Origin of the sequence: Pacificoceanicola algae (assembly GCF_049341065.1) — a bacterium.
GTDB lineage: Bacteria > Pseudomonadota > Alphaproteobacteria > Rhodobacterales > Rhodobacteraceae > Pacificoceanicola.
In genome coordinates this window covers 1-87,334 of the sequence record NZ_JBMPIX010000017.1, presented here as the reverse complement: position 1 = coordinate 87,334, position 87,334 = coordinate 1, and the positions used below count along the sequence as shown (strand labels likewise).

Below are 87,334 nucleotides of genomic sequence, written 5' to 3'. Positions count from 1 at the left end.
ATCCTGCGCAAGATCGCCGAAAACGACTACGGCGCCCTCGGCGACACCTCAACCCTCGCAGACCCAACCGTCGTCGACGACCTCATCGACAACCGTATGAACAAAAGCTGAGTCGGCGGCGGCCCCCGCCCCGCCCCGGGGCCCAACTCTAAGACTACCAGCCGCCGGGAAACCGGCGGCTGTTGTCGTTCCTGTCTCGCGTGGGCTTTAAACCAGCAAGGCGTCGAAGGCGGCCAGATGATAGGAGGAACCGATCAAGAGATTGTCGTAGACTGCGGACAGCGTCGTTCCTTCGACAGCTTCGGCGGCTTCGGCGATATCGACTATATCCTTTTCCTCGATCGCTTTGCCGACCTCCAGCGCATCCGTTACGGATTGCGCGCCCTGAGCAAGCAGCGTGTCGTAGAGCTCTTGTAATTCCGGGTCTTCAAATTCTCCGGCTTGGGCAAACACGAAATCGTCCACGTCTATGCCCAACTGTTCGGCCTGGGTGATCAGAGCGTCAAAGTGTTTGTCCTCAGAGTCCGCAATCTTGTTGAAAATTTCCAAACCATAGAGGTCATAAAATGCCTCATAAATGTCCCCGGCCAGCTTCTCTTCTTCGATCATGAAGAGCAACTCTGCCACGGCCTCACCCGATAGCGTCGAAGAGGTTTCTGCGACTTCCGTAGTCTCCGCAACAGTGTCAGTTTGGGTATTCTTCGGGTCAGATGTGGCCCCGCGAAATCCGCCGTTGCCGGAGAGATGCGAGTGACGACCGGCGTGGAAATTATCATTTTTCATCTTGCTTGTTGCTTTCTTTCAGTGGTTTGCGCGCCTCAAATTACATTCATAAATCTATATGTATTAATCTGACGTAAACGCAAGAACCCGGCAAAGGGCGAAAGCTGAAATCTGCCGATCCTCCGGCAAAGGCCTGCCGATCTGTGCAAGGAAATTTTAACGTGCCTTAACCAAAAACAATCAAACTGCCTTCAATTTTCCTGATGCCGCTGCGATAATCCCTAACCTATGTTAATCTTCTCAGGTGGGGGCCTTTGAACGGAGCATAATAAAATGCTACTTGCAGGCCCGACCCCTTGGATCGCGCCATTGGCCACGGGACACCCCCTTGGCCTTCCCGGCGCTGAAAAACCAAATTCGACACAGCAGCGGGTGCAGCCCTTGGCACAATCGCGCGATGCCGAAGGCGCGCTGACACGCGGTCGACCGACGACTGTACTCTGGCAGCCTTCGGGCTCGGAACCGGACGCCGACACGCACGTTGCACCGCCTTCGATCATGCAGATCAAGATTTTGCAAATGCTGAGCGAACAGGCTGACAAAAGGGCCGAAGACAGCCCGGAAACTGAATCAGAAGATACCAAAAATTCTCCGGATGAGGCTGGACTGGCCAATTCGGCAGGCAAACCCGAAGAAAAAACGGACGTCTACCTTATCAGGGTTGGTGGCGGCACAGATGACGCTGCCGAGAACGCGACCCGCAAAGAGGCTCGGACCGAGACGTCATCACAATCGGCCAAGACCGGATACGAAGAGGCGTCAAGCCTTTCGCGCGACGCGGTCAAAGCCCCGGCTGATTGATTACAGCTACCGGGGCGACTTGGCGAAGTCATCCTTGGGCCACCTACGATGGGAAAACGTCATGATTGCCCCATCTGAGCCATCCCATTTCGCCCTGTCCACGCACGTCTTAAGCCGCAGCTCCTTGCCGGGGATTTCAGCCGCGAAGTGCATATTGGGCATTTCCCAACCTGATTTCCCCTCCAGCGCCGCTTTTCACCGGGTCAACCTTGTCCTATAAGCCCTTAGTCGGGGCCGTTAGCGCACACCAAGCGGCCCAAGAACATTAGGGCGAGGATCGCATGAGCAACAAAACCCACGAGGCGGATGTCGCCTTTATCAAGGCATTGGCCGATGTGCTGCGCGAGAACGATCTGACAGAGCTTCAGGTCAAACGTGACTATGGTGAAGATGACAGCCTGAATGTCCGGGTCAGCCGGATGCACCCACAGGCACCTGTTGCGGCGGCTCCCGCACAATACACTGTCGCCGCCCCTGTCGCGCCCGCTGCACCAGCCGCTCCAGCAGACGACATGCCCGAGGATCCCGCAGCCCACCCCGGCGCAGTAACCTCGCCCATGGTTGGGACGGTCTACATGCAGGCCGAGCCGGGCGCGCCCTCATTCATCAGCGTTGGCGCCAGCGTCAAAGAAGGCGATACCCTGTTGATCGTCGAAGCCATGAAGACCATGAACCACATCCCGGCCCCGCGCGCCGGAACGGTCAAGCGTATCCTTGTGGAGGACGGCGCGCCCGTCGAATACGGCGCCCCTCTTGTGATCCTCGAATAAGGGGCGCGCGAGATGATAGATAAAATCCTGATCGCCAACCGGGGCGAAATCGCCCTGCGCGTCATCCGAGCTTGCCGCGAGATGGGCATCGCCAGCGTGGCGGTCCACTCGACCGCCGATGCCGACGCCATGCATGTTCGCATGGCCGATGAAACCATCTGCATTGGCCCGGCCCCCGGCACTGACAGCTATCTGTCGATCCCGGCCATCATATCGGCCTGCGAAGTGACGGGCGCACAGGCCATCCACCCGGGCTATGGCTTTTTGTCGGAAAACGCCCGTTTTGTGCAGATCGTCGAAGACCACGGGCTGATATTCATCGGCCCCTCGGCCGAACATATCCGCACGATGGGTGACAAGATCACCGCCAAGGACACGGCCAAGGCACTGGGCATCCCGGTTGTTCCCGGGTCGGCGGGCGGCGTTGCGACGCTGGACGAAGCCAAGCAGATCGGCCGCGACTTTGGCTATCCGGTCATCATCAAGGCCACCGCTGGCGGCGGCGGTCGCGGGATGCAGGTCGCCAAGGACGAAGCCTCGATGGAGCGCGCCTTCATGACCGCGCGCGCCGAGGCCAAGTCGGCCTTTGGCAACGATGAAGTCTATATTGAGAAGTACCTGCAAAAACCCCGGCATATCGAGATTCAGGTCTTTGGTGACGGTCAGGGCGGCGGCGTTCATCTGGGCGAACGGGACTGTTCGCTGCAAAGGCGCCATCAGAAGGTCTTTGAAGAGGCGCCCGGCCCGTCGATCACCCCGGAAGAGCGCAAGCGGATCGGCGAAATCTGCGCCAATGCCATCGCCAAAATGGGCTATTCCGGCGCCGGGACCATCGAATTCCTGTACGAAGACGGCGAGTTCTACTTCATCGAAATGAACACCCGCCTTCAGGTCGAACACCCTGTCACCGAAGCCATTTTCGGGCAGGACCTTGTGCGCGAACAAATCCGCGTCGCCTCGGGGCAAAAGCTGTCGTTCACGCAGGACGAATTGAAGATCAACGGCCACGCTATCGAAGTCCGCATCAACGCGGAAAAGCTGCCGAACTTCTCGCCCTGCCCCGGCAAGATCTCGGCCTTCCATGCGCCGGGCGGTTTGGGCGTGCGCATGGATAGCGCGCTTTACGACGGCTACACGATCCCGCCCTATTATGACAGTCTGATTGCCAAACTGATCGTACATGGTCGCGACCGGCCAGAGGCACTGGCCCGTCTCAACCGCGCCTTGGGCGAGCTGATCGTTGATGGGATCGACACCACAGTGCCGCTGTTCCACGCGCTCTTGCAGGAAAAAGACATCCATACCGGCGACTACAACATTCACTGGTTGGAAAAATGGCTGGAGGCCGGGGGCCTCTCCTCCTAGGGCGATGGAAAGCGTCACCACCGACCTTTTGCTTCATGCCTATCGCTCGGGCATCTTCCCGATGGCCGAGCATCGCAACGACCCCGAAATTTTCTGGGTGGACCCGCGTCGACGCGGCGTCATTCCGCTGGACGGTTTCCACATCTCGCGCTCGCTGGCCAAGCGGCTGCGCAGGAGCGACTACATGGTCACGCTCAACCGCGACTTTCTGGGCGTGGTCGATGGCTGCGCGGACCGGCAGGAAACCTGGATCAGCGCCGAAATCCGCGACCTTTATTCCGAACTCAACGCCATGGGCAAAGCCCATTCGCTTGAGGTGTGGATGGAAGGCAGCCTGGTCGGTGGAGTCTATGGGGTGACCATAGGCACCGCCTATTGCGGGGAATCGATGTTCTCGCGCCGCACCGATGCCTCCAAGATCGCCTTGGCCTGGCTTGTTGACCTGCTGCGGCGTACGGGCTTTACGCTGTTTGACACGCAGTTCATCACGCCGCATCTGGCATCTCTGGGCGGTGTGGAAATCCCAAGGGCAAGCTATCGCGCGCAACTGGCCGAGGCGCTGTTGCACGATGCGGACATCCTGTCGGCCCCATTGGCCAGCAGCGGTCAGGACGTGGTGCAGCGCATCACCCAGACGTCATAACGCGGGTGATCCAGCGGGTTGAGCGCCGGCGACGAGGCGACCATCCAGCCACGATACACCGGTTGGGCCACCCCCGCTTCCCGGATCGTCAAAAAGGCATAGGCGTCACCGGCAGGGTTGCCCACAGGATAGCGGCATTCCGTCAATGCAATTTCGATCAAGCCCTGCTGAGAGGTCTGACCATTGACCAAAGTGACGTCGGAGACCTTGGCATTCAGCTTGTCCAGCACGCGCAGAACAGCGCCGTTCCCGGCATTCACTGTCTCTTGTGCGCCGACAGGAGCAGCCAGAACACAGGCAACCAGAAGGGCAAGCCGCTTCATTCCGTGCTGCTCCCTCCGCTGACGTACTTCAGCAGCAGCGACAGGAGGCTGACCGCGCCCTGTGTATCCAGAATTTCATCGCCTGCTTCATAGTTGAAGGGCGATCCGCCGGGGCTGATCTCAATGAAATTGCCGCCTAGCAAGCCTTCGGAAGAAACGATGATCGAACTGTCGTCAGGAATTTCGATGCCGTTGTCGATGTTGACAACTGTATCCGCGCGAAAGGTCTCGCGGTTGAGGTCGATATCGGTGACAGTGCCCACCTTGACGCCCGCCAGACGCACATCGGTGCCAACGCTGACCCCTTCAAGCGACCGGAACGAGGCGCGCAGGTCATAGCCGGACGTACCCAGCTCAAACCCCGTGCTTTGGATGGCATAAAGGCCAAAGGCCAAAGCGGCGGCCAATACGCCGCCGCCTACGATCACCTCGGTGGTCGAGTGGGTCATTCCGGGCTCCACGCCTCGTAATCGCTGCGGTCTGCAGGCTTGACGCGGCGAAGCGAGCCGGCAGGCGCATAGGCCAGCGCGGTGCCAGTCAGGTTCTCGTGGTGGGGTTTTTCCCAAGCCTTGTGTGCCAGCGGTTTGTCACTGGGCAGGTCGTCAAAGGTGTGATGCAACCAGCCGTGCCAATCGGGCGACACGCGCGACGCTTCTGCCTCACCATTGAAAATCACCCAACGACGCTCGCCATCTGCGGTCTGATAAAAGGTGTTGCCCTGTTCGTCTTCGCCCACCTTGGTGCCATTGCGCCATGTGTAGATCTGCGTGTTCAGGGTTTGCCCATTCCACCATGTGACGGCGCGAAGAAGCGTGTTGAGAATGCCCATTAACGACTCCTGTCTCTCTTGCTCCTCTATATGACGAAAACCAAGGGCAAGGTCCAGTGGCAGCCATGCCGCATCCGCGACAAGCTTTCTTCAAGCTCTTTGGAAATTTCTGGCGTGACATGCGCGGCCCGCTTAACCTTTGCTTAACAATAAGAGCAGGCAAATCGAATGACCCAGATCGCAATTGCAGCGGAATGCAAAGGTGTGCGTGTGCCCGCCTCGCCCTTCCTGACCGAAACCCGCATCCGCCGCATCGAAGAAGCCCGCTATGAAGGCGAAGAAATCGCCGGAGCGCTCGCGATCGTGCAACGAGACGACCGGGTTCTGGAAATGGGCGCCGGGCTGGGGATCGTTGGCGCGGTAATCGCGGTGAACGCCCGCCCCGCGGCAGTTTTGTCGTTCGAGGCCAATCCGGACTTGGTGCCCCATATCAAAGCCTTGCATCAGGAAAACGGCTTGCAGAATAAGGTGGAGCTGCGCAATCAAGTGCTGATCAGCGCCCCTGACCGCCCCGAAACCGTGACATTCTATCTGCGGAACTCGTTTCTTGGATCGTCGCTGATTGATCAAAGCTCGCGCCGCACCCGCCCGGTTGAAGTGCCAACGGCCTCGTTTGCAGAGGTGCGCAAAGCCTTTCGCCCAACCGTCCTGATCATGGACATCGAAGGCGGCGAATTGGACTTCTTGACCCATGCGGATCTGGCAGGCATCCGCGCCGTGGTGATCGAATTTCACCCGGACGTGTACGGGATTGACGGCGCGAAGACCTGCAAGGATCGGCTACGCCAGCTTGGGTTTCGCAAGCAGGTTGAACATTCGACGCGCTTTGTCTGGACCTGTGTTCGGGCGCCGGCGCTGGCCAGCAAACAAACGCCCCCGCCCAGCCCGCAAAGCGGTTTCGCGCCCCAGATACAAGTGCATGAACAGGCGGTTGTCTTAGCGCCCTGTGAAAATTCGCTTGCGGTTCCGTCAGGCGTGATTTCCGTCAGTGGCGAGGACGTTCCCGAGGCGGCGCTTTGGCGGAACAAGCGACGATTGAACCTGCCCTTTTCCTTGCCCGAGGACGAGATCGAAGAGTTGCCCGGGACATGGCTTTGGGGTGGCACACTCTGGCAGTATTTCGCACATTTCATAGTGGAAAGCAGCTGTCGCCTTTGGGGATTGGACCATCTGAACGGCGAAAAGCCCGACGGCATTGTCTTTATTCCCCGCCGCCACCGGGGCGCGCAGGAATTTGCAAGTTTTCAGACGGGTTTTTTCGAGGCGCTTGGCGTTGATCTGCCGATTCATGTGGTTCATCCCGCCGCCCGGGTCGAACGCCTTATCGTACCCAACCAAGGCTTTGGTCTGGGCGAGATCAGCGCCGGGACACCTGCATTCCGAAACTTCATGCACCGCCGGTTTGGAGAAGGCATTGCCGCCGATGGGCCAGAAAACCTTTATATCTCGCGCAGCAGACTTGGACCAAAGCGCGGCGCGCTTGTGGGAGAAGCGCGGATCGAGCAGGAACTCGCCGCGCAAGGGTATGAGATCTTTCACCCCGAGCGCCATGACATGCCGACGCAGATCGCACGCTATAAGGCCGCAAGGCGCATTCTGGCCAGCGAAGGCTCAGCCCTGCATCTGTTCGGTTTTGTAGGGCGGGCGGATCAGCGCGTTGGCGTCATCACGCGGCGTAAATCCATGGCAACCCAACACATCCTGTCGCAGCTGCGAAGCTTTACCGGGGCCGAACCAGTGCTGTTGGACACGTTGCGCAGGGTCTGGCAGCACAAGGAAACCCCGCGCGCGCGGCTGTCAACCGGTGAACCTGACCTACCGAAGCTGCAACACGCCCTTGTGCGCGAAGGCTTCATTCAACCTGGTCCGATTTGGGAACCCTTAGCAGAGGCTGACGTACTGCACGAACTTGGTGATCAATACACCACGCCCCCCACGCATTTGGCCGCCGAATAAGGCGCTCATGTCCTACCCTGCGGGCAAATGTGCCGTCAGTTCGATCTCGATCCGGAACTTCGGGTCGATCAAGTTGCATTCGATCATTGTCGCCGCCGGAGGATTGGCTCCGAAGGTTTCCAACAGGATGGGCCAACACGGCTCGAACTCGGTCGCGTCGGGCAGGTAGTAATTGACCCGAACAACATCTGGAAAAGACGCGCCCGCCTCGGCCAACGCCTTTTCGATTGTTGCCAGCGCAGCGCGGCATTGGTCCTGAACCGTCGCGCCTTCGCCCACGGTGCCGGCCACATGCACAAATCCGCCTGCCACAACGGCACGGCAGTACCCGATCTTTGCCTCAAACGGGCCGCCAGAAGAAATGCGTTTGATTGCCATTGGCTCTGTCCCACGAAAAAGGCGGGGTATCACCCCGCCTTGCTTTAGTCTTTCATCTCGGATGCCTCAGCTTGCCGAGGCCTCTTCCTTTTTCTGATCGCCGTAAATCATCAAGGGCTTGGCGTCGGAATTGACCGCTTCTTCGTTGACGACAACTTCGGTCACTTCTTCCATACCGGGCAATTCGAACATCGTGTCCAAAAGGATGCCTTCGAGGATGGAGCGCAGCCCGCGTGCGCCGGTCTTCCGTTGGATCGCCTTCTTGGCAATCGCCGAAAGTGCGTCATCGGTGAAGGACAGTTCGGTGTCCTCCATCTCGAACAGGCGCTGGTATTGCTTGACCAAGGCGTTCTTGGGCTGGGTCAGAATGGTGACAAGCGCGTCTTCATCCAGATCTTCCAGCGTCGCCACAACTGGCAGACGGCCAACGAATTCCGGAATCAGGCCGAACTTGAGCAGATCTTCGGGCTCAAGCGACTTAAATGTCTCGCCTACGCCCATTTCGCTGTCGTCACGCACATCGGCGCCAAAGCCCATGGCCGAGCCCTTTCCGCGCTGCTTGATGATCCGGTCAAGGCCGGCAAAGGCCCCACCGCAAATGAACAAGATGTTCGTTGTGTCCACTTGCAGGAATTCCTGCTGCGGATGCTTGCGCCCGCCCTGCGGCGGCACCGAAGCTACGGTGCCTTCCATCAGCTTCAGCAAAGCCTGCTGCACGCCCTCGCCCGAAACATCACGGGTGATTGAAGGGTTTTCGGACTTGCGCGTGATCTTGTCGACCTCATCGATATAAACGATGCCGCGCTGTGCGCGTTCAACATTGTATTCCGACGACTGAAGCAACTTGAGGATGATGTTTTCGACATCTTCGCCCACGTACCCGGCCTCGGTCAGGGTCGTCGCATCCGCCATGGTAAAGGGCACATCCAGAATCCGCGCCAACGTCTGCGCCAGCAGAGTCTTGCCGCAACCCGTCGGACCGATCAGCAGGATGTTCGACTTCGCCAGCTCGATGTCCGAGGATTTCTGTGCGTGGTTCAATCGTTTGTAATGGTTGTGGACCGCGACCGAGAGCACGCGCTTGGCCGTAGCTTGCCCGATCACATAGTCGTCTAGCACATCGCAAATCTCGCGCGGGGTAGGCACACCTTCCGAAGCCTTCAGGCCAGCGCCCTTGGTTTCTTCGCGAATGATGTCCATGCAAAGCTCAACACATTCATCGCAGATGAACACTGTCGGCCCGGCGATGAGTTTGCGGACCTCATGCTGGCTTTTGCCGCAGAAGCTGCAGTAGAGGGTGTTTTTGCTGTCACCGCCTGAATTCGTCGCCATATTGCACCTTTCCTGCCTGTCCTTGACCCTTCGTTCAGATCAACCGACAAGCCGTTTCTTTCCGCACCGACCGCCCCGTGTCCGTAAGCTTAGGACAGGCATTCGGGGCGGGCAATCCGAAAGTTTGCCCCGCCCCGGAGAGGGGCGGGACGGTTGTCTTACTTACCGCTCTCGTCATCACCGGTCTGGCGAGACGTCACGATTTCATCAATAAGGCCCCATTTCTTGGCCTCTTCGGGATCCATGAAATTGTCCCGCTCAAGCGCGTTTTCGACCGCTTTCAGGGTCTGACCGGTGTGCTTGACGTAAATTTCGTTCAAACGCTTCTTAAGTTTCAGAGTCTCTTCAGCATGAATCATGATATCCGTCGCCTGCCCCTGATACCCGCCAGAAGGCTGGTGCACCATGATCCGGCTGTTGGGCAGCGAAAAGCGCATGCCAGCCTCACCGGCGGTCAGCAGCAGCGAGCCCATCGAGGCTGCCTGGCCGATCACCAGAGTCGACACCTTGGGTTTGATGTACTGCATGGTGTCGTAGATCGACAAACCCGAGGTCACAACGCCGCCGGGGCTGTTGATATACATCGAGATTTCCTTGGAGGGGTTTTCCGCCTCAAGGTGCAGCAGCTGTGCAACCACAAGGCTGGACATGCCATCATGCACCGGCCCGCTGAGGAAAATGATCCGCTCCTTCAACAGTCGCGAAAAGATATCATAAGCACGTTCGCCGCGGCTGGTCTGTTCGACCACCATGGGAACGAGGGTATTCATGTAAACGTCAATCGGGTCTTTCATCGCGAACCTGCCTGCTTGTGTCTTGATGGATGCCTAAGGCTTAGGAGTTACCAGAGTCTTAGTGCCGGCCCCAGACACCCGCAAGGGGCGCTGAAAAATTCCACGTTCTTGTCGCGATTGAGCAAAGCCCTAAATCTGATTGCTGATGAACGGACGAGGCAATCAATGCGACCGCTGAATGATTTTCCGCCAACCCGGCTTGCCGGACTGGCCAGATTGGCCGATTTTGCCCCTTCGGCCGGGCGCGACTATGCAGCGCGGCGTAATTTTGATCTCGGGATCGGACAACATCAGTACGTTTCGACACTGTCGCCCTATCTGCGGCATCGCGTCATGACGGAAGATGAAGTTTTAGCTGCCGTCCTTGCACGACATTCTGCAAAGTCCGCTGAAAAATTCGTGCAAGAAGTCTTTTGGCGAACTTACTGGAAAGGCTGGCTTGAAATGCGGCCCGGCGTCTGGACCGCCTATCAAAGCGCCCTGCGCCAACGATTGGACGAGGTGTCGACCCAGTCAGGGTTGCGCGCGGGCTGGGAGGCAGCCTGCAAAGGCGATACCGGGATCGCCTGTTTCGATGCCTGGGCACAGGAACTGACGCTGACCGGTTATTTGCACAACCATGCCCGTATGTGGTTTGCCTCGATCTGGATATTCACTCTGCGCCTTCCTTGGGAGTTGGGCGCTGACTTTTTCCTGCGGCACCTGCTTGACGGCGATCCGGCCTCGAACACCTTGTCATGGCGCTGGGTGGCGGGGCGGCAAACGCAAGGCAAAACCTATCTGGCGCGCGCCACTAACATTGAGAAATATACCGAAGGGCGTTTTGCGCCGTCTGCGTCCGAATTAGCGCCCGAAGCCCCTGCCCCGAATGCGGCGCCGCATCCGCCGCGCCACTCCCCACCGGCGCAGTCGGATTTTGATCCATCGCTGCCAACGGTCCTGATCCTGCACGACGACGACCTGTCGCCATCGTGGCTTTGGCGGCAAGGGTTTGCCCCCATAGCCACCGCGACGCTCAGCCGTCCCGAAGATCTGTCACCCTTGGCCCCGGCACCGCATGTGATCGCTTGGAAGCGCGCCGGAGTCGAGGATTCCTGCACCCGCAGCAAGGATCAACTGGGGCCTGTGACCCATGGCCTGAATGACGCAGAAGCTTTGGAAAAATGGGCGCGAGACATCGGCGCACAGCAGATCGTGACACCTTACGCGCCGGTTGGCCCCAATGCGACAGTTCTGAACAGTATCAAAGGGATACCTGTGATCCGCCCCATTCGCGCCCATGACCTGAACGCCTGGCCCCACGCCACCGCGGGCTTTTTCAAATTCAAGGAAAAGATACCCTCGCTACTCGGGGATTTACGGGGCTTGCGCGCGGCCTAAGTGCCATGACCGATCCGCTGCGCCTCGGTGCAGATATGCGCGGCGCACTCCAGTTCCAACGTGACATGGTGCAGCCCGTGCTGGTCGGACAGGCGCTGCTTGACCGCATTCTTGATGGCATCCGCTTGCCCCCAGGACCCGGCTTCGATCACCAGATGCGCCTCGAGCGAGCTGTGGTGTTCATCCATCTGCCACAGATGAGCGTGATGCATGTCCTGCACGCCCTCGACCGCTTCGGCCGTTTGGATCACCGCCTCTGGCGCCAGCTTCGGCGGACTGCCCAACATCAGGATGCGCACCACGCCGCCAATCTCGGAAAAGGCCATCCACAGGATATATCCGGCAATCAAGAGCGTCACTGCCGGGTCCACCCAGGTCCAGCCGAACAGCAAGATAAGAGTCCCCGCCCCAATCACCGCAACCGAGCCCATCGCATCGGCCACATTATGTAGAAACGCCGCGCGGATATTCACGCTGTTTTTGGACATCGAATAGGTCAAAGCGGCAGTCACCAGATCAACCACAAGCGCCACGCCTGCGATAATGACAACCAGCCAACCGGCCACCGGCTCTGGCGCCAGGAACCGCATAACCGCCTCGTAAACAAGGTAAATCCCGATCACGATGAGTGTCGTCAAATTGACCAGCGCGGCCACAACCTCGGCCCGGCCATAGCCGAAAGTCATCGCCGCATCCGCCGGGCGTCGCGCAATCTTGCGAGCCCAGAACGCGATGATCAGGCTGATCGCATCGCTGAAATTGTGCAGCGCATCGGCGATCATCGCGAGACTGCCGGAGACAATCCCGCCAATGACCTGCGCGACGGTCAGCAAAAGGTTAACGCCTACGGCAGCAGCAACGCGGCGATCGCCGGCCTCGGGATCGATGTGGTGATGGTGATGATCATGGGGCATGGCCGGAGTGGGCCTGAGCCGCACCCAAAGGTCAAGACCAAGCCTTTGATCCGCTCCGCCATTTGTCGCGGGCCTAAAAAGTTCAGCAACCTGCCCGCAAGTTGCGGCTGAATTTCACGGCCGCCCGCTAGGTCGGCAGAAGTCCAAAGCCCGCCGCCAGTGCCAGCATGGTTCCCAAGATGACGATTCGAATCCTGAAAGACATTGGTTATCTCACTGTTGCTTTGGCGGGCGGGATGAAAATCCCCGCCATGAAAATGATGCGATCCATTGGGCAAAATTTCCCCACGGCGCGAGGCCACCCAGCCTCGGCTTCATCTTCAACCGACTGGCAATTGATAACAATTCCGGAATACCCGACCACATAGGCGTTCGGGCGCACCGATGGTGAGGGTTTTGAAATTCGCCGGCGGACAATCGCATCGGTGCTGACGGCTCAATACGACAAAACCCGGCGCGGTTTCCTGCGCCGGGTTAAACTTGATCCCATCTGGATCGCTTCAGGAAAGCGATCAGGTCGACCCGCTAGCAGGCCAGAGCCCCAAAGGGCCAGCGCCTGTTTTCATCTGATCACTGAGATACGGATTTCAGGAATTCCGTAATCGCAGCCAAATCCTCGTCCTTCTTGAGGCCCGCAAAGGACATCTTGGTGCCCTTCACGTAATCGCGCGGGTTGGACAGGAAAGCGTGCAGGCTTTCTTCGTCCCAGACGCCGCCCATCTCGGCCATGGTTCCCGAGTACCTGAAGCCCTCAACACCGCCGATTTCTCGGCCAAACACGCCGTTCAGAACAGGGCCAGTCCGGTTCTTCGCGCCTTCACCCACCTGGTGGCAGGCCTTGCACTTTTTGAAGACGTTCTCGCCAGCGGCCACCAGATCGGCGTCCAGCGCGGCAACGGCCATTTCTGCCGGAGCCTCGACAGGCTCTTCGACCGGCGCTGCCGCTGTGTCTTCCACCGGCGCTGGCTCAGGTGTCTCGACCGGGGCGGCGGCGGTGTCTCCACCTTCTTCTTCCGGGGTCACGTCCAGAACCGTCGCGCGCATCGTGATCTCGACGCTGTCCTTGCAATTTTCCATGCAAGGCTCTGTGCTCCAGATCGGATACTCGGTCTGAGCCCGGTCATCGACGATAAAGCCGTCCGCATTTGCCATCTCTACCTGATCCCAAGTCTCTTTAGACAGCTCGAACTCATCGTCGATGATGTCATTGGAGTAGAGGATATAGGCCACGATCGCATAGACCTCATCATTCGAAAGGGTCTGCGCATTGCCAAAGGGCATGGAGCGGTGAACATAGTCCCACACCGTAGAAAGATAAGGCCAGTAGGACCCGACGGTCTTGAGCGGATCATCGTCCGCAAGGGTGCCGTCGCCGCCCGCCAGTTTGGGCCAGTTATCAACCCCCTCGGCAAATGAGCCGTGGCACACAGCACAGTTTTCCTCGAAGATCGGCTCACCCTCTGCGGCCGTGCCTGACCCGTCGGGCAGGCCTGTGCCATCAGGGCTGACATCCACGTTCCACGCGGCGACCTCTTCGGGCAAGGCTTCGCGGCCAAGACCGAAACGCGTGCCAGTGCTGGCCTCGTCCGCATAGGCTGCAGAGACCACAAGGCCGTCCGCCGAAGCCGTTTCTGCCGCCTGCACCGGGGCCTCGGGCTCGGGGATTGGTGCCGGAAGCGCCGCAAGGGTGCGCGGATTTTCCGGGAAGGGCGCGATGCTGCGGTCCGCGAAATTGAAGGCGGCTGTGCCAAGCGCCAGCAGGCCAATCGCGGTGCCGCCAAAGAGTTTAAGAGACTTCGACATTTTCTGCCTCCCCATTGGCCTTCACGTGCCAGGTCTGGATACAGTTGTTATGATAGATCGAGTTCAGCCCGCGCACGTCGCGCAGCTGAGCCTTGGTCGGCTGAACGTAGCCCGTTTCATCCATGGCACGCGACTGGAGCAGCATCTCTTCGCCGTTCCAGGTTGTGTCCAGATAGAAGCGGGTCAGGGCCTTGTCTTCGCCTGCGTTGGCAAGGCGCGCGGTTTCCCATGTCATGCCGCCATCTTTCGACACGTCGACCCGGGTGATCTTGCCGTGACCGGACCATGCCATGCCGGTGATGACCAGCGGGCCGTGGCCGTGCGTGATGGGGGCCTGAGGGCTGGGCGAAGTGACAACCGACTTGGCGTCCATGACCCAGGTCCACTTGCGCGATGTGCCATCGGCCAACGTGTCGGTGTACTTGGAGGTTTCTTCGCGCGACTCGACGGGGCCATCCATGACCTCGACGCGGCGCAACCACTTGACCCACATGTTGCCTTCCCAACCGGGAACCACAAGGCGGACCGGGTAGCCATGTTCCTTGCGCAGCGCTTCGCCGTTGGCCTTGAAGGCCACCAGCACATCGTCCATCGCCTTTTCCATCGGGATCGAGCGGCCGTTCGAAGAGGCATCCGCGCCCTCGACATAAACCCACTTGTCCTTGAGATCCCCCGCTGCATCCAGACCGGCCTCGGCCAGAATGGTGCGCAGCGGCACGCCAGTGTATTCCATGTTGTGGATCATGCCGTGAGTAAACTGCGCGCCGTTCAGCTGTGCGCCCGCCCACTCCATGCCGGTGTTGGCCGCGCATTCTAGGAAATAGGTGTGATTTTCGCGCGGGAACCGTTCCAGATCTTCGTACGAGAAGATCAGCGGCTTATCGACAAGACCGTTGATCATCAGGCGATAGTCGCTTTTCGCCAGCTCAATCGCGCCCGAGTGGTGACGCTCGAACGCGCAACCCTGCGGGGTGATCGTGCCATCCAGCGCGTGGATCGGCGTGAAGTTGATCGAAGAAATCGTGTCGGCGGTCAGCCATTCCACGTTACGGCGGATCACATCGTCTTCGAATTTGATCGGCAGGCCGTAAGGCGTGGCGTCAACGCCGTCGCCAAAGCCGTTGGCCCAAGGCTGCACCTCGGTGATCAGCGGGTCCGGGCCAGCGGCCCGTGCAGCCGTGGCCGCAACCGTCCCTGCCCCCAGAGCCGCAGCGCTGGTCAGGAACTTGCGGCGCGAAGGGCCTTTGTTCTCAGTGGTCATCGTTTTCTCTCCTTCCAAGCAGGCGGGCCTCAGATGCCCACCACCTCGACCGAATTGTTGGGCTCCAGTGTGACGGTCCCCAGCTTGCGGATGTGGCTTTCCACCACGTCCCAAATCTGCGGCCCCTCGGTGCCCTCGTTCACGGATGCCCAGCCCGCGACCATGTAGGTCTTGGCCGGATCGATTGCTTCGCCCGTCTTGAGCAGCGTCATGTCACTGATGCGCTCGCCTTGTGGCTTGGACACATCACAGCGATAAGCCATACCCCCGATGCGCACCATGTCGCCGCCCTGTTGGTAATAGGGGTCCGGGTTAAAGATGTTGTCGGCCACGTCCTCAAGGATCACCTTGATGAATTCGCCCGTCATTTCCGAGCGGTAAGCCTCACCGTAGGTCATTGAGGTGACGTTCCAGATGTCCTCGCGGGTGATGTTATCGCCGGGGATCAGGCTCGGGCCCCAACGCACGCCGGGCGACATCGCGATGTCCGCCTCGCGTTCGGAAATCAGGGCGTCGCAGATCAGGTCATCCCAGCTGCCGTTGAAGTTGCCGCGGCGATACAGCAGCGTATCGGTCTGGCCGATCACCTCTTCCAGTTCTTCCTTGAAGGGCGCGCGCTGCTCGTCGATCACCTTGGTGACCTCGGCGTCGGGTGTGATGACATCCGAGAAAATCGGGATCAGCTTGTGGCGGAAACCCATCATCCGACCGTCGCGCACATCCAGATCGACGCGGCTGACAAATTTGCCGTTCGAGCCCGATGCAACGATGATCGTCTCGCCCACCAAGACGGGCTCGGGCAGCGCGTCATGGGTGTGGCCCGACAGGATGACGTCAATGCCGGTGACCTTGGTGGCCATCTGCTTGTCCACGTCAAAACCGTTGTGCGACAGACAAACCACCAGTTCGGCGCCCGCCGCGCGGACTTCATCCACCATGGCCTGCATGTTTTCGTCGCGGATGCCAAACGAGTATTCCGGGAACATCCAGCGCGGGTTGGCGATGGGCATATAGGGGAAGGCCTGACCAATCACCGCGATTTTCACGCCGCCACGCTCAAAGAATTTATATGGCGGGAACAGCTCGGCAGGTTCGTCCCATTCGGCGTCAAAGATGTTCTGGCCCAGCGCGGCGAAGGGCAGATTTTGAACGATCTCGGCCACGCGGTCGCTGCCAAGCGTAAACTCCCAATGGAAGGTCATCGCATCAGGCTTGAGCGCATTCATGACGTTGACCATGTCCTGGCCTTCGGTCTTGTAGCAAGTCATAGAGCCATGCCAGGTGTCGCCGCCATCCAGCAAAAGCGCATCGGGGCGATCGGCACGGATCGAGTTGATCACAGTGGCGACGCGGTCCAGTCCCCCGACTTTGCCATAAGCCTGCGCCAAGGCCGAGAAATCGCCCGAGGACAGCGCGTAATGCGACGGGCTGCCATCGTCGATGCCGTATAGTTTGCGGAAATCAGCGCCGGTCACATGCGGTACGGCGCCCTTGTTTCCGCCGACGCCGATATTGATCGACGGTTCACGGAAATAGATCGGTTTGATCTGCGCATGAATGTCGGTGATGTGAATGAGGCTCACGTTGCCGAAGGTGTCGAATTGCAGAAGCTGGTCCTGTGTCAGGCTCTGCTGAGCGGCCAGCCGGGACCAGTTGCCAAATCCAGAGGCCCCGACCATCGCCGAGGCCGCCATGGACACTTGCAGGAAATCGCGTCTTGAGATCATGGGGAGGGTCTTTCTTTGCTCACTCGCGACACACATTCGCATGTGTGAATAAGTTAAGTGGAAGAAACCCCGCGCCCCTCGCAGGACGCGGGGTTTCGGTTAGGTTCAGTTCCGAACCGAGGGGCCTTCGACCGACAGGCCGTTGCCGCGCGAAGCGACGTAAAGCTCCAGAGCGATGAACTCGTCCGAACCGGGGCTGAAGGTTTCTGCACGGGTGTCGCGCACGCAGCCCTTAAAGCGGTCTTGGATGCCGTTCAGTTTTGCGTTTTTCAGGCGATACGCCGGGAAAGCATTGATCTGCCCCTGCGACAGGTGGTCGGCGCGGATATAGTTGCCGTAGTTCTGCTCGTGGCAGTTGGCACAGGAAAGTTCCAGCTGGCCAAAGCGGGTATAGTACATTTCCTTACCCTTGGCCCAAGTCTCTGCTGCCGGGCCGTCAATGGCCACGTTCACCGGCAGACCACGCGACACGGAGGCCAGAAGTGCCTCCATATTGATGGCGTCACCGCTGTCGTATTTCCAGGCATCGGCGCCCATGCGGTTGGTCCGACAGTCATTCACCTGCATTTGCAGAGTGCGGACTTCGCCAGCGGCCTCGTTCCATTTGGGATAGACGGGCTTGACGCCAGCCATGTCCTCGGGGGCGCCGTGGCAATCCGCGCAGGATTTGCCTTCGGTGCCTTCGGCAGTCGCCCAGACGTCGCGTGCCTGATCGACGAAGATCATGCCCGGGTTGTCAAAGTCGTCCATCTCCATGGCCTGGGTGCCATCGTCGCGAAAGTGCCAGCCCGAGATGATCTCGGTCAGGTTGTCCGCATGCGCTGGCGCGGTGGTCTTGGTCACGATCTCAAGATCGCCGTTGATGACAAGCGTATCGTCATCAGCACCACCCGCCATGACCATGGGGGCGGCTAGCAGAGCGACAACAGCCGTCAGTGCCTTGAATTTCATTATATATTCCCTCCCTTTAGGCGACCTGCCCCGCCAAGATGGCAGAGCAGGTGTTTGCCATTAGCCAACCGCAACCGCATTGGTCGACTCATAGACGTCGCCGTCGTCGTCGTACCAAGTGAACTTGAACTCACCGGCTTCCGGAACGGTCGCCTCGAATTCGAAGTACGGGTTGGTCGAGATCGCAGGCTCGAGCGTGATATCGATCACGTTCTGGCCGTTGAAGTCGCAGGTAAAGCGATTGATGATCGAGCGAGGGATGATATTGCCGTCGCCGTCTTTGCGCTGACCCGATTCCATTTTGTGGGAAATCAGCGACTTGATGGTGATTGCCTCACCAGCAGCAGCTTTTTTCGGGACTTTGACGCGGGGTTTGACACCAGATGCCATTGTTCAAATCTCCTCTAACTTAGCCGCCGCAGCCGCCGATGGTGACCTTCACGGTCTTGGAAGCGCGGCCGAACGTGCCGTCCGCCAGTTGAGCGATCGCAATAACGTCCTGCGTACCGGCAAGGCGGATACGGGTCGATGCGCTCTGCGATGCCGCCAGAGGACCAAAGGTGAACTTGGCCACGCCCGGGGTCGGGTTGCCAGCTGCCAGCAGCAGGATGGCCGTTGCCCCCTCGGATGCCACGGAAATCGGAACCGTGTTGCCGTTTTCGGCGATTTCCGGGGCGTCCAAATCGACACCGCCCTCGGCAACGGCAGCACCGCCGGTGAATTCATTGATGACATCCTCCACTGCCGCATTCGCGCGGAACGGAAGGAAGGTCATCAGCGCAGCACCAGCACCGAGTGCCAGCGTTTCGCGACGAGTAAATTCCATCGTCTTTCTCCTTAGAACCTTAGTTAATCAGCTATCCTTGAGCGTCAGCAGGAAAGCGACCACATCTTCGATATCCTGCGCCGAGAGGATCGGCGGCAGGTCGCCCTTGGGGGCTTTGCCGGTATAGGCGTCACCCGGACGGATAAAGCCTTCGGTCTTGTAGAAGGCCGGCATGACCGATCCTTCGAACGTCTTTTTCGCGTTGGCGACGATACCCCGCAGTTCCGCTTCGGATCGGACATCGCCGATGCCATCGAGAACCGGGCCGACTTCGCCCTGGAACGGAACATCTGCAAGTGCCGACAATTGATGGCAGGAAACGCAGTTGCCCTGCCCCTTGTCACCCATGATCACTGCGCCGTTTGCGGCATTGCCAGGCATGCCCGACAGTGACACTTCGACTTCACCATATTCACCGAACTGAACGTCGCTGGGCGCGACCTCACCGGCGAAAGCCGTGCCTGCGATCAGCGTTGCCGCTACCGTGATTGCTGTAAGCCTCATTTTCCCTCCCTAGGCCTCGCAAAGCCCTTACGGGCCTCGCCTCCATTTTTGGCTGATGTATACCGTAGGCTACCGGATACGCGTAACGCAACAACAAATTCACAGAAGTGAATTTTTGATCCGATCGGTCGCACCTCAGTCCGTCTTTCCATCGTCGCGTTCGCGAATGCGGCGCGCGTGATACCGTTGAAAATCCTCTCCGTTATCAAGCTCGTACCGCTTCTCGTTAACCCAGGTAAACATGTCCAGCGTCGTCCCCTTGGAGAATGCACCGGGCATCACGGCAACCGCCGAATCGATGCCCGCAGCCCCCTCTGGAACCTCTTCCGGCATGAATACGATGTTCGGTGTGAACAGCACGCGCCACTTCCGAGCCAAGTCTTTTTCGGCCAGCGATTCCCCGTCGAAATCGACCACCTCGATGTCTCCGTGCAGGTTCAATTGCACGGCAAAAAAGTTCTCGGCGATGTAGTCGCGCACCTCGGGATCGGCGAAGACCTCTTCGTGCATCTTCTTGCAGTAGATGCAGCCGCGCTGTTCGACGAAAAGCACCAGACGCTTGCCTTCGGCATTCGCCTCACCGAGATCTTCGCGCAAGTCCTTGAAGGTGTCGTGGAACCACGGTTCTTTGTGCAAACCGTCATCGCCAACTTCGGCCAAAGCGGGCATGGCCATCAAAAGTGCAAGACCCGCGCCTATCCAATGTCTCATTCGGTCCTCTCCTGTTTAACTCAGCGAAGTCCAGCTGGGGAATGTATCGATCATCCACTGAGCGATCACATTAACACTGTTAGTTGCAATCAGGATTGCAAAGAGAATCAGCATCGCCCCCATGACCTTCTCAACGTACTGCAACTTGCTGCGATGCCGCGCAGTCCATTTCAGGAAGGGCCCGGAAAACAGCGCCGCGATCACGAATGGCGCGGTCATCCCGACGCCATAGACGAATAGCAAAAGCCCGCCGCGGAACACGTCGCCCATGCCGCTGGCGATCATCAGAATCGAGGCCAGCGCCGGGCCGACGCAGGGCGTCCAGCCAAAGCCAAAGGCCAGTCCCATCACATAGGCGCCCAGCACCGTGGTCGGCTCAGCCGCGCTTTCCAACCGCGCCTCGCGATACAGAAGGCCGATCTTGATGATGCCCAGAAAGTGCAAGCCAAATACAAACAGCACCGCCGCCGCGACATAGGACAGCGGTTGCTTCCAGTCCGCAAAGGCCTGCCCGATGGCCGTCGCCCCCATGCCCAACAGAACAAAGATCGTAGTGACACCGGCGGCGAAAAAGATCGCCGAGATGATCAGACGTTTCTGCGCGCCCGGAGTGATTCCGCTGTCGTCGCGCAGCTCGGACATCGAAATGCCCGCCATGTAGCACAGGTAAAACGGCACCATCGGAAGAACACAGGGCGTAAAAAAGCTCAACAGGCCCGCCAATGCTGCGCCTGCAAAAGAAATATCGAACACATGCGTGCCTTTCCTTGAACAATTCACATATTCATATTATCAATTACGTCAGTCAATAGACATTCGGTGCGCAATGGCATTCAAAGCGATCCTTCAGGCGGCGGCTCTCAGCGTTGGCATTCTCGGCACTTCGACATGGGCCGGAGAGATCCAGTTGGTAATGGTAGAACAGCCCGGCTGCGCCTACTGCGCGGCGTGGGACGATCAGATTTTCCCTGCCTATGCCAAGACCGCCGAGGGCCGCTTTGCCCCGCTGATCCGCGCCGATCTGCATATGGGCCCGCCCGAGGGGATCACCTATTCCCGGCGCGTCAACTTTACCCCGACCTTCATCCTGATTGATGACGGGGTGGAGATTGCTCGCATGGAAGGTTATGTCGGCGAAGATTTCTTTTGGCCCATTTATGCCAAACTGCTAGAAGATCACACCGATTTCGAACCGGTCACCAATTGAGGAAAAGGACGATGAGCCAAGCCCTTCCCGTTCTGCACGACGATCTCAGCGACGATGAACTCGACGCGATCGTGGAAAAAGCGACGTTGGCATCCTCTTTCCTCAAGGCCATCAGCCACGAAGGTCGCCTGATGATCCTGTGCCACCTCGTCACCGGCGAGAAATCCGTGACCGAGCTGGAAGATCTGCTTTCCGCCCGTCAGGCCGCCGTCAGCCAACAGCTGTCGCGCCTGCGTTTAGAAGGGCTGGTGATCCCCCGGCGCGAAGGCAAGGCGATTTATTACCGGCTGGCCGATGACAAGCCCCGGCAAATGCTGGAATGCGTCTACAAGCTCTTCTGCCAGGACGAAGGCTGAAACCGGCCCCTGATCCACGAGCAATCTTGCCTGATGGCCCGCAGCAGCCCATACTCGGATCTTGTCAGGTCAGGAGGAGACCCCGGCATGCTGGATATGCTTTCAGAACACCATCAGGTGGCCTTGTTTGGCCTGATCGGCGGTCTGTGTCTGGGCCTTGCTGCCCGACTGGGGCGGTTTTGCACCCTTGGCGCAATCGAAGACGCCTTGTACGGCGGATCAACCACCCGGATTCGTATGTGGGGCGTTGCCATCGGGTTTGCCATCCTTGGCAGCTTCGGACTGATGGCCACTGGGCTGCTCGAGGGAACCAGCACCTATTACCTGTCGATCCGCTGGATGCCACTTGCCTCGGTTCTGGGCGGGCTGACGTTTGGCTATGGAATGGCGCTGTCCGGGAACTGCGGCTATGGCGCGATTGCGCGTCTGGGCGGCGGCGATCTGCGGAGCTTTGTCATTGTTCTGGTGATGGGCGTGTCGACCTACGTTGTGCTGTCCGGCCCGCTGGCGCCTTTGCGCGCCATGGCGTTCCCTCAGGTTGAGGTCCACGCAGGCGAGGCCACGCCTGGCATCGCGCATTTTCTGGGATCAGCCACCGGACTGTCGGTCAACATGATCGGCATGGCCATCGGCTTGATCCTTCTGGGGTTTTCCGCCGCCTCTCGGGTGTTGTGGAAGAAACCCTCACAGGTGTTCTGGGCCGCTATTGTCGGACTTGGCGTGATCATCGGCTGGGCGGGAACCGCCTGGGTCGCGCGCACAGGCTTTGAAGGGCTGCCGGTTGTTTCGCACAGCTTTGCCGCACCTTTGGGCGAATCCATCCTGTGGTGGATGACCGGCTCGGCACGACCCTTGTCCTTTGCGGTCGGCTCGGTGGCGGGCGTCTGGGCAGGGGCCTTTGCCGGATCGTTGATCAAGGGGCATTTCCGCTGGGAAGCCTGCGAAGATCCGCGCGAATTGCGCCGCCAAATCGTCGGGGCTGCATTGATGGGCGCGGGGGCCGTCGTGGCTCTTGGCTGCTCCATAGGTCAGGGCCTCAGCGCCTTTTCCGTATTGGCCTTTTCCGCGCCAGTCACCTTTGCCGCCATCTTTGCCGGTGCGGCCCTTGGCCTACGTCAGCTGATCATAGGCTTCCAACCAGCCGAGTGAAGCGCTCAGGAAAATTCCTGAAGTCGCGCCACGTACCGCGCCAGCGTGTCGATCTCGAGGTTCACACGGTCGCCAAGCGCGACATTGCCCCAGGTGGTGACCTGCTTGGTGTGCGGAATGAAGTTGATACCGAAATCACACCCGTTCACTTCGTTGACTGTAAGCGAGGTGCCGTTCAGCGCCACCGAGCCCTTGGGCGCGATAAACCGGGCAAGGTGTTCCGGTGCGCGAAGCGTGACGCGCGTGCTGTCCCCTTCATCGCGGATCTCGATCACTTCGGCCACGCCATCCACATGCCCCGAGACGATATGCCCCCCCAGTTCGTCTCCGACCTTGAGCGCACGCTCAAGATTGATCCGACGCCCCTTGGTCCACAGGTCGAGGTTGGTTTTCGAAACCGTCTCGGCGCTGATTTCCATGTCGAACCAATCATCCCCAAGCGCGATCACCGTCAGGCAGACACCGTCACAGGCAATCGACGCACCGATCTCGATCCCCGAAGTATCGTAAGATGTGCCAATCCGGGCACGCAGGTCACCGCGCTGCTCAAGCTCGCGGATCTCGCCCATATCCGTTACGATGCCAGTGAACATGCTCTCATCTCCATGCGGAGCGCAATCCGGGCCTTATTTTTGCCGAACTGTGCCGTTAAGAATTCATTCAAGGCAAGGACATAGAACGCCACCATGAGCAACGCAACCGGCCAGCAACGGGTCTTCCTGTTCCTGCAAGGGCCGCATGGGCCCTTCTTCAACCGACTTGGCGCCATGCTGCGCAAGACGGGGGCCGAAGTATGGCGCGTGGGTTTCAACGCCGGGGATCGCGCGTTCTGGTTCCACCCCAAGACATACATCCCCTTCCGCGGCACACAGGATGATTGGCGCGCGACCTTTCTCGACCTTCTGGCCGAAAAGGGCGTGACCGATATCGTGCTGTATGGCGATGTGCGGCCGATCCACGCGCAAGCGGTGGAAGAGGCCAAAGCACGCGGGTTGATCGTCCATGTCTTTGAAGAAGGCTACATGCGCCCCTATTGGGTCACCTATGAAAGGGGCGGCTCGAACGGGCATTCCAAGCTGATGGACATGAGCGTGGCGCAGATGAAGCGCGCGCTTGAGATGTCGGATATGGAGGCCCCCCTGCCCCCGGCCCATTGGGGCGACATGCGGCACCACATCTTTTACGGCGCGCTGTACCATTGGTTCGTAATGTTCCGAAACGGCGATTATCGCAACTTTCAACCGCACCGCTCTTTGACCGTTGTTCAGGAATTCATGCTGTATCTGAAACGGCTGACCCTCATGCCCTTCACCTGGGCCGATCGCGTGGTCGCCACGACGCGGATCAGGCTGGGTGGCTTTCCCTATCATCTGGCGTTGATGCAACTGGAACATGACAGCTCGTTCCAGAAACACTCGCCCTTCACCACAATTTCCGAGTTTCTCGAACTGGTCATCGCCGGCTTTGCCGAGGGCGCGCCGGGCCACCACCATCTGGTCTTCAAGGCCCATCCACTGGAAGACGGGCGGGTGAACGTGCGCCGCAAGATCCGCGATTTTGCCAAGGCGCAGGGAGTTTCGGACAGGGTGCATTACGTGCGCGGCGGCAAGCTGGCACAGCTTTTGAACGATGCGCGTACCGCGGTCACTGTCAATTCAACCGCCGCGCAACAGGTTCTTTGGCGCGGCATTCCGCTCAAGGTTTTCGGCGACGCGGTCTATTCCAAGCCCGAGTTCGTCTCGACCCAGGCTTTGCCGGAATTCTTCAGCACACCTTCGCGTCCCAACATGCACGCCTATAAGGACTACCGCCGCTATCTGCTTGAAACTTCGCAGCTTCCCGGCGGTTTTTACTCGGCTCGCGGGCGCCGCCAATTGTTGCGGCAAGTGGTCGACATGATGCTTGCGCCAGATGATCCCTATGATGCGTTGCGGCGCGGGACCGCGGCGCCACGGCAACAGTTGCGGGTCGTGCACTAGCCTGCCCTGCCTCAAGTACTGGCGTTTTCAGTGAAAAGCCCGTACGTTAAAAGAAAAAACTGAGGCAGAACATAAGGTCGAGGAGACCGAGCAGTGAAACACTCCCCTTCCCGGTGGGCGAAGTCTGTCGCCCTACTGGCCGCAGTGTCCGTTTTGGCGTCTTGCGGCTTGCCCCGCGTGGGCCCTAACAAGCGCGAAATATTTTCTGGCTCGGTGCAGCAAGAAGGCGACGCCTTTATTGTCGCGGTCAATGATCGGGTGACGCGCACCACCGCCGTCGTCCCGGCCCTGGGCTTTTCCGAAGCCTTCAAGAACGCCGACACCCTTGGCTCCGACACCATCCGCCCCGGTGACACGCTTGGCCTGACCATTTGGGAAAACGTCGATGACGGGCTATTGTCCGGCGCGGCGGCCAACTCGACCATCCTTGAAGAAGTGCAGGTCGATGGCGCAGGTTTTATCTTTGTTCCCTATGCTGGCCGCATCAAGGCCGCTGGCAACACGCCCGAGCGTGTGCGCCAGATCATCACCTCAAAGCTGGAAGATCAGACACCGGACCCGCAAGTTCAGGTGCGCCGCGCGGCGGGTGACGGCTCGACCGTGAGCCTTGTCGGCGCAGTCGGCGGCCAGGGGGTCTTTGCAATCGAACGCCCGACCCGCACCCTTTCCACCATGTTGGCGCGCGCAGGCGGCATTACGATTCAGCCCGAGATCGCTCAGGTCAAAGTGCTGCGCGGCAACAAGACTGAAACAATCTGGTTCCAGGACCTTTATAAGCATCCGGAGTTCGACATTGCCCTGCGCGGCGGTGATCGCATTCTGGTCGAAGAGGACAGCCGCGCCTTTACCGCGCTTGGCGCCACCGGCGCGCAGGCCCGCGTTCCTTTTGAAACCCAAACGCTTAGCGCCGTCGAGGCGATTGCCCAGGTCGGCGGCTTGCTGTCCTCCTCGGCTGATCCGACGGGCGTCTTTGTTTTCCGCAATGAACCGGCAGAAATCGCCAATCAGGTCCTGGGCCGCAACGATCTGATCGGCGCGCAGCGTCTTGTCTATGTGCTTGACCTGACCCAGCCGAACGGCATGTTCATGGCACGCGATTTTGTCATTCGCGATCAGGACACCATCTACGTAACCGAGGCGCCTTTCACCCAGTGGAACAAAACCATCGCCGCGTTGACGGGAACACTGGGGGCGGTCAGCACCGTTTCCTCTGCGGCCACGACCCTTGGCGGAGGCTAACGCCCTTGCCTCACGGGTCTGACGGAACGGAAAACGCCGGGGCAGAAAACCCCCGGCGTCTTTTCATTTACAACGGCGGGTTTCTGACACAACGCCGACTACGGCGGATCCTCAGCTTGTGCGGCTACCGCCTGTCTCTTGGCCGCCCCGGGCCAGAGGATTTGGTCGGTGTTTGGGGGCAATCGCCCTATTCCCATCGCGGCGAAGCCATGGCAACCAAACACGGCACGCCATTGGTGCGGATCGAAGACGCTTTCCTGCGCTCACTATATCCGGGTAGATCCGGTGAGCCGCCTTTGGGGCTGTTGATTGACCATTCCGGGGTGCACTTCGATGGCCGCAGCCCATCGGATCTTGAAACTTTGCTGGCGACCAATCCGCTGGATGACAGCGCCCTACTGAATCGCGCACGCGGCGCCATTGCTCGCATGCGCGACGCGCAATTGTCCAAGTACAGCGCCACCCGGCTGGATCTGGAACTACCGGACCCCGGCTATGTGCTGGTGATCGACCAGACGCAAGGCGACGCGTCGGTTCGTGCCTCAGGGGCGGACCGCAACCGCTTTCTGGAAATGCTCTTCGTCGCCCGCGAAGAGCATCCCGGCGCCCGGATCGTTTTGAAAACCCACCCGGAAACCACCGCCGGCCATCGCCCTGGTCATTTTCAGGACAGCGATACAGGCGGAAACATCACGCTTTGCGATACGCCCGCGGCTCCATGGCAAATTCTGGAAGGCGCGACAGCGGTTTATACGGTGTCCTCGCAAATGGGCTTTGAAGCGATCCTCGCGGGCCACAAGCCGCGCGTTTTCGGCGCGCCGTTCTACGCAGGCTGGGGCTTGACCCAGGACGAGACACCTGTCGCCCGACGCCAACGCAACCTGACCCGCGCCCAGCTTTTTGCCGCGGCGATGATCCTCTATCCGCGTTGGTACGATCCCTACCATGATCGCCTGTGTGAGATCGAAGACGTCCTGGGCGCGCTTGAGGCCCAGACCCGCGCATGGCGCGAAGATCGGCAAGGGTGGGTCGCCGAGGGCATGCGCCTGTGGAAAAGATCGCACCTACAGAAGTTTTTTGGCAAACACCGCAGGTTGCGTTTCGAAGATGATGTGGACAAATCCCGCGCCATCGCGGAGCAGGATAGGCGCCGTCGCATGGTTTGGGCCAATAAAGCGCAGGATGACGATGCCGCGCGGGTAGAAGATGGTTTTTTACGCTCACGCGGGCTGGGCGCCGCGCTGACCCCGCCTTTGTCCTTGGTCGTGGATGATCTTGGCGTTTACTACAATCCTGCCCGCCCATCGCGGCTCGAACAGCTTATCCAACAAAGAGCGACGGATATTCGCCCGGACCAAATCGAACGTGTACATGCCCTGATATCTCGAATTGCTGTCCACAACTTGTCTAAATACAATCTATCCGGAGAGTTACCCACATTGCCCGTCGGGCATCGTATTCTTGTTCCCGGACAGGTCGAAGATGACGCCTCGATCCTCAAAGGCAGCCCGGAAATTCAGTCGAATGCCGAGCTGTTGCGCCTGACCCGCAAGGCCAACCCGGATGCCGTGCTTTTGTGGAAACCTCACCCGGATGTAGAGGCGGGGTTGCGCAGCGGCCATGTGGAGAACCCCGAACTTTGGGCCGATCTGACCCTGTCGAACGCGCCCATCGCCCCGCTACTGGATCACGTCGATGAAGTCTGGACCCTAACTTCGCTGACCGGGTTCGAAGCGCTCCTGCGGGACTGTCGCGTGACCACCCTGGGTGTACCGTTTTATGCCGGATGGGGGCTGACTCAGGACAAGGGGCCAATCCCAGACCGCAGGCTGATCGGCCCGCGCCCCAGTCTCGAAGCCTTGGTTCACGCCACCCTGATTGACTATCCCAGATATCGCGATCCGCGCAGCGGTCTGCCTTGTCCGGTCGAAGTCATCGTCGACCGCCTTGAAGCAAACGACCTGCCCAAGCCGGGGCCGTTCAACCGAAGCCTTTCGAAACTGCAGGGACTATTCGCCAGCCGGGCGCATCTGTGGCGGAACTGAAGGGCTTGGCGTCACAGGTTTGGCCACTTGGTTAAGCTGCGTTAACAAACCCTTGACGCAGAAGAAGTTTTCCAACTTTTCCACCGCAGAAATCATGCGCGCGTCTCAGATCAACCCCGAAGGGCAACCCGTTGACGCAACGCCACTTTTAACTCGCTGCACTGCGGCGCCAGACGTGCCGAATGTCCTCACCCTCCACCGAGACATCCACAAGCTGAAAACGAGGTGCTGCGGCCAGTCTTTCGACACCCAAGGCACCAAGACCGGGATGCCCTTCGGCCCCCAGCGCCAGCCCGGCGGTAAAGACATGTAACTCGTCCACCATATCAGCCGCCAGAAGCGACGCCGCCAATTGACCGCCGCCTTCGCAGAACACGCGGGTAAGGCCGGCTTGTCCCAGCGCGGTCATCAAGGAAACGGGGGCAACGCGACCGCCGTGCAATCCGCAGGGGATCAATCGGGCGCCAAGCCCTTCCCATGTGCGCAGCAATTCGGGGGCAGCATTCGGGCCGTGACAGATCCAGACCGGTACCTCTTTCGCGGTTCGGGCCAGCTGGCCCATCAAGGGCAGATCCAGAAACCGAGAGACAATCACGCGCGTCGGCTGGTGCACCGCCCCAAAGCCTCGCACGGTCAATGAAGGATCGTCGGCGCGGGCGGTGCCGCCACCAACCATCACAGCGTCATGGATGTTGCGCAGCCCGTGTACGGCGCGGCGCGCCAGCGGTCCCGTGATCCATTGGCTTTCCCCCGTGGCGGTCGCGATCCGGCCATCAAGGCTCATGGCAAGCTTCAGGGTCAGCCAAGGTCGCCCCTGTTCCACCTTCAGAAAAAACCCGGCGTGATCTTGTGCGGCCTGCTCGGCCAGCACACCTGTCGTCACCTCGATCCCGGCGCCGCGCAACATGTCAAAACCTTGCCCCGCAACGCGCGGGTCGCTGTCGGACACCGATGCCACAACCCGGGTGACACCTGCATCGATCAAGGCACCGGCGCAGGGCGGGGTCTGTCCGTGATGGGCGCAGGGTTCAAGCGTGACATAGGCAGTGGCACCACGCGCCGCCTGCCCGGCCATAGCAAGCGCCTGCGTTTCCGCGTGAGGACGCCCGCCCGGTTGCGTCCAACCGCGCCCGACAATGCGCCCGTCGCGGACAATCACGCAACCGACAGCCGGGTTGGGCCAGCATTTGCCCATCCCACGGCGGCCCAAGCTTAGAGCATGGGCCATATGGTGGGCATCTGTCCGGCTCACTTCTCGGCCGGGGCTTCCGGTACGTCCGGGCGCAATTCGCTGACGAATTTGTCGAAATCATCAGCCGCCTGGAAGTTCTTGTAAACGCTGGCAAACCGCACGTAGGCAACGGTGTCGATCCGGGCAAGCGTTTCCATCACGATCTCACCGATCTGGTGCGAGCTGATGTCGGTTTCGCCCATGCTTTCAAGTCGTCGCACGATCCCAGAAATCATCTGATCAATGCGTTCAGGATCAAGTGGCCGTTTCTGCAGCGCGATCCGGATCGAGCGTTCCAGCTTGTCCCGGTCGAAATCCTCGCGCCGACCGTTGGACTTGATCACTACGAGGTCGCGCAACTGCACACGTTCATAAGTTGTAAAGCGCCCACCACATGCGGGGCAGAAACGTCGGCGGCGAATGGCGACATGGTCTTCGGCCGGCCGGGAATCTTTAACTTGAGTGTCGATATTTCCGCAAAACGGGCAGCGCATTGGCCGTCCCCCCTCGTCTTTTTTCTGCTCTTTGTGCCTGATTGCGGGGTTTGCCCCCACTTATCCACAGCCACTATAGGTCAGTCCCAAAGTTTTGGGTAGTGGTCATTTTCAGCCGCTAGATGGTGACACAACCGAACGTGGCGAAAGGGACTCAGTTCCCAAGCTTCCCCAAAGGGTTGGATTTGGCAAAAGACTAGCCGGCGGCATATGCCAATCCACGTCACCAAATTTGACCCCAAGCGCAATGAGGCCAAGACTTGGCTAAAGCAGGTCAGATCCCGCGTTGCTGCAAATAATCAGGTTTCGAGCTGTCGCCTGATTTCAAAGCCGTCTCGCGCGCCTTCATCCAGGCCACAATTTCATCCGCATCCGGGTCAGTTTCGCGGATCCATTTCAGGCACCATTCCATTTCGCGTTTCAGCGCCTCTGAATCGACGCCTTCCAGTGAACGCTCGGGATCATCCCAACGTGGCCCGCCCAGATAGACCGCGGCGAACATGATCTTGGCCTTTGCAGGAGGCGTGCCCGCGACCAGCAGTGCCTCATAAAACATGCGATGAACTTCTTCCCAGGGCTTGGTCTGGAACGTCTCGAGCTCTTCGTTGCCGACGCCGCAATAGGCGTCGTGCAAGGCGGCTGCCTCTAGGTATTCACGGCTCTGCCTGTCGCCCATGAAAGGCTCGAACAGGGTGGGGATTGAGGCTCCGTCGGTCAGCGTTTTGGGCGGCGCCGTCCAAGTTTGCCCAAACCCGTCGACGAAATCGATCTTGCGCGTGGTTGGCAGAAAAGCGTGCTGGAATTTCTCAACGAAAACAGGGCTACCCGCCATCTCGATCGGTCCCCCGATAAAACGGCAAAGCTTGCCGTCCTTGCCCGGCCCCAGACAAGCGGCGCCGCCAATCTGACCGCGGCTCGACAGATATTCGGGCACACCAAAGCCCACCGCCCCAGCCAAGGCCAGTCCTATGACAACAACAGTGGTGCGATGCGGAAAACCCATGAGCTAACCAACAACCCTTTGTTTCATAATGGCCTTGAGCCTAGCAAACCTGAGCCAACCAGCAAGTAGGAGATTCCAGTCCTATCCCAGATGCGCCACCACCTGACGCGAATGCGGGGCGCTGCGATGCTCAAACAAGTAAATCCCCTGCCAGGTGCCCAAAGCAAGCCGCCCATCAGTTACCGGAATACCAAGCGATACCGGCAGGATTGCGGCCTTGATATGCGCGGGCATGTCGTCTGGCCCTTCATAGGTATGGGTCAGATAGGACATCGATGGGTCGGTCGCAGGTGGAACGAGCTTTTGAAAATAGGCCAGAAGATCGCTTTGCACTTCAGGATCGGCGTTTTCCTGGATCACAAGGCTGGCCGAGGTGTGACGAATGAACAGCGTCAGAAGTCCGGTTCCGCGCACCCAATCGGCGACCTGACCGGTAAATCCATACAGCCCCTGCCCCCGTGTCGAGATTGTGAAGGTCTTTTGCATCAAGAAGGCTTCCCCAAGGTCAAAACCGCCCTAACATCCCTGTCACTCAACGGGCACCGGATCAACGGCCCCAATCAGGGAGACTGCGATAATGAACGACCAATCCCCCCAACGCCGCATGACTGCGGCTGATTTCGACCAGGAACTGCTCGACCTTTACGACTACTACGCGCACGGCAAGATTTCCAAACGCGAATTTCTGGATCGCGCCGGAAAATTCGCCGTGGGTAGCGTAACCGCCTTGACCTTACTCAACATGTTGTCACCCAACTATGCCTTGGCCGAGCAGGTCAGCTTCAACGATCCCGACATATCCCCAGAATATATCACATACCCGTCGCCCAATGGGCACGGTGAGGTGCACGGCTATCTGGTCAAGCCCGCGAATGCCACTGGCCCCCTGCCCGCCGTTGTGGTTGTGCACGAAAACCGAGGGCTGAACCCCTATATCGAGGACGTCGCGCGACGGGTGGCCAAAGCTGGCTTCATCGCTTTGGCACCAGACGGTCTGACTTCGGTCGGCGGCTATCCCGGCAACGACGCCGAAGGACGCGAACTGCAGCGCACTGTAGATGGCGAAAAGCTGATGAACGATTTCTTCGCCGCCTACGAGTTCATGGCAGGCCATGACGACACGACCGGCAAGGTCGGCTGCGTTGGCTTTTGCTATGGCGGAGGTGTGTGCAACGCCCTTGCGGTGGCCTACCCGGAACTGAGCGCTTCGGTGCCGTTTTACGGTCGACAGCCCTCGGCCTCGGATGTGCCACGCATTCAGGCGCCCCTATTGTTGCAATACGCTGAGCTGGATGAACGGATCAACGAAGGCTGGCCCGCCTATGAGGCGGCCCTCAAGGAACATGGCAAAGAATACACCGCGTACATCTATCCCGGCGTGAACCACGGCTTTCACAACGATTCAACGCCCCGCTATGATGAAGCGACAGCGGAATTGGCGTGGGATCGGACAATCGCCTTTTTCAACGAACATCTGTCCTAAGTATCCTTGAGAACGCAGGCGACCTGAGGCAGGTCGCCTGCATTGCTGAACCAGGTCGCTGAGCCATTGTCAGTGACAACCGGCATCTGAGCGACCTGCGCCAGTGTTTCCTGACAGCGGGCCAGGTCCGCGGCGTCCACCTCGATCTCGATCACGGTCGGGGTATCGACCAAGAGCACATCGGTGGCGGCCACGGCTCCGGCAGCGGCAAAAAGCAGGGCGAAAGTGGATAGTGCGGTCTTTTTCATGGACTTGGCCTCCTGTGTGCTCAACGCGGTTGTAACAGACAGGTTCCCCAGAAAAGGTGCAGATCAGCTTTGGGTCTCGCGCAAAATGCAGCAAATTCACCCCGTTATTGCCTAGGCGGTAAACCGTTGACTCCGGGTTCGCCTACTCCGAGTCCCGCCGGGCTAGCACCAGTTTCAAAAGGAGAAACACCCACGGCAGGCCATGCAGGACGAGGTCGAAAATGTCGACAGCACGGCTCAGATCGCCTTGGCCCAACATCTTCAATTTTTCCCAGATATGAGGCTCAGGACGGAAGGGCGCGAGGCCCAGCGTGGCACAGAGAAAGAGCAGGACGGGCCAGTTCAGAGCCTCCAGGATGCGGCGCAGCAAACTCACCGCAAGCGTTCGACATCATCGAAGAAGACGCCATCCGATGTTCCATGCCCGATGACCGCAACCCGGTCGCCACGCTTGACGGCGTCGAAGACCTCGGCAGGCACGAAGCACAGGCGGTCAGACGTCCAGGGCAGCCCCTCCAGCTCGACCCTCCGCCGACATTTCCTGTCACTGTAGCCCGGATCGCGCCGGACCACGAACTCCAGCCGGACGTCTTCGTCTGACACCAACGCCCGTGCAATGGGCCAGCCGAACAGCAGAACGTTGTAGGCGCAGGCCCACATCATCAGTGTCGTCCAGAAGAGCTGGAGGAACAGCCTGTTGGGGCTAACTCCCCTGAAGTAGGTGTTGCTCTCGCGCGTTGCGAACAGGATCCAGCTGATCGCCAGCGCGCAAATGAGACCGACGGGAGTCGCGATATCGCCCATCGCCGCCATCCAGGCCAGCGAAGGCAGGAAGGGATATCCGGCCATATCGAGGAAGGCCGGAACGAAGCCGATGACCATGATGCAGAGGCTGAGCAGGGCGAAAAAACCGCTCAACCAAGCGGGACGGCGGCTCCGGGCGTTTGCCGCGCCCCTCGCCGCCCCGACGCTCATGCCCGGAACAGCCCCATACCCATCTGGTCGATCATCTGCTTCGCCTTGTTCACCGAAGCCTCGACGCAGACGTCATACTCGCGGATCAGGTCGGCGCGGATCAGACGATGGGTCTTCGTCTCACCGTCCATCTCGCGCTCGATCACAGCGCAGACGCGGTACTGGCCGCCTTCGTCGATTGGCTCCGGCGTGATGCGGAACCCTTCGTATTCAAGGGCTTCGGCGGCAGGAGCCTTTGCAGCTTCGCCGCCGCCGAACAGTTTCTTCCAGAGCGACACGGGCTTACTGGTCCAGGAAGGATCGCAGCTTGCGCGAGCGGCTCGGATGCTTGAGCTTGCGCAGCGCCTTGGCCTCGATCTGGCGGATACGTTCGCGGGTCACGCTGAACTGCTGACCGACCTCTTCGAGGGTGTGGTCCGTGTTCATGCCGATGCCGAAGCGCATCCGCAGCACGCGCTCCTCGCGCGGCGTGAGCGAGGAAAGCACCCGCGTGGTCGTCTCCTTGAGGTTTTCCTGAATGGCGCTGTCGAGGGGCAGAACCGCGTTCTTGTCCTCGATGAAATCGCCAAGCTGGCTGTCTTCCTCGTCGCCAATCGGCGTTTCCAGAGAAATTGGCTCTTTGGCGATCTTCATCACCTTGCGAACCTTTTCGAGCGGCATTTGCAGCTTCTCGGCCAGTTCCTCGGGCGTCGGTTCGCGGCCGATCTCGTGCAACATCTGGCGGCCTGTGCGGACCAGCTTGTTGATCGTTTCGATCATGTGCACCGGAATACGGATCGTGCGCGCCTGATCGGCGATGGAGCGGGTGATCGCCTGACGGATCCACCATGTCGCGTAGGTGCTGAACTTGTAGCCACGACGATATTCGAACTTGTCCACGGCCTTCATCAGGCCGATATTGCCTTCCTGAATGAGATCAAGGAATTGCAGACCGCGGTTGGTGTATTTCTTGGCGATCGAGATAACCAGACGCAGGTTCGCCTCGACCATTTCCTTCTTGGCTTGGCGGGCTTCTTTCTCGCCCTTTTGAACCTGACCGACGATCCGGCGGAATTCGCTGATATCGAGACCAACATACTGACCGACCTGCGCCATGTCGGCGCGCAGTTCCTCGACCTTGTCGGTCGAGCGTTCGATAAACATCTGCCAGCCGCGCCCGGACTTTTCGCCCATGCGCTCAAGCCAGTTCGGGTCCAGCTCGTGGCCACGGTATTCCTCGACGAATTCGCGACGGTTGATGCGGGCCTGATCGGCCAGCTTCACCATGGCGCTGTCGATGGACATGATGCGTTTGTTGATGCCGTAAAGCTGGTCAATCAGCGCTTCGATCCGGTTGTTATGCAGGTGAAGTTCATTCACCAGCACAACGATCTCGCCGCGCAGTTTCTGATAACGCTCTTCGTCGCCGGTGCTAAAGCTGTTGTCCTCGTTCAGGGTCGCCGAAATCCGGCTGTCCTGCATCTCGGCCAGTTCTTCATAGTCCTGAGCGATGCGATCCAGCGTTTCCAGAACCCGCGGCTTGAGCGCGGTTTCCATGGCTGCAAGCGACATGTTGGCCTGCTCGTCGTCGTCATCATCGTCGTCTGAGGCGATGGGATTGCCGTCAGCGTCCAGTTCCGGCTGACTGGACTGGTCCTTGGTGGTTTCGACGCCCGAGGTATCGACCACCGGCTCTTCGACATCACCATCTTCGCCCATTTGGCCCGAAAAGGTCGTCTCGAGGTCGATCACATCGCGCAGCAGAATATCTTCGCTAAGAAGTTCCTCGCGCCAGATGGTGATCGCCTGGAAGGTCAGCGGGCTTTCGCACAGCCCAAGAATCATCGTGTTGCGGCCGGCCTCGATGCGCTTGGCAATCGCGATCTCGCCCTCACGCGACAGCAACTCGACGCTGCCCATCTCGCGCAGGTACATGCGTACGGGGTCGTCGGTGCGATCCAACTTTTCCGAGCCACTGCCCGCAAGCGTGATTTCACCCGGTTTCTTGGTTTCGACCAGATCAGTCGTGCCTTTATCGTCGTCTTCGGCTTCTTCGTCGTCTTCGGTGACCTGAATGCCCATCTCCGAAAGCATGGACATCACATCCTCGATCTGGTCCGAACTGACCTGATCGGGCGGCAGCACCGCATTCAACTGATCGTAGGTGATGTAACCACGTTCACGGGCCTCAGCGATCATCTTCTTGACCGCGGCCTGGCTCATGTCGAGGCTGACATCCTCGTCCTGATCCTGGGGCTTGGCGTCGTCGTTATCCTTGGCGGCCATCAGGCTCTCCTCGTCGGGGATTCGGGTCGCAAAGTGATTCGTTAACACGAATCATCAGAACGTTCGAGTGATTCGCGATCCCGTTTACCCTGTTTTCCTTACGGTTTCTTCTGCAAAGCTAGCGCTGCGACTTATCAAATCGAATCTGTGACAGAAGCGAATCAAGTGCGCTGCGTTCGGATTTGTCGATATGGGCGCCATTCGGACCCACATCGAACTCTGCATCATCCTCTTCATTCACGCGTCCAGCCTGCGCGCGTGCTTGCGCAGCTTGGGCCAAACGCCATGTGACAGCCTCATCGGCCAATTCCTCAAGGTCTTCTTCAGCCTCGGACAATTCCGCCTGCCACCCCTGATGCGCGTCCAGTTTGGCCAGCTCTTCGGCCACAGTCATACGCGACAACTCGGCATCGCCGGGGCGGCGAATACAAGGCACCACCTGCAGATGGCGCGCCGATAGCAGGGTTTCAAGGGCTTCGGCGCCAATTGCCTCTTCAGCATTGGCCCGCATCTGGTCCTCAGCTCCAATGCTGCGCAAGATCACGTCCCGAAGCAGCGCGATCTGGCCGTCGCTACAAGGCATCGCTTCCAGCCGGGTGTCGAATTCCGCTGCGATTTCCGGGGCCGAAAGGATGGCGCCCAGCACCACCGCTTCGCGCATCTGCATCTCGGCGCTTTCCCCCCCAAGTACCAGCAAAGAAGACTTGGCCCCCGGCGAGGCCGGAGGCGGCGCGCGCCAATCCCGCTTTTTCCATGTCCCCTGCCCTTGATTGCCAGAGCGTTTGGTGCGGAACAACTCATAGCGCAGTTCCTTGATTTCCTGCCCATAGTGATGGCGCAGAGACGGGTCCTGAATCTTGGCAATTCGGGCACGCAGTTCCTTGTCCAGCGCGGCCTTGCGTTCCGGACTGTCAAAGACCCGCCCTTCGGTTTCCTGCCGCCACAGAAGGCCAACCATGGGCATCGCCGCCTCAAGCACGGCGCGCACTGCATCAGGCCCCTTTTTGCGCAACAGATCGTCGGGATCCTGACCTTCGGGCATTATCGCAAAGCGCAATCCCTTACCGGCCTCAAGCAACGGCAGCGCCAGATCGATCACACGGTAGGCGGCGCGCAGACCCGCCTTGTCGCCATCCAGCGCAATGATCGGCTCATCGCTCAGCCGCCACATCAACTGCAACTGCGGCTCTGTCACCGCCGTTCCCAGCGGCGCGACCGAGGCACCAAACCCTGCCTCGCTCAGCGCGATCACATCCATATAGCCCTCGGCCACGACCAAGGGCTGACCTTTGCCACTGGCCTCACGCGCCGGGCGCAGGTTGTACAGGTTGCGCGACTTGTCGAACAGCGCGGTTTCCGGAGAATTCAGGTACTTGGCGTTATCGTTGGGGTCCATGGCGCGTCCGCCAAAGGCAATCGCCCGCCCCCGCGCGTCCCGGATCGGGAACATGATCCGGTCGCGGAACACATCATAGGGCTCGCGCCCCTTGTCCGAGGCCTTCACAAGCCCGGCACCCAGCATCAGATCAATCGGGACGCCTTTGCCCTTCAGATGTTCGCGCAGGTTCTCCCAACCCGGCGGCGCAAAGCCGATCTCGAACCGCTCAAGCGCGCCCTCGTCCAGACCGCGCTTTTGCAGATAGGCCCGCGCGGCCTCGGCCCCGCCTCGCTTCAACTGCAGCCGGAAGAACTGCACCGCCTGCTCCATAACCTCGACCAAAAGCGTCCGGCGATCGGCCTTTTCCTGCGCCTTGGGGTCCTGTTTTGGAACCTCCATCCCGGCCTCTTGGGCAAGGATTTCAATGGCTTCCATAAAGCCGACATTCTCCGTTTCACGCACAAAGGAAATCGCGTCACCCTTGGCCTGACAACCGAAGCAATAGTAATACCCCTTCCGGTCATCCACATGAAAAGACGCGGACTTTTCCTGATGGAAAGGGCACGGCGCCCATAGGTCGCCTTTGCCCTGATTGGACTTGCGGTTATCCCACATCACTTTGCGCCCGGCCACTTGGGCCATGCTGGTGCGGGTACGCAATTCGTCCAGGAATCCGGGGGGCAAGCTCATGGTGATCTATATTGGCCCTGTACGCGCCCGAGTCCAGAACCCAAACCAATCTGTCCCCAGAGATTTTGCGCGTCCCCAAGCCACGGGCACCCACCCGAGGAGGCGGCCAAAGGCCAACGACGAGATATCAGGCGCGCCGAAAGGCGCCCCTTTTCGATCACGCCCGCCTCACATGGCTTCGCATTGTGTGCGATAGGCGCCTTCAATCTCGCCCAGCTGCGCTTCGGGCACGCTATAGACAAATTCGACCAGCATATCCGCCGCCGTGCGCCCGTATTCCTTGCGCAAGACCCGCTTGGCCTTTCCGGCGCTGTCTCCCGCCCGGCGCGCGTCCACAGCCTTCATCACGACGACAAGTTGCGCATCGCAGTCGGCCACCGCCTCTTGCGCGATCGCTGGTGTCGCAAGCATCAAGGAACAGGCAAAAATCAACGGCAAACGCATCGGAACTCTCCCAATTTGAACAACAGGCTATCTAGCCCGCGTTGCCTTGGGCGGCAACCGATACCATTGCGCTCTCGATCTCGTGTATCAAGGTTTCGGCCATCGAGCGGAACCCGAGAATGACGATCGCCTCGTCACTGTCCCGCATCACCGTCACGTTCACATGCAGGCATTGCGTGCGCGCTACGTCGCCGGGCGCAAAAACAGCGACACGCAGATCCACCGGCACCAGGCGTGCCAAGACCTGATCACCACCCGCGCCCTCCAGGCGAAGCACGGACCAACCGTCCGACTGCGCACTGACTGCCGCGTGGCCCTTCAGCGTTTCGTCAGGCGCCGGGCCCATCAGCATGGCCTGATCCCTGCCGACCCAAAGGCATCGTGCCTGTTGGCCTTGGCTCACTTTTCCGACCTCGGGCCAGTCAAGCCCGTGCGCCTGCTGCAAGGCGGCGCTCAGCGCGGCACGCTGCCCTTTGAAGGGTGAAAGCCATGTCAGGTGCCCCGGATCCACCTCGCTCAGCGTCCACCGCCCATGCGTTTTCGGAAGCAGCCCCGCGCAAGGGCTGAGTGCCATAAGTTCAGCCACGAAGCCGCCCTCCCGCCTGATCAAAAGCCACCGGATCGGTTACTTCGCACAGCGTTTCCACCCCGCGCAGATGATCCACCAGCTTCACCGTATCGCCATGCCGCGCAGGGCCACTGCGCAAAAAGCCAAGCGCCCGCACCTCGTCCAGAGTTGGGGAAAACCCGGTGCTGGTGACATAGCCAAGGTCATTCGCGCGCACCGGCTCGGCCCCCTGTTCAAATAGATGCGCCCCCGCCGGGATCATCTTGATCGCGCCGACAGGGCGCAACCCAACCAGTTGCTCGCGCGATGGGTCCAGCAACCCGGGGCGGGCGGCCATCGCCTTGCCGATGAAATCCTTTTTGGTGCTCAGCATGCGCTGAAAGCCGATATCAAACGCGGTGGTCCGCCCATGGATTTCAGAATGGGTGATATGGCCCTTTTCGATCCGCAAAACGTTCAGCGCCTCCATCCCATAGGCGCCGCCCTGCATCGCCTCGGCCCGTGCGACAAGCGTGCGGAACAGGCTGTCGCCATAGCGGGCGGGCACAGCGATCTCATAGGCATGCTCCCCCGAGAAGGAGATCCGGAACAGACGCCCCGCCACGCCCATCACCGACACCGCGCCGCAGGCCATGAAGGGCAAGCCCTCATCGTCGATGGCGCGGTCCAGCACGCCGTTCAGCAGGTCGCGCGATTTCGGGCCGGCGACGGCAAATTGCGCCCATTGCTCCGTGGCCGAGGTAAACCGGACGTCCATCCCGGCGCAAAACGCCTGTTTGACCCAATCCAGATGCCGCATGACCAAACCCGCCGCAGCGGTGGTCGTTGTCATGACCCAGTGGTTTTCACTCAACCGCGCGGTGGTGCCGTCGTCCATGACATACCCATCTTCGCGCAGCATCAGGCCATAGCGGACCCGGCCTACCTTGAGCGTGCTGAACATATTGGCATAGACGAAATCGAGGAACGGGCCGACATCCGCGCCAAACAGTTCGATCTTGCCCAGCGTCGAGACATCGCAAACGCCCACCGCCTCGCGCACCATGCGCACCTCACGGTCACAGCTTTGCCGCCATGTGGTTTCGCCCGGTCGCGGAAAGTAGGATGGCCGATACCAAAGCCCGGCCTCGACCATCGGCGCGCCTTTTTCGACGCTGGCCTTATGCGAGGTGGTGAACCGCTGCGGCGCAAAGCCCTTGCCCTGCGCCCCGGCCCCCATCGCGGCAATTGCAACGGGCGTGTAGGGCGGGCGGAACGTCGTCGTGCCGGTTTCGGGAATATCGCGCCCGGTTGCATCGGCCAGAATGGCCAAAGCCGAAACGTTGGAATTCTTGCCCTGATCCGTCGCCATACCCTGCGTGGTATAGCGCTTCATATGCTCGACCGAGCGGAAGTTTTCCGTCGCCGCCTGCTTGATATCCTTGACCGTCACGTCGTTCTGGCAATCCAGCCAGGCGCGCGCCTTTCCCGCAACCGCCCAAAGCCGTCTTATACGATAGGGCGTATCCTCGGCCTCGGGGATGTCAGGCAAATCGCCCTTGCGGCCCAGCGCCCGCGCGGCCTCCAACCCGGTTTCGGCACCCTGTTGCAGACAGAGCGCCGTTGAAAACGATCCGCGCGCCGCCCCCGCCACCGTCATGCCCGGCACCATTCCATCCCGAGGCACGAAGCTCAGGATATCGTCGTTCCACACCGGTCGGCCGTTCATGTGGCAAGCCAGATGCACCGAGGGGTTCCACCCCCCTGAAACGCCCAGCGCCTGAACCGAGAGCCGTTCTTCGCGACCGTTCGGCAGGCGCAGCGCGACCCCTTCCAGACCTTGCCGCCCAAGCCCGCGCGTCACCTGTGCGCCGGGGTAGAACGGTACGTCCCCGGCAAGGTTTTCGGCGTCATGGCGGCTGTCGATCAGACCAACCACATGCATGCCCGCCTCGGCCAAGTCGCGCGCCGTGCGATGCGCATCGTCGTTGTTTCCAAAGACCGCGACGGTCTTGCCAGCCACCACGCCCCAGCGGTTCAGATAGGCCCGCATCGCCCCCGCCATCATGATGCCGGGGCGATCATTGTCCTGAAAGGCGACATGCCGCTCCAATGCGCCAGCGCAAAGCACCGCGCGCTTGGCGACGATCCGCCAGAAGGTTTCCAACGGGCGCTGCCCCGGCGCCGCAAGGTGGTGCGAGACCCGCTGCAAGGCGCCATAGGTTCCCTGATCATAGGCCCCGGTGACCGAGGTGCGCGTCATGATGCGTACATTTTCCATCGCCGCCAGCTCTGCGCCGATCTCTTCGGCCCAAAGATGCGCGGGAATGCCGTCCACCTCTTCCTCTTCGTTCAACAGACGCCCGCCAAGCTGCAGGCCTTCATCGCACAAAACCACATCGGCCCCGGCGCGCCCTGCGGCCAAAGCAGCCATCAGGCCTGTCGCGCCCCCACCGATGACCAGTACATCGCAAAAAGCATAGGCCCGGTCATACCGCTCTTCCACCGGAGCGCCCGACAGCGCGCCCAGTCCGGCCGCGCGACGAATGATCGGCTCGTAAACCTTTTCCCAAAAGGCTTTGGGCCACATGAAGGTCTTGTAATAAAACCCTGCCCCAAAGAATGGCGCGGCCAGATCGTTCACACCCAGCAGATCAAAACCAAGCGACGGCCAGCGGTTCTGGCTGCGCGCCTCCAGCCCCTCGTAAAGTTCCTGCACCGTGGCGCGGGTGTTGGGGTCGGCCCGCGCGCCGCTGCGCACCGTGACCAAGGCGTTGGGTTCTTCCGACCCGGCCGTCAACACGCCGCGTGGACGGTGGTACTTGAAACTGCGCCCGATCAGCCGCTGCCCTTCGCCCATCAGCGCCGAGGCCAACGTATCCCCGGCAAATCCTTGATAGCTGCGCCCGTCAAAGCGAAAGCCCAGAGGGCGGCTCCGGTCAATCCGCCCCTTGCCGTCAATCCGCATCGCTCGCCTCCACCAATTCGGCGCCAAACACCTCGTGGGTCAGGGTATCACGGTCCACCACCATCCACGCACCGCAGCCGGCCTCGTGATACCAAAGATCCTGGGTACGCCCTGCCGGGTTGTCGCGCAGGTGCAGATAGGCATGCCATTCCTCCGCCGAAGCTTCGGCTTCCGGGCGCGCCAACAGGCTTGCCGCGCCCTGATAATAAAACTCGCGCCGGTCCCGCTCGCCGCAGATTGGACAAGGTAATCTCATGCCAGCTTCTTCTCTTTCAAAATACCCAAAGTGCCGCCCTCGCCTTGCGCGTCAGTGCAGATTGTGCTGCGCACCGGTGCCTTCTTCATCCATCAAGCCGCGACCCGTTTCGAAGCGGTCCAGCCGGAACCGCGCTGCCGGTTCGTGGTGTCGATCCTGCGCAATCAGATGGGCAAAACTAAAGCCTGAGCCGGGCACTGCCTTGAAGCCGCCGTAGCACCAGCCGCAGTTCAGATAGAGTCCCTCGACTCCGGTCTTGTCGATGATCGGAGAGCCATCGGGCGACATGTCCATGATCCCGCCCCAGCTGCGCAACAGCCGCGCCTTGCCGATCATCGGCATCAGCGTCATCGCCGCCTCCATCACGTGCTCTTGTCCGGGAAGGTTGCCGCGCGCGGCGTAGGAGGCATAGAAATCCAGATCACCGCCAAAGACCAACCCGCCCTTGTCGGACTGGCTGATATAGAAATGCCCCATGCCGAAGGTCACCACATGGTCGATCACCGGCTTCAGACCTTCAGTCACGAAAGCCTGCAAGACGTGGCTTTCGATCGGCAGCCGCATCCCCGCCATCCCGGCCACAAGCCCCGAGCGTCCAGCCACGACAATCCCGACCTTCTTGGCGCGGATCGCCCCGCGCGAGGTCTGAACGCCGGTCACGCAGCCGCTTTCGATATCGATGCCGGTCACTTCGCAGTTCTGGATCAGGTCCACGCCGCGCTGGTCTGCCCCGCGCGCATAGCCCCAGGCCACCGCATCGTGCCGGGCCGTGCCGCCGCGCGGATGGTAGAGACCGCCGTAAATCGGGAAGCGGATGTTGTCATGATCAAGATAGGGCAGCAGTTTGCGCACGCCCTCACGGTCCAGCAAGATCGCGTCGTCGCCTTGGTTGACCATGGCATTGCCGCGCCGCGCCGCCGCATCGCGCGCGCCGTCCGAGTGGAACAGGTTGATGATCCCGCGTTGGGAATGCATCACGTTGTAATTCAGCTCCTGCTCCATCCCCTCCCACAGTTTCAGCGAATGGGAATAGAATTCAGAGTTGCCCGGCAGACCGTAGTTGGCGCGCACGATGGTGGTGTTCCGCCCCACGTTGCCGCCGCCAAGATACCCCTTTTCCAGCACGGCAACATTGGTCAGCCCATGTTCCTTGGCCAGATAAAAGGCCGTGGCAAGACCATGGCCGCCACCGCCAATGATGACGATGTCGTATTCATCCTTTGGCGACGGGTCACGCCAGTGCGGGGTCCAGCCTTTGTTGCCGGTCAACCCTTCCTTGAGAACCCGGAGCCCCGAGAAACGCATCGCCACCTCCAAGAAAAAACAGGGCCAGTGAACCAGCCCTGTTCAGAAGTATCAATGCAATCCGTCCGGTGCCCCCGTTGTTTTCGACAAACTCCGGTCCGTCCGCGACAGCCGCGGCGTCAGGCGTCGCTCCAGACGATCTTGGGAGCAAAGCGCGGACGCGTGAACCCGAAGTTGTAGAACAGGTTTGCCGTGTTCAAACCCGGCACCACGAAGGGCGGCCGATATTCGGTCTGCGTCTCAACCACGATGATGCGCTCGTTGTTCAGCATGTTCGGCAGATTGGCGGACAGGTTTGTCAGATCGCTGCCGGTCATGGCCTCAAAGCCACCGCGGGTCTGCGACCATTCCACCTGATAGCCGCCACCGGCATCGGTGTATCGCACCAGCGTCACACGCAGCGAGTAAGGCCCCGCCGAGCGCGTCAGGTAGGACAGCAGATCCACCATGCCATCAAGATAGGCATCGTCGATCGGGGCGGTCTCACGCGACAGGGCGTCCGAGATCGTATAGGCGGCCTTGATGTTCAGGCTCTTGTATCGAAAGGCATCGTGCAGCGAAAAGGTCGCGGCCAGAATTGTCATGATCAGAGGCAGCCAAAGCAGGGACTCGATGGTGACATTGCCCGCCTCGTCACGGCGAAAGCTGTTCAGTCGGGAAAGAAGCTGTTTCAACATCGGTCTTACCTCGGTTCCTGGACGAAGGCGGAGGTCACGACCATCTGGGCGTATCCTTCGGCGTCCTTGTTGAGTTTTTTGCCAAGCGACGTGGTCGGCAGCATCGGCTTGTACTTCAGGCAGGCGCGCACCAGCATCAGCTCGTTGTCCTGCCCGGGCACAAAGTTACGCACCGGATGCGGGTCCTGAACTGCGTTCTGGCAATCAGCATCCACAGGTGCCGACGTGAAATCACGGGGGTCGACCTGAACCATTTCCAGACGCAGGTTGTTGGCGCAATCGTCGAGGATCGTGGCCTTTTCGCAAATCATGCCGCGCACCTCTTCGTAGGTCGGGATATGGCCCGTGCTCAGACGGATTTCCCGGGTCGCGAGGTCAACACCGCGTTCAAGCATGGCGTGTCGAAGGTTCATGTAGGCGATCTCGACACCGGCTGCGAGCAACAGGAAGAAGACCGTGAAGTAGACAGCGAACTCGACCGTCGCGTTGCCGTCCTCTTCGCTGCGGAAACGTCGGGCCAGGTTATGGAAACGTGACATCATCATTGGATCAGCCTCAGGTTGTTGATCTGGCGGGCAACCGCGTCGAATGCTTCGGCAATTTCGTCGCCTTGGACGTGGAAGTGGTGACTGGGCGAGGAAGCACAGGCCAACATGTCGGCAGCAGCAGCGGCGTTGGTTTCAAAGGCGATGGTGAAGACAGTCACACCCTTGGATTTGGCCAGTTCACACTGTTGCATCAGGTCGCTGACGTTGGTCGACGTGTTCGACATTTTGTAAGAGCTTCCAGACCCTTGGTTCTGCAACTCGACCTCACCGTTGATCGCGGCACGCGGATCTGTCGGGCGATACTGGTCGGTGGTCTGACCGTCGGTCATGATGACCACGTATTTCTCGGTCTCCGGGTCGTTCCAGTCGATCGGGCGGCCTTCAAAGCTGGGGTCTACGAGCCCGGCCTCGATCAGATAGCCCATCTCATCGCGGTTGTTCGGGTCGAGAAGTGCCAAGCCATATTTCAAGCCGTACTGGATACCGGTGCCGTCATGCAGACGCAGGCCGCCAATGAAATCCACCAGGTGTTGACGATCGGAAGAATAATACTGCACCGCTTCGTTTTCGCTCGGGCACCAGCCCCAGTCCATCGTTTCGCGGTCGATGTCCCAGTACATGAAATGCGGAACATAATCGTCGGATTTTGGCATCTCTGTCGTGGCGAACTCGTCGTCGTAGATCTCGATGCAGGAACCCGGCATGTTGATATTTTGATCCGAGTCCGCGCCGTCCGCCACAGGTTCTTCGACAGTGGTTTCGGTCACCGGCGGGTTCGGCGATTCGTAGAACTGCGCCCAGTATTCGAAATTCACTTGGCTGTACGAGAAGGTTCCGCCGGGACGCTTACCCCTGTGCTTCGTCGGGCCAAGATCACTTTCCGCGCCGTTCTGGTCGCCCTTGACCTGGAAGTACCGTGTCGGGTTTTCCTGCCGCGAGCCACCTTTTACAGAGGCACCAAGGAACTGATCTGCGTGCGTCAGCTTGTTGTCCTGGCTAAAGAGATAGGCCACAGCCCCACGAAAGAACATATCTGCGTCGCGCTGTGCATCGGTTGGGAAGTTATTGATCTTGTGGGCAATATCGTAGATGCCGTCGCCATCCGTGTCGAAATAGAACACCATGTCTTCGATCGGTTGGCTCCACTTGTCGAAATAGCCGCCGGAAGACGTTGCGGTCGCGCCACCGCCGCAGCTTGGATCAGCGGCACCTTCTTCGGCATTTTCGGCGTTGTTGTTGCAAAGCGAGTTGCCGGGCGCGTCCTGATCGCCGTTGCCCCAACCGTTGTTCTCGTGCTTGATCTTCGGACGCTTGCCACGGAAGTAGTCGAACAGGATGTCGCCAGGGTTCACATGGCCGGCATAGGGAACGACGCTGAGCGTGGTCACACCGTTGGTGTCTTCGGACATGACCTTGTTCACAAATGCCTGCGCTGCGGGGCGCATCCGGTCCATCCGCTGGTTAAAGCGCATCGACCCGGAGATATCGAGCACCATGGAAATCTCGACGTTCGAGATTTTTTCCTCAGCGGCGCTGATCGCCGGAGCGGTCAAGGTATCGAAACCGGACATATGCAGGAAGATGGTGTCCATGACCCCGGTGCCCGATGCGGTCACCGTCCGCGCATTCGCGGCCTGTTCGACCGTCACATTCGCGACGACCCCCGCCAGTCCCGATTTGTTCATGTAGTCATTGACCACCAGAACCGGGTCTTGTTTCTGATCCAGGTCTGCCGCCGCCAGAACCGCGCGGTCCATGGAGCTCTGCATCTTGGTACGGGTGGCTTCAAAACGCATGATGTCCACCGATGCGCCCGTGATGATGAGCACCAGAATTACCATGAAGACCGAGAAGATCGTTACGTTGCCCTCTTCGTCCCGAACGAAGGCGTCGATTGTATCCATTGAACGTTTCATGCCGTGCATTCCTTGCATTCGTCCCCTCACTCGCTGCGGGGTTGAAAAGGTTAATGCTTGGTGAATCGGACAAGATTGGGGCAACTTTGCGCCCGAGTTGGCGCGATTTAACGGCTTTGGACGGTTCAAGGGTTAACCTAACGTCATTTACATATATGCGGGTGACTAGGGGGCCTACGCTTTCGAATAGGCCGCTCTGTTTTTGGAATACCGCGCTCATTGGATCAGCCTCAGGTTATTGATCTGGCGGGCAATGGTGTCGAAAGCCTCGGCAATCTCCTCACCCTGAACATGGAAGAAGTGACTTTCCGACGATGCACAGGAGCGCATTTCCGCAGCTGCGCTTTCGCTTGTCTCGAAAGCTATCGTAAAGACGGTCACTCCCAATTCCTTGGCAAGGTCACATTGCTTGTGTAGGTTTTCGACATTGTGCGAGGCGTTGGAGATTTTCTCGTAGGTGCCACTCCCCTGAGTTTGCAGGGCAACTTCGCCATTGATTGCAGCCTTGGGATCAAGCGGACGGTATTGTTCGGTGACATTGCCATCCGTCATCATCACGATGTACTTTTCCGTCTCAGGATCCTGCCAATTGATTGGACGGCCCTCGAATTGCGGTGCGACAAGCCCTTCGGCAATCATGTGGCTGACGGCTTCCCGGGTATCGGGGTTAAGCAATGACAGCGCATATTTCATGCCATATTGCGCGCCTGTACCGTCATGCATCCGCATATCTTCGATAAAGGTCTTCAATTGCTCCGCATCCGAGGAATAGTATTGAACGGCTGTGTCTTCACCCGGGCACCAGCCCCAATCCATGACGCTTGCTTCATATGGCCAGTAATTGAAGTGTGGCACGTAATCGGAGGACAACGGCATTGCACTGGTGTTGAATTCGTCGTCGTAAATCTCAATGCATGACCCCGGCATGTTCACGTTGACCTCTTCCGGAGCGGGCGCGGCAGAGTCGTACAGGGCCAGGTTTGGGGACACATAGGACTGTTCCCAATGCGCATAGTCGATCGAGCTGTACTGAAAGGTTGCACCGGGGATGTTGCCGGTGTTCTTGGTTGGGCCAAGATCCGACGCCGGACCGTTCTGATCGCCCTTGACCTGAAAATAACGGTTCTTTTCGTGGCCACCCCTGATCGAGATACCAAGGAATTGTGCGGGATCGGTAATCTCAGTGTCCGCCGCCACGGCATAGGCCACAGCACCGCGGAAGAAGTCATCTGCATCCCGTGGGGCGTCCGCCGGGAAACCTTCGATCTTGTGGGCACGATCATAGATGTCGTCGCCGTCCGTATCGAAATAGATCACGATATTCGAAATCGCATCGGCCCAAGGGTCGAAAAATCCATCGGCGGTTGGCAGCACGTAGGGCGCAGTCTCCCCTGAACTGCAGGAGGGATCGGCCGCGCCTTCGTCGGCATTCTCGGCATTATTGTTACACAGCGAGCCGCCGGGGGCATCCTGATCGCCGTTGCCCCAACCGTTGTTCTGCTTGATCTTCGGACGTTCGCCGCGGAAATAGTCGAACATGATGTCGCCTGGGTTCACCTGTCCGGCGAAGGGGATCAGGTTCAGCGTTGTCACACCGTGGGTGCCATCGTTCATGACCTTATCGACAAAATCCTTTGCCGCCGGCTTGAGCCGTGTCATCCGGTCATTCCACCGCATGGACCCCGAGATATCGAGCACCATGGAAATTTCCACATTGGTGATCCGCTCATCCGCCGCGCTCAGCGCACCTGCGCGGAGCGAGTCGAAACCCGACATATGCAGAAAGATCGTGTCCAAGTCGGCGGCGCTGGCCGCTGTGACCGTCCGCGAATTGGGCGCGGTCTGGACATCAAGATAGGTCAGGTGATCTGTCAGACCGGCCTTGGCCACATAATCCAACACGACGCCCGTGGGTTCCTGTAACTGATCAAGGTCAGCGGCGGCCAGCACAGCGCGGTCCAAGGTCGCCTGCATTTTGGTGCGGACGGACTCATTACGCATGATGTCCACCGAAGCGCCGGTGATCATGATGATCAACACCACCATGAAGACCGAAAAAATGGTCATATTGCCGTCTTCTTCCCCCAAGAAGCGCGGGTTAGGCTCGCCAACAAGTTTCATGGCCGGTACTCCCGTTGTTCTTGTTCGCGACCCGAAGAAGGCCGCGACAGATTCAACGCTAGTTAGGAATTCGGATACGGATGTGTTCAGGATTGGGGCGAAAAAGTGAACTTCCCCTAGGATTTCATCTAACTTCGCGCGGCATTTGATTAAGCGTTGTTTCGAACCCGTAAGACCGCCACAGAAAAAGGCGCCGCAGACCGCAACGCCTTTTCCAGTACATAATAGGTGGAACGTGGCTAAAGGCCCTTTGCCCGATAGCTTTTGGCAACTCGGTCGATGGCGACGATATAGGCCGCTGTGCGCAGATCGGTGACATCGTCCCGGCCATGCCAGACCGCGCGCATGGCCTGATAGGCAATCCGCATCGTGTCATCGAGCCCCGAGCGCACCAGTTCAAGCTCATCAGCGCCTCGCAGATACCTTTCCTTGAAGTCCGGCGACAGGGTCCAACCGATGCCTGTATCCGACGAAAGCCGCTCAAGCTCATCTATGACAAGTTGGTGGCGCGACTCTTCCTGACGGCGTTGCATTCGGCCAAAGCGAATGTGGCTGAGGTTCTTGACCCATTCAAAGTAGGACACCGTCACACCGCCCGCATTGGCATACATGTCAGGAATGATCACCACCCCCTTGGTGCGAAGGATGTCATCCGCTCCGGCGGTGATTGGACCGTTGGCGGCTTCGATGATCAGGTTGGCTTTGATGTTATGGGCATTCGACAGGTTGATGACGCCTTCAAGCGCGGCGGGGATCAGGATGTCGCAGTCCGCCTCGAGCACCTCTGCGCCCTCGGCCGTATTGACCGCGTCGGGATACCCGGTGACGCCGCCGTGCCGGACGATCCAGTCGCGCACCGCATCGACGTTCAGGCCCTCTTCATTGAACAGGGCGCCGTCGTGTTCGATGATCCCGATGATCTTGGCACCGTCTTCATCGCGCAGGAACTTGGCCGCGTGATAGCCCACGTTGCCCAGCCCCTGAACGATGACCCGCTTGCCCGCCAGCTTGCCGGCCAAACCCGCGGCGGCCTTGTCCTCTTCATAGCGGAAGAATTCGCGCAGAGCGTATTGCACCCCCCTGCCCGTCGCCTCGACCCGGCCAGCGATGCCCCCTGCGTTCAACGGTTTGCCCGTCACGCAGGCGCGCGCGTTGATGTCCGTGGTGTTCATCCGGGCGTATTGGTCCGAAATCCAGGCCATCTCACGCTCGCCCGTGCCCATGTCGGGGGCCGGGACGTTCTGAGAGGGATGGATCAGATCGCGCTTGATCAGCTCATAGGCGAAACGCCGGGTGATCTGTTCCAGCTCATGTTCATCATACTGGCGCGGATCGACGCAAAGCCCCCCCTTTGAACCGCCAAAGGGCGCTTCGACCAAGGCACACTTGTAGGTCATCAAAGCTGCCAGGGCTTCGACTTCATCCTGGTTTACCGCCAGAGCAAAGCGGATGCCGCCCTTGACCGGCTCCATATGTTCGGAATGAACCGAGCGGTAGCCGACGAAGGTCTGGATCTGCCCGCGAAGACGCACACCAAAACGCACGGTATAAGTGGCGTTGCAGACGCGTATCTTTTCCTCGAGCCCCGGCGGCAGATCCATCAATGCAACGGCGCGATTGTACATCAGATCGACGGATTCCCGAAAACTCGGTTCGTTCGACGGGGCTGCGGACATAAAATGGGTCCTCCTTTTTCGCGCGTTACATCAAATGTGATCCGAATTTCGGAGGGAACGCGCTTCCCATGGGAATCAGGTTAACGCGACATGGGCTGTGACCCAAACATTGTTTTGCCCAAGTTTAGGGTTTGCGACGCGGAACAAAAGCAGAATTCGCCCCGCCTGTTCCCGCCCGCGAAACAAAGCCCTCGCCAATCCGTAACTGTCCACCAAAACCCATAAAAATAAGGGAAATTGCCTTTCAAATCGCCCCATTTATGCCCTCATCCTTAGGCATAAAATCTTCATCGCAATGTGTGCATAGTGGCTTACGCCCAGGCGCTGTCCTGGGGGGGAAGGTAACGAAATGAAAAAGGTTTTGAACGCGCTCAAGAACGAGGCCGCTCTACCGGCTCGCGCTTTCAAGTCCGCCTCTGGCGGTTGGTTGGGACGTTTCTGGGCCGACGAAGCCGGGAACATGTCCTATCTGGCTGTTGCCGGGGCTTTGGTGATGATGGTCTTCGGCGGTATCGGCATTGACATGATCCATGCCGAGCTTAAGCGGAACAAGATCCAGAACACGCTGGATCGTGCGGTTCTTGCTGCGGCCAATGTCGACAACGAAATGGACCCCACCGCCACGGTACAGGAATATTTCTCGGCCATGGGCCTAGCTGATGCGCTTCAGTCGGTTGAGGTCACGCAGGATGTCGGCAAACGCGAGGTCACGGCTTCGGGTCAGGTGACCATGCCATCGCATCTGATGTCGCTGATCGGCGTCGACACGCTGAACGCCTCTGGTGTGGCAACCGCGCTGAACGGTGTCGGCAATATCGAGATTTCGATGGTGCTCGACATTTCGGGCTCGATGACCGGAACCAAGATCGAACAGCTGAAAACAGCTGCCAAATCCTTTATCGACACGATGATGCCCGCCGATGCGGTCAATTCTCTGGTCTCGATCTCGCTTGTTCCCTACAGCGCGACCGTGAACATGGGCGAAGACCTTGCGGCCTATTTCAACGTCGAAGATGCCCACCCGTTTTCCCATTGCGTTACCTTCGAGGCGTCGGATTACAGCACCCCGACGGTCAACACGATCGATCAGTTGACGCAAATCGCGCACTTTGATCCCTTTGACGGCGGCACTGAGGCGACTCAGTCGTGGTGCCCGACCGGCAACAGTGCCCGGATCATCCCGCACAGCTCGGACCCCGATTTCCTGAAAGCGCAGATCGATGCGCTGACGGCAGGCGGCAACACGGCGATCGACCTTGGCGTGAAGTGGGGCGCCGCCCTGCTTGATCCTTCGGCCCGCACGATCATGGATCAGATGGTCAGCGCTGGTGAAATGGATGCTCCGCCGACATCGCGCCCGGCCGACTATTCGGATGGCGAGACGCTGAAATTCATTGTCGTCATGACGGACGGCCAGAACACCTCGCAGTTCGATCTCAAGCCCGAACGCAAATACGGCACCTCCAACGTCTGGGTCGATGACCACGGCACCGCTGATCTGAGCGACGACCGTTATTCGATCAAGATCGTCGACCTTCCGGGCGACACGGCTGACGTCTACCTTTGGACGCACCTGATGAATACAAACCCGTGGGGCGCGTTCAAGACCACCCCCTACAGCTGGACGCTGGATGATGCGCTTTATGACGTGACGGCCGCGGTCGCCTCGACCGTGACGGGCAGCGCGGACCCCAGTTCAACGGCGGTGGCCAATGCGAACTGCAACGCCTCCTTCCTGCATTGCGAAGCACAATCGCTGTTTGATTTCACGCAAGGCGGCGGACCGCGCCAGATGGAAAACAAAGAGCTGTACGCACGCCTTAAGACCAGCGCCATCGGCAACGAATTCTACTGGTTCGCTTATACCAAAGGCAAAGTGACCTATAACCAGTACGTCGACGCCTACTACGCCTGGGAGGAAATCCAGAACGGCGATCAGGCGGATGGGTTCCTGTCGACGGTGTGCTCGGCCGCCAAGAACGAAGGTGTCGTGATCTACGCCATCGGCGTTGAGGCCCCCGCACGCGGACTTGCCGCGATGAGCGACTGCGCCTCGTCTCCTGCACATTACTTCGACGTTCAAGGCAGTGAGCTGGACAGTACCTTCAGCCAGATCGCACGGACCCTACAGACCCTGAGGTTGATCCAATGATTAGTTTTGTAAAGAATGCCCTCAAGTCCTTTGCACGGGACGAACGCGGTTCCATGGTTGTGCCATTCGCCCTTTGGACCCCGGTCTTTCTAGGCCTGATCCTGTCGGGGGTCGAATTGGGCACCGTGACCATCCGCCAAACGGCGCTGGAGCGTGCGCTTGACGACACCGTTCGCGATCTGCGGCTCGATGTTGCCTCGAACGTGACGCATGACCAGCTCAAGGCTCAGATCTGCCAAGGAGCTGCGGTTCTGCCGGATTGCGAAAACATGCTGCGCCTCGAAATGGTGTCGCTGGACATGCGGGCCTGGAGCGCGCCAGCCACATCCGCCGACTGCGTCGACGTCAGCCAAGAGGTGAACCCGGTACGCGGTTTCTATCGCGGCGGCGATCAGGCCATGATGTTGCTGCGCGCCTGCTACAAATACCAGCCGATCACCCCGGCAGGCACGCTCAGCTCCAGCCTTGCCAAGGATGAGGCAGGCTATACCGCCATCGTCGCAACCACTGCCTTTGTGCACGAACCCAGCTAAGGAACGGATTCATGTCTATCAAAAACCCGACCCGTCTCCTCTCGCGGACCGTTGCACGCTTTCGCCGCGATCAAGAGGGCTATGTCACGCTCGAAGCGATCATTGTCATGCCCGTGCTGCTGTGGCTTTTTGCGGCCTGCTGGGTCTACTTTGACGCCTTCCGCCAGCAATCGGTGAACCAAAAGGCCAACTTCGTGATCTCTGACATGCTGTCGCGTGAAACCGACTCGGTCGACGACACCTATGTCGACAGCGCCTATGAGCTGCTCAAACTGCTGACCCGCGCAGAAGCAACAGGCACATCGTTGCGGCTGACGCTGGTGGAATATGACGCCAAGAAGGCCAACTGGGAGTTTCTCTGGTCCGACACACGCGGTGACCAGACAGCGCTGGTTGCGGGCGACATGGGCAACTATCAGGATCGCCTGCCCACAGCGATGGACGGCGACCAGTTGATCATTGTCGAGAATTGGGACGACCATAAACCGGTCTTCAAGGTTGGTCTCGATCCCTTTGTCATCAAGGCCTACAGCTTTACCCGTCCGCGTTATACGCCCAAGATGGTCATTGCTGCACTTGAAGGCGGCAACAACGGTTGGGGCAACGGCGATCAGGACGCGCCCGGCGGCTCACTTTGCAACAACAACGCCGAGAACGCGACCACCTGCTAATCCCGGCGCGGCCTTTGGGCCGCACCGCACTTCCAAACACCCCGATCGTCCCTGCGGCGGTCGGGGTCATATGGTTCCGTCACGCTGCGCAATGCGCAGGATCATGATATCGGCCACCGGCTTGGTCACCCCGCTCGAGGTGACACCGCCCACTGCGACCCGTTTCCCGGTGCGCCACCAAAGTCCGGGCCGCCACGCGCGGGGCCTGGCCTCTTTGAGGATGATCAGAAACCCGTTCGAAGGCTTCAGCGCAAAGGGGGACCGGTCCACCTTTGCGATCTCATCCATCCGGGCCAGAACCGCGCCGGTGTCCTCGAACAGCCCCTCTTCGGTCAGGATCAGTTCAATCGCCGTGGCCCGCCACATCATCTGACTGGCCCAAAGAGCAATCAGCCCGCAAACGATCAAGACCGCTTGCCAAAGCACGCTGTTCATCGGTGTGGCCAGCCCCACGTACAGCAGCAAGCCGCCCAACCCCAAAAGCGCGCCCACACCAATCATGCGCCGCGGCGCCGAGGCACCAATGCGCGCCAGTTCTTCGTGCTCCATCAAAGCCCCCTGTTTTCCTGTCCCCGCCTTTAGCCTGTTCCGGCGCGGAAATGAAATGCCTTGATGCAAATACGGCCGTGCCCGTACCCTTGGCCGCACAATCGCGCCGCAAAGGACACCCCCGATGCCCGAACGCAGTTTTGAAACGCCGGTGGGCAAATTGACCGTGACCGAGGACCAAGGTGCCCTGACCCGCGTGACATGGGGCGGTGACGCCGCCGACGACACCCCTTTGCTACGCCGGGTCCAGCGTCAACTGGCCGAGTATTTCGCCGGCGATCGGCACAGCTTTGATCTGCCCCTGCGGATCGACGCCCGCGAGTTTCAGAAACGCGTCTGCGCGGCAATGCAAGCGATTCCCTTTGGAGAGACAAGGCGTTACGGCGATCTGGCCAAGGACCTTGGGGTTCCGGCCCAGGCCGTCGGTCAAGCCTGCGGTGGCAACCCCTTGCCCATCCTCATCCCCTGCCACCGCGTGCTTGGCGCCAATGGTCTTGGCGGCTTTTCCGGCGGGACGGGGATTGAAACCAAAGTTCAGCTTCTGCGGCTAGAAGGCGCGGCGTCCTTGTTGATCTGACGGCTTCAGTCGCGGCGCGGATCGCGCGGGTAAACGCCCAGTACTTCCAGCACCGAGGTAAAATACTCCAGCTCTTCCAGCGCGCGCTTGACGTTGGCGTCGTCGGGGTGGCCCTCGATATCCGCGTAGAACTGCGTCGCGGTGAACGAGCCGCCGACCATGTAGCTTTCCAGCTTGGTCATGTTCACGCCATTGGTCGCGAATCCCCCCATGGCCTTGTAAAGGGCGGCAGGAATGTTGCGCACCTGAAAGACAAAAGTTGTCATCATTCCGTGTTGACCGCGGCGCGAAAAATCAGGCGTCTTGCCCATGATCAAAAAGCGCGTGGTGTTGTGGGCGTGATCTTCGATGTGGCGCGCAAGGATATGCAATCCGTGCGTTTCTGCCGCCAGATCCGAGGCCAGGGCGCCCGCTGTCCGATCATTCGTTGCCGCGATCTCGGCGGCGGCTCCGGCGCTGTCGGCAGCGGCCTCACCACGAATGCCGTAGCGCGTCAAAAAGTCCTGCGCTTGCGGCAGAAGCACCAGATGGGCGCGCACGACTTCCAGTTCTTCGATCTGCACGCCGGGCAGGGCCATAAGGCTGATATGCACGCGCACAAAGGCTTCGTCGACGATCCGCAGCCCACTTTCCGGCAGCAGGCGATGGATGTCCGCAACCCGCCCGTAGGTGGTGTTTTCCACCGGCAGCATCGCCAGTTCAGCCCTGTCGCTGCGCACGGCCTCGATCACATCCTCAAAGGTTTTGCACGGCAGAGCCTCCATATCCGGGCGGGCCTCGGCGCAGGCCTGATGCGAATAGGCACCAAGCTCTCCCTGGAAGGCGATACGCTTGCTCATGGCTGGATTTCCTTGGGTATAAATCGGGATCGGGCGATTGGTCGCGGCTTCTATACCTTGCCATGCGCGAATGGAAGCCGTAGATACCCGCCCGAACCAAGTTTCAGACGAACAGGGCTTCTCATGCTGGATACGATGACACTTACAAAAATCGTGGGCGGTGTCTGCGGCGCATTTCTGGTCTTTTTGCTGGGCAAGTGGGGCGCGGAAGTGCTGTACCACACCGGCGGGGGCCATGGCGGCGAACAACAGGCAGCTTACGTGATCGAAGTTGGCGGCGGTGAGGATACCGGCCCCGTAGAGACTGTCGATTTTGCCACTCTTCTGGCCTCGGCCGATCCTGCCAAGGGCGAAAAGGTCTTTGGCAAATGCCGGGCTTGCCACAAGATCGACGGCACAGACGCAACCGGCCCGCACCTGAATGGTGTCGTCGGTCGCGCCATCGGCAGCGTCGCGGGCTTTGGCTACTCTGGCTCGCTGAATGCGATTGGCGATGCCTGGACACCCGAGCATCTCAGCACCTTCCTGACCAACCCGAAAGAAGCGGCTCCGGGCACCACGATGGGCTTCAAGGGCCTGCCCAAGGAAGAAGATCGCGCAAACTTGATCGCTTACCTCGAAACTCTTGGCGGCTAACCCCGTCGGGATGTTAAAAAACAGGGCCGCACCTTTCGGGTGTGGCCCTTTTTCGTGCAAAGCGCCTTGTCGTACACGCGTTGCGCCGCATCTCTCACGTTTACGCAATCTCAACTTGATCAATGACAGTCTAACCCCAATAACTTGGTTAACAGGCCAAGAATGGCTGAAGACGCAGGGGAGAGCACATGACACGACCACACGCCCGCACTCAAAGCATCCCGGCCCCGAAAAACCGAGGCTTCGCCATCACAGCGCTCAGCGTTTTGGTTTTGGCATTTGCCGCAACATTCGCCATGGCTCAGGACAAGGTGATCAAGGCCCACGGGGTCTCGACCTTTGGCGATTTGAAGTATGGCGCGGGTTTTGAGCATTTCGACTATGTGAACCCCGACGCGCCGAAGGGCGGCGAGTTTTCGACCTGGGCCTTTGGCACCTTTGACAGCCTGACCCCCTATATTCTCAAGGGCAATGCGGCCATCGGGGCTTCGGTCTTTTTCGACACGCTGATGACCGGCAACCTCGAAGAGCCGGACGCCATGTACGGCCTTGTCGCAAAAAGCCTCGAGTATCCGGAAAACCGCGAATGGGTGATCTTTCACATGCGCCCCGAGGCGATGTTCAGCGACGGCACCCCGGTCACAGCACAGGACGTGGTCTTTTCCTTCAACATCCTGAAGGACAAGGGCCGCCCCAGCTTCAAAACCACTTTCCAATACTTCCAATCGGCCGAGGCGCTGGACGATCACACCGTGAAATTCACCTTTGACCCCAAAGGTCCGCTGCGCGAGTTGCTGATGACCGCCGGCGGGATCCCGATCCTGTCCGAAGCCTATTACGAGACCGTCGATTTCACCGAAAGCAGCCTTGTACCGCCGCTTGGGTCGGGCCCCTATAAGCTGAACGCGATCGATGCGGGGCGGTCAGTGTCCTACAAACTGCGCGATGATTATTGGGCCAAGGATCTGCCGGTCAACGTCGGACACAACAATTTCGACATTCTCAAGTTCGAGTATTTCGCTGACTACACCACCGCTCTCGAGGCCTTCAAAGGTGGCGCCTATTACTTCCGCGAGGAATATACCTCCAAGGATTGGGCCACCGGGTATGATTTCCCGGCCGTCCAACAAGGCTATGTCAAGCGTGAGACCCTGCCCGATGGCCGCCCTGCAGGCACACAGGGTTTCTGGTTCAACCTGCGCCGCGACAAATTCCAGGATTCCCGGGTACGCCAAGCCATCGGCATGGCCTTCAACTTTGAATGGTCGAATGAAAGCCTGTTCTACGGACTTTACGAGCGAACCGACAGCTTCTGGGAAAACTCTCCGACGCTTCAAGCCTCGGGTATGCCGTCCGAGGCCGAGCTGGCGCTGCTGGAACCGCTGCGCGAATACTTCCCCGAAACCGTCTTTACCCAAGAGGCTTTTGTGCCCGCGGTCTCCAAGGCCGATGACCTTGCTGACCGCCGCGTGCTGCGCCGCGCCGGTGCCCTTCTTGAAGAAGCGGGCTGGATCGTTGGTGACGACGGGTTTCGGTACCGGGATGGCGAAAAGCTGACGCTGGAAATCCTCAACGACGCCCCCGGCTTTGACCGGATCATCAACCCCTTTATCGACAACCTCAGACGGCTTGGCGTGGACGCCACGCACAACCGCGTGGACGCCGCCGAATCTCAGGAACGCGAAAAGAACTTCGACTACGACATGGTAACCCAGCGGTTCTCGATGTCGCAGACACCCGGGGATGAGTTGCAGCAGATCTTCGGATCGGCCTCGGCCAATACGCCCGGTTCCGTCAACATCGCCGGGTTGCAAAACGAAGGCGTCGACAAGCTGATCCGCATCATCGCCGATGCCAAGACGCGCGAAGAACTGGATATCGCCGTGCGCGCATTGGACCGCGTGCTGCGCGCCATGCACATCTGGGTGCCGCAGTGGTACAAGGGAACGCACAACATCGCATACCGCGATGTCTTTGACCGGCCCTACACCGACAATCCGCCGCCGCTGGCGATGGGCGAAACCTCGATCTGGTGGTGGGATGAGGAAAAGGCGCAGAAACTGCGCGACGCCGGGGCGCTTTAATCCGAAATGGGCGCCTATATCCTCAGAAGACTTTTGCTGATCATCCCGACCTTGCTAGGGATCATGATCATCAACTTTGCCCTCGTGCAATTTGTCCCCGGCGGGCCGATCGAACAGATCATTGCCCAGATCGAAGGCGAAGGCGATGTCTTTCAAGGCATTGCCGGGGGCGGCGGTGAAGTGGTCGGCGGCGGCGACGAGAACGTCGGCCGTCGCGGCTTGCCCCCTGAATTCATTGCCCAGCTGGAAAAAGAGTTCGGCTTTGACAAACCGCCGCTGGAACGCTTTTTGAACATGCTGTGGAACTACATGCGCTTCGATTTTGGCGAAAGCTACTTTCGATCGATCAGCGTGATTGACCTCGTGATCGAAAAGATGCCCGTTTCGATCAGCCTTGGCCTTTGGTCTACGCTCATTGCATATATCGTCTCGATCCCCTTGGGCATTCGCAAAGCCGTGCATGACGGCACCAGCTTTGACACCTGGACCTCGGGGGCGATCATCGTCGCCTATGCCATCCCCGGGTTCCTGTTCGCCATCCTGCTGCTGGTGCTGTTTGCGGGCGGCAGTTATTGGCAAATTTTCCCTTTGCGCGGCCTGACATCAGACAATTTCGATGAGCTGAGCCTGCTCGGCAAGGTTGCCGACTACTTCTGGCACATCGCCCTTCCGGTCATCGCCTCGACCATCGCGGCCTTTGCCACGCTGACCCTGCTGACCAAGAACAGCTTTCTGGACGAGATCAAGAAGCACTACGTCATGACCGCCCGCGCCAAGGGCCTTGCCGAAAGCAAAGTTCTTTACGGCCACGTTTTCCGCAACGCCATGTTGATCGTGATCGCTGGCTTTCCGTCGGTCTTCATCGGCGTCTTCTTTTCCGGCAGCCTGATCATTGAGACGATCTTTTCGCTGGATGGCTTGGGCCGCTTGGGGTTCGAGGCAGCCGTGGCACGCGATTACCCGGTGATCTTCGGCACTTTGTTCATTTTTGGCATGATCGGCCTTGTGGTGAACATCCTGTCCGACCTGATGTATGTGCTGGTCGATCCGCGCATCGACTTTGAAAAACGCGAGGGTTAAGCCATGGCCCTGTCCCCGCTGAACCAACGCCGTTGGCGCAACTTCAAACGCAATCGCCGCGCCTTCTGGTCGCTCTGGATCTTCCTTGTCTTCTTTGTCCTCTCGCTTTTTGCCGAGTTTCTGGCGAACGACAAACCCATCCTCGTGAACTACCGCGGCGACTATTACACCCCGATCTACAACTTCTACCCCGAGACCGAGTTTGGCGGCGACTTCAAGACCGAGGCCGCCTATCGCGACCCCGAGGTGAAATGCCTGATCCGCACCGGCGGGATCGAAGACTGCTTTGACGATCCCGAAGGCCTGATGGAGGCGGTGGACAACGGCGATACCCTTGAGGGCGATTTCCAGAAGGGCTGGATGCTGTGGCCGGTGATCCCCTACAGTTTCAACACCCCAGTGGATCGTCCCGGCGCCGCCCCCCTGCCCCCGAACAGCCAGAACTGGCTGGGCACCGACGATACAAAGCGCGATGTGCTGGCCCGGGTGATCTATGGCTTCCGCCTGTCGATCCTATTTACCTTGATCGTCACCCTCTGCGCCAGTCTTGTCGGTATCATCGCCGGCGCCCTTCAAGGCTATTTCGGCGGTTGGCTTGATCTGATCTTTCAACGCCTAATCGAGATTTGGGGTGCGACGCCGTCAATCTACGTGATCATCATCCTGTTCGCGATCCTCGGGCGAAGTTTCTGGCTGCTGGTGGTTCTTATGATTCTCTTTGGCTGGACCTCGCTTGTCGGCGTGGTGCGGGCCGAATTCCTGCGCGCGCGCAACCTTGAATACGTGCGCGCCGCCAAGGCGCTGGGTGTCTCCAACTGGAAAATCATGTTCCGCCACATGCTGCCCAACGCCATGGTCGCAACGCTGACCATGGCCCCCTTTATCGTTACCGGAACGATCAGCACATTGGCCGGGCTTGATTTTCTCGGCTTCGGCCTGCCCTCTTCGGCACCCTCGCTGGGCGAGCTGACGCTGCAAGCCAAACAGAACCTGCAAGCGCCCTGGCTGGCCTTCACCGCCTTCACCGTCTTTGCCCTGATGCTGTCCTTGCTGGTCTTCATCTTCGAAGGCGTGCGCGATGCTTTCGACCCAAGGAAAACCTTCTCATGAGCAATATCCTCGAAGTGAAGGACCTGAAGGTGTCGTTCCGTCAGGACGGCCAAAGCAATATGGCGGTCAAAGGCGTGTCGTTCACCGTTGGGCGCGGTGAAACCGTGGCTCTGGTGGGGGAAAGCGGGTCAGGGAAATCCGTGACCGCACTGTCAACCGTCTCGCTTTTGGGCGATTCCGCCGAGGTTCAGGGCTCTGTCCTCTACGAGGGCCAGCAGATGATCGGCGCTCAGGAAAAACTGCTGCGCAAGGTGCGCGGGAACGACATCAGCTTTATCTTCCAAGAGCCGATGACATCACTCAACCCTCTGCACACCTTGGAAAAACAACTGGGCGAAAGCCTTGCCCTGCATCAGGGGCTGGTCGGCGACGCAGCGCGCGCTCGCATTCTCGACCTGCTCAACAGGGTCGGCATTCGCGACCCGGAAACGCGCCTTACATCCTATCCGCACCAGCTTTCGGGTGGCCAGCGCCAGCGCGTCATGATCGCCATGGCCTTGGCAAACGGACCTGACCTGCTGATCGCTGATGAACCAACAACCGCGTTGGACGTGACCATTCAGGCGCAGATCCTTCAGCTTTTGGCGGATTTGAAGCAGGCCGAAGACATGAGCATGTTGTTCATCACCCACGATCTGACCATCGTGCGGAAATTTGCCGACCGGGTCTGTGTGATGAAAAACGGCGAAATCGTTGAACAAGGGGCAACGGCCGAAATTTTTGACAACCCCCGGCACCCGTACACCCAGATGCTGCTGTCCGCCGAAAGCACCGGGCTGCCGGATCCCGTCGAAGATGATGCCGAAGAAATTGCCAGCACGGAGCATTTGAAGATCTGGTTTCCGATCCACCAAGGCCTCCTGAAGAAAACCGTCGGATATGTGAAGGCCGTCAACGATGCGTCGATTGCGGTTCGCGCTGGGGAAACCATAGGCATCGTGGGCGAAAGCGGCTCGGGCAAGACGACACTGGCGCTGGCCATCATGCGCCTGATCCAGTCCGAGGGCGGGATTACCTATCGCGGGCAGGATGTACGCAGCTGGTCCACCAAGGACCTGCGCCGTTTGCGTTCGGAAATGCAGATCGTGTTTCAGGACCCTTTCGGCAGCCTCTCTCCTCGCATGACCTGCGAACAGATCATCGCCGAGGGGCTGGGCGTTCACGGATCGCCCGACGGGCGCCCACATCGAGAAGCGGTGACCGAAGTCATGCAGGAAGTCGGCCTCGACCCGGGTACCATGCACCGCTATCCACATGAATTTTCCGGCGGACAGCGGCAACGCATCGCCATCGCCCGCGCCATGGTCTTGCGCCCACGCCTCGTGGTTCTGGACGAACCCACCAGCGCCTTGGACATGACCGTTCAGGTGCAGATCGTCGATCTGCTGCGTGCACTGCAGCGCAAGTACAACCTCGCCTATCTCTTCATCAGCCACGATCTGAAAGTCGTCCGCGCCATGAGCCACAAGGTCATCGTGATGAAACAAGGCGATGTGATCGAATACGGCAACGCGCAGGATATCTTTGACGCGCCGCAGACGGACTACACCAAGACCCTGCTTTCGGCCGCTTTCGAGATCGCCGTTTAGTCAATCGCTGCGGGACGGTGGGCGGGGCGACGCTCTGAAAGAGCGAGCGCCGCATTCCGTCCCGTCAGATGGCCGAACTGTGGCCCGCCTTGCTCAGATCATAAGCGTCAAAGGACCGCGCCACGATACGTGTCAGCGGGCGCACCTTGTGCGGGATGAACAGCCCCTCGTCGGTGATCTCCAGCAAGTGATCAAACCTCGCGTTGGCAGCCTTGAGCAATGCGAACAATGCCTCGCGCGAAATGTCGAAATCCCGCAGGATCTCATCCGCGTTGATCCGAAAATCGCACATGACCATTTCGATCAAACGGCTGCGCAACAGGTCCTCGCCTTTGAACACATGCCCCCGGGCCGTCGAAAACTGCCCGTCGCGGATCGCAGAGGTATGCGCCGAAGTCCCCGAGGCGTTCTGCGCGAAGCCTTGCGGAAAACGCGAAATCGACGAAGCGCCGATACCGATCAGCGCCGTGGCCCTGTCGTCGGTATAGCCTTGGAAATTGCGTCGCAGCCGCCCCGTTTTCCTGGCAATCGCCAACCCGTCCGAAGGCTGCGCAAAATGGTCGATGCCGATCTCTTCATAGCCATCCCAAAGAAACAGCCGCTGAGCTGTCTCGAACAGGTCCAACCGTTCTGTTGGCGTCGGCAAGGCGTCCGAGGGGATCATCTGCTGCCGCTTTGCCATCCATGGCACATGCGCATAGCCATAAAGCGCCACACGGTCCGGACTGAAGCTCAGCAGTTTTTGCACCGTTTCCGTGATCCGCGCCTGCGACTGATGCGGCAGTCCAAACAGGATATCGGCGTTCAGGCTTGCCACGCCGCGCTCGCGGATCAGGTCCACAGCCTTGCGCGTGATCTCATACCCTTGGGGTCGTCCGATGGTTTCTTGAATTTCGGGATCGAAATCCTGCACCCCGATAGAAGCTCGGTTCATTCCGCCTGCGGCCAAGACATCCAGACGCGCGCCGTCCACCTCGTTCGGGTCGATCTCGACCGAGAATTCAGCGTTCTCGGCAAAATCTGCCGTGGCGCGAATCTCGGCGATCAGGCCCTTCATCATGTCGGGCGTCAAAAGCGTTGGCGTCCCCCCGCCCCAATGCAGCCGCGACAGTTTGACACCCTTGGGCAAATGGCGACGCAACAAGGCCAGTTCTGCCTTCAAAGTCTCGACATAAGCCTCGACCGGACTCAGTGTGGAGGTCCCTTGCGTGCGGCAGGCACAGAACCAGCACAGCCTGCGGCAAAAAGGTACATGCAAATATAAAGATATATCCCCATCTTCAGGAAGTGCTTCAATCCACTGGGCGAATCGGGCAGGCCCGACGTCCCCGGCAAAATGAGGCGCGGTGGGATAAGAGGTGTACCGTGGTACTTTTGCGTCGAAAAGGCCCAGCCGGGCGAGTTGTGTTCGCGTGTCCATCCGCGTAGGGTTATTTACATCGGGGGAGCACGACCTTGACTCAGATCAACAAGAGTAGACCGATGCTGAATGAACGTAGTCTTGCCATCTCGCAGCAATGCGAAAGCTGCCCGATCCGCCATCGGGCCGTCTGCGCACGCTGTGAAAGCGATGAACTCGAGCGGCTTGAAGAGATCAAGTATTATCGCAAGTTCGAAGCAGGTCAGACGGTGATCTGGTCTGGTGACCGCATGGATTTTGTCGGCTCCGTGGTTTCCGGGATCGCGACCCTGACCCAGGCAATGGAGGACGGCCGTACACAGATGGTCGGGCTTTTGCTGCCATCGGATTTCGTCGGCCGCCCCGGTCGCGACACTGCGGCCTATGACGTTGTGGCGACGACCGATCTGGTCATGTGCTGCTTCCGCAAATCGCCCTTCGAAGACATGATGGGCCGCACGCCCCACATCGCCCAGCGCCTGCTGGAAATGACGCTGGACGAACTTGATGCCGCACGCGAATGGATGCTGGTGCTGGGCCGCAAAACCGCCCGCGAAAAGATCGCGTCGCTGCTCTCGATCATTGCGCGGCGCGATGCGACGCTCAAGCTCAAAGGCTCGGACGGGCCGCTGGTCTTCGACCTTCCGCTAACGCGCGAAGCCATGGCCGACTACCTCGGTCTGACCTTGGAAACCGTCAGCCGTCAGATTTCCGCCCTGAAAAAGGACGGCGTTATCCACCTTGAAGGTAAACGACATGTCACCATTCCGGACATGGGCCGCCTTCTGGACGAAGCAGGTGATGATGCGGACGGCGGCATCTTTGCCTGATGCTGGATAGCTAGGCGGGCTGTAGACCCCGCCCGCGCAGCTTCAAAGACTTACGATCTGCTCAAACCCACCGAAAACCATGCGTTTCCCGTCGAAGGGCATGTCCATCATAACCTGCCAGCGCGGATCTGTTTCCATTGAGGCCCAGCAAGCGTCACAGGTGGCCTTGTCCGGCCAGGTGATCCAGGAAAACACGATCTTTTCCCCCGGCTCCCTTTTAACGGCCAAGGGGAAGGACGTAAGTTTGCCATCCGGCACGTCTTCCTCCCATGTCTCAACCATGCTGGTGGCACCGTATTCCTTGAACAAGGGCCAGCCAGCCTTCGCCTTTTCGATATAGACGTCTTTCTTGCCCTCGGGCACCGGGGCAAGAAAACCAGAAACATAGGTCATGCGAATTCTCCTGTAGCGTGGCAACAGGCTACCAGATCGCCGAATTGCTACAAGAAAATCCATCCCGGGCGCCCCCACAACGAGTGGGCTGCTGCGGGACGGTGGGTGGGGCGAGGCTCTGAAAGAGCGAGCGCCGCCCCGTCCCGGGATCAGTGTGCCATAAAGACCGTCACTGCCGCCTGCTCCAGCATGTTCCGGGTTGCTCCGCCAAGGATCGCTTCACGGAACCGCGAATGTCCATAAGCCCCCATCACCACCAGATCGGCGTTGATATCGCTGACATGGCGCATCAACACGTCCGACACCCGTGGCATCGTTTTGGACAGCACGTCGATCTCGGCCTTCACGCCATGGCGGGCCAGGTACTGCGACAACATCCCGCCCGGATCCGAGCGGTTCGGCCCATGCTGCGGCGGGTCGATGACCACGACATGCACTGCGTCCGCCCCCTTGAGCACCGGCATTGCCGCCCGAACGGCGCGCAGCGCCTCGGCGCTTTCATTCCAGCCGATCACAACGCGCTTGGGCTGGGTCGGCGGCTCCACATCGTCGGGCACCACAACAACGGGCACCTGGCCTTCGAACATCGACCCCTCGATCACCGGCTCAAGCTCGACCCCGTGATCCTTGCCATAGGGTTTCGGCAAGACCACCAAGTCCGAAAACCGTGCGCGCGAGGCAACATGCCGGCCAATGTCGGCCAGTTGGGCCACGCCATGCTCGACTCCCCAACGTACCTCAAAGCGGCCAAGGATATGGCGGACCTGCTCGGCCAGCGCCTCGGCTTCGGCAGAGGCGCGGGTCAGAGTTTCCTGCAGGACCATCGCATTGGCCCCTGCATAATAATACCCCGTCTGCGTGCGATCGACGCCAAAGCACATGACATCAAGATGGGCATCCGCGCCGATGGCCACGGCCGCAGCATGTGCGACTGTGCTCTCGGCCAGGTCCGGATCGGTTACAACGGTCAGAATCGATTTATAGCTCATGGCGTTTCCTCAGTCAGAAAGCTGGTTCACTAATTGCACAGTAACCGCGCACAGAACGTCGCACTTTGACACGCGTCAAGCCGCATCGCGGCATCCATTGATGCAGATCAAGGTCGCCTTTACCTAAACCCCTCAAAACCCCCACAGTCTAAAACAGCCTGCCAAGTATCCGAATCGTGCAGGGAAGACGAAGGGACGAACAATGTTGAACTATATCAAGCTCATCGTGCTGGGTTTGGTTGCGATCTTTGCGATGGTCGCGGCCAGCTACGCGCGCGATCTTGCTTATCAGGTCCATGCGATTATCATTCTGCTGGTTTCAGCAGGGCTTTTCCTGTGGACCCTACGCCGTACCGATGAACCGGTCGTGGCCGCACCTCAAAACGAATACATGGACGGCGTTATACGCGCCGGCGTGATTGCAACCGCCTTCTGGGGCGTTGTCGGCTTTCTGGCCGGCACCTTCATCGCAACGCAGCTGGCGTTCCCGGGGCTCAACTTCGAATGGGCTCAAGGATTTGCCAACTTTGGGCGCCTGCGCCCGTTGCATACCTCAGCGGTGATCTTCGCCTTTGGCGGCAACGCTCTGATCGCAACCTCGTTCTACGTGGTGCAGCGCACCAGCGCCGCGCGCCTCTGGGGCGGCAATCTGGCTTGGTTCGTATTCTGGGGCTACCAGCTGTTCATTGTGCTGGCCGCAACCGGTTATCTTCTGGGCTCGACCCAGTCCAAGGAATACGCCGAGCCCGAGTGGCACGTTGACATCTGGCTGACCATCGTCTGGCTTTGCTATCTGGCGGTTTTCGTCGGCACCATCGTCAAGCGCAAAGAGCCGCACATCTACGTGGCAAACTGGTTCTACCTGTCGTTCATCCTGACCGTCGCAATGCTGCATGTCTTCAACAACCTGTCGATCCCGGTGTCGATCTGGGGTTCCAAATCGGTTCAGGTCTTCTCGGGTGTGCAAGATGCCATGACGCAGTGGTGGTATGGCCACAACGCCGTGGGCTTCTTCCTGACCGCGGGCTTCCTTGGCATGATGTACTACTTCGTGCCGAAGCAGGCCGAACGTCCGGTGTTCAGCTACAAGCTGTCGATCATCCACTTCTGGGCGCTGATCTTCATCTATATCTGGGCCGGTCCGCACCACCTGCACTACACCGCGCTGCCTGACTGGGCGTCGACCCTTGGCATGGTGTTCTCGATCGTACTGTGGATGCCGTCCTGGGGTGGCATGATCAACGGCCTGATGACGCTGTCCGGCGCATGGGACAAGCTGCGCACCGATCCGGTGATCCGTATGATGGTGATCTCGATCGGCTTTTACGGCATGTCGACCTTCGAAGGTCCGATGATGTCGATCCGTGCGGTCAACTCGCTGTCGCACTACACCGACTGGACCATCGGTCACGTCCACTCTGGCGCCCTTGGCTGGAATGGCATGATCACCTTTGGCGCGCTGTACTATCTGGTGCCCAAGCTGTGGAACCGCGAGCGTCTGTATTCGCTGTCGATGGTGTCCTGGCACTTCTGGCTCGCCACGATCGGCATCGTGCTCTACGCGGCGTCCATGTGGGTGACCGGCATCATGGAAGGCCTGATGTGGCGTGAAGTGGATGCCAACGGCTTCCTCGTGAATTCGTTCGCGCAGACCGTTGACGCCAAGTTCCCGATGTATGTGGTGCGCGCTTTGGGCGGTGGCCTGTTCCTCGGCGGAGCCGTGATCATGTGCTACAATCTGTGGATGACCGTTAAGCGCTCGCCGGCTGTTGAAGCCAGTGCCGCCTCGGCCCATGCCACGCCGGCCGAATAAGGAGGACCGGACACAATGGCAATTCTCGAAAAACACGCTGTCCTCGAAAAGAACGTCACGCTTTTGGCAATCTTCGCCTTTCTTGCCGTGACCGTTGGGGGACTGGTGCAGATCGTGCCGCTCTTCTACCTCGACAATACCATCGAGGACGTTGAAGGTATGCGCCCCTACACTCCGCTGGAACTGGCGGGGCGCGATGTCTACATCCGCGAAGGCTGCTACGTCTGTCACAGCCAGATGATCCGCCCGATGCGGGACGAAGTCGAACGCTATGGCCACTACAGCCTTGCTGCTGAAAGCCAGTACGACCACCCGTTCCAGTGGGGCTCCAAGCGGACCGGGCCTGACCTTGCCCGCGTGGGCAATCGCTACTCGGACGAATGGCATGTGGACCACCTGACAGATCCGCAATCCGTGGTGCCTGAATCGGTCATGCCCAAGTACGGCTTTCTCAAAGCCAAGCTGATCGATGGCCGCTACATTGGCGATCTGATGGCGACCAACGCCTTCGTCGGTGTGCCGTACTCGGACGAGATGGTCGAAGCCGGACAATCCGATTTCGCCGCTCAGGCAGACCCCGACAGTGACTATGACGGGCTGCTCGAGCGCTATGGCGAAAACGTCAATGTGCGCAACTTCGACGGTCAGCCGGGTGTCTCCGAGATGGACGCCCTGATCGCCTACCTGCAAATGCTGGGCACGCTGGTCGATTTCTCGACCTTCACGCCCGACGCAAGCCGCTGAGAGGGATGGATATGGAACATTATTCTTTCCTTCGGCAGCTGGCAGACAGCTGGGCACTGCTGGCAATGTTCGCCTTTTTTGCCGGGATCGTGTTCTGGGCCTTCCGGCCCGGATCGTCCACGACCTATCAGGATACGGCCAACATTCCCTTCCGCCACGATGATCGACCTGCCCCCACGCAGACCGACAAACCCGCCGCGAACTAAGGAGGCCGGGACATGAGTGACAACAAAAAGAACGACGATCTCGACTATGAGACGACCGGCCATAGCTGGGACGGTATTCAGGAATACAACAAACCACTTCCCAAATGGTGGCTGTATACCTTCTATGCCTGCATCGTCTGGGGGATCGGCTATTCCATTGCCTACCCCGCTTGGCCGGGCATCAAGGCAGCCACCCCTGGTCTGCTCGGGTTTTCAACCCGTGGGCAAGTCGCAGAAGAAATCGCCGCGGCCGAAGCCAAGAACGCCCCGATCAACGCCAAACTGGCTTCGGTCGAACTGACTGAGATCGCTGGCGATCCCGAGCTGAACGGCTATGCTCAAAACGCCGGGTCCGCCGTGTTCAAGACTTGGTGCGCACAGTGCCACGGGTCCGGCGCGGCAGGGGCCAAGGGCTATCCCAACCTGCTGGATGACGACTGGCTTTGGGGCGGTTCGATCGAGGAAATCCACACCACGATCACCCATGGTATCCGCAATGAAACGGATCCCGACGCGCGCTTCTCGCAAATGCCGGCCTTTGGACGTGACGAGTTGTTGACCAAGGAAGAAATTTCGCAGGTCGTCAACTACGTCATGACAATGTCAGGAGGTGAGCCTCAGGATGCCGCCGCTGCCGAAGCTGGTGCGGTTGTCTTTGCCGACAACTGTGCCGCTTGCCACGCAGAGGACGGCACAGGCGATCGTTTTCAGGGCGCACCGAACCTGACCGACGCGATCTGGCTTTATGGCGGGGACTACAACACCCTCATGGAGACGGTGACCAACGCCCGATACGGCGTCATGCCCAACTGGAACGAACGCCTTTCCGAGGCCGAGATCCGCGCCGTGGCCACCTATGTCCACGGATTGGGCGGCGGCGAAGCCTCCGAATAAACCTATCGTCCCTTCGATAGCGCAACGGGCTGGGACTTCCCCGGCCCGTTTTCTTTTGCCCGATGCGTTTCTGAGGACAGCGGCCAACAGAGCGATTTGCTTGGGCGTCAATCATCTTTTTCCGGACGATGTCATAGCGGAGCTCTGCGCCCAAGCACCGCAAAAAGATACATCAAAAATAATATTCAAGTATTCGCGTTTGTTCCCGATCGAGTTTGACATGGGTCAATGCCGGGCTTCCCGCGATCTGGGAAAATGTAAAGGAAAGGTCAGGCTCCTCCTCCTGACTTCACAGACACCCTCCCGAAAGGCTGGGTTATGACGCCGGTGCTTCGTCCTGTTCGCGCGTTTCCTGAAGCACCGGCGTCACTTTATCTCCCCATCAGCCACCCAGCCCAGCGGACCGCATTTGCATGCGTTGCGAGACGCATTATCGCGGGTTCACTGCCGTAACCCCCACCGGAACGCGGCACGGACGGCGGCCTGAACGCGACAATCGGATCAATCATCACGCCCACTCCGGCGGCCCGCATGGTTGCGAAATGGCAAATCCTCCTGGCTCCAGGACAGTTTCGGCAGGTCGCGGCGATGGCGGCGCTCGGGCTGCGACCGAGTTGCCGTCATGAAAGATTTTGCAAGTATGCCCAACATCTGAGTATCCTTTCGTTCAGCACGTAATGCGAATAAATCTGCGCTAAAGCCCTGCAACAGGCGACTCAGGAATAAATCCAATCTGTAAGTTTTACTAATACATGAACTGGTCCGCCCTTCCCCCGCTGAGCGCCCTTCGCGCCTTTGCCGCTTATGCCGAGTCTGGCTCGGTTGAGCAGGCCGGGGCTGCGCTGAACGTCACCCACGCGGCGATCAGCCAGCAATTGCGCGCTCTGGAGACGCATCTTGGGTTTTCGCTCCTCAAACGCTCGGGCCGAAGCCTGTCCCTGACACCCGAGGGCGAAACCCTTGCCCGCGCCCTGCAAGCTGACTTCAGTCACATCATCCAGACAGTCGAGACCCTCACCGGCGCCGATGCCGGGCGCCCGCTGCATATTGCCTGCACGCCAAGTTTCGCAGCCAATTGGCTGATGCCCCGGCTTGCCCGCTTTCGCGCCATTCACTCGGAGGTCGAGTTGATCATCAACCCCAGCCCCGGCCTGACCGACCCCAGCCCCGGCGGCGTTGATCTGGCCCTGCGGTACGGCACGGGGACATGGAAGGGGTTACAGAGCGAGCTGTTGATGCGTGCCCCCTTGGTGGTGGTCGGCGCGCCCGAACTGTTCAAGAATGGGCTTCCAAAAACCCCGCAAGATCTTTTGAAAACACCGTGGTTGCAGGAACTTGGCCATAACGAAGCCAGCCGCTGGCTGGAAACGCGCGGCATTGTCGGGCACCGGCTGAGCAGCCTGACGCATGTGCCGGGCAACCTGATGATCGACGGGGCACGCAACGCTCAGGGCGTGGCGGTCACAACCAAGATCTCGGTCGCCGAAGACTTGGCTTCTGGTCGCCTTCTTGCCCTGTTCGAAGACGAAAGCGAGGCCGGGTACCACATCGTCACCGCCCCCGGCGTTGGCCGCCCTCCGCTGCACGCTTTCATCAAGTGGTTGCGGCGCGAAGTCCGCGAATAAGCTGGCTGCAGCCGACACCGAAAGCGGCTACAGTCAAAAACCTAGATCGAAGATATAGAATTTGATGCAGGTCAAAGAGACCGCAGCCCCAAGCTGTGACAAGGGCGCTAACTTTAGCCTTCAACGGAGCGAATCTCCCGTGTCCGATAGCAACACCCCCGCCCCCAGTCTGTATAAATCCCGCGAGCCGATCTTTCCGCGCCGCGTTTCTGGGAATTTTCGGAATCTGAAGTGGGTCCTGCTGACCCTCATGTTGGGCGTTTACTACATAACGCCCTGGATTCGCTGGGACCGCGGGCCGCAACTTCCGGATCAGGCAGTTCTGCTGGACCTTGCCGGGCGTCGCTTTTTCTTTTTCTGGATCGAGATTTGGCCGCACGAATTCTATTTTGTCGCGGGCCTTCTGGTCATGGCCGGGCTTGGGCTGTTCCTGTTCACTTCGGCGCTTGGCCGGGTTTGGTGCGGCTATGCCTGCCCCCAGACTGTCTGGACCGACCTGTTCATTCTGGTCGAGCGCTGGATCGAAGGCGACCGCAACGCGCGTCTGCGACTGCACCGGCAGAAGAAGATGGACTTTCGAAAACTGCGGCTGCGCCTGACAAAATGGACGATCTGGTTCCTGATCGGCATCGCCACCGGCGGTGCATGGGTGTTCTACTTTACCGACGCGCCGACCCTGCTGGTTGATCTGTTCACCGGGCAGGCGCATCCCGTCGCCTATACTACCATCATCGTCATGGGTTTGATCACCTTCTTCTTTGGCGGTTTTGCCCGCGAACAGATTTGTATCTACGCCTGCCCGTGGCCGCGCATTCAGGCCGCCATGATGGACGAAGACACGCTGACCGTCGGGTATCGCGAATGGCGCGGTGAGCCGCGCGGCAAGCACCGCAAGGCCGAAGGCGCCGAGAACCTTGGCGATTGCATTGATTGCATGGCCTGCGTGAACGTCTGCCCCGTCGGTATCGACATCCGCGACGGCCAACAGCTGGCCTGCATCACCTGCGCACTGTGCATTGACGCTTGTGACGACATGATGGCCAAGATCGGCAAGCCGCGTGGTTTGATCGACTATCTCGCGCTCTCGGACGAAACGCTGGAACGGGCGGGCAATCCGCCGCGCTCGATCTGGAAGCACATCTTCCGCCCGCGCGTGATCCTGTACACCATGCTTTGGTCACTGGTGGGGATCGGGCTGGTCTTTGCCCTGTTCATCCGCCCCGATATCGAGATGACCGTCGCCCCGGTGCGCAACCCGACCTTTGTGACACTGTCGGACGGGTCGATCCGCAACACCTATGACGTGCGCCTGCTGAACAAGCATGGCGAGGATCGGCCCTTCCGCATCACGCTGAACGGCAACCAGTTCCTGCGCATTCAGTTGGAAGGCACGCCTTACGAAACTGTTACCATTCCGGCCAACCAGACCTATCTGCAAAGGGTCTATGTCACCGCGCCCAAAAGCTCGGAGGCCGCCGAGAGCGAAAGGGTTCCCTTCCGCTTCTGGGTCGAAGATCTGACCAACGGCGATCGTGCCTACGACGACACGATCTTTAACGGGAGAGAAAACTGATGAGCGGCAAGACCGAACGCAAACTCACCGGTTGGCACGTGTTTGGGATTTTTGGTGGCGCCTTTGGCGTCATCATCGCGGTCAACCTCGCCTTGGCCTATAATGCGGTGAAGACTTTTCCGGGGCTGGAAGTGAAAAACTCCTATGTCGCCAGTCAGACCTTCAATGCCCGCAAGGCCGCGCAGGAATCGCTGGGCTGGGATGTCGAGGCGCTGCTTGACGGCGATCGGTTGATCCTGTCCATTACCGACGAAAATGGTCGCCCAGTTCAGGCCGGCAAGCTCAGCGCAACAGTGGGCCGCCCCACCAATGTCAGCGATGACCGCATTCCCGACTTCACCTTCAACGGCCAAGCTTACGTTGCCCCGATTGATCTGAACCCCGGAAATTGGGATGTCTGGCTGAAGGCCACCGCGTTGGACGGAACCGAGTTCGAACAGCGTCTGGAAATGACCATCGGAGGTTAAAACCATGACGGCCACCATGCGCGCGCCTGTTTCCGCCTGCCCCGCTTGCTCTGCCGCGCCGGCTGCCGAAGCGCTTGCTGCCGCGCAGGATCCCATCGAAGCGCATATCGTCCTGTCCTTGCCGACGATTCACTGCGCCGCCTGCATGGCCACGGTCGAACGCGCTTTGTCCACCACGCCCGGCGTCCGCTCGGCGCGGGTCAACCTGACAATGAAACGCGTGAGCATCGAGGCCGATCCGGACGTGGTCGCCGCCGATGTGATCCCCGTCGTGACAGGCGCGGGATACGAGGCGCACGAGCTGGACACCACGGCCATCTCGGCCACACAGACTGACCGGGCGGGTCGCGATTTGCTCATGCGGCTGGCGGTGGCGGGATTTGCCGCCATGAACGTCATGCTGCTGTCGATCGCCGTCTGGTCAGGGGCCGAGGGCGCCACGCGCGACCTTTTCCACTGGATCTCGGCGGCGATCGTGCTGCCTGCGGTGGCCTTTTCCGCCCAGCCGTTTTTCCGGAACGCCTGGAATGCCCTCAAGGTCGGCGCGCTCAACATGGACGTGCCGATTTCATTGGCGATCCTGCTGGCGGTCGTGACCTCGCTTTGGGAAACCTCGCTGTCGGGCGAACATGCCTATTTTGACGCCGCCATTGCGCTGACCTTCTTCCTGTTGACCGGCCGCTATCTGGATCACCGCACCCGCTCGGTTGCGCGTTCCGCGGCCGAGGAACTGGCCGCACTGGAAGTCCCACGCGCATGGCGGGTGACCGACGAGGGCGAAGAAAAGGTCTCGGTCGCCGATCTGTCGGTCGGCGATCTGGTGCGTGTCAGCCCCGGCAACCGGATGCCCGTCGATGGCGAAATCGTTGAAGGCACGTCCGAGCTGGACCGTTCACTGCTGACCGGGGAAACCCTGCCGGTCTTTGCCGAAACCGGCACCAAAGTCAGTGCAGGCGAGGTCAACCTGACCGGCCCGCTGATCATCCGCGCCACCGCCGTCGGGCGCGACACCTCGCTGCACCGGATGGCGGATCTGGTCGCTGTCGCTGAAAGCGGGCGGTCGCGCTATACCTCGCTGGCGGACAAGGCAGCCAAGCTTTACGCCCCCGGGGTGCATATCCTGTCGGCGCTGTCCTTTATCGGCTGGTATCTTTATTCGGGCGATCTGCGCATCGCGCTGAACATCGCGGCGGCAGTTCTGATCATCACCTGCCCGTGTGCTTTGGGACTGGCCGTGCCTGCGGTGACCACTGCCGCCTCTGGGCGGTTGTTCAAACGTGGGTTGCTGATCAAGGATGCCACCGCGCTGGAACGTCTAAGCCAAGTCGATACCGTGGTTTTCGACAAGACAGGCACCCTGACCGCTGGTGCGCCGGAATTGACCAACCTTGACGATTTCACCCGCCGCGATCTTGAGATTGCGCTGGCCTTGGCCGAGGGGTCAGCCCATCCGCTGTCGCAATCCTTGACCCAATCCGCACGCCTCGCGGGGATCACCCCGGCAGACCTGACGCAGATCACCGAGGTTCCCGGCCACGGCACGCAGGGCGATTGGAACGGGCAACTGGTCCGCCTTGGCCGCGCGGCCTGGGTCGGTGGCGGCTCGTCGCAGATGACCTCGGCCTGGCTGCGGGTGGGCGATGGTCCGGCGCAGGCCTTCACCTACACCGACCGGCTGCGCGATGGCGCAGAAGAGGCGGTGAGCGCCCTGAAAGAGGCCGGAAAACGCGTAATCCTGATGTCCGGCGACACCAGTGCAGCGGTCGAGACCTTGGCCAATCGTCTGGGGATCGACCAATGGCTGGCGGAGGCGCTGCCGCAAGACAAAGCCGCGCGGATCGAGGCCCTGACCAAAGAAGGCGCCAAGGTGCTGATGGTCGGCGACGGGTTGAACGATACTGCTGCCCTGACCGCCGCGCATGCCTCGATCTCTCCGGCGTCGGCTTTGGACGCGGCGCGCGTTGCGTCAGACATCGTTTTGCTGGGCAATTCCCTTGCTCCGATCCCCGAGGCGACAAGAACCGCCGTGAAAGCCACTCGCCGTATTCGCGAGAATTTCACCATTGCCAGTTGGTACAACCTGATTGCCGTTCCGCTGGCCATCGCCGGGCTTTGTTCGCCGTTGATCGCAGCCTTGGCCATGTCGGCCAGTTCGATTACCGTGTCGCTCAACGCTCTGCGCCTGAGGTAACCCATGAATATCCTGACCTACCTGATCCCGATTTCATTGATCCTTGGCGGACTGGGCTTGGCGTTCTTCGTCTTCACCATCAAGTCAAACCAATACGACGACCCCGACGGCGACGCCCAGCGCATCCTGTCCGGCGAATACGACGATCACCCCAAGCCCTGACGCCAAACCAGCGCCGGATCTGCTTTACGCCTTCCCAAGGATCATGTCCGCAGCCTTTTCCGCGATCATGATGGTCGGGGAATTGGTGTTCCCGCTGGTTATGGTCGGCATCACACTGGCGTCCACGACGCGCAGGCCGCCGACCCCCTTGAAGCGCAAACTCGCGTCAAGCGGCGCGTGTGCTTCGGCTCCCATGCGGACAGTGCTGACCGGGTGAAAGATCGTCGTGCCGATGTCGCCCGCGGCCTTGGCCAGATCCGCATTGCTTTCAAAAGACGCGCCCGGCTTCACCTCATGCGGGCTGTAGCGCTGCATCGGGCCCTGCGCCATGATCCGCCGCGTCAACCGGATCGAGGCCGCCGCAACCTGTCGGTCGCCTTCTGTTGCCAAATAATTCGGCGCGATCCGGGGTGCGTCACGGTAATCGCCAGAGGTCAACGTCACCGTCCCCCGGCTTTCGGGCCGCAAATTGCAGACCGAGGCCGTCACCGCAGGATAATCATGCAAAGGCTCGCCAAAGGCACCAAGTGACAACGGCTGCACGTGATATTCCAGATCCGGGGTCGCCAAATCCTCGCGAGACTTGGCAAAAGCTCCCAATTGCGAGGGCGACATGGACATCGGCCCGGTCCGCTTCAAAGCGTATTCCAACCCGATCATCGCCTTCCCCCAAAGCGAATTCGCCATGGTGTTCAGCGTCTTGGCCCCGCTCAACCGCCATGAACAACGCAATTGCAAATGGTCCTGAAGATTGGCGCCAACGCCGGGTGCGTCGTGCTTTACCTCAACCCCATGTTCAGACAAAAGCGCCCCCGGACCGATCCCCGAAAGCTGAAGGATATGGGGCGAATTGACCGCCCCTGCCGACAGGATCACATCGCCGCCGCACCGCGCCTCGCGCGCGGTTCCGTTCTGGTCATAGGTCACACCCACAGCGCGCCCGCCTTCAAGGATCAGGTGTTTCACCTGCGCTTGGGTTTCGACCTTCAGATTAACCCCCGAGGTTGTGCGCAAAAATGCCTTGGCCGTGTTCATCCGCCAACCGTTGCGCTGGTTGACCCGGAAATAGCCGACCCCTTCGTTATTTCCGGTGTTGAAATCGGTGACCTTGGGCAGGCCCGCCGCCTGCGCCGCGTCCATCCAGTCGTCCAGCACATCCCAATGCAGCCGCTGGTTTTCGACCCGCCATTCACCGCCCGCGCCATGCATTTCCGACGGGCCTTCGACGTAATCCTCCGAGCGTTTGAAATAGGGCAGAACATCGTCCCACCCCCAGCCCGGCAGCCCCATCTGGCGCCAACCGTCATAATCCGCCGCCTGCCCGCGCAGGTACAACATGCCGTTGATCGACGAACAGCCGCCCAGCACCTTGCCGCGCGGATACAGCAGTGATCGCCCGTTCAACCCGGGCTCATCCGCCGTACGAAAACACCAATCGGTGCGCGGATTTCCGATGCAATAGAGATAGCCCATCGGGATATGCACCCAGTGGTAATTGTCCCGCCCTCCGGCCTCAAGCAGCAGAACCTTGCGGCCTGCTTCGCTCAGGCGTTTGGCCAGAACACAACCGGCGCTGCCCGCGCCTACAATGATATGATCCCAGTCCATCAGCCTCTCCGCTTGCCTGCCAAAAACAATGGCGCAGGCGCAGGCCAGAGGCAACTCTTTGCGGCTGCTACAAAAACACCTCTTCTCGCTTAGGCGTGTGGCGGTCGTAGACTGCATATTCCGCAAGACTGCGCCGCAATATCGGCCGAACAGGTTCGCGGCTTTTCTCGCCAATGGCGGCCTTGATCGCGGCGCGATCTTCGGCGGTCAGGCAATCCTGTGTCCGAAAGCCGGGCAAAAGGCTTTCGCAGGGGGCACCTTCGGCAATCACAAGGTCATGCCGATCCAGCAGAATATGGACGTAATCCACTTGTTTGCGGGGCACCTGCCGGATCGTGTCGCCGTTGACCAAGCTGATCGCGGGAACCAATACCTCGGAGGCACCATAATGCAACTCGGCCCAAGGCGAGGCGATCATAACACGATGCTGCGGTGAAAGCTTTACCGGCGCGAAATTACCGATGCTGCCCGGAGCGAACCGGATCGGCGCCGCATTTGTCATCGCAGGAACCACTTTGCGACCGATCCAACGGATTTCCTGTTTGATCCCCATCCACGTACAGACCGTCTGCCCCACCTTGAGCCGCCCGGCCGGGATCAGGCCGCGCGGTGTTGCAATCCGCGTCGATCTCTCGAAACACACGAATTCATGATTATAGCCAGCATCCTGATCGGTGGTATAGAACTGCGGTTCCGCCGATGGGTTGTAATTCGTCCAATACCAATTCTCGAGATCGTGGTCAGGCGTCCAGATGACCTCGGCCAAATTCCCGTTTTCGTCGAGACCTTCAAAAACGATAATTCCCCCGCCCCCCGGCGCGGGATCGCTGCGGACCACCGTAGCATTGGCAATTGAACCGCCACCGCCGGAGCCCCCCCAAGCGACATCATAGGTATCACCCACTTCAAACAATCGCGGATCGGTGTCACCATCCTGCGTTGTGATGATCAGGTTCTGACTGCCATTTGGCGGGTTATCAAATTTCGACTTCCCCGGGACAATTCCAACATTGCTGCCGGTTGATACCGCAAACTGGTTGTCAATTGCATTGATGTCAAAGGTCATGTGCACGGTCCCGTTAACAACCGCTTTTCTCATGACTTGGGAAAAAATGCGTTAACCTAAACCGGCAAAGCCGTGGTCTTGAACACCGTCCGCAAGGCAAAAGAAGATTGCATTTGAGCAACCCCCGGCAATCGCGTCAGGTATTGCCTGTGAATACGGGCAAAATCTTCGGTATCTTCCGCAACGACTTTGAGGATGTAATCCGCTGTTCCGGCCATCAGGTGGCACTCCAGAACATCCGGCACCCGCGCGACCGCTTTTTCAAAGGCCTCAAGCACGTCATCAGCTTGCGCCTGCAAAGTTATTTCAACAAAAACCGTGGTCGGAAAACCCATCTTGTGGGCATCCAGCAGCCCGACATAGCCGCGCACAATGCCATCGCTTTCGAGCCGCTGCACCCGCCGGTGACAGGCCGAGGGTGACAGATGCACGCGCTCCGACAGTTCAGCGTTGGATATCCGCCCCTCGCGCTGAAGAACCCTCAAGATACGGCGATCAATCTCATCAAGCTGCATTTTTCGCAGATTCCTTCTAATAACACGGGCCATCTTCGAAGATTTCTCCCAAAAAGACCAGTTCGACGCCGCAACTCAACACAGAAATTGCACGCGAAATCCGCCACACTTGGGAAAAGCGAACAGGAGGTTCACATGAAAATCGGCTGCCCAACAGAGATCAAACCCCAGGAATTCCGCGTCGGCCTGACGCCCAATGCCGCCCAAGAGGCCGTGGGTCATGGCCACGACGTACTGATCCAAAGCGGCGCCGGACTGGGCGCAGGCTTTGCCGACAGTGACTATGTGGCCGCAGGCGCGACCATTATCGAAACCGCCGAGGAAATTTTTGCCAGCGCCGACATGATCGTTAAGGTCAAAGAGCCCCAAGCGGTCGAACGCAAGATGCTGCGCGAAGGGCAACTGCTGTTCACCTATCTCCACCTCGCGCCCGACCCGGATCAGACCCATGATCTGCTGGCCTCGGGCTGCACGGCCATCGCCTACGAAACGGTCACTGACAACCGTGGCGGCTTGCCGCTTCTGGCCCCGATGTCCGAGGTTGCCGGGCGCCTCGCGCCGCAGGTGGGGGCCTGGACGCTGCAAAAGGCCAATGGCGGCCGCGGGGTCCTGATGGGCGGCGTCCCCGGAGTTGGCCCGGCGCGGGTTCTTGTCATCGGCGGCGGTGTTGTCGGCACCCATGCGGCGCGGATTGCGGCCGGGATGGGCGCGGATGTGACGGTACTTGACCGCTCACTGGATCGCCTGCGCTATCTCGACGATGTCTTTGGCGGCGTTTTCCGCACCGGCTATTCCAGCGCAGGCCTTCTGGCCGAGCATCTGAGCCAAGCCGATATGGTCATCGGCGCGGTTCTCGTCCCCGGTGCAGCAGCTCCAAAGTTGGTCAAGCGGGCGGACTTTGCCACGATGAAACCCGGCGCGGCGCTGGTCGATGTGGCCATCGACCAAGGCGGTTGTTTTGAAACCTCAAAGGCAACCACCCACGCCGATCCAGTCTATGAAATCGACGGCATCATGCACTACTGCGTTGCCAACATGCCCGGCGCCGTGGCACGCACTTCGACCATCGCCCTCGGCAACGCCACCATGCCCTTCATGCTGGCTCTGGCGGACAAAGGCTGGAAGAAAGCCTGCGCCGATGATCCGCATCTGCTGAATGGCTTGAACGTGCACGCAGGCCAACTGACCTATGCCGCTGTGGGCAAGGCCCTCGGGCTCGACGTCGTCGCACCGCAAGATCTGGTCAAGGGCTGACGACCTCTTCACTGGTCCAAAAATATCCCGAGGGGTGAATTGGCCCCTTGGGGCCAAGAGGGGGGCAGCGCCCCCCTTTTCCCGGGCGCTTGACAAGGCGCAAACCCTTACAGCACCACGATCCCGGAATGCTTGGCCTTGTATTCCGGTTCGACATGGATCGTCACCGTGCACTGGCTGATCGCCGCTTTCAGCGCTGCCTCAAGCCGATCACAGATGTCATGTGCGGCCTCCACGGTCATCTCGCCGGGCACCACAAGGTGAAATTCCACAAAGGTCGCGCTGCCAGCGTGACGCGCCCGCAAATCATGCGCTTCGACCGCGCCATCGGCATTTGCGGCAATCAAGTCTCGCATTTCGTCGAGGTCTGCGACGGGCACGGATTCGTCCATCAACCCGCCCACCGATGATCGGATCACCTGCCAGCCGGACCAAAGGATGTTCACCGCCACCAGCGCGGCCAAAGCCGCATCCAGCCAAAGCCACCCGGACGCAACCGCGAGAAAAACCCCAAAGGTCACCCCGACCGAGGAAATCACGTCAGACAACAGGTGCCGCCCATCCGCCACCAGCGCCGGCGAGCGCAGCAACCGTCCCTGTCGCAGTAACATCCAGCACCACGCGCCATTGATCACCGAGGCCAGAATGTTGATCGCCAGACCGGGCCACAAATCATACAACGGCGGAGGGTTGAACAGCGCCCCCCATGCCTCCCGCAGGATAAAGATTGCAGCGATCACGATCAGAACGCCTTCGAGGACAGCGCTGAAATACTCGGCCTTGTGATGGCCAAAGGGGTGGCCGTCATCGGCCGGAATCGCCGCCACCCGCACCGCCCAAAGCGCAGCCAGGGCTGTTGCGACATTCACAATGCTTTCCAAGGCATCCGACATCAGCGCGATTGACCCGGTCATCCACCAGGCCACAGCCTTGATCGCCAGGACAATGATCGCGACAGCCACGCTGCCTAGGGCAAGTTTGATGGTATGGGTCATGGTCGAGGCTCCGGGCGCGTCTGCGTCATAGCCAATGCGCGCCATGACATGCAACCAACGAAAAAGGCCCGCCACCTTGGCGGGCCTTACGCGCGCACTATTGCGCTTATCTTTTCAGGGCGTCGCGGATTTCCATCAGGATATCCAACTCGGACGGGCCTGCAGGTGCTTCTTCGACCGGTGCGGCATCTGCTTTGTCCGCAGCATCTTTGACGCGGTTCACCATCTTGACCAACATGAAGACCACAAAGGCGATGATCAGGAAGTTGATGATCGCCATGACAAAACGCCCAATGGCAAAGACCGGGGCCCCAGCCTCTTCTGCGGCCGCCAGCGTTGCGTGCGAGCTGCCATCGAGAGTGTAGAACCACTCGGAAAAATCGATACCCCCAAGGAAAAGGCCGATAATCGGGTTGATCAAGTCGCCTACCAGCGACGAGACGATCGCGGTAAAGGCCGCGCCGATGATGATACCAACGGCCATGTCCATGACATTACCTTTGGCGATGAAGTCCTTGAACTCTTGAATCATAGTTATTCCCCACTGTCCTGCGACTGGCTTGTTGCGCCTCGCGGTTCCTAATAGACACGTTTTTTTCAGAACTGTACGAAAAAGATGAAACCCATATGTGGGAAAAGCGACCCCTTCTTCCCCGCCAGATAGGAGCGTTCAATGACCGATCTCACCGCCTTCAAGATCTCGCAACGCTGGCCCGCAAAACATCCCGATCGCATTCAGCTTTATTCCTTTCCGACACCGAACGGAGTGAAGGTATCCATAGCGCTCGAAGAAATGGGCCTGGCCTATGAGGCGCATCGCGTGACCCTGACGGACGCCGATGTCAAAAGCCCGGCGTATCTTTCGCTGAACCCCAACAACAAAATCCCCTCTATCATTGATCCAAACGGCCCGGACGGCGCACCCTTGGCGCTGTTCGAAAGTGGCGCGATCCTGATCTACTTGGCCGAAAAATCCGGGACACTGATCGGCAACAGCGCATCGCAGCGGATGGAAATCATCCAGTGGCTGATGTTTCAGATGGGCGGCATCGGGCCGATGTTCGGGCAACTTGGCTATTTCTACAAATTCGCCGGCAGCCAGATCGAAGACCCCCGCCCGCGCGAACGCTATATCGCCGAGGCCAAGCGCCTGTTGAACGTAGTCGAAGGCGCTTTGGACGGGAAAGACTGGATCGCAGGGGACTATTCGATAGCAGACATCGCCATCGCCCCATGGCTGCGCGCGCTGGATATCTACGGCGCACGAGAGACCCTGGGCTGGGCAGAGCATCCTCGCGCGGTCGCCTATCTGGAGCGGTTCCTGGCGCGCCCGGCGGTCCAGGTTGGCCTGAACACGCCGCCGCGCGAAGGATGATCTTGGTGCAAGAAGCGGCGGATCAACCCGGCAAGTCGCCCGTCAGCACATAACGCAGGATTTCGACCACCTGCGCAGGCGTGCGCGCGACTGCCAAAGCGGCGGCGTCGACCTCTTTCAGCGCATGATCGTGGTCGGGCTGTTGCAGGATGATCAACGACTTGCCCAGCGCAGCGGCATATCCCGCGTCAAAGGCCGCATTCCACTGTTTGTATTTCTCGCCAAAGCGCACAACGACGACATCCGCGTCTTCGATGCCTTTGCGGGTGCGGATGGCGTTGACCATCGCGCCCTTGTGGTCATGCCAGTACTTGTTCGGCTCTTCCCCAAGGATCGCGACACCGCAATCATCGCTGGCAGCATGATCGGTCACCGGCGCGTTAAAGGTCACGTCCAGCCCCTGCGCCCCGTCGATGATCTGTTCGCGCCAATCGGTGTGAATTTCGCCGGAGAGATAGACGTTCAATCCCATGTCGGGCCTCCTGTTCGCTGGTTTCTGGCCAGTTTGGCCGCGTCTTTCGCAGATTAGGGTGCCTGCCACGGATGGCAACCCGTTCGCCGAACTCGGCGCTTCTGGCGCAGCGCGACCTTTCGCGATATCACCGGCCGCCCCTGCGACACCTTGTCCAGACGGAAATTGCCCGCCGACACGTTCCATAAATTGAATGTAACAAAAGGAGCCACTCCATGAAACCCTTCGCTCAAATTCTGTCGGTTGTCACCTTAGGTGCCCTTGGCGCTGGTCCCGCTGCGGCGATGTCGCAACAAGAGGCGGTTCTGGCCGCACTGGATGACGAATACCGGGCCTATGCCGTTTATGAAACGGTCATGAACCGCTTTGGCGAAGTGCGTCCCTTCGTGAACATCCAAAGGGCAGAAAGCATGCATGCCTCAATGCTGATTGATTACGCCAAGAAAAACGGCATCGCCGTGCCCGCGAACCCCTACCTGGGGGCCAACCTGCCCGCCGCGCCTGCCTCGCTTGCCGAAGCCTGTGAGATCGGCGTTCAGGCCGAGATCGACAACGCCGGGCTTTATCAGGGACAGTTGCTGCCCGCAGCCAGCGGCAACGCCGAACTGACCGGGATCTTCACCAAGCTGATGAATGATTCCCAGCAAAAGCACCTGCCCGCCTTTCAGCGTTGCGGCGGCCAGCAGGGCGCAATGGGGGGGCATGGCGGCAAGGGCGGAAAAGGCCCACGCTGGAACAAGTCCTAAAACCTAGAACGGCGGATCAGAGGTGATCTGATCCGCCGCGATTGGTCAGCCGTCCTTGCGGATGGTTTCGTTCTTGGGATCGTAGGGGCTGTCGCAGGTGACAGTCGCATCCCAAAGCTGGTTCAACATCTTGACCTTCAGCTTGGTCCCTTCGACCGCCATGTCGGGCGTGACATAACCCATGCCGATCGACTTGCCGAAAGCAACAGAGTAGCCGCCCGAGGTCAGGCGCCCGACGCGCGTGCCTTCGGGGGTATACAGCGCCTCGCGGCCCCATGGATCAGCATCGTCTGGCCCGTCGATCAGCAATGTGCAGCACTTCGAGCGGATACCGTTGGCCTCAAGCGCGGCTTTGCCGTGAAAGTCTTTGGTGAGATCCACAAAACGCGGCAGATCCGCCTCCAACGGTGTCGCATCGCGGCCAAGTTCGTTGCCAAAGGCGCGATAGCTTTTCTCTTGCCGCAGCCAGTTCTGGGCGCGCGCGCCGACCAGCTTGATCCCGTGCTTTTCGCCCGCGGTCATCAGCAAATCGAACAAGTAGTTCTGCATTTCGATCGGGTGATGCAATTCCCAGCCCAGCTCGCCTGTATAGGCAACGCGAATGGCGTTGACCGGGCACATGCCAAGCTCGATCTGGCGGGCGGACAGCCAGGGGAAACGCTTGTTCGACAAGGCCGAGGCCGGATCGCCGTCGCGTACCACATCTTTCAAAACGTCGCGCGATTTCGGACCGGCAATCGCGACGACGCCCCATTGGGTGGTGACGTCCTGGATCTCGATATAGCCGAAGTCAGCCGCTTTATCCTGAGCCGCCTTGCGCAAATAATCCGCGTCATAGGCTGTCCAGGCCCCGGCTGAAACGAGGTAGTATTCGTCCTCGGCCAGCCGAACGATGGTGTATTCGGTGCGCGTGGTGCCCTTGGAGGTCAGCGCATAGGTCAGGTTGATGCGGCCCACTTTGGGCAGCTTGTTGCAAGTGAACCAATCAAGGAACTGGGTCGCACCGGGGCCTTTGACAACGTGCTTGGTAAAGGCGCTGGCATCGATCACACCGACGCCTTCGCGGATCGCTTTCGCTTCGTCCACGGCATATTGCCACCAGCCACCACGACGGAATGAGCGCGCGTCATGGTCGAAATTGTCGTCCGCATCGAGCGGGCCAAAGTAGTTGGGCCGTTCCCAGCCGTTCACATGGCCGAATTGCGCGCCCAGCGCCTTTTGCCGGTCATAAGCGGGCACCGTACGCAGCGGGCGGGCAGCGGGACGCTCTTCGTCTGGGTGGTGCAGAACATAGACGTGGTCGTACGCCTCTTCGTTCTTGGCCACGGCGTAATCGGTCGTCATCCACGAGCCGTACCGCTTGGGATCAAGGCTGGCCATGTCGATCTCGGCCTCGCCTTCCACCATCATCTGGGCAAGGTAATAGCCAGCGCCGCCAGCCGCCGTGATGCCAAAGGAAAAGCCCTCGGCCAGCCACATGTTGCGCAAGCCGGGCGCCGGGCCGATCAGCGGGTTGCCATCGGGCGTGTAGCAGATCGGGCCGTTGAAATCGTCTTTGAGGCCACATGTCTCGCAGGACGGCACACGGTGGATCATCGCCATGTATTGTTCTTCGATCCGTTCCAGATCCAGCTGGAAAAGATCGGCGCGGAAGCTGTCGGGCACGCCATACTGAAAGCGTGCGGGGGCGTTTTTCTCATATACGCCAAGGATCCAGCCACCGCGTTCCTCGCGCACATAGCTTTGTGCATCGGCGTCGCGGATGACGGGGTGTTCAGGGTTTGACTTGCGCCATTCCACCAGCGCGGGGTCCTGCTCCATCACGATGAACTGGTGTTCCACCGGAATCGCCGGGGTCTTGATCCCCAGCAGCTTGGCGGTGCGCTGCGCGTGGTTGCCGGTGGCCGTGACCACATGTTCCGCGTGGATCACCACCTGTTCGTCCGAGGGCACAAGGTTGCCGCCCCGCTCGACCATCTTGGTCAGGGTGACTTCCCAATGATCGCCAGTCCAGTGATAGGCATCGGCCTGCCATTTGCGTTCGATCACCACGCCGCGCTGACGCGCGCCCTTGGCCATCGCCATCGTGACGTCTGCCGGATTGATGTAGCCATCTGTCGGGTGATAAATCGCGCCTTCCAGATCCTCGGTGCGGATCAGTGGCCAACGCTCCTTGATTTGCGCGGGCGACAGCCATTCAAAGGGTACGCCCACGGTTTCAGCGGTCGTGGCATAGACCATGTATTCGTCCATGCGCGCCTTGGTCTGCGCCATCCGCAGGTTGCCGACAACGGAAAAGCCCGCGTTCAGCCCCGTCTCTTCTTCAAGTGTCTTGTAGAACTTGATCGAATAGTCGTGGATGTGGGTCGTCGCGTAGGACATGTTGAAATACGGCAAAAGCCCCGCCGCATGCCAGGTCGACCCCGAGGTCAGCTCGTCCCGCTCCAGCAGCATGACATCGTCCCAGCCCGCTTTCGCAAGGTGGTAGGCTATCGACGTGCCGACGGCACCGCCGCCGACAACCAAAGCTTTGACATGGGTTTTCATTGGGCGTCTCGCTCCATCACTCGAGTGGTTGAGTGACGTTTACAAGACCTGCGATTTTTCGCACTACCCAGCCGACATTTGCAGGTTCAAAACCGACTTACCGGGCGAAAAGCGCTGGCGAGTCGCCATTGACCGCGCAAAACTATCCTCCGCCGCACGCTTCAACGCTTCTGCCGCCCCCATCTCCTTGGCGATTGCCCACTATCGGCAGCGTTGCGGGATCTTGGCTCAGGGCAGAACCGGCGTTCCGGAGGCAGGCTCCTGGGGCCTCAATCCACCCAAGCGCAGTGGCGTACTCCGTCTTGCGTCAGACAGACTTCCTGCTCGCCCCTCGCCCGCGCCCCTCGTTTCATTCCGTCCAGCTTGCGTTCTATGCGCAGCCGCGCTTCATGTTGGCGACGCCGTTCTTCGTTTTTCTGGCGGTTAAGTTCGGCGGCCAGTTCTTGTTGGCGGGCGGCTGCCTTGGCACCGGTGGGAGCGTCCACAAGTTCGCGCAAGTCGTCATAGCGGATGTCTTTCAAAATCTGACCCACAGCGCCAATGCTGGCATTGGTGCGCACGCTGATTTCCAAATTCTTGCCGATCGTTGCCTTGAAGCGCCGCGAGGGCTTGGTTTCGCGCGACCAACTTACTTTTTCACGGAAGGCCACGCCGTCATAGGCAGCAACGACGCGGGTTTTTGATCCATCCACGCTGGCGATATTGGCTGCGATCTGCCCCCTGAAACCCGAAAGCCCGGCCGAATCCGGATCAATGAAACGCGCCTTGAGAATGATGATCTTGTCGCCACGCGCATATACCCAAGCGCGTTTGGCCCGCCCCAGATCGCGCCCCGCACCAACGGCAGAATCAAGCGCTTTCATCGCGGCGAAGGTCGGAACGCTTTCGATTTCGGCCATAATCTCTTGTTCAGCCTTGCTCATCTCGCGCTTCGGCCCGTCGAGCAGATCCTCGAAACCGCGTGTCCACTGAATCCGCTCCCAACCGCCGGGGGCCTCGGGGAAATAATCGCGCAAGGGACCATCGCGACGTGCTTCCAGGCGCGCCCGGCGGGCGGCAGCCTTGCCGCGCTCCACAAAGCTTTGGGTCCAGCCCTTCAGGCCGAAGTCGCCCGGCGACACCCCGGCATAGACCGCCTGCTGGATGTAATCCGTCGCCGCCAAAGAGAACAATCCAAAGATGATTGCGCTGACCGACCCCATAATCAAGCGTTTCACAGCCCGGCTCCTTTTTTGATCGTTGCCTTTATGGAAACAGGCAATCGGGGCAAGAGATGGGCAGCGTTCCGACAATTTCAGGTTTATTGTCTGGTTTTTCAGGGTCTAGGTGTTCAGTCCCGGCATCTGGTGGATCGGATTCAGGATGAATCGATCTGGCTCTGATGTCCAGATTTTGCATA

At 59.7% G+C, this 87,334-nt stretch carries 86 protein-coding genes; 35 read left to right on the top strand and 51 right to left on the bottom strand.

Features of this window, described 5'->3' with window-relative positions; all coding sequences use genetic code 11:
* Nucleotides 1-207: 207 nt before the first annotated feature.
* A complete protein-coding gene (locus tag ACOYQJ_RS19525) occupies nt 208-783 on the bottom strand; it encodes a DUF2202 domain-containing protein (RefSeq protein ID WP_422907683.1) in 576 nt (191 codons plus the stop codon).
* A gap of 273 nt (nt 784-1,056) precedes the next feature.
* On the opposite strand from ACOYQJ_RS19525, the gene ACOYQJ_RS19520 reads away from it, so the two are divergent.
* From ACOYQJ_RS19520 to aat, 4 genes are all read left to right on the top strand, one after another.
* Complete coding sequence (locus ACOYQJ_RS19520; protein WP_422907682.1) at nt 1,057-1,584, top strand: hypothetical protein; 528 nt, start codon at nt 1,057-1,059, stop codon at nt 1,582-1,584.
* Nucleotides 1,585-1,865: 281 nt separating this feature from the next.
* Entirely contained in the window at nt 1,866-2,354 is a 489-nt protein-coding gene (gene accB / locus ACOYQJ_RS19515) for an acetyl-CoA carboxylase biotin carboxyl carrier protein (RefSeq protein ID WP_422907681.1), read from the top strand.
* Nucleotides 2,355-2,366: 12 nt separating this feature from the next.
* Entirely contained in the window at nt 2,367-3,719 is a 1,353-nt protein-coding gene (accC, locus tag ACOYQJ_RS19510; RefSeq protein WP_422907680.1) for an acetyl-CoA carboxylase biotin carboxylase subunit, read from the top strand.
* Nucleotides 3,720-3,723: 4 nt separating this feature from the next.
* Nucleotides 3,724-4,362, top strand: a complete 639-nt coding sequence (aat, locus tag ACOYQJ_RS19505) for a leucyl/phenylalanyl-tRNA--protein transferase (RefSeq protein ID WP_422907679.1) — start codon at nt 3,724-3,726, stop codon at nt 4,360-4,362.
* Here the strand turns inward: aat and ACOYQJ_RS19500 are convergent.
* Genes ACOYQJ_RS19500 through ACOYQJ_RS19490 form a run of 3 tightly spaced genes read right to left on the bottom strand, consistent with a single transcriptional unit; the run spans nt 4,326 to nt 5,514 of the window.
* On the bottom strand, nt 4,326-4,685 hold the full coding sequence (locus tag ACOYQJ_RS19500) for a DUF2155 domain-containing protein (protein ID WP_422907678.1): 360 nt from the start codon (nt 4,683-4,685) through the stop codon (nt 4,326-4,328). The genes aat and ACOYQJ_RS19500 overlap by 37 nt on opposite strands.
* Entirely contained in the window at nt 4,682-5,134 is a 453-nt protein-coding gene (mlaD, locus tag ACOYQJ_RS19495; protein ID WP_422907677.1) for an outer membrane lipid asymmetry maintenance protein MlaD, read from the bottom strand. The genes ACOYQJ_RS19500 and mlaD overlap by 4 nt, the downstream gene beginning before the upstream one ends.
* Nucleotides 5,131-5,514 (bottom strand): NADH:ubiquinone oxidoreductase subunit NDUFA12, encoded by a 384-nt coding sequence (locus tag ACOYQJ_RS19490; RefSeq protein ID WP_422907676.1) that lies wholly within the window; start codon nt 5,512-5,514, stop codon nt 5,131-5,133. Before ACOYQJ_RS19490 ends, mlaD begins: the two co-directional genes overlap by 4 nt.
* 168 nt (nt 5,515-5,682) lie before the next feature.
* Here ACOYQJ_RS19490 and ACOYQJ_RS19485 point away from each other — a divergent pair, with 168 nt between their 5' ends.
* Nucleotides 5,683-7,470, top strand: coding sequence for an FkbM family methyltransferase (locus tag ACOYQJ_RS19485; protein ID WP_422907675.1), 1,788 nt, complete (start codon nt 5,683-5,685; stop codon nt 7,468-7,470).
* Nucleotides 7,471-7,482: 12 nt separating this feature from the next.
* On the opposite strand, the gene ACOYQJ_RS19480 is transcribed toward ACOYQJ_RS19485, so the two are convergent.
* The 3 genes from ACOYQJ_RS19480 to ACOYQJ_RS19470 all read right to left on the bottom strand — a co-directional run bounded on the left by ACOYQJ_RS19480 (nt 7,483) and on the right by ACOYQJ_RS19470 (nt 9,974).
* Nucleotides 7,483-7,848, bottom strand: coding sequence for a RidA family protein (locus ACOYQJ_RS19480; RefSeq protein ID WP_422907674.1), 366 nt, complete (start codon nt 7,846-7,848; stop codon nt 7,483-7,485).
* Nucleotides 7,849-7,914: 66 nt separating this feature from the next.
* A complete protein-coding gene (gene clpX / locus ACOYQJ_RS19475; protein WP_422907673.1) occupies nt 7,915-9,180 on the bottom strand; it encodes an ATP-dependent Clp protease ATP-binding subunit ClpX in 1,266 nt (421 codons plus the stop codon).
* 158 nt (nt 9,181-9,338) lie between these two features.
* Nucleotides 9,339-9,974 carry an ATP-dependent Clp protease proteolytic subunit gene (locus tag ACOYQJ_RS19470; protein ID WP_422907672.1) on the bottom strand — a complete coding sequence of 212 codons (636 nt, stop codon included), beginning with the start codon at nt 9,972-9,974 and terminating at the stop codon, nt 9,339-9,341.
* A gap of 165 nt (nt 9,975-10,139) precedes the next feature.
* On the opposite strand from ACOYQJ_RS19470, the gene ACOYQJ_RS19465 reads away from it, so the two are divergent.
* Nucleotides 10,140-11,354 carry an FAD-binding domain-containing protein gene (locus tag ACOYQJ_RS19465; RefSeq protein WP_422907671.1) on the top strand — a complete coding sequence of 405 codons (1,215 nt, stop codon included), beginning with the start codon at nt 10,140-10,142 and terminating at the stop codon, nt 11,352-11,354.
* Here the strand turns inward: ACOYQJ_RS19465 and ACOYQJ_RS19460 are convergent.
* From ACOYQJ_RS19460 to ACOYQJ_RS19415, 10 genes are all read right to left on the bottom strand, one after another.
* Nucleotides 11,351-12,268, bottom strand: coding sequence for a cation diffusion facilitator family transporter (locus ACOYQJ_RS19460; RefSeq protein ID WP_422907670.1), 918 nt, complete (start codon nt 12,266-12,268; stop codon nt 11,351-11,353). The two genes, ACOYQJ_RS19465 and ACOYQJ_RS19460, sit on opposite strands and share 4 nt — an antisense overlap.
* Nucleotides 12,269-12,838: 570 nt before the next feature.
* The gene (locus tag ACOYQJ_RS19455) at nt 12,839-14,071 is read right to left on the bottom strand and encodes a c-type cytochrome (protein ID WP_422907669.1); all 1,233 of its coding nucleotides are present in this window, start codon (nt 14,069-14,071) and stop codon (nt 12,839-12,841) included.
* Nucleotides 14,055-15,332 (bottom strand): sulfite dehydrogenase, encoded by a 1,278-nt coding sequence (gene soxC / locus ACOYQJ_RS19450; RefSeq protein WP_422907668.1) that lies wholly within the window; start codon nt 15,330-15,332, stop codon nt 14,055-14,057. Before soxC ends, ACOYQJ_RS19455 begins: the two co-directional genes overlap by 17 nt.
* Nucleotides 15,333-15,361: 29 nt before the next feature.
* On the bottom strand, nt 15,362-17,059 hold the full coding sequence (soxB, locus tag ACOYQJ_RS19445) for a thiosulfohydrolase SoxB (RefSeq protein WP_422907667.1): 1,698 nt from the start codon (nt 17,057-17,059) through the stop codon (nt 15,362-15,364).
* A gap of 105 nt (nt 17,060-17,164) precedes the next feature.
* Nucleotides 17,165-18,010, bottom strand: a complete 846-nt coding sequence (gene soxA / locus ACOYQJ_RS19440; RefSeq protein ID WP_422907666.1) for a sulfur oxidation c-type cytochrome SoxA — start codon at nt 18,008-18,010, stop codon at nt 17,165-17,167.
* Between the two features lie 60 nt (nt 18,011-18,070).
* Nucleotides 18,071-18,400 (bottom strand): thiosulfate oxidation carrier complex protein SoxZ, encoded by a 330-nt coding sequence (gene soxZ / locus ACOYQJ_RS19435; RefSeq protein ID WP_422907665.1) that lies wholly within the window; start codon nt 18,398-18,400, stop codon nt 18,071-18,073.
* Nucleotides 18,401-18,419: 19 nt separating this feature from the next.
* On the bottom strand, nt 18,420-18,836 hold the full coding sequence (soxY, locus tag ACOYQJ_RS19430; RefSeq protein ID WP_422907664.1) for a thiosulfate oxidation carrier protein SoxY: 417 nt from the start codon (nt 18,834-18,836) through the stop codon (nt 18,420-18,422).
* Nucleotides 18,837-18,863: 27 nt separating this feature from the next.
* Nucleotides 18,864-19,340, bottom strand: coding sequence for a sulfur oxidation c-type cytochrome SoxX (gene soxX / locus ACOYQJ_RS19425; RefSeq protein ID WP_422907663.1), 477 nt, complete (start codon nt 19,338-19,340; stop codon nt 18,864-18,866).
* A gap of 135 nt (nt 19,341-19,475) precedes the next feature.
* Complete coding sequence (locus ACOYQJ_RS19420) at nt 19,476-20,051, bottom strand: thioredoxin family protein (protein ID WP_422907662.1); 576 nt, start codon at nt 20,049-20,051, stop codon at nt 19,476-19,478.
* Nucleotides 20,052-20,066: 15 nt separating this feature from the next.
* Complete coding sequence (locus tag ACOYQJ_RS19415; protein WP_422907661.1) at nt 20,067-20,804, bottom strand: cytochrome c biogenesis CcdA family protein; 738 nt, start codon at nt 20,802-20,804, stop codon at nt 20,067-20,069.
* 73 nt (nt 20,805-20,877) lie between these two features.
* Here ACOYQJ_RS19415 and ACOYQJ_RS19410 point away from each other — a divergent pair, with 73 nt between their 5' ends.
* The 3 genes from ACOYQJ_RS19410 (at nt 20,878) to ACOYQJ_RS19400 (ending at nt 22,763) form a co-directional block, all read left to right on the top strand.
* Nucleotides 20,878-21,258 carry a thioredoxin fold domain-containing protein gene (locus ACOYQJ_RS19410; protein WP_422907660.1) on the top strand — a complete coding sequence of 127 codons (381 nt, stop codon included), beginning with the start codon at nt 20,878-20,880 and terminating at the stop codon, nt 21,256-21,258.
* Nucleotides 21,259-21,269: 11 nt separating this feature from the next.
* Nucleotides 21,270-21,614, top strand: a complete 345-nt coding sequence (locus ACOYQJ_RS19405) for an ArsR/SmtB family transcription factor (RefSeq protein ID WP_422907659.1) — start codon at nt 21,270-21,272, stop codon at nt 21,612-21,614.
* Between the two features lie 87 nt (nt 21,615-21,701).
* The gene (locus tag ACOYQJ_RS19400) at nt 21,702-22,763 is read left to right on the top strand and encodes a YeeE/YedE family protein (RefSeq protein WP_422907658.1); all 1,062 of its coding nucleotides are present in this window, start codon (nt 21,702-21,704) and stop codon (nt 22,761-22,763) included.
* A 5-nt stretch (nt 22,764-22,768) separates the two neighbouring features.
* Here the strand turns inward: ACOYQJ_RS19400 and ACOYQJ_RS19395 are convergent, their stop codons facing one another.
* Nucleotides 22,769-23,356, bottom strand: a complete 588-nt coding sequence (locus ACOYQJ_RS19395) for a riboflavin synthase (protein ID WP_422907657.1) — start codon at nt 23,354-23,356, stop codon at nt 22,769-22,771.
* Nucleotides 23,357-23,449: 93 nt separating this feature from the next.
* Here ACOYQJ_RS19395 and ACOYQJ_RS19390 point away from each other — a divergent pair, with 93 nt between their 5' ends.
* The 3 genes from ACOYQJ_RS19390 to ACOYQJ_RS19380 all read left to right on the top strand — a co-directional run bounded on the left by ACOYQJ_RS19390 (nt 23,450) and on the right by ACOYQJ_RS19380 (nt 28,026).
* Nucleotides 23,450-24,742 carry a capsule polysaccharide biogenesis protein gene (locus tag ACOYQJ_RS19390; RefSeq protein ID WP_422907656.1) on the top strand — a complete coding sequence of 431 codons (1,293 nt, stop codon included), beginning with the start codon at nt 23,450-23,452 and terminating at the stop codon, nt 24,740-24,742.
* 93 nt (nt 24,743-24,835) lie between these two features.
* Nucleotides 24,836-25,981: a polysaccharide biosynthesis/export family protein gene (locus tag ACOYQJ_RS19385; RefSeq protein WP_422907655.1), complete on the top strand. Its 1,146-nt coding sequence runs from the start codon at nt 24,836-24,838 to the stop codon at nt 25,979-25,981.
* Between the two features lie 5 nt (nt 25,982-25,986).
* Complete coding sequence (locus tag ACOYQJ_RS19380) at nt 25,987-28,026, top strand: capsule polysaccharide biogenesis protein (RefSeq protein WP_422907654.1); 2,040 nt, start codon at nt 25,987-25,989, stop codon at nt 28,024-28,026.
* Nucleotides 28,027-28,174: 148 nt separating this feature from the next.
* Here ACOYQJ_RS19380 and ribD read toward each other — a convergent pair whose 3' ends face one another.
* The 4 genes from ribD to ACOYQJ_RS19360 form a co-directional block, all read right to left on the bottom strand.
* Nucleotides 28,175-29,278 (bottom strand): bifunctional diaminohydroxyphosphoribosylaminopyrimidine deaminase/5-amino-6-(5-phosphoribosylamino)uracil reductase RibD, encoded by a 1,104-nt coding sequence (gene ribD / locus ACOYQJ_RS19375; protein ID WP_422907653.1) that lies wholly within the window; start codon nt 29,276-29,278, stop codon nt 28,175-28,177.
* Entirely contained in the window at nt 29,275-29,751 is a 477-nt protein-coding gene (gene nrdR, locus ACOYQJ_RS19370) for a transcriptional regulator NrdR (protein WP_422907652.1), read from the bottom strand. The genes ribD and nrdR overlap by 4 nt, the downstream gene beginning before the upstream one ends.
* Nucleotides 29,752-30,025: 274 nt before the next feature.
* On the bottom strand, nt 30,026-30,754 hold the full coding sequence (locus ACOYQJ_RS19365) for a DUF1353 domain-containing protein (protein WP_422907651.1): 729 nt from the start codon (nt 30,752-30,754) through the stop codon (nt 30,026-30,028).
* 81 nt (nt 30,755-30,835) lie between these two features.
* Complete coding sequence (locus tag ACOYQJ_RS19360) at nt 30,836-31,240, bottom strand: secondary thiamine-phosphate synthase enzyme YjbQ (protein WP_422907650.1); 405 nt, start codon at nt 31,238-31,240, stop codon at nt 30,836-30,838.
* A gap of 91 nt (nt 31,241-31,331) precedes the next feature.
* Between ACOYQJ_RS19360 and yghX the strand changes: the two genes are divergently transcribed.
* The gene (gene yghX, locus ACOYQJ_RS19355) at nt 31,332-32,237 is read left to right on the top strand and encodes a YghX family hydrolase (protein ID WP_422907649.1); all 906 of its coding nucleotides are present in this window, start codon (nt 31,332-31,334) and stop codon (nt 32,235-32,237) included.
* Here the strand turns inward: yghX and ACOYQJ_RS19350 are convergent.
* The 16 genes from ACOYQJ_RS19350 to ACOYQJ_RS19275 form a co-directional block, all read right to left on the bottom strand.
* A complete protein-coding gene (locus ACOYQJ_RS19350) occupies nt 32,234-32,485 on the bottom strand; it encodes a hypothetical protein (protein ID WP_422907648.1) in 252 nt (83 codons plus the stop codon). The genes yghX and ACOYQJ_RS19350 overlap by 4 nt on opposite strands.
* A gap of 142 nt (nt 32,486-32,627) precedes the next feature.
* Nucleotides 32,628-32,855, bottom strand: coding sequence for an RND transporter (locus ACOYQJ_RS19345; RefSeq protein ID WP_422907647.1), 228 nt, complete (start codon nt 32,853-32,855; stop codon nt 32,628-32,630).
* A gap of 2 nt (nt 32,856-32,857) precedes the next feature.
* The gene (locus ACOYQJ_RS19340; protein WP_422907646.1) at nt 32,858-33,460 is read right to left on the bottom strand and encodes a hypothetical protein; all 603 of its coding nucleotides are present in this window, start codon (nt 33,458-33,460) and stop codon (nt 32,858-32,860) included.
* Nucleotides 33,457-33,738, bottom strand: a complete 282-nt coding sequence (locus ACOYQJ_RS19335) for an HlyU family transcriptional regulator (RefSeq protein ID WP_422907645.1) — start codon at nt 33,736-33,738, stop codon at nt 33,457-33,459. The genes ACOYQJ_RS19340 and ACOYQJ_RS19335 overlap by 4 nt, the downstream gene beginning before the upstream one ends.
* A gap of 4 nt (nt 33,739-33,742) precedes the next feature.
* Nucleotides 33,743-35,725, bottom strand: a complete 1,983-nt coding sequence (gene rpoD, locus ACOYQJ_RS19330) for an RNA polymerase sigma factor RpoD (RefSeq protein WP_422907644.1) — start codon at nt 35,723-35,725, stop codon at nt 33,743-33,745.
* A 118-nt stretch (nt 35,726-35,843) separates the two neighbouring features.
* A complete protein-coding gene (dnaG, locus tag ACOYQJ_RS19325) occupies nt 35,844-37,793 on the bottom strand; it encodes a DNA primase (RefSeq protein WP_422907643.1) in 1,950 nt (649 codons plus the stop codon).
* Nucleotides 37,794-37,961: 168 nt separating this feature from the next.
* Entirely contained in the window at nt 37,962-38,237 is a 276-nt protein-coding gene (locus ACOYQJ_RS19320; protein ID WP_422907642.1) for a hypothetical protein, read from the bottom strand.
* Between the two features lie 31 nt (nt 38,238-38,268).
* Entirely contained in the window at nt 38,269-38,823 is a 555-nt protein-coding gene (locus tag ACOYQJ_RS19315) for a sarcosine oxidase subunit gamma (RefSeq protein ID WP_422907641.1), read from the bottom strand.
* Complete coding sequence (locus tag ACOYQJ_RS19310; protein ID WP_422907640.1) at nt 38,816-41,752, bottom strand: sarcosine oxidase subunit alpha family protein; 2,937 nt, start codon at nt 41,750-41,752, stop codon at nt 38,816-38,818. Before ACOYQJ_RS19310 ends, ACOYQJ_RS19315 begins: the two co-directional genes overlap by 8 nt.
* A complete protein-coding gene (locus tag ACOYQJ_RS19305; RefSeq protein WP_422907639.1) occupies nt 41,742-42,008 on the bottom strand; it encodes a sarcosine oxidase subunit delta in 267 nt (88 codons plus the stop codon). The genes ACOYQJ_RS19310 and ACOYQJ_RS19305 overlap by 11 nt, the downstream gene beginning before the upstream one ends.
* A gap of 51 nt (nt 42,009-42,059) precedes the next feature.
* A complete protein-coding gene (locus ACOYQJ_RS19300) occupies nt 42,060-43,313 on the bottom strand; it encodes a sarcosine oxidase subunit beta family protein (protein ID WP_422907638.1) in 1,254 nt (417 codons plus the stop codon).
* A 119-nt stretch (nt 43,314-43,432) separates the two neighbouring features.
* Entirely contained in the window at nt 43,433-43,990 is a 558-nt protein-coding gene (locus ACOYQJ_RS19295; RefSeq protein ID WP_422907637.1) for a TadE/TadG family type IV pilus assembly protein, read from the bottom strand.
* A gap of 5 nt (nt 43,991-43,995) precedes the next feature.
* Nucleotides 43,996-44,535: a TadE/TadG family type IV pilus assembly protein gene (locus ACOYQJ_RS19290; RefSeq protein ID WP_422907636.1), complete on the bottom strand. Its 540-nt coding sequence runs from the start codon at nt 44,533-44,535 to the stop codon at nt 43,996-43,998.
* A complete protein-coding gene (locus ACOYQJ_RS19285; protein ID WP_422907635.1) occupies nt 44,532-46,454 on the bottom strand; it encodes a pilus assembly protein TadG-related protein in 1,923 nt (640 codons plus the stop codon). Before ACOYQJ_RS19285 ends, ACOYQJ_RS19290 begins: the two co-directional genes overlap by 4 nt.
* A 216-nt stretch (nt 46,455-46,670) precedes the next feature.
* Nucleotides 46,671-48,575: a TadE/TadG family type IV pilus assembly protein gene (locus ACOYQJ_RS19280; RefSeq protein WP_422907634.1), complete on the bottom strand. Its 1,905-nt coding sequence runs from the start codon at nt 48,573-48,575 to the stop codon at nt 46,671-46,673.
* A 239-nt stretch (nt 48,576-48,814) separates the two neighbouring features.
* Entirely contained in the window at nt 48,815-50,251 is a 1,437-nt protein-coding gene (locus ACOYQJ_RS19275) for a Glu/Leu/Phe/Val family dehydrogenase (RefSeq protein WP_422907633.1), read from the bottom strand.
* A 349-nt stretch (nt 50,252-50,600) separates the two neighbouring features.
* On the opposite strand from ACOYQJ_RS19275, the gene ACOYQJ_RS19270 reads away from it, so the two are divergent.
* Genes ACOYQJ_RS19270 through ACOYQJ_RS19260 form a run of 3 tightly spaced genes read left to right on the top strand, consistent with a single transcriptional unit; the run spans nt 50,601 to nt 53,607 of the window.
* Nucleotides 50,601-52,403 carry a pilus assembly protein TadG-related protein gene (locus tag ACOYQJ_RS19270; protein ID WP_422907632.1) on the top strand — a complete coding sequence of 601 codons (1,803 nt, stop codon included), beginning with the start codon at nt 50,601-50,603 and terminating at the stop codon, nt 52,401-52,403.
* The gene (locus ACOYQJ_RS19265) at nt 52,400-52,936 is read left to right on the top strand and encodes a TadE/TadG family type IV pilus assembly protein (RefSeq protein ID WP_422907631.1); all 537 of its coding nucleotides are present in this window, start codon (nt 52,400-52,402) and stop codon (nt 52,934-52,936) included. The genes ACOYQJ_RS19270 and ACOYQJ_RS19265 overlap by 4 nt, the downstream gene beginning before the upstream one ends.
* A gap of 11 nt (nt 52,937-52,947) precedes the next feature.
* Nucleotides 52,948-53,607 carry a TadE/TadG family type IV pilus assembly protein gene (locus ACOYQJ_RS19260; protein ID WP_422907630.1) on the top strand — a complete coding sequence of 220 codons (660 nt, stop codon included), beginning with the start codon at nt 52,948-52,950 and terminating at the stop codon, nt 53,605-53,607.
* A 66-nt stretch (nt 53,608-53,673) separates the two neighbouring features.
* Here ACOYQJ_RS19260 and ACOYQJ_RS19255 read toward each other — a convergent pair whose 3' ends face one another.
* The gene (locus tag ACOYQJ_RS19255) at nt 53,674-54,156 is read right to left on the bottom strand and encodes a hypothetical protein (protein ID WP_422907629.1); all 483 of its coding nucleotides are present in this window, start codon (nt 54,154-54,156) and stop codon (nt 53,674-53,676) included.
* Between the two features lie 124 nt (nt 54,157-54,280).
* Between ACOYQJ_RS19255 and ACOYQJ_RS19250 the strand changes: the two genes are divergently transcribed.
* Nucleotides 54,281-54,733, top strand: coding sequence for a methylated-DNA--[protein]-cysteine S-methyltransferase (locus ACOYQJ_RS19250; protein ID WP_422907628.1), 453 nt, complete (start codon nt 54,281-54,283; stop codon nt 54,731-54,733).
* Between the two features lie 5 nt (nt 54,734-54,738).
* Here the strand turns inward: ACOYQJ_RS19250 and ACOYQJ_RS19245 are convergent, their stop codons facing one another.
* A complete protein-coding gene (locus tag ACOYQJ_RS19245; RefSeq protein WP_422907627.1) occupies nt 54,739-55,572 on the bottom strand; it encodes a prephenate dehydratase in 834 nt (277 codons plus the stop codon).
* Between the two features lie 123 nt (nt 55,573-55,695).
* Between ACOYQJ_RS19245 and ACOYQJ_RS19240 the strand changes: the two genes are divergently transcribed.
* The 5 genes from ACOYQJ_RS19240 (at nt 55,696) to ACOYQJ_RS19220 (ending at nt 62,071) form a co-directional block, all read left to right on the top strand.
* A complete protein-coding gene (locus ACOYQJ_RS19240; RefSeq protein WP_422907626.1) occupies nt 55,696-56,208 on the top strand; it encodes a c-type cytochrome in 513 nt (170 codons plus the stop codon).
* Nucleotides 56,209-56,396: 188 nt separating this feature from the next.
* The gene (locus tag ACOYQJ_RS19235) at nt 56,397-58,292 is read left to right on the top strand and encodes an extracellular solute-binding protein (protein WP_422907625.1); all 1,896 of its coding nucleotides are present in this window, start codon (nt 56,397-56,399) and stop codon (nt 58,290-58,292) included.
* A 6-nt stretch (nt 58,293-58,298) separates the two neighbouring features.
* The gene (locus ACOYQJ_RS19230) at nt 58,299-59,372 is read left to right on the top strand and encodes a microcin C ABC transporter permease YejB (protein WP_422907624.1); all 1,074 of its coding nucleotides are present in this window, start codon (nt 58,299-58,301) and stop codon (nt 59,370-59,372) included.
* Between the two features lie 3 nt (nt 59,373-59,375).
* The gene (locus tag ACOYQJ_RS19225) at nt 59,376-60,482 is read left to right on the top strand and encodes an ABC transporter permease (protein ID WP_422907623.1); all 1,107 of its coding nucleotides are present in this window, start codon (nt 59,376-59,378) and stop codon (nt 60,480-60,482) included.
* Nucleotides 60,479-62,071, top strand: a complete 1,593-nt coding sequence (locus ACOYQJ_RS19220; RefSeq protein ID WP_422907622.1) for an ABC transporter ATP-binding protein — start codon at nt 60,479-60,481, stop codon at nt 62,069-62,071. Before ACOYQJ_RS19225 ends, ACOYQJ_RS19220 begins: the two co-directional genes overlap by 4 nt.
* Nucleotides 62,072-62,135: 64 nt before the next feature.
* On the opposite strand, the gene hemN is transcribed toward ACOYQJ_RS19220, so the two are convergent.
* Nucleotides 62,136-63,491, bottom strand: coding sequence for an oxygen-independent coproporphyrinogen III oxidase (hemN, locus tag ACOYQJ_RS19215; protein WP_422907621.1), 1,356 nt, complete (start codon nt 63,489-63,491; stop codon nt 62,136-62,138).
* Between the two features lie 62 nt (nt 63,492-63,553).
* On the opposite strand from hemN, the gene fnrL reads away from it, so the two are divergent.
* Complete coding sequence (gene fnrL, locus ACOYQJ_RS19210; protein WP_422907685.1) at nt 63,554-64,300, top strand: transcriptional regulator FnrL; 747 nt, start codon at nt 63,554-63,556, stop codon at nt 64,298-64,300.
* A 42-nt stretch (nt 64,301-64,342) separates the two neighbouring features.
* Here the strand turns inward: fnrL and ACOYQJ_RS19205 are convergent, their stop codons facing one another.
* Nucleotides 64,343-64,693 carry a DUF1428 domain-containing protein gene (locus tag ACOYQJ_RS19205; RefSeq protein ID WP_422907620.1) on the bottom strand — a complete coding sequence of 117 codons (351 nt, stop codon included), beginning with the start codon at nt 64,691-64,693 and terminating at the stop codon, nt 64,343-64,345.
* 149 nt (nt 64,694-64,842) lie between these two features.
* A complete protein-coding gene (locus ACOYQJ_RS19200) occupies nt 64,843-65,682 on the bottom strand; it encodes a universal stress protein (protein WP_422907619.1) in 840 nt (279 codons plus the stop codon).
* Between the two features lie 202 nt (nt 65,683-65,884).
* Between ACOYQJ_RS19200 and ccoN the strand changes: the two genes are divergently transcribed.
* From ccoN to ccoS, 9 genes are all read left to right on the top strand, one after another.
* On the top strand, nt 65,885-67,495 hold the full coding sequence (gene ccoN, locus ACOYQJ_RS19195) for a cytochrome-c oxidase, cbb3-type subunit I (protein ID WP_422907618.1): 1,611 nt from the start codon (nt 65,885-65,887) through the stop codon (nt 67,493-67,495).
* 15 nt (nt 67,496-67,510) lie between these two features.
* Complete coding sequence (ccoO, locus tag ACOYQJ_RS19190) at nt 67,511-68,239, top strand: cytochrome-c oxidase, cbb3-type subunit II (protein ID WP_422907617.1); 729 nt, start codon at nt 67,511-67,513, stop codon at nt 68,237-68,239.
* Nucleotides 68,240-68,250: 11 nt separating this feature from the next.
* Nucleotides 68,251-68,445: a cbb3-type cytochrome c oxidase subunit 3 gene (locus tag ACOYQJ_RS19185; RefSeq protein ID WP_422907616.1), complete on the top strand. Its 195-nt coding sequence runs from the start codon at nt 68,251-68,253 to the stop codon at nt 68,443-68,445.
* A 12-nt stretch (nt 68,446-68,457) separates the two neighbouring features.
* Nucleotides 68,458-69,339: a cytochrome-c oxidase, cbb3-type subunit III gene (ccoP, locus tag ACOYQJ_RS19180; protein WP_422907615.1), complete on the top strand. Its 882-nt coding sequence runs from the start codon at nt 68,458-68,460 to the stop codon at nt 69,337-69,339.
* A 752-nt stretch (nt 69,340-70,091) separates the two neighbouring features.
* On the top strand, nt 70,092-70,964 hold the full coding sequence (locus ACOYQJ_RS19175; protein WP_422907614.1) for a LysR family transcriptional regulator: 873 nt from the start codon (nt 70,092-70,094) through the stop codon (nt 70,962-70,964).
* A gap of 139 nt (nt 70,965-71,103) precedes the next feature.
* Nucleotides 71,104-72,537, top strand: coding sequence for a cytochrome c oxidase accessory protein CcoG (gene ccoG / locus ACOYQJ_RS19170; RefSeq protein WP_422907613.1), 1,434 nt, complete (start codon nt 71,104-71,106; stop codon nt 72,535-72,537).
* Nucleotides 72,537-73,004, top strand: coding sequence for a FixH family protein (locus ACOYQJ_RS19165; RefSeq protein WP_422907612.1), 468 nt, complete (start codon nt 72,537-72,539; stop codon nt 73,002-73,004). Before ccoG ends, ACOYQJ_RS19165 begins: the two co-directional genes overlap by 1 nt.
* A 4-nt stretch (nt 73,005-73,008) precedes the next feature.
* A complete protein-coding gene (locus ACOYQJ_RS19160; protein WP_422907611.1) occupies nt 73,009-75,195 on the top strand; it encodes a heavy metal translocating P-type ATPase in 2,187 nt (728 codons plus the stop codon).
* Nucleotides 75,196-75,198: 3 nt separating this feature from the next.
* Entirely contained in the window at nt 75,199-75,357 is a 159-nt protein-coding gene (ccoS, locus tag ACOYQJ_RS19155; protein WP_422907610.1) for a cbb3-type cytochrome oxidase assembly protein CcoS, read from the top strand.
* A 24-nt stretch (nt 75,358-75,381) separates the two neighbouring features.
* On the opposite strand, the gene ACOYQJ_RS19150 is transcribed toward ccoS, so the two are convergent.
* The 3 genes from ACOYQJ_RS19150 to ACOYQJ_RS19140 form a co-directional block, all read right to left on the bottom strand.
* Nucleotides 75,382-76,965: a GMC family oxidoreductase gene (locus tag ACOYQJ_RS19150; RefSeq protein ID WP_422907609.1), complete on the bottom strand. Its 1,584-nt coding sequence runs from the start codon at nt 76,963-76,965 to the stop codon at nt 75,382-75,384.
* A 67-nt stretch (nt 76,966-77,032) separates the two neighbouring features.
* Nucleotides 77,033-78,031, bottom strand: coding sequence for a Hint domain-containing protein (locus tag ACOYQJ_RS19145; protein WP_422907608.1), 999 nt, complete (start codon nt 78,029-78,031; stop codon nt 77,033-77,035).
* Between the two features lie 56 nt (nt 78,032-78,087).
* Nucleotides 78,088-78,546, bottom strand: coding sequence for an Lrp/AsnC family transcriptional regulator (locus ACOYQJ_RS19140; protein WP_422907607.1), 459 nt, complete (start codon nt 78,544-78,546; stop codon nt 78,088-78,090).
* Between the two features lie 135 nt (nt 78,547-78,681).
* Here ACOYQJ_RS19140 and ald point away from each other — a divergent pair, with 135 nt between their 5' ends.
* A complete protein-coding gene (gene ald / locus ACOYQJ_RS19135) occupies nt 78,682-79,800 on the top strand; it encodes an alanine dehydrogenase (protein WP_422907606.1) in 1,119 nt (372 codons plus the stop codon).
* A 107-nt stretch (nt 79,801-79,907) separates the two neighbouring features.
* Here ald and ACOYQJ_RS19130 read toward each other — a convergent pair whose 3' ends face one another.
* Nucleotides 79,908-80,795 (bottom strand): cation diffusion facilitator family transporter, encoded by an 888-nt coding sequence (locus tag ACOYQJ_RS19130; RefSeq protein ID WP_422907684.1) that lies wholly within the window; start codon nt 80,793-80,795, stop codon nt 79,908-79,910.
* Between the two features lie 106 nt (nt 80,796-80,901).
* Nucleotides 80,902-81,327 carry a large conductance mechanosensitive channel protein MscL gene (gene mscL / locus ACOYQJ_RS19125; RefSeq protein ID WP_422907605.1) on the bottom strand — a complete coding sequence of 142 codons (426 nt, stop codon included), beginning with the start codon at nt 81,325-81,327 and terminating at the stop codon, nt 80,902-80,904.
* Nucleotides 81,328-81,468: 141 nt separating this feature from the next.
* Between mscL and ACOYQJ_RS19120 the strand changes: the two genes are divergently transcribed.
* Nucleotides 81,469-82,170, top strand: a complete 702-nt coding sequence (locus ACOYQJ_RS19120; RefSeq protein ID WP_422907604.1) for a glutathione S-transferase family protein — start codon at nt 81,469-81,471, stop codon at nt 82,168-82,170.
* 22 nt (nt 82,171-82,192) lie between these two features.
* On the opposite strand, the gene ACOYQJ_RS19115 is transcribed toward ACOYQJ_RS19120, so the two are convergent.
* Nucleotides 82,193-82,642: a YtoQ family protein gene (locus ACOYQJ_RS19115; RefSeq protein WP_422907603.1), complete on the bottom strand. Its 450-nt coding sequence runs from the start codon at nt 82,640-82,642 to the stop codon at nt 82,193-82,195.
* A 215-nt stretch (nt 82,643-82,857) separates the two neighbouring features.
* On the opposite strand from ACOYQJ_RS19115, the gene ACOYQJ_RS19110 reads away from it, so the two are divergent.
* Nucleotides 82,858-83,388, top strand: coding sequence for a ferritin-like domain-containing protein (locus tag ACOYQJ_RS19110; protein ID WP_422907602.1), 531 nt, complete (start codon nt 82,858-82,860; stop codon nt 83,386-83,388).
* 45 nt (nt 83,389-83,433) lie between these two features.
* Here the strand turns inward: ACOYQJ_RS19110 and ACOYQJ_RS19105 are convergent, their stop codons facing one another.
* Both ACOYQJ_RS19105 and ACOYQJ_RS19100 read right to left on the bottom strand, forming a co-directional pair.
* Complete coding sequence (locus ACOYQJ_RS19105; RefSeq protein ID WP_422907601.1) at nt 83,434-85,935, bottom strand: GcvT family protein; 2,502 nt, start codon at nt 85,933-85,935, stop codon at nt 83,434-83,436.
* 269 nt (nt 85,936-86,204) lie between these two features.
* On the bottom strand, nt 86,205-87,152 hold the full coding sequence (locus ACOYQJ_RS19100) for a hypothetical protein (RefSeq protein ID WP_422907600.1): 948 nt from the start codon (nt 87,150-87,152) through the stop codon (nt 86,205-86,207).
* Nucleotides 87,153-87,334 lie beyond the last annotated feature (182 nt).

Excerpts from the sequence above, each read along its gene's own strand:
- ACOYQJ_RS19525 (WP_422907683.1), bottom strand. The coding sequence starts at position 783 with ATGAAAAATGATAATTTCCACGCCGGTCGTCACTCGCATCTCTCCGGC.
- ACOYQJ_RS19520 (WP_422907682.1), top strand. The coding sequence starts at position 1,057 with ATGCTACTTGCAGGCCCGACCCCTTGGATCGCGCCATTGGCCACGGGA.
- accB (WP_422907681.1), top strand. The coding sequence starts at position 1,866 with ATGAGCAACAAAACCCACGAGGCGGATGTCGCCTTTATCAAGGCATTG.
- accC (WP_422907680.1), top strand. The coding sequence starts at position 2,367 with ATGATAGATAAAATCCTGATCGCCAACCGGGGCGAAATCGCCCTGCGC.
- aat (WP_422907679.1), top strand. The coding sequence starts at position 3,724 with ATGGAAAGCGTCACCACCGACCTTTTGCTTCATGCCTATCGCTCGGGC.
- ACOYQJ_RS19500 (WP_422907678.1), bottom strand. The coding sequence starts at position 4,685 with ATGAAGCGGCTTGCCCTTCTGGTTGCCTGTGTTCTGGCTGCTCCTGTC.
- mlaD (WP_422907677.1), bottom strand. The coding sequence starts at position 5,134 with ATGACCCACTCGACCACCGAGGTGATCGTAGGCGGCGGCGTATTGGCC.
- ACOYQJ_RS19490 (WP_422907676.1), bottom strand. The coding sequence starts at position 5,514 with ATGGGCATTCTCAACACGCTTCTTCGCGCCGTCACATGGTGGAATGGG.
- ACOYQJ_RS19485 (WP_422907675.1), top strand. The coding sequence starts at position 5,683 with ATGACCCAGATCGCAATTGCAGCGGAATGCAAAGGTGTGCGTGTGCCC.
- ACOYQJ_RS19480 (WP_422907674.1), bottom strand. The coding sequence starts at position 7,848 with ATGGCAATCAAACGCATTTCTTCTGGCGGCCCGTTTGAGGCAAAGATC.
- clpX (WP_422907673.1), bottom strand. The coding sequence starts at position 9,180 with ATGGCGACGAATTCAGGCGGTGACAGCAAAAACACCCTCTACTGCAGC.
- ACOYQJ_RS19470 (WP_422907672.1), bottom strand. The coding sequence starts at position 9,974 with ATGAAAGACCCGATTGACGTTTACATGAATACCCTCGTTCCCATGGTG.
- ACOYQJ_RS19465 (WP_422907671.1), top strand. The coding sequence starts at position 10,140 with ATGCGACCGCTGAATGATTTTCCGCCAACCCGGCTTGCCGGACTGGCC.
- ACOYQJ_RS19460 (WP_422907670.1), bottom strand. The coding sequence starts at position 12,268 with ATGCCCCATGATCATCACCATCACCACATCGATCCCGAGGCCGGCGAT.
- ACOYQJ_RS19455 (WP_422907669.1), bottom strand. The coding sequence starts at position 14,071 with ATGTCGAAGTCTCTTAAACTCTTTGGCGGCACCGCGATTGGCCTGCTG.
- soxC (WP_422907668.1), bottom strand. The coding sequence starts at position 15,332 with ATGACCACTGAGAACAAAGGCCCTTCGCGCCGCAAGTTCCTGACCAGC.
- soxB (WP_422907667.1), bottom strand. The coding sequence starts at position 17,059 with ATGATCTCAAGACGCGATTTCCTGCAAGTGTCCATGGCGGCCTCGGCG.
- soxA (WP_422907666.1), bottom strand. The coding sequence starts at position 18,010 with ATGAAATTCAAGGCACTGACGGCTGTTGTCGCTCTGCTAGCCGCCCCC.
- soxZ (WP_422907665.1), bottom strand. The coding sequence starts at position 18,400 with ATGGCATCTGGTGTCAAACCCCGCGTCAAAGTCCCGAAAAAAGCTGCT.
- soxY (WP_422907664.1), bottom strand. The coding sequence starts at position 18,836 with ATGGAATTTACTCGTCGCGAAACGCTGGCACTCGGTGCTGGTGCTGCG.
- soxX (WP_422907663.1), bottom strand. The coding sequence starts at position 19,340 with ATGAGGCTTACAGCAATCACGGTAGCGGCAACGCTGATCGCAGGCACG.
- ACOYQJ_RS19420 (WP_422907662.1), bottom strand. The coding sequence starts at position 20,051 with ATGAGACATTGGATAGGCGCGGGTCTTGCACTTTTGATGGCCATGCCC.
- ACOYQJ_RS19410 (WP_422907660.1), top strand. The coding sequence starts at position 20,878 with ATGGCATTCAAAGCGATCCTTCAGGCGGCGGCTCTCAGCGTTGGCATT.
- ACOYQJ_RS19405 (WP_422907659.1), top strand. The coding sequence starts at position 21,270 with ATGAGCCAAGCCCTTCCCGTTCTGCACGACGATCTCAGCGACGATGAA.
- ACOYQJ_RS19400 (WP_422907658.1), top strand. The coding sequence starts at position 21,702 with ATGCTGGATATGCTTTCAGAACACCATCAGGTGGCCTTGTTTGGCCTG.
- ACOYQJ_RS19395 (WP_422907657.1), bottom strand. The coding sequence starts at position 23,356 with ATGTTCACTGGCATCGTAACGGATATGGGCGAGATCCGCGAGCTTGAG.
- ACOYQJ_RS19390 (WP_422907656.1), top strand. The coding sequence starts at position 23,450 with ATGAGCAACGCAACCGGCCAGCAACGGGTCTTCCTGTTCCTGCAAGGG.
- nrdR (WP_422907652.1), bottom strand. The coding sequence starts at position 29,751 with ATGCGCTGCCCGTTTTGCGGAAATATCGACACTCAAGTTAAAGATTCC.
- ACOYQJ_RS19365 (WP_422907651.1), bottom strand. The coding sequence starts at position 30,754 with ATGGGTTTTCCGCATCGCACCACTGTTGTTGTCATAGGACTGGCCTTG.
- ACOYQJ_RS19360 (WP_422907650.1), bottom strand. The coding sequence starts at position 31,240 with ATGCAAAAGACCTTCACAATCTCGACACGGGGGCAGGGGCTGTATGGA.
- yghX (WP_422907649.1), top strand. The coding sequence starts at position 31,332 with ATGAACGACCAATCCCCCCAACGCCGCATGACTGCGGCTGATTTCGAC.
- ACOYQJ_RS19350 (WP_422907648.1), bottom strand. The coding sequence starts at position 32,485 with ATGAAAAAGACCGCACTATCCACTTTCGCCCTGCTTTTTGCCGCTGCC.
- ACOYQJ_RS19340 (WP_422907646.1), bottom strand. The coding sequence starts at position 33,460 with ATGAGCGTCGGGGCGGCGAGGGGCGCGGCAAACGCCCGGAGCCGCCGT.
- rpoD (WP_422907644.1), bottom strand. The coding sequence starts at position 35,725 with ATGGCCGCCAAGGATAACGACGACGCCAAGCCCCAGGATCAGGACGAG.
- dnaG (WP_422907643.1), bottom strand. The coding sequence starts at position 37,793 with ATGAGCTTGCCCCCCGGATTCCTGGACGAATTGCGTACCCGCACCAGC.
- ACOYQJ_RS19320 (WP_422907642.1), bottom strand. The coding sequence starts at position 38,237 with ATGCGTTTGCCGTTGATTTTTGCCTGTTCCTTGATGCTTGCGACACCA.
- ACOYQJ_RS19310 (WP_422907640.1), bottom strand. The coding sequence starts at position 41,752 with ATGCGGATTGACGGCAAGGGGCGGATTGACCGGAGCCGCCCTCTGGGC.
- ACOYQJ_RS19305 (WP_422907639.1), bottom strand. The coding sequence starts at position 42,008 with ATGAGATTACCTTGTCCAATCTGCGGCGAGCGGGACCGGCGCGAGTTT.
- ACOYQJ_RS19300 (WP_422907638.1), bottom strand. The coding sequence starts at position 43,313 with ATGCGTTTCTCGGGGCTCCGGGTTCTCAAGGAAGGGTTGACCGGCAAC.
- ACOYQJ_RS19295 (WP_422907637.1), bottom strand. The coding sequence starts at position 43,990 with ATGTTGAAACAGCTTCTTTCCCGACTGAACAGCTTTCGCCGTGACGAG.
- ACOYQJ_RS19290 (WP_422907636.1), bottom strand. The coding sequence starts at position 44,535 with ATGATGATGTCACGTTTCCATAACCTGGCCCGACGTTTCCGCAGCGAA.
- ACOYQJ_RS19285 (WP_422907635.1), bottom strand. The coding sequence starts at position 46,454 with ATGAAACGTTCAATGGATACAATCGACGCCTTCGTTCGGGACGAAGAG.
- ACOYQJ_RS19280 (WP_422907634.1), bottom strand. The coding sequence starts at position 48,575 with ATGAAACTTGTTGGCGAGCCTAACCCGCGCTTCTTGGGGGAAGAAGAC.
- ACOYQJ_RS19275 (WP_422907633.1), bottom strand. The coding sequence starts at position 50,251 with ATGTCCGCAGCCCCGTCGAACGAACCGAGTTTTCGGGAATCCGTCGAT.
- ACOYQJ_RS19270 (WP_422907632.1), top strand. The coding sequence starts at position 50,601 with ATGAAAAAGGTTTTGAACGCGCTCAAGAACGAGGCCGCTCTACCGGCT.
- ACOYQJ_RS19265 (WP_422907631.1), top strand. The coding sequence starts at position 52,400 with ATGATTAGTTTTGTAAAGAATGCCCTCAAGTCCTTTGCACGGGACGAA.
- ACOYQJ_RS19260 (WP_422907630.1), top strand. The coding sequence starts at position 52,948 with ATGTCTATCAAAAACCCGACCCGTCTCCTCTCGCGGACCGTTGCACGC.
- ACOYQJ_RS19255 (WP_422907629.1), bottom strand. The coding sequence starts at position 54,156 with ATGGAGCACGAAGAACTGGCGCGCATTGGTGCCTCGGCGCCGCGGCGC.
- ACOYQJ_RS19250 (WP_422907628.1), top strand. The coding sequence starts at position 54,281 with ATGCCCGAACGCAGTTTTGAAACGCCGGTGGGCAAATTGACCGTGACC.
- ACOYQJ_RS19245 (WP_422907627.1), bottom strand. The coding sequence starts at position 55,572 with ATGAGCAAGCGTATCGCCTTCCAGGGAGAGCTTGGTGCCTATTCGCAT.
- ACOYQJ_RS19240 (WP_422907626.1), top strand. The coding sequence starts at position 55,696 with ATGCTGGATACGATGACACTTACAAAAATCGTGGGCGGTGTCTGCGGC.
- ACOYQJ_RS19235 (WP_422907625.1), top strand. The coding sequence starts at position 56,397 with ATGACACGACCACACGCCCGCACTCAAAGCATCCCGGCCCCGAAAAAC.
- ACOYQJ_RS19230 (WP_422907624.1), top strand. The coding sequence starts at position 58,299 with ATGGGCGCCTATATCCTCAGAAGACTTTTGCTGATCATCCCGACCTTG.
- ACOYQJ_RS19225 (WP_422907623.1), top strand. The coding sequence starts at position 59,376 with ATGGCCCTGTCCCCGCTGAACCAACGCCGTTGGCGCAACTTCAAACGC.
- ACOYQJ_RS19220 (WP_422907622.1), top strand. The coding sequence starts at position 60,479 with ATGAGCAATATCCTCGAAGTGAAGGACCTGAAGGTGTCGTTCCGTCAG.
- hemN (WP_422907621.1), bottom strand. The coding sequence starts at position 63,491 with ATGGACACGCGAACACAACTCGCCCGGCTGGGCCTTTTCGACGCAAAA.
- fnrL (WP_422907685.1), top strand. The coding sequence starts at position 63,554 with ATGCTGAATGAACGTAGTCTTGCCATCTCGCAGCAATGCGAAAGCTGC.
- ACOYQJ_RS19205 (WP_422907620.1), bottom strand. The coding sequence starts at position 64,693 with ATGACCTATGTTTCTGGTTTTCTTGCCCCGGTGCCCGAGGGCAAGAAA.
- ACOYQJ_RS19200 (WP_422907619.1), bottom strand. The coding sequence starts at position 65,682 with ATGAGCTATAAATCGATTCTGACCGTTGTAACCGATCCGGACCTGGCC.
- ccoN (WP_422907618.1), top strand. The coding sequence starts at position 65,885 with ATGTTGAACTATATCAAGCTCATCGTGCTGGGTTTGGTTGCGATCTTT.
- ccoO (WP_422907617.1), top strand. The coding sequence starts at position 67,511 with ATGGCAATTCTCGAAAAACACGCTGTCCTCGAAAAGAACGTCACGCTT.
- ACOYQJ_RS19185 (WP_422907616.1), top strand. The coding sequence starts at position 68,251 with ATGGAACATTATTCTTTCCTTCGGCAGCTGGCAGACAGCTGGGCACTG.
- ccoP (WP_422907615.1), top strand. The coding sequence starts at position 68,458 with ATGAGTGACAACAAAAAGAACGACGATCTCGACTATGAGACGACCGGC.
- ACOYQJ_RS19175 (WP_422907614.1), top strand. The coding sequence starts at position 70,092 with ATGAACTGGTCCGCCCTTCCCCCGCTGAGCGCCCTTCGCGCCTTTGCC.
- ACOYQJ_RS19165 (WP_422907612.1), top strand. The coding sequence starts at position 72,537 with ATGAGCGGCAAGACCGAACGCAAACTCACCGGTTGGCACGTGTTTGGG.
- ACOYQJ_RS19160 (WP_422907611.1), top strand. The coding sequence starts at position 73,009 with ATGACGGCCACCATGCGCGCGCCTGTTTCCGCCTGCCCCGCTTGCTCT.
- ccoS (WP_422907610.1), top strand. The coding sequence starts at position 75,199 with ATGAATATCCTGACCTACCTGATCCCGATTTCATTGATCCTTGGCGGA.
- ACOYQJ_RS19150 (WP_422907609.1), bottom strand. The coding sequence starts at position 76,965 with ATGGACTGGGATCATATCATTGTAGGCGCGGGCAGCGCCGGTTGTGTT.
- ACOYQJ_RS19145 (WP_422907608.1), bottom strand. The coding sequence starts at position 78,031 with ATGACCTTTGACATCAATGCAATTGACAACCAGTTTGCGGTATCAACC.
- ACOYQJ_RS19140 (WP_422907607.1), bottom strand. The coding sequence starts at position 78,546 with ATGCAGCTTGATGAGATTGATCGCCGTATCTTGAGGGTTCTTCAGCGC.
- ald (WP_422907606.1), top strand. The coding sequence starts at position 78,682 with ATGAAAATCGGCTGCCCAACAGAGATCAAACCCCAGGAATTCCGCGTC.
- ACOYQJ_RS19130 (WP_422907684.1), bottom strand. The coding sequence starts at position 80,795 with ATGACCCATACCATCAAACTTGCCCTAGGCAGCGTGGCTGTCGCGATC.
- mscL (WP_422907605.1), bottom strand. The coding sequence starts at position 81,327 with ATGATTCAAGAGTTCAAGGACTTCATCGCCAAAGGTAATGTCATGGAC.
- ACOYQJ_RS19120 (WP_422907604.1), top strand. The coding sequence starts at position 81,469 with ATGACCGATCTCACCGCCTTCAAGATCTCGCAACGCTGGCCCGCAAAA.
- ACOYQJ_RS19115 (WP_422907603.1), bottom strand. The coding sequence starts at position 82,642 with ATGGGATTGAACGTCTATCTCTCCGGCGAAATTCACACCGATTGGCGC.
- ACOYQJ_RS19110 (WP_422907602.1), top strand. The coding sequence starts at position 82,858 with ATGAAACCCTTCGCTCAAATTCTGTCGGTTGTCACCTTAGGTGCCCTT.
- ACOYQJ_RS19105 (WP_422907601.1), bottom strand. The coding sequence starts at position 85,935 with ATGAAAACCCATGTCAAAGCTTTGGTTGTCGGCGGCGGTGCCGTCGGC.